This is a genomic window from Gordonia sp. 852002-51296_SCH5728562-b, assembly GCF_001665475.1.
Lineage (GTDB): Bacteria > Actinomycetota > Actinomycetes > Mycobacteriales > Mycobacteriaceae > Gordonia > Gordonia sputi.
The window spans coordinates 1-81,062 of sequence record NZ_LZMI01000087.1; the positions used below are offsets into that span (position 1 = coordinate 1).

At 64.1% G+C, this 81,062-nt stretch carries 80 protein-coding genes and 2 pseudogenes; 45 read left to right on the top strand and 37 right to left on the bottom strand.

Annotation, left to right across the window (positions count from 1 at the left end; genetic code table 11):
• Positions 1–139 precede the first annotated feature (139 nt).
• On the top strand, positions 140–625 hold the full coding sequence (locus A5766_RS15930; protein WP_064905374.1) for a hypothetical protein: 486 nt from the start codon (positions 140–142) through the stop codon (positions 623–625).
• Here the strand turns inward: A5766_RS15930 and coaA are convergent.
• The 16 genes from coaA to A5766_RS16010 all read right to left on the bottom strand — a co-directional run bounded on the left by coaA (position 567) and on the right by A5766_RS16010 (position 15,721).
• Positions 567–1,538 (bottom strand): type I pantothenate kinase, encoded by a 972-nt coding sequence (coaA, locus tag A5766_RS15935; protein ID WP_064905376.1) that lies wholly within the window; start codon positions 1,536–1,538, stop codon positions 567–569. The genes A5766_RS15930 and coaA overlap by 59 nt on opposite strands.
• 43 nt (positions 1,539–1,581) lie before the next feature.
• Positions 1,582–2,445: an urease accessory protein UreD gene (locus A5766_RS15940; RefSeq protein WP_064905378.1), complete on the bottom strand. Its 864-nt coding sequence runs from the start codon at positions 2,443–2,445 to the stop codon at positions 1,582–1,584.
• Complete coding sequence (gene ureG, locus A5766_RS15945; RefSeq protein ID WP_064905379.1) at positions 2,442–3,074, bottom strand: urease accessory protein UreG; 633 nt, start codon at positions 3,072–3,074, stop codon at positions 2,442–2,444. The genes A5766_RS15940 and ureG overlap by 4 nt, the downstream gene beginning before the upstream one ends.
• Entirely contained in the window at positions 3,071–4,777 is a 1,707-nt protein-coding gene (gene ureC, locus A5766_RS15950) for an urease subunit alpha (RefSeq protein ID WP_064905381.1), read from the bottom strand. Before ureC ends, ureG begins: the two co-directional genes overlap by 4 nt.
• The gene (gene ureB / locus A5766_RS15955; protein WP_064905383.1) at positions 4,774–5,415 is read right to left on the bottom strand and encodes an urease subunit beta; all 642 of its coding nucleotides are present in this window, start codon (positions 5,413–5,415) and stop codon (positions 4,774–4,776) included. The genes ureC and ureB overlap by 4 nt, the downstream gene beginning before the upstream one ends.
• A 32-nt stretch (positions 5,416–5,447) precedes the next feature.
• Positions 5,448–6,107 (bottom strand): urease accessory protein UreF, encoded by a 660-nt coding sequence (locus A5766_RS15960; protein WP_064905385.1) that lies wholly within the window; start codon positions 6,105–6,107, stop codon positions 5,448–5,450.
• Positions 6,104–6,595 (bottom strand): hypothetical protein, encoded by a 492-nt coding sequence (locus A5766_RS15965; RefSeq protein WP_064905388.1) that lies wholly within the window; start codon positions 6,593–6,595, stop codon positions 6,104–6,106. Before A5766_RS15965 ends, A5766_RS15960 begins: the two co-directional genes overlap by 4 nt.
• The gene (locus tag A5766_RS15970) at positions 6,592–8,001 is read right to left on the bottom strand and encodes an amidase (RefSeq protein WP_064905390.1); all 1,410 of its coding nucleotides are present in this window, start codon (positions 7,999–8,001) and stop codon (positions 6,592–6,594) included. The genes A5766_RS15965 and A5766_RS15970 overlap by 4 nt, the downstream gene beginning before the upstream one ends.
• Before the next feature lie 41 nt (positions 8,002–8,042).
• On the bottom strand, positions 8,043–8,255 hold the full coding sequence (locus tag A5766_RS15975) for a hypothetical protein (RefSeq protein WP_064905392.1): 213 nt from the start codon (positions 8,253–8,255) through the stop codon (positions 8,043–8,045).
• Positions 8,197–9,582 carry an amidase gene (locus A5766_RS15980; protein WP_064905394.1) on the bottom strand — a complete coding sequence of 462 codons (1,386 nt, stop codon included), beginning with the start codon at positions 9,580–9,582 and terminating at the stop codon, positions 8,197–8,199. The genes A5766_RS15975 and A5766_RS15980 overlap by 59 nt, the downstream gene beginning before the upstream one ends.
• Positions 9,579–10,406 (bottom strand): ATP-binding cassette domain-containing protein, encoded by an 828-nt coding sequence (locus A5766_RS15985; RefSeq protein ID WP_064905396.1) that lies wholly within the window; start codon positions 10,404–10,406, stop codon positions 9,579–9,581. The genes A5766_RS15980 and A5766_RS15985 overlap by 4 nt, the downstream gene beginning before the upstream one ends.
• Entirely contained in the window at positions 10,396–11,277 is an 882-nt protein-coding gene (locus tag A5766_RS15990) for an ABC transporter ATP-binding protein (protein ID WP_064905398.1), read from the bottom strand. The genes A5766_RS15985 and A5766_RS15990 overlap by 11 nt, the downstream gene beginning before the upstream one ends.
• Entirely contained in the window at positions 11,274–12,206 is a 933-nt protein-coding gene (locus tag A5766_RS15995; RefSeq protein ID WP_064905400.1) for an ABC transporter permease, read from the bottom strand. Before A5766_RS15995 ends, A5766_RS15990 begins: the two co-directional genes overlap by 4 nt.
• Positions 12,203–13,180: an ABC transporter permease gene (locus A5766_RS16000; protein ID WP_231894676.1), complete on the bottom strand. Its 978-nt coding sequence runs from the start codon at positions 13,178–13,180 to the stop codon at positions 12,203–12,205. Before A5766_RS16000 ends, A5766_RS15995 begins: the two co-directional genes overlap by 4 nt.
• Positions 13,177–14,835 (bottom strand): ABC transporter substrate-binding protein, encoded by a 1,659-nt coding sequence (locus A5766_RS16005; protein ID WP_082965540.1) that lies wholly within the window; start codon positions 14,833–14,835, stop codon positions 13,177–13,179. Before A5766_RS16005 ends, A5766_RS16000 begins: the two co-directional genes overlap by 4 nt.
• A 187-nt stretch (positions 14,836–15,022) precedes the next feature.
• Entirely contained in the window at positions 15,023–15,721 is a 699-nt protein-coding gene (locus A5766_RS16010; protein ID WP_064905402.1) for a response regulator transcription factor, read from the bottom strand.
• A gap of 152 nt (positions 15,722–15,873) precedes the next feature.
• Here A5766_RS16010 and A5766_RS16015 point away from each other — a divergent pair.
• The 5 genes and pseudogenes from A5766_RS16015 to A5766_RS24725 form a co-directional block, all read left to right on the top strand.
• Positions 15,874–16,275 (top strand): annotated as a pseudogene (locus A5766_RS16015) (DUF885 domain-containing protein); the annotation flags it as partial.
• Positions 16,276–16,631: 356 nt separating this feature from the next.
• Positions 16,632–16,751: pseudogene (locus tag A5766_RS25080) on the top strand (hypothetical protein); the annotation flags it as partial.
• A gap of 15 nt (positions 16,752–16,766) precedes the next feature.
• Positions 16,767–18,122 carry an NAD(P)/FAD-dependent oxidoreductase gene (locus tag A5766_RS16020; RefSeq protein ID WP_231894677.1) on the top strand — a complete coding sequence of 452 codons (1,356 nt, stop codon included), beginning with the start codon at positions 16,767–16,769 and terminating at the stop codon, positions 18,120–18,122.
• Between the two features lie 13 nt (positions 18,123–18,135).
• Positions 18,136–18,576, top strand: coding sequence for a DUF1931 family protein (locus A5766_RS16025; RefSeq protein WP_197501504.1), 441 nt, complete (start codon positions 18,136–18,138; stop codon positions 18,574–18,576).
• Between the two features lie 212 nt (positions 18,577–18,788).
• Positions 18,789–19,235 (top strand): helix-turn-helix domain-containing protein, encoded by a 447-nt coding sequence (locus tag A5766_RS24725; protein WP_197501492.1) that lies wholly within the window; start codon positions 18,789–18,791, stop codon positions 19,233–19,235.
• Positions 19,236–19,483: 248 nt separating this feature from the next.
• Here A5766_RS24725 and A5766_RS24450 read toward each other — a convergent pair whose 3' ends face one another.
• Entirely contained in the window at positions 19,484–19,801 is a 318-nt protein-coding gene (locus A5766_RS24450; protein WP_156527474.1) for a hypothetical protein, read from the bottom strand.
• Between the two features lie 137 nt (positions 19,802–19,938).
• Here A5766_RS24450 and A5766_RS16035 point away from each other — a divergent pair, with 137 nt between their 5' ends.
• The 8 genes from A5766_RS16035 to A5766_RS16070 all read left to right on the top strand — a co-directional run bounded on the left by A5766_RS16035 (position 19,939) and on the right by A5766_RS16070 (position 24,274).
• A complete protein-coding gene (locus tag A5766_RS16035) occupies positions 19,939–20,394 on the top strand; it encodes a hypothetical protein (RefSeq protein WP_064905409.1) in 456 nt (151 codons plus the stop codon).
• Positions 20,391–20,663 (top strand): hypothetical protein, encoded by a 273-nt coding sequence (locus A5766_RS16040; RefSeq protein ID WP_064905411.1) that lies wholly within the window; start codon positions 20,391–20,393, stop codon positions 20,661–20,663. Before A5766_RS16035 ends, A5766_RS16040 begins: the two co-directional genes overlap by 4 nt.
• Positions 20,664–20,736: 73 nt before the next feature.
• A complete protein-coding gene (locus A5766_RS16045; RefSeq protein ID WP_064905413.1) occupies positions 20,737–20,952 on the top strand; it encodes a hypothetical protein in 216 nt (71 codons plus the stop codon).
• A gap of 176 nt (positions 20,953–21,128) precedes the next feature.
• Positions 21,129–21,455, top strand: a complete 327-nt coding sequence (locus tag A5766_RS16050) for a hypothetical protein (protein ID WP_064905414.1) — start codon at positions 21,129–21,131, stop codon at positions 21,453–21,455.
• 411 nt (positions 21,456–21,866) lie between these two features.
• Positions 21,867–22,475, top strand: coding sequence for a hypothetical protein (locus tag A5766_RS16055; RefSeq protein ID WP_156527475.1), 609 nt, complete (start codon positions 21,867–21,869; stop codon positions 22,473–22,475).
• 211 nt (positions 22,476–22,686) lie between these two features.
• Positions 22,687–22,941, top strand: a complete 255-nt coding sequence (locus A5766_RS24455) for a hypothetical protein (RefSeq protein WP_156527476.1) — start codon at positions 22,687–22,689, stop codon at positions 22,939–22,941.
• Between the two features lie 40 nt (positions 22,942–22,981).
• Complete coding sequence (locus tag A5766_RS16065; RefSeq protein ID WP_064905421.1) at positions 22,982–23,191, top strand: hypothetical protein; 210 nt, start codon at positions 22,982–22,984, stop codon at positions 23,189–23,191.
• Between the two features lie 780 nt (positions 23,192–23,971).
• Entirely contained in the window at positions 23,972–24,274 is a 303-nt protein-coding gene (locus tag A5766_RS16070) for a hypothetical protein (protein WP_156527477.1), read from the top strand.
• Between the two features lie 67 nt (positions 24,275–24,341).
• On the opposite strand, the gene A5766_RS25540 is transcribed toward A5766_RS16070, so the two are convergent.
• From A5766_RS25540 to A5766_RS16095, 6 genes are all read right to left on the bottom strand, one after another.
• Positions 24,342–24,491, bottom strand: coding sequence for a thermonuclease family protein (locus A5766_RS25540; RefSeq protein ID WP_082965542.1), 150 nt, complete (start codon positions 24,489–24,491; stop codon positions 24,342–24,344).
• A 54-nt stretch (positions 24,492–24,545) separates the two neighbouring features.
• Entirely contained in the window at positions 24,546–25,094 is a 549-nt protein-coding gene (locus A5766_RS16075) for a hypothetical protein (protein ID WP_156527478.1), read from the bottom strand.
• 77 nt (positions 25,095–25,171) lie between these two features.
• Entirely contained in the window at positions 25,172–25,996 is an 825-nt protein-coding gene (locus tag A5766_RS16080) for a DUF2637 domain-containing protein (protein ID WP_197501498.1), read from the bottom strand.
• A 154-nt stretch (positions 25,997–26,150) separates the two neighbouring features.
• On the bottom strand, positions 26,151–26,630 hold the full coding sequence (locus A5766_RS16085; RefSeq protein WP_064905429.1) for a hypothetical protein: 480 nt from the start codon (positions 26,628–26,630) through the stop codon (positions 26,151–26,153).
• The gene (locus tag A5766_RS16090; protein ID WP_064905431.1) at positions 26,627–27,340 is read right to left on the bottom strand and encodes a ParA family protein; all 714 of its coding nucleotides are present in this window, start codon (positions 27,338–27,340) and stop codon (positions 26,627–26,629) included. The genes A5766_RS16085 and A5766_RS16090 overlap by 4 nt, the downstream gene beginning before the upstream one ends.
• A 392-nt stretch (positions 27,341–27,732) precedes the next feature.
• Complete coding sequence (locus A5766_RS16095; RefSeq protein WP_156527479.1) at positions 27,733–29,565, bottom strand: hypothetical protein; 1,833 nt, start codon at positions 29,563–29,565, stop codon at positions 27,733–27,735.
• 590 nt (positions 29,566–30,155) lie between these two features.
• Between A5766_RS16095 and A5766_RS16110 the strand changes: the two genes are divergently transcribed.
• Together A5766_RS16110 and A5766_RS16115 are read left to right on the top strand one after the other, a co-directional pair.
• Complete coding sequence (locus A5766_RS16110; RefSeq protein WP_064905439.1) at positions 30,156–31,559, top strand: cytochrome P450; 1,404 nt, start codon at positions 30,156–30,158, stop codon at positions 31,557–31,559.
• The gene (locus A5766_RS16115; protein ID WP_064905442.1) at positions 31,556–32,605 is read left to right on the top strand and encodes a GAF domain-containing protein; all 1,050 of its coding nucleotides are present in this window, start codon (positions 31,556–31,558) and stop codon (positions 32,603–32,605) included. Before A5766_RS16110 ends, A5766_RS16115 begins: the two co-directional genes overlap by 4 nt.
• Positions 32,606–32,636: 31 nt before the next feature.
• Here A5766_RS16115 and A5766_RS16120 read toward each other — a convergent pair whose 3' ends face one another.
• The gene (locus tag A5766_RS16120; protein ID WP_331710688.1) at positions 32,637–33,470 is read right to left on the bottom strand and encodes a helix-turn-helix transcriptional regulator; all 834 of its coding nucleotides are present in this window, start codon (positions 33,468–33,470) and stop codon (positions 32,637–32,639) included.
• A gap of 752 nt (positions 33,471–34,222) precedes the next feature.
• Here A5766_RS16120 and A5766_RS16125 point away from each other — a divergent pair.
• The 23 genes from A5766_RS16125 to A5766_RS16235 all read left to right on the top strand — a co-directional run bounded on the left by A5766_RS16125 (position 34,223) and on the right by A5766_RS16235 (position 62,855).
• Positions 34,223–35,791, top strand: coding sequence for a cutinase family protein (locus A5766_RS16125; protein WP_064905444.1), 1,569 nt, complete (start codon positions 34,223–34,225; stop codon positions 35,789–35,791).
• 137 nt (positions 35,792–35,928) lie between these two features.
• Positions 35,929–36,783 carry a hypothetical protein gene (locus A5766_RS16130; protein WP_064905446.1) on the top strand — a complete coding sequence of 285 codons (855 nt, stop codon included), beginning with the start codon at positions 35,929–35,931 and terminating at the stop codon, positions 36,781–36,783.
• 69 nt (positions 36,784–36,852) lie between these two features.
• The gene (locus A5766_RS16135; RefSeq protein ID WP_156527480.1) at positions 36,853–38,091 is read left to right on the top strand and encodes a hypothetical protein; all 1,239 of its coding nucleotides are present in this window, start codon (positions 36,853–36,855) and stop codon (positions 38,089–38,091) included.
• Between the two features lie 38 nt (positions 38,092–38,129).
• A complete protein-coding gene (locus A5766_RS16140; protein ID WP_156527481.1) occupies positions 38,130–38,723 on the top strand; it encodes a hypothetical protein in 594 nt (197 codons plus the stop codon).
• Between the two features lie 12 nt (positions 38,724–38,735).
• Positions 38,736–39,023, top strand: a complete 288-nt coding sequence (locus tag A5766_RS16145) for a hypothetical protein (RefSeq protein ID WP_064905452.1) — start codon at positions 38,736–38,738, stop codon at positions 39,021–39,023.
• A gap of 30 nt (positions 39,024–39,053) precedes the next feature.
• A complete protein-coding gene (locus A5766_RS16150) occupies positions 39,054–39,308 on the top strand; it encodes a hypothetical protein (protein WP_156527482.1) in 255 nt (84 codons plus the stop codon).
• A gap of 35 nt (positions 39,309–39,343) precedes the next feature.
• Positions 39,344–39,931 carry a hypothetical protein gene (locus tag A5766_RS16155; protein ID WP_064905456.1) on the top strand — a complete coding sequence of 196 codons (588 nt, stop codon included), beginning with the start codon at positions 39,344–39,346 and terminating at the stop codon, positions 39,929–39,931.
• Positions 39,931–40,857 (top strand): hypothetical protein, encoded by a 927-nt coding sequence (locus A5766_RS16160; RefSeq protein ID WP_156527483.1) that lies wholly within the window; start codon positions 39,931–39,933, stop codon positions 40,855–40,857. Before A5766_RS16155 ends, A5766_RS16160 begins: the two co-directional genes overlap by 1 nt.
• A gap of 41 nt (positions 40,858–40,898) precedes the next feature.
• Complete coding sequence (locus A5766_RS16165) at positions 40,899–42,371, top strand: hypothetical protein (protein ID WP_064905460.1); 1,473 nt, start codon at positions 40,899–40,901, stop codon at positions 42,369–42,371.
• A gap of 64 nt (positions 42,372–42,435) precedes the next feature.
• Positions 42,436–43,929, top strand: coding sequence for an SCO6880 family protein (locus A5766_RS16170; RefSeq protein WP_156527484.1), 1,494 nt, complete (start codon positions 42,436–42,438; stop codon positions 43,927–43,929).
• Positions 43,930–43,956: 27 nt separating this feature from the next.
• On the top strand, positions 43,957–44,991 hold the full coding sequence (locus A5766_RS16175; protein WP_156527485.1) for a hypothetical protein: 1,035 nt from the start codon (positions 43,957–43,959) through the stop codon (positions 44,989–44,991).
• Positions 44,992–44,997: 6 nt separating this feature from the next.
• Positions 44,998–46,953 (top strand): hypothetical protein, encoded by a 1,956-nt coding sequence (locus A5766_RS16180; protein WP_064905465.1) that lies wholly within the window; start codon positions 44,998–45,000, stop codon positions 46,951–46,953.
• Positions 46,950–47,297, top strand: coding sequence for a hypothetical protein (locus A5766_RS16185; RefSeq protein WP_156527486.1), 348 nt, complete (start codon positions 46,950–46,952; stop codon positions 47,295–47,297). The genes A5766_RS16180 and A5766_RS16185 overlap by 4 nt, the downstream gene beginning before the upstream one ends.
• A 3-nt stretch (positions 47,298–47,300) precedes the next feature.
• Entirely contained in the window at positions 47,301–49,328 is a 2,028-nt protein-coding gene (locus A5766_RS25335; protein ID WP_064905469.1) for a transglycosylase family protein, read from the top strand.
• Positions 49,328–49,882 carry a hypothetical protein gene (locus A5766_RS16195; RefSeq protein WP_156527487.1) on the top strand — a complete coding sequence of 185 codons (555 nt, stop codon included), beginning with the start codon at positions 49,328–49,330 and terminating at the stop codon, positions 49,880–49,882. The genes A5766_RS25335 and A5766_RS16195 overlap by 1 nt, the downstream gene beginning before the upstream one ends.
• 27 nt (positions 49,883–49,909) lie before the next feature.
• On the top strand, positions 49,910–50,695 hold the full coding sequence (locus A5766_RS16200; protein ID WP_064905473.1) for a hypothetical protein: 786 nt from the start codon (positions 49,910–49,912) through the stop codon (positions 50,693–50,695).
• Positions 50,692–52,629: a type IV secretory system conjugative DNA transfer family protein gene (locus tag A5766_RS16205; protein ID WP_064905475.1), complete on the top strand. Its 1,938-nt coding sequence runs from the start codon at positions 50,692–50,694 to the stop codon at positions 52,627–52,629. Before A5766_RS16200 ends, A5766_RS16205 begins: the two co-directional genes overlap by 4 nt.
• A gap of 24 nt (positions 52,630–52,653) precedes the next feature.
• On the top strand, positions 52,654–53,094 hold the full coding sequence (locus tag A5766_RS16210) for a DUF4913 domain-containing protein (protein ID WP_064905478.1): 441 nt from the start codon (positions 52,654–52,656) through the stop codon (positions 53,092–53,094).
• On the top strand, positions 53,091–53,450 hold the full coding sequence (locus A5766_RS16215) for a hypothetical protein (RefSeq protein ID WP_156527488.1): 360 nt from the start codon (positions 53,091–53,093) through the stop codon (positions 53,448–53,450). Before A5766_RS16210 ends, A5766_RS16215 begins: the two co-directional genes overlap by 4 nt.
• 236 nt (positions 53,451–53,686) lie before the next feature.
• Complete coding sequence (locus A5766_RS16220) at positions 53,687–54,346, top strand: hypothetical protein (protein ID WP_156527489.1); 660 nt, start codon at positions 53,687–53,689, stop codon at positions 54,344–54,346.
• A 158-nt stretch (positions 54,347–54,504) separates the two neighbouring features.
• Positions 54,505–60,783: a helicase-related protein gene (locus A5766_RS16225; RefSeq protein ID WP_064905484.1), complete on the top strand. Its 6,279-nt coding sequence runs from the start codon at positions 54,505–54,507 to the stop codon at positions 60,781–60,783.
• A gap of 236 nt (positions 60,784–61,019) precedes the next feature.
• Positions 61,020–61,856: a hypothetical protein gene (locus A5766_RS16230; protein ID WP_064905522.1), complete on the top strand. Its 837-nt coding sequence runs from the start codon at positions 61,020–61,022 to the stop codon at positions 61,854–61,856.
• Between the two features lie 129 nt (positions 61,857–61,985).
• Entirely contained in the window at positions 61,986–62,855 is an 870-nt protein-coding gene (locus A5766_RS16235) for a CPBP family glutamic-type intramembrane protease (RefSeq protein ID WP_156527490.1), read from the top strand.
• On the opposite strand, the gene mobF is transcribed toward A5766_RS16235, so the two are convergent.
• Entirely contained in the window at positions 62,850–69,071 is a 6,222-nt protein-coding gene (gene mobF / locus A5766_RS16240) for a MobF family relaxase (RefSeq protein WP_156527491.1), read from the bottom strand. The two genes, A5766_RS16235 and mobF, sit on opposite strands and share 6 nt — an antisense overlap.
• A 617-nt stretch (positions 69,072–69,688) precedes the next feature.
• On the opposite strand from mobF, the gene A5766_RS16245 reads away from it, so the two are divergent.
• The 4 genes from A5766_RS16245 to A5766_RS16255 are packed head-to-tail and all read left to right on the top strand — an operon-like array spanning position 69,689 to position 71,230.
• The gene (locus tag A5766_RS16245; protein ID WP_064905487.1) at positions 69,689–69,967 is read left to right on the top strand and encodes a hypothetical protein; all 279 of its coding nucleotides are present in this window, start codon (positions 69,689–69,691) and stop codon (positions 69,965–69,967) included.
• Between the two features lie 16 nt (positions 69,968–69,983).
• Positions 69,984–70,154, top strand: coding sequence for a hypothetical protein (locus tag A5766_RS24460; RefSeq protein WP_156527492.1), 171 nt, complete (start codon positions 69,984–69,986; stop codon positions 70,152–70,154).
• A gap of 17 nt (positions 70,155–70,171) precedes the next feature.
• A complete protein-coding gene (locus tag A5766_RS16250) occupies positions 70,172–70,747 on the top strand; it encodes a hypothetical protein (RefSeq protein WP_064905489.1) in 576 nt (191 codons plus the stop codon).
• 48 nt (positions 70,748–70,795) lie between these two features.
• On the top strand, positions 70,796–71,230 hold the full coding sequence (locus A5766_RS16255; protein WP_064905491.1) for a hypothetical protein: 435 nt from the start codon (positions 70,796–70,798) through the stop codon (positions 71,228–71,230).
• 19 nt (positions 71,231–71,249) lie between these two features.
• Here the strand turns inward: A5766_RS16255 and A5766_RS16260 are convergent, their stop codons facing one another.
• From A5766_RS16260 to A5766_RS16295, 8 genes are all read right to left on the bottom strand, one after another.
• Entirely contained in the window at positions 71,250–71,930 is a 681-nt protein-coding gene (locus A5766_RS16260) for a hypothetical protein (RefSeq protein WP_064905493.1), read from the bottom strand.
• A gap of 117 nt (positions 71,931–72,047) precedes the next feature.
• Positions 72,048–72,257 (bottom strand): hypothetical protein, encoded by a 210-nt coding sequence (locus A5766_RS16265; protein WP_064905495.1) that lies wholly within the window; start codon positions 72,255–72,257, stop codon positions 72,048–72,050.
• A 21-nt stretch (positions 72,258–72,278) separates the two neighbouring features.
• Positions 72,279–72,845 (bottom strand): DnaB-like helicase N-terminal domain-containing protein, encoded by a 567-nt coding sequence (locus tag A5766_RS16270; protein ID WP_064905497.1) that lies wholly within the window; start codon positions 72,843–72,845, stop codon positions 72,279–72,281.
• A 3-nt stretch (positions 72,846–72,848) separates the two neighbouring features.
• The gene (locus tag A5766_RS16275) at positions 72,849–73,271 is read right to left on the bottom strand and encodes a hypothetical protein (protein ID WP_064905499.1); all 423 of its coding nucleotides are present in this window, start codon (positions 73,269–73,271) and stop codon (positions 72,849–72,851) included.
• Positions 73,268–73,669 (bottom strand): hypothetical protein, encoded by a 402-nt coding sequence (locus A5766_RS16280; RefSeq protein ID WP_064905501.1) that lies wholly within the window; start codon positions 73,667–73,669, stop codon positions 73,268–73,270. The genes A5766_RS16275 and A5766_RS16280 overlap by 4 nt, the downstream gene beginning before the upstream one ends.
• Positions 73,670–73,748: 79 nt before the next feature.
• Positions 73,749–73,985, bottom strand: a complete 237-nt coding sequence (nrdH, locus tag A5766_RS16285) for a glutaredoxin-like protein NrdH (protein ID WP_064905503.1) — start codon at positions 73,983–73,985, stop codon at positions 73,749–73,751.
• A gap of 303 nt (positions 73,986–74,288) precedes the next feature.
• Entirely contained in the window at positions 74,289–74,537 is a 249-nt protein-coding gene (locus tag A5766_RS16290; protein ID WP_064905526.1) for a helix-turn-helix domain-containing protein, read from the bottom strand.
• A gap of 123 nt (positions 74,538–74,660) precedes the next feature.
• Entirely contained in the window at positions 74,661–75,335 is a 675-nt protein-coding gene (locus A5766_RS16295) for a DUF6349 family protein (RefSeq protein WP_064905505.1), read from the bottom strand.
• A 39-nt stretch (positions 75,336–75,374) separates the two neighbouring features.
• Here A5766_RS16295 and A5766_RS16300 point away from each other — a divergent pair, with 39 nt between their 5' ends.
• Together A5766_RS16300 and A5766_RS16305 are read left to right on the top strand one after the other, a co-directional pair.
• Entirely contained in the window at positions 75,375–75,704 is a 330-nt protein-coding gene (locus A5766_RS16300) for a hypothetical protein (RefSeq protein ID WP_231894678.1), read from the top strand.
• A gap of 31 nt (positions 75,705–75,735) precedes the next feature.
• Positions 75,736–76,233: a hypothetical protein gene (locus A5766_RS16305; RefSeq protein ID WP_064905508.1), complete on the top strand. Its 498-nt coding sequence runs from the start codon at positions 75,736–75,738 to the stop codon at positions 76,231–76,233.
• A gap of 58 nt (positions 76,234–76,291) precedes the next feature.
• Here A5766_RS16305 and A5766_RS16310 read toward each other — a convergent pair whose 3' ends face one another.
• The 4 genes from A5766_RS16310 to A5766_RS24465 all read right to left on the bottom strand — a co-directional run bounded on the left by A5766_RS16310 (position 76,292) and on the right by A5766_RS24465 (position 80,867).
• Positions 76,292–77,323 (bottom strand): nucleotidyl transferase AbiEii/AbiGii toxin family protein, encoded by a 1,032-nt coding sequence (locus tag A5766_RS16310; RefSeq protein ID WP_064905510.1) that lies wholly within the window; start codon positions 77,321–77,323, stop codon positions 76,292–76,294.
• Complete coding sequence (locus A5766_RS16315) at positions 77,323–77,991, bottom strand: type IV toxin-antitoxin system AbiEi family antitoxin domain-containing protein (protein ID WP_064905512.1); 669 nt, start codon at positions 77,989–77,991, stop codon at positions 77,323–77,325. Before A5766_RS16315 ends, A5766_RS16310 begins: the two co-directional genes overlap by 1 nt.
• Positions 77,992–78,150: 159 nt before the next feature.
• Positions 78,151–80,676 (bottom strand): AAA family ATPase, encoded by a 2,526-nt coding sequence (locus A5766_RS16320; protein ID WP_197501501.1) that lies wholly within the window; start codon positions 80,674–80,676, stop codon positions 78,151–78,153.
• A 23-nt stretch (positions 80,677–80,699) separates the two neighbouring features.
• The gene (locus A5766_RS24465; RefSeq protein WP_156527493.1) at positions 80,700–80,867 is read right to left on the bottom strand and encodes a hypothetical protein; all 168 of its coding nucleotides are present in this window, start codon (positions 80,865–80,867) and stop codon (positions 80,700–80,702) included.
• Between the last annotated feature and the right edge of the window lie 195 nt (positions 80,868–81,062).

Genomic DNA, 81,062 nt, shown 5'->3' on the forward strand with positions numbered 1-81,062 from the left:
TGGGCACAGCTGGCATCCTTCCAGGCCGCCCGGCAGGGCAAGCCAGATCAGATGTCACCTACTCGTGCACCAGCCCCCTGTTACCCACGTGGCTGCTACCCATCGCTCTACAGCTACTGGTCTCGGTATTGTGTGACCCATGCCCGCATCCCAGGCCGACTGCATCGAGTGCGGCGAGACCTACTACGCCACCCGCAGCGATGCGCTCTATTGCTCGCGCCGGTGCAACCAGCGCGCCTACCGCAAGCGCCACGCCACCGATAGCGGTCACGTGACCGATCTGAGCGCAGTGCCCGCCGCACCGAGCCCGGTCCCGCCCGGTGATGAGTGGCTGCCCGCTGCGTTCGAGGCATGGCACTACGACACCTACGCCGACCGGCTGGCCAAGGCGGAAGCCATCCCCAAGAGCAAGAAGAAGACCCGCGCTGACGCGATTGCCTGGGAGCAACGCACCGACGGCGGCGATCTCATCGACCGCTACATCAACCACCTGCGCGTAGAGCGCGTTGACCCGTCGCTGGTCGGCGAGAAGTTGCCCGCCTCAATCACCTCCGACATCGCCGAGGTCATGCTCGCCGACATGCAAGACCGGCTCCAGGGTCTCTACGTAACCGCACTCGATTGATGGAGTGATCAATGTCCTTGCGTAGCACCAGACTTGCCCGCGGTCGCGTCGGGAGGATGTTCTCGATGAGGTTCGGTCGGTTGATGGACATCCACAGGTCCCGTGCGGCGGCCGTCGCCTGCTCGTCGGTCAGAGAGGCGTAGGGGTGGAAGTGTGAGTTGGGGTCTGCGAACGACGTGGTCCGCATCTTCAGGAAGCGCGACACATACCACTTCTCGATGTCGTCCATCTTCGCGTCGACGTAGATGGAGAAGTCGAAGAGATCCGACACCATCAACGTAGGTCCGGTCTGTAAGACGTTGAGGCCCTCAAGGATCAGGATGTCGGGCTGACGCACGTAGTGATATACGTCGGGAACGATGTCATAGGCGATATGCGAGTAGACCGGGGCGGTCACCTCGCGCGCCCCGGACTTGACCTCGGTGACGAACCGCAGCAGGGCCCGACGGTCATAGGATTCCGGAAAACCCTTGCGGTGCATGATTCCTCGCCGCTCCAGCGTGGCGGTGGGCAGGAGGAATCCGTCGGTGGTGACCAGATCGACCTTGGGGTGGGATTCCCAGCGCGCCAGTAGCGCGGCCAGCACGCGAGCGGTGGTCGACTTGCCCACCGCGACGCTGCCGGCGATGCCGATCACGAAGGGCACCTGCCGGTTGGTCTGCCGGTCGCCGAGGAACGTCGACGTCGCGGCGAACAGCCGCTGGCGGGCCGCGATCTGCAGGTGGATGAGGCGGGATAGGGGCAGATAGACGTCGGCGACCTCGTCGAGGTCGATCTGTTCACCGAGACCGACCAGGTCGGCGAGCTCGTTCTCATTGAGCACCATCGGCATTGATTGCCGCAGGTCACGCCACTGTTTGCGATCGAGTTCCAGGTACAGACTGGGATCGCGGTCGGTGGTGTGGCGGGCCATCAGGCGCGACTTCCGGCCACCGTGGGGGACTCGGACCTGCTCGTCATGGGCTACAGCATATGGGCATCCTCTCCGGTTCTATCCCCGGGCTCCGCGCGTGCAGTGGTGACGTGGGCGAATCATGGCGGGTCACGCATGTGATCGCGGCCGATGTGATCTGGGACACCTCGGAGAGGAAGGTTCGGAGGACCCCTCCGTCTTCGGCAACGGCGCGGACGATCAGCCCGAGCCTGTGCGGAAGTCGCGCGACCGCACAGTAGACGCGTGTGTCGGACTCCAGGGACTCAAGTAGTAGACGCAGGTCCTCGGTAGGGTCATCGGCTGCCGCAGCACCGAGGGCGTACACGCTGCCGAAGGCGCGGAACTGCCGTGGGGATGAGGCGGTGGCCAGTAGTTGATGATCGACGGCGGCGCAGCGTCGGTCAGTGCACATGCGGACGGTGATCGCCGAGTCGACGATGCCGCCGGAGCCGATGTCGACCGACGGATGGATCGCGGTCGCCTCTACCAGGATCACATTCGCGGACGGGGCCAGTGTGAGGTAGGTGCGTTGACGATGCGAGGCTGATGGTCCGACGACTCGCAAGCCGGTGTCGACGACGGCACAGGCATCCTCACCCGCGCGGATCGTGCACCATTCCTGGCTTGCCGCCCCGCCGGGCACACCCGCGACTGTCACGGCACCCTGGCCGCGCAGCGCGACCCGGGTGCCTGCACCCAGATCGAACCGGCTGCGAACCCGGTCGCCGGGGATCATCGAACCGGCGACATTCTGCAGGATCAGCGTGGAGTAGGGGTCGTCGTCGGGACCGAAGAGCCTTCCGACGTGAAAGGGCCAGCGGTGACGCCGTCGCGTGAGCACGGTCTCGCCACCGGCCAGGCCAAAGGCGAGATCGATGTCGCTCACCGGAACAGAACTTCGCGGTCCAGGTGATCGAGCAGGTGATCGAACCCGACGCCGTCGCGGGCATTGGTGGTCAGTACGGGGCGCCCGTTGCGTACGTGGGCGGCATCGGCGACCATCAGGTCCAGGTCGACGCCCACGTGCGGGGCGAGATCGGTCTTGTTGATCACCAGCAGATCGCAGCGAATGACCCCGGGGCCGCGCTTGCGGGGAATGTCGCCGCCCCCGGCAACGTCGATCACGAAGATCCAGAAGTCGACGAGGTCGCGCGAGAAGGTGGAGGCCAGATTGTCGCCGCCGCTCTCCAACACGATCGCCTCGATGCCGGGGAAGTCGCGTTCGAGTTCGTCCGCGGCCGCGACGTTCATCGACGGATCTTCGCGGATCACGGTGTGTGGGCAGCCGCCTGCCTCGACTGCGCGTACCCGTCTCGGATCGATCAAACCCGAACGGCGGATTCGCTCGGCGTCCTCGATCGTCACCAGGTCGTTGGTGATAACGCCGATGGAGCGGCCTCGGTGGTCGAATTCGGCGATGAGTCGCTCGACGATGGCGGTCTTGCCGGACCCGACCGGGCCGCCGACGCCGATGCGCGCGGCGGCGACCCCGCGTGCCGGTGTGGACGTGGTCATCGCAGCAGGAACCTCCGGGAGAACGGGACATGGGTGGCCGGTTCGCCGTGCAGCAGTTCGCCATCGGCCCGAACCTCGAAGGTGCGGGGATCGACCTCCACGTGCGGCAGGGCGGCGTTTCGCACCATGTCGGATTTGCGCAGCGAACGGACCGAGGCGATCGGCAGGACCTTCTTGCGCAGGCCCAGGCGGTCAGGCACCCCGGCGTCGATGGCCAGCCGGGACATCATGGTGAATCCCAGTTCTGCGACGGCCGAGCCGAGGGCTCCCCAGTTGGGGCGGACGGCGATGGGCTGTGAGCTGACGATGCTGCCGGCCGCGTCGCCCGCGGCGGCCCATGCGATGAACCCGTTCTTGAGTACCATCTGCGGCTTGACGCCGAAGAAGGCCGGCGCCCACATGACGAGATCGGCGATCTTGCCCGTCTCGACCGAGCCGAGGTGCTCGCCGACGCCGACCGAAATCGCCGGATTGATGGTCAGTTTGGCGATATAGCGCTTGACGCGTTCGTTGTCAGAGGCAGCGGTGTGTTCTTCTGGCAGACGCCCGACCCGCTGCTTCATCACCGCTGCAAGACGCCAGCAGGTGGCGGTGTTCTCCGCGAGTCTGCCCATGCCCTGGGTGTCGCTGCCGAAGATCGAGATGGCGCCGAGGTCGTGGAGGAAGTCCTCGGCCAGCATCGTCTGTGGGCGTATACGTGCCTCGGCGAAGGCGACATCCTCGGGGGCCGCCCAGTTCATGTTGTGCGCCGACATGGTCATCGGGATGCCCTCGTCCAGGGCGGCCTTGGTGAACGGGTTGGTCGGATTGGTCGATGCCGGAATCACATTGGGATGACCTACGCAGGTGATGAGATCGGGCGCATGCCCACCGCCCGCGCCTTCGACGTGATACATGTGGATCGTCCGATCGCCGATCGTCGCCATGGTGTCCTCGGCGAATCCGAATTCGTTGATCGAGTCCGTGTGCAGGTGCACCGCGAAGTCCGCGGTGTCGGCGGCGGTGAGGGTGGCGTCGATGACCGCGGGCATGGCCCCGAAGTCCTCATGGATCTTGACCGCTCCCGCACCGGCCGCAACCGATTCGAGGCTGGCCCGCACATCCGAGGACCCACGTCCGAAAGCGAGGTAGTTGACCGGGGAGTACTCGGCGGCCTGCAGGAACAGTCCGAGGTTGCGGGTGCCGCCGGTGCCGACCTCGAACGAGGTACCCAGCGAGCCCCCGATGAGCGTGGTGGTGCCGGTGGCCAATGCGTGTTCGGACTGCTGCGGCGAGATCAGATGCGCATGGGTCTCGATGGTGCCTGCGGTGACGATCATCCCTTCCGCGCTGATCGGCGTGGTCATATGCCCGACGACCATCTCGGGGGGCACTCCGGGCATCGTGTCAGGATTGCCGGCTTTGCCAATCCCGGCGATGCGACCATCACGGATGCCGATGTCGGCCTTGATGATTCCGGATACTGCGTCGATGATGGTCGCGTTGGTGAGCACGTAGTCGAGCGCGCCGTCCGAGGAAGTGGCTGTGGGTTGATACCCCTCGCCGTCGCGAACCGACTTGCCGGCGCCCGCAACGAGTTCATACCCGGGAATGGTCCGATCATCCTCGATCTCGACGGTCAGGTCGGAGTCGGCGAGCCGGATGCGGTCGCCGGTGGTGGGTCCGTAGATGCGTGCGTAGGCGCGTCTGCTGATTGCGGTCATCGATCGACCGGCCCGTTCACGAGGCCGGAGAATCCGTGCGCTATCCGGTTTCCGGCCAGCGGTCTGAGGTCGACGGTGACGGGAACACCCGGTTCAAAGCGAACCCCGGCGCCCGAGGCCACCGCGAGTGCTCGGCCCCACGCCGCGGAGCGGTCGAACTCCAGCGCGCTGTTGGTTTCTGCGAAATGAGCCTGACTGCGCACCTGGACATCACGGTCGCCCCGGTTGATCACGGTCACCGCAACGATGTCGGACTCGAAGAACCGTACATCGCCCTCGCTGGTGATGATCTCACCCGGCGCGGCGATGGTGCACCCGGGTGCGGGGTCCGCGCCCGGGAGGATCGGGTCGATGACCGATACCAGCTTGGTTCCCTCGTCGAAGGGGGCGTCGACCATCAGGATGCCGATCATGTCGGCGACACCGGGCATGACCTGGTCGGTGGTGAGGACGTGCGCAGCGTGATCGACGACGGCGTCGTAGGGCAGATCGCGCCGCGCGGCGAGCATGATCTCGTCGGTGAGCAGTGCGACTGCCTCGGGATGGCTCAACCGCACGCCGTGGGTCAGGTTGCGCCGGGCCATTTCCGCAGCGGTGAAGATCGTGAGTCGTTCGTATTCGGTCGGTGTCAGGTGCATGCAGGTCCTTGGCTTTTGGGTTCTGGGTGAGTTCAGCTGGCGAAAAGGCGTAGTCCGTCGCCGGTGCGTTGGGTGGCGATGTCGGCGAACCAGGAGAATCCGCACGGTGTGGTCGGTGGTGTGGCATCGAGCAGATCGACCAGGGCCACACCCACCTCGTTCAGGATGTACTGGGCTTGAATATGGCCGACGACGCCGAGTCGGACTGCGGCACTGACTATTCCGTTGGCGAACTGCCATGCACAGACATGCTCGGCATCGGTGCGCCCCAACCCGAATCCGTGTAGGCAGATCGCCTGGGCCACTGGCAGATGGCCGCCGACAGTGCCGTTCAACACGCGCTCACGGTAGGCGATTGCGGCCTCGACCCCCAGCGCGGCGAAGGTGCCCAGGGTCGCGATACCCGCACGGGTGGACGCAGTGCGCAAAGTGTCGAGCACACAGGCGGATTCCGCCTGCCGATCGACCCGCGCCGGATCGTCGGCCATCCATGCCGATCGCATCAACACGCGATCATGGGCGTGCCACCGGCCGGCCAACTGCTCGACGACGAAACCGGCCACAGCTGTGTCACTGCACACCAGACCATCCCGAACGGCACTTTCGAGACCGGACGAGAATGCGAATCCGCCGACCGGGAATGCGCTGTCGCCCAGACGCATCATCTGTAGGACCTGTCGGGTATCGGTCATGTGCTCGGGAAGCCCGCACCCAGCTCAATATCGTCGATAACCTCGAGATCGCCTGTGTCCATGATTGATCGGAGTCGTTCACGATAGTCGTGTTCGGCTCCCTCAAGCACGACGACCAGGGTGTCACCTGCCTGCTCGCACTTCCAGTGCAGGTGTCCGGCCAGAAAGCCGATCCGAATCCCAGCCGGTACCGAACGTGCACGCAGACGCAGGTGTCTGGGCCTACCGGCCCGGACGATGACCGCGAGCGTTGGTTCGAGCACCAAGACCGAACCGTCGGACAGAGTGCCCGCTCGCGGTAGTCGCACCGCGTAGTCGGTGCCGTACTCGCTGGTGATCCGCAGCCGCCGCCGGTCGAGGTCGGCCGGATCAAGATGGATGTAATCGACCGCATCGCGGTGGCGCAGGTCATGCAGTTCCGCGCTGATTGCGGTATCCGATTCGTGTCCGACCACCGTATCGATGATTCGGGGTGGCGCGGTGGTCACGAGGCCACCGATGTGGCAACGGGTGCGATACGTCCGACGACGTCGGTTTCGGATTCCAGCGCGTACCCGGCCCGCAGGATCGTCGCCTCCTCGAACGGCCGGCCGATCAGCTGGACGCCTAGCGGTAGTCCCTCGGCCGAGAACGCCGCAGGCACCTGCAATGCGGGCAACCCGGTTACGTTGGCGGGCGCAGACATCCGACTGTAGGCGGCCGTGGCGCCTTCGATCGTGCCGTCCGCCCAACGGAAGAACGCGTCCGCGCGCGGCACGGCGACGCCGGGCACGGTCGGTGCGAGCAGGATGTCGATGGACTCGTACATGTCCCGCCAGCCCTGCTGGATGAGTGTCCGCAACCGGAGGGCATTGATGTAGTCGACCGCGGGCATCACCTCACCGAGTTCGAGGAAGGTGCGGACTTCGTCGGTGAACAGCTCCGGCGAGTTGCGCATCGCATCCATGTGATATGCGCTGGCCTCCGGGCTCAAGATGGCCCATTCGGTGGGAAGGATGTACTCGGCATGGGGGATCGCCACCTCGACCAACGTCGCACCGAGCTGTTCGAGGACAGTGGCTGCCGACCGTGCCGCGGCAAGGGCCTCGTCCTCGACATGCTCGGTGTAGAAGTTGGTTGGGATGCCGATGCGAAGCCCTTGCACGCCGTCGGCGATGTGGCTGGTGAAGTCGGGTACCCCCGCGTCGACCGAACCGGGGTCGCGGCGGTCGTAACCGGACATGGCGCCCATGACCAATGCGGCGTCGTGGACGTTTCGGGTGAGCGGCCCGACGTGATCGAGTGACCAGGACAGCGACGCGACGCCGACGCGAGGTGCGCGCCCGAATGTCGGCTTGAGACCGACGGTTCCGCACACGGCGGCCGGGATACGAATCGAGCCGCCGGTATCGCTGCCGAGTGCCACGTGTACGACCCCGGCACCAACTGCGGCGCCCGATCCGCCGCTCGAACCTCCTGGTGTGCGGCTGGGATCCCAGGGATTTCCACTGCGCGGCGTGGTTGCACCGTAAGCGAATTCGTGGGTCTCCGTCTTGCCGATCAACACCATGCCCGCGTCGTAGAGCTTGCTGACGGCGGCGCTGTCGGCTTCGGGAACATAGCTGGTCCGTTGCTCGGAACTTGAGGTGGTGGCTATGCCTTTGGTGTCGTAGAGGTCCTTGACGCCCAACGGAATCCCATGCAGCGGGCCTCGGATATTGCCTGCCGCGATCTCGGCCTCCGCGGTGGCTGCCTGGGTGCGTGCGACGTCGGCGGTGACGGTGGTGAAGGCGGTGATCGCGGGTTCGACTTCGGCGAGCCGGGCCAACGACGACTCGACGACTTCGACCGGGGAGATCTCACGAGCGCGGATCTTGGCGGAGATCTCGGAGAGTGGGAGTTCGTACAGGTTCACGGTTTCACCTTTCGGGCAGGCGGGGCGGGGCAGGGGGCGTATCAGGTCCAGGACGCGTTGAAGGCGACAGCCGGTGGGGTCTCGCCGAGGCCGATCACACTGGCCTGGCGGATCAACGCCAATGTGGCGGCGTAGGTTTCGGCGTTTGCGGACAGCCGCGCGTCGTCGACAACCAGGCCGGCGATAGTGAACTGGTCAGCGATCTGCCCGCTGGTGAGCGGGGCTGCTGTGCGGGTCGTGATCTGGATATCCATCGTGATGTCCTTCCGGGGTGGGTGGTTGACGTGATTCGATTGCGGCGGCAAGCCCGATGACCAGCGGGTCGGACAACGGTGGGCCCATGATCTGAAAGCCGATGGGCAGACCGTCGGTGCCGCGGCCGCACGGCACACTCATCGCCGGGATTCCGGCGAGGTTGGCCGGGATGGTGAGTGCGTTGAGGCCGTCGAGGATCGGAGTGCGTATTCCGCCGAGTTCGACATGGTCGCTGCCGAACTCCGGCGCTGTCATCGCGACCGTGGGTGACACGAGCAGATCGATGTCATCGAAGATCGCGTTGATGCGCTGGGTCAGGGCTGACCGTCCGCGTTGTGCGCGGGCGTAGTCGACTGCGGACCGGGAAGCTCCGATCGCGAGCGCGGCGCGGACGTCGGGGCCGTACTGCGCGCCGTCGATGCCGGGTTGGGCGGTGTGCCAGTCCAGCGCCTCGACCGAGGCGATCGTGGTCAGCAGCTCCGGGCAGTCATGGAGTCCGGGAACCTCGATCGGGACGATCCGCGCGCCGGCTGCGGTGAGTCCGGCGACGGTGGCGGCGAACGCGTCGGCGACGTCTGCATCGAGTCGATCACAGAAGTAGTTTTCGCACAAGCCAATCCGCAGTCCGTCAGCGCCGCGGTGGAGTTCTGCGAGGACGTCCAATGTGCCGCCGTCGATACTGAACGGATCGGCGGGGTCCGGGCCGATGATCGCCTGCAGTAGGGCTGCGGTGTCGGATACCGATCGGCCGAGCGGGCCGGCGTGATCGAGGGTGAAGCTGATCGCGCTGATCCCGCTGCGGCCGACGAGACCGTACGTCGGTTTGATGCCGGCGACTCCACACAGCGCTGCGGGAATGCGGATCGAGCCGCCGGTATCGGTACCCAGCCCGCTTGTCGCCATACCGGCCGCGATGGCTGCGGCGGTTCCGCCACTCGACCCGCCCGGTATCCTGCTGCGGTCGTGCGGGTTTCGTGTCGGAGGTGTGTTGACGCCATAGGCGTACTCATGGGTCGCTGTCTTGCCGACCACGACGGCTCCGGCTGCACGTGCACGCGCAACTGCCTGCGCGTCACGTCGGGCGGGGATCGGTGGGCTGGCCGGTGAACCGTTGCCGGTGACGCGACCGCCGATGTCGTAGAGGTCTTTGACCACGATGGGGACGCCGGACAGTGGTGGCGCCCAATCCGTGGCCGGTTGGCGCTCGACCTGAGCGGATACGGTGTCGGTGTAGACCTCAACGAAGGCACGGATGTGCTCGTCGCCCGCTTCGATGGCGCGAAGCGCGGCCCGAACCGGATCGAGGGTCTCTGTCGTCGGGGTCACGCGGTCTCCTTTGACTGTTCGGAAGCCGGCGCTGCCTCCGGCTCCAGGACGGCGGCGACAAGTGTGCGGGTCACCTCGGTGCGAGGCGCTGTGAGCAGGTCGTCGACCGGGCCGCACTCGACGAGTCGACCACGATCGAGAACTCCGGCGCGGTCGCACATGTGCTCTACAAGTGCGAGATTGTGGGTGATGAGGAGCATGGCCAGATCTCGTTCTGCCTGGAGATCTTTGAGCAGATTGAGGATCTGGGCTTGCACGGACACGTCGAGCGCTGCGGTTGGCTCGTCGAGCACGAGGAAGTCCGGTTCACGAATGAGTGCACGAGCGATCCCGAGACGTTGTCGTTGGCCTCCGGAGAACTCGTGGATGTAGCGTCCGTAGTGCGAGGACTCCATCCCTACCCGGTCCAGGATCGCCAACACCCGTCGGCGTGCCTCGGTGGCGTCGATGCGATCGAAACGGGTGAGCGGGTAGGCGATCTGACTGCCGACGCTGCGGCGAGGATTGAACGCCGATCCGGAGTCCTGGAAGACGATCTGGAGTTGCCTGCGGAACCGGCGGAGGTCGAGTTCACCGAGGGTGGTCAGCTCATTGCCCTCGAACAGGACCGAACCGGCGGTGGCGCGTTCGAGCTGGAGAATCATCCGCCCGGTTGTCGTCTTCCCCGATCCGGACTCCCCGATGAGGCCGAAGGTCTCGCCGCGCCAGATGTCGAAGCTGAGATCGTCGACGGCCACGAAATCTGCGGCGCGCTTGTTCTCACCCCGGACCCGGAACACCTTGCGCAGATTCCGGACGGTGATCAGCGGTTCCTCATGCGACATCGGCGGTCTCCTGTGAACTGGGGTCGTGGAACTCGAACAGGCGGCGGTCGGCGCGCGGGACTGCGCGGGCCGAGTCGTCGAGGTGCAGCCGGGGCACTGCCTTCATCAGGCCCTGGGTGTAGGGGTGGGTGGGATGCGACAGGATCGACTCGGTGGTGCCGGATTCCACGACGATGCCGCGACGCATGACGGTGACATCGGTGCACACATGTGACACGACCCCGAAATCATGTGTCACCAGCAGGATCGAGGTGCCCAGTTCTCGGTTGATATCGAGCAGCAGATCCAGGATCTGTTTCTGCACGGTGGCATCGAGAGCGGTTGTGGGTTCATCGGCGAGGAGGAGATCTGGTCGGCAGGACAGGGCCAGGGCGATCACCACGCGTTGTCGCTGGCCGCCGCTGAGCTCGTGCGGGTATGCCGACATCCGGCGTTTGGGATCGGGGAGGGCGACTAGTTCGAGGGCTTCGAGCGCCTGTGCCCTGGCCGAACGCTTGTCGACCCCGCGGTGGTGGCGGATGACCTCGATGAGCTGTGCTCCGATCGTGAACGACGGGTCGAGCGCGGTGAGCGCATTCTGCGAGACCAGACCGATCCGCCGGCCACGGATGGCCTGCATCTGACGCTCGGACTTCTGCAGGAGATCTTCACCGCGGAAGGTGATCGTTCCGCTGCGAATCCTGGCCCGGCTCGAGCCGAGCAACCCCAGTACCGTCAAGGACGTGACGCTCTTACCGGAGCCGGATTCTCCAACCAGTCCGACAATGGCGCCGTCGCCGACGGTGATGTCGACGCCGTCGACCGCGTGCACAACGCCACTATCGGTCTGGAAATCGACGCTGAGAGAGCGAATTTCAAGAATGTTGGTCATGCGCTCGTCTGCTTCCGTGGGTCGAGGGCGTCGCGGATGCCGTCGCCGATGAGATTGAACGACAAGGCGACGACGAGGATCACCAAACCGGGAATTGTCGCGATGTGGTAGACGCCCTCAAGCACCACACTCGATCCGTCGGAGGTCATGATTCCCCAGTCCGGCATGGGTGGGATGACACCGACGCCAAGGAAACTGAGTCCAGCGGCCACCACCACCATGAGTCCGCACAGCGTGGTGGCATACACCACGAGCTGGGCGATCACATTGGGTGCGATCTCACGGAACATGACCTGCAACGGATTTGCGCCATATGCCCGTGCCGCTTCCACATACTCCTTGCCGGACTCCTGGACGGTTGCGGTATAGGCGACGCGCGCCATGTACGGGATGAGGGTGATGGCAATCGCGATCATCACATTGTTCAGCCCCGCGCCGAGAACGGCGGCCAGAGCAATTGCCAACAACACCAACGGGAATGCGAAGAGCACATCGAGGATCCGCATGAGAATCTCACCGGAACGACTGCGGCGGTACCCGGCGAACAGGCCGATCAACAGGGAGAGCGGGAAGACGACTGCCACCGGAGCCACCGCGACCAGCAGGGAGTTGCGCCCGCCGTAGAGGAGCCGGGCTGCGATGTCTCGTCCCTGGCCGTCGAGGCCGAGTGGATGTCCAGGGGTGCCGATGCCGGCGAGGCGATCGACCGGGTTGCCGCTGACCGGACTGTACGGCGTGAGCAGTGGTGCGCAGATCGACGCGGCGGTGATCAACAGCAGGATGATCATGGCGCCGAGAGCAACTCGATCGCGGCAGAATGCGCGCACCGCTAGTCGCCACGCAGACGGAGTGGCGGTGGGGGTGGGCGCGGGGGCCTGTGTTTGTGCGACGTTCTTGATGGTGCGGGTGACGCCGGTGATGACACTCATGCTCCGACCTTTCTGCGAGTGCGGGGATCGAGCAGTCCGACCGCGGTGTCGGCAAGGAGATTGACGATGACAAAAGCGAGAGCGATGAACAGGACCCCGGCCTGTACGACCGGGATATCGCGTTGGGTGATCGAGGTGTAGAGCTGCTGGCCGAGGCCAGGCCAACCGAAGACGACCTCGACGAAGACGACACCACCGAGGAGGTAGCCGATCTGGAGTCCGATCACGTTGATGATTGGGGGCAGGGCGTTGCGCAGTGCATGTCGCCACAGCACTGAGCGTGCGGTCAGTCCGGAGGCCCGCAGGGTTCGGATGTAATCCTGTTGCAAGACTTCGACCATCACACTGCGGGTCATCCGGGCGATGACCGCCAGGGGGACGAGCGCGGCGGCGAGGGCCGGTAGCAGCAGATGGGTCAACAGATCACCGAGGCCGCCCGGGTTGCGACTGTTGTACATGCCGGAGGTCGGCAGGATACCGAGCCGAATCGAGAAGAACCCGATCAAGAGCAGGCCGAACCAGTAGACCGGGACGCTGGCTCCGGAGAGGGCGACGAACATCGAGATCCGGTCGAAAATGCTGTACTGCTTGCGGGCGGCGAGCACTCCGAGCGGAACGCCGATCACTATGCAGAGCAATAGTGCTGCGCCGGTCAGGATCAGGGTGTTGGCAAAACGTGGTCCCATGATGTCGGTGACGGGCGCGTTGATCGTGAGCGAGCGTCCGAGATCGCCGTGCAACAGTCCACCGAGATAGTCGATGAATTGGAGGGGAAGAGATTTGTCGAGGCCGAGTTGGGCGCGGATCTCGGCGACGGACTCCGCGGTGGCGCCCGAGCCGAGGATGGTGATCGCAGGGTCGCCGGGCACCAGTTGCAGCAGCAGGAATACCACGAGGCTGACGCCGAGGAGAACGAGGACGGTAGAGAAGAGTCGTCTGCAGATCGTGAAAAGTAGTGTGTCAGAGGAGATCACTGCGTGAGCCTCACATTCGTCAGGTCGTACCATTCCTCGCTTGCCGAGACGAATCCGGTGACATAGGGGGCGAGGACATACGGGGCTTTGTCATTGACAATCGGGGCCAGGGCAGCGTCCTCGGTGACGATGTCGTTGGCACGCCGCCACCAGTCGGTGGCGACTTGGGGATCGGTGGAGCGGATGGCGGTGTCCATCGCGGTGTCGAGTCGGGGATTGGTGTAGTAGCCGACGTTCGGCCCGTTGGGTGCCTGCAGTGCAGACGATGTCGCGATGTAGAGCCAGTAGGGGCTGGTCATACCCCACGACATCTGCGCCATGCCGACACCGGGGGCCGCCCCCTGCGCCCAAGTGCTCAGGTACGAAATCCATTCCTGGGTATCGATCTTCAGGTCGATTCCGATCTCGGCGAGATTCTGCTGCAGGTATTCGGCCATCTGGCTGGGGATGATCTGTCCGGATCCGTCGACCGACGTGGTCAACGTGGTGGTGAAGCCGTGTGGGTAGCCGGCCTGACGTAACAGAGTGCGTGCCTGGTCGAGGTTGCGTGCGTAGGCGTCGGTACGTTGGACATAGGCGTTGTTGGCCGGTGCCTGAACGCCGTAGGCGGGATTCACCGATCCGCGCAGCAGGTCACGAGCCATGCCCTCGCGGTCGATCGCGAGATTGAGCGCTTGCCGAACTTCCTTGTGCGCCATGATCGGATCGTGCATGTTGAATGAGAGGTACCAGACATGTGGGGGGCGTCCCTCGGAGAGCTGGTAGCCCTGTGAGACCAGGTTGGCGATGCTGTCCGGATTGGGCACCGCGATCATGTCGACGTCGCCACTACGAAGCGCAGCAGTTCGTGCCGACGCATCCGGCAACGGTCGGAAAACGACTCCCTTGATCGAGGGCACCTGACCCCAGTAGTCCTGATTGCGCGCGAGTTCGATGCGTTCGCCACGTACTCGCTTGACGAACTTGAACGGTCCGGTTCCCACCGGATGGTCGGCGATGTCCTCGCCGTAGGTCCGCAACGCAGCCGGACTGATGATCGCGGTCGAACCGTTGCCGCCCTGGGCCAACATCCGCAGGAACTCGGAGAAGGGCTGCTTGAGTCGGATGACGAGTGTGTACTTGTCCACCGCCCGCACATCGCTGGTGAACTTCCAGACGAAGTTGGTCTGACCGGCCGCCTTGGCCGAGTACTGCGGTGCGCTCTTGTCCCACATGCGGCGGATGTTGTACTCGACCGCCGCAGCGTCGAGCGGGGTGCCGTCGTGGAAACGGACGCCGTGGCGGATGTGGAAGGTGTACTGCAATCCGTCGGGCGAAACGTCCCAGGATTGTGCGAGTCCGGGGCGAAGCGGCGGTACCGTCGCCTCGGCTGACGGAATGCTGAGGTTCTCGTCCACGAGCGGCTCGAAGATCTGCCGGTTGATGCGCCACGTCACCCAACCGCCGGCAACCTGCGGGTCGAGGACGTCGGCCTCGGATTCGATGGCGATGACAAGAGTGTTGCCGGTGTGCACCTCTTCGCGGCTGCAGCCGGTGAGCACGATCAAAGCGGCGGCAAGCGCGATGCAGAGCGCGGCGAGTGGCTTTCGGACGCGTCGACTGACCCGCTGCGTCGAAACCTCTTGATGCGGTGGGAAACCCGGGACACGGGTCATAGCTGTTGTTTCTCCGCTGGTGCGATGGGAAGGGGTGATGAAGCGTCGGTGTGGGGTGTTGTGCGCTGTTGTCGCACAGGGGAATCACGGTTCCTCAACTCTAGGAAGCGTGAAAGGGTCTGCGGAATACGTAAACTGACGTATTCCGTGTTACGGAATGTTACGAAGGGCTCGCAGCCACGGGCAGCTACTCAGGCGAGGGAGCCGGGCCGGCGATCTCGGTGGCACGCACCGCCGCAGCGACACGATTGTTGACACCCAGCTTGCGCAGTATCCGCTCGACGTGGGTGCTCACAGTGCGGGAGGACAGGAAGAGTGTGTCGCTGATCTCGGAGTTGGACAAGCCTTTTCGCAGGAGGTTGAGGATCTCGTTCTCGCGGGCGGTCAGCCCGAATGCACTGCGCTGATGGTGGCGCGCCGCGAAGTCGGTGAACGTCGGGCGCAATGTCTCCAGGAGTTCCTTGGCTGTCCCGGCAAACCGATCGCCGGCAATATTGCCCTGACACATCCCGACCGTGCGTCCCTGGCGGTCATGCAGGACCATCAGGAAACCGTTGTTGAAGCCGACTGGTCGAAGGATCCGCGCACCACTGTAGGAGGCGGGAAACTCGGGGACGTCTTCCCAGGTCTTGACCGCCTGGTAGTCGCGGAACTGCTGCCGGAACTCGGGCAGTTGTTCGATCTCGCCGGTGAGATGCTCGGCGACCTGCTCGGGGTAGCCACTGTTCTGGACGATCGTGTAGTCGCCCTCGGCTGAGTTCTTGTACGCGACCAGGACCGAATCGCAGTGAGCCTCGAGTCGCAGGTATTCGACTGCTCCACGAATCCGGATACGAGCATCCGGCGAGACCATGTCGGCCGCGATCGTCAAAAGGCCAGTCGTCATCCGTCGTGTCCTCCTGTGCAGCTGTGCCCGCTGCTGAAGGCACAGGAGTCTGCATGTTGTCATCGAGTGAACATCGAAGTCGCGCCGCGTTGGTTGCGTCGAGGTAACACGCTCACGTGAGCATCCACACACCTGATGGGTAATCTTCGGTCATGGCATCCGATCTGCTGGTGACCGACTACCTCCGCCTGGGGCTGGCCTTCGACCGCCTGGAGGAAGGATTCGTGGACGCCTACACCGGTGACCCGACCCTACGGGCGCAGATCGCAGCCGCCCCGGCACCCGAACCCGCACAGTTGGCGCGGCGCGCCCGCGAACTGGCCGCGGAACTACCTGCTGATCTCGATGCCGACCGCGCAGCCTTCGTGGGTGCTCATCTGCGCGCCCTGGAGTGTTCGGCTCGCAAGTTCGCGGGCGAGGAGATCGGATTCGTCGACGAAGTGAGCGCGTACTTCGATGTCGACATCGCGATGGGAGACGAGCAGACCTATCGGCAGGCCCACGCCGATCTGGCGGTGGCGCTCGGCGTCGACGACGCGACCGACGATCGTCTGAGGCTACAGCTTCGGGCGACCGGCGCAACCTGGCAGCATGTCGCCGATCAACTCGGCTACCGATCTCGGCAGGCTGCTCAGCTCGCCGTCCGCCGGTACCTCGACGCCCACCAGCCGGACCCTGACGCTGAGCGTGGCGTCACGTCCGAGACGTTGCGACTGCTGACCTCGACCCTGTTCAACCAGCTCGCTACCGCGAGAGCGGCTGGTGACTCTGACGCGGTGGTCCGTATCTCGAAGGAGATTCGTTCGATCGGTGCCGAGTCGAGCAAGCTGAACGGCCTCTACCGGCCCGGCTGATTCGAGCGGGCACCCGCAGCAGCGACTTCTTCGTCGTCCTTTCCGGCAAGGTCGCGATCATCGACGAGGGCGCCGAGGACGGTGAGCGTCGGATATTGCGCCTGCACGGTCCGGGCCGATTCCTGGGCGAGCTCGGACTGCTGGATGGCCAGGTGGCGTTCTTCACCGCCGAGGCGATCGAGGACGGCGAGGTGCTCGTCGTCCCAGCCGAGCGGGTGCGCGAGCTCGTCGCCCACGACCTCGTGCTCAGCGATCTGATCCTGCGGGCTTACCTGGTGCGCCGGCACCTACTGATCGGGCTCGGTTCGGGGTTCCGAATCATCGGCTCCTGCTATTCCCCGGACACGTTGCGGCTTCGCGAGTTCGCGATGCGCAACCGGCTGCCCCACAAATGGATCGATCTGGAGCAAGACGAACGGGCGGAGCAACTGCTGCAAAGCCTGGGTGTCGCCCCAGAGGACACTCCCGTCGTGATCTGGCACGGCGAGAAGGTGCTGCGCAATCCGACGAACGCCGAACTCGCCCGCATCGTCGGGCTTCCGGTCCCGGACGCAGCGCACGACGTGTGCGACCTCGTCGTCGTAGGTGCCGGACCGGCGGGTCTGGCCGCGTCCGTGTACGGCTCATCCGACGGGTTGAACACGGTGACACTGGAGTCGATCGCTGCAGGTGGGCAGGCTAGCACCTCCTCCCGGATCGAGAACTACCTGGGCTTTCCGGCGGGGATCTCCGGTGCCGAATTGGCGGAGCGGGCCGTGATTCAGGCCGGGAAGTTCGGTACCCGCCTTCTCGTGTCGGCGGAGGTGACCGGTTTGGGATCCGAGGGCGGGAACCATGTGCTCCAACTGGCGGACGGCGGCGAGATCCGCGCCCGGGCGGTCGTGCTCGCCACCGGGGCGCGATATCGCAAGTTGACGGTTCCGGGAATCGAGGCACTGGAGGGGAGAAGCGTGTATTACGCCGCAACCCATCAGGAAGCGCGGCTGTGCGGCACCGACCCTGTAGCCATCGTCGGCGGCGGAAACTCCGCCGGACAGGCCACCGTCTTCCTCGCAGACCAAGTTTCCCACGTTCACCTCCTCATCCGCGGCCACGACCTCGGAAAAAGTATGTCCCGGTATCTCGTCGACCAGATCGAACGCCATCCGCGCGTGACCGTGCACCGAAATGCCGAGATTCGTGAGGTCCACGGCGACAAGCACCTCGAAGAGATTGCAATCGAGGACAATCGCACGGGCGACAAGGCCAGGATCCGGGTGCACGCTCTGTTCGTCTTCATCGGGGCGATGCCGCATACCGGGTGGCTGACCGACGCGATCGCGCTCGACGATCACGGCTTCGTCCTCACGGGCGTGGACGCCGTCCCCGTCCGTGAGGACGGCAACCAGAGAATCGACGCCCCGCCGTCGAGAACACTCGAAACGAGCCGGGCCGGTCTGTTCGCAGCGGGTGACGTCCGCAGCGGCTCGGTAAAACGGGTCGCATCTGCTGTCGGTGAAGGAGCGATGGCGGTACGACAAATCCATGAATACTTCGAGAGGAGCTGACGACATGCCAGTGATGGGCACTGCAAAATTCCAGCGGTTCTTCCGGGTAGCGGCTGGACTGCACGTCGACCGGAACGATCTCAAACGCTATACAGATTTCATCGACGACAAGATCTACGACGTGATCCTCATCGGCAAGGCCTCGGCAAAGGCAAACCTGCGGGACGTGATCGAACCGTGGGACCTGCCGATCACCAAGGGGCTGCAGGAGAGCATCGACCGATTCGAGAAGCTGGACGAGGAGATCGAACTACAACCTCTGCTCGACCAACTGGCGGCCCAACCGCCCTTGGACGTAGCCCTCTCCGAGAGAACCGAGCAGAGATTGCCGCTGATTGCCGGCGGCTTGAGCGTGGCGCTGGCGCGCACTTTCGTCACTGTCCAGCCGGACCGCAAAAACCCCGGGAGCGCCGAGTGGAACGTCACCCTCGACATCTTCCATCAACTCCTCTGAACCCAGCCAGCGACCGGGCACTGATGGCGGACAAACGTGCCATCCTTGGCTTCGCCGAAAGGCACTGTCGTCATGCATTCAGCCTAGCCGCTAGACTGGCCAGAAACTAGCCATATGTTTAGCCGATAATATTGATTACGTAAAGTAGGGGTTTACGTCTACAGGTAACGCATATCTTGACACTTGTCTCCAGTGACAGCAACATGAGACTTGTGACATCACATGTGGGAGCTTCCCTCGCCGGCCTCGTCGACGAGTACAAACAACGACGCGGGCTGACCGACGTGGCTACTGCTGAACGTCTCGGCATGAGCCGGATGAATCTGAATCTATGGCGGCGCGAAGGGTTGCGAGCACTGCCGACACGTGAACGTCTGGAATCCGTCGCTGCCGCGATCGACGTCCCGTACACGCTCGTCCTTGAAACGGCTCTGGCCGAATGCGGCTACCTCGACGATCCCCCACCGGGGGACACAATCTCACTCGACGGCATCGTGGCTGTTTCACGGATCGTCAGTGCACTGCTAGACCGTCCCCTAAGCCCGTCTGAGTCCTCCCGACTCAAAGCGGCGTGGCAAACCCCCCGCCCACGTACCCTCGACTCGATCGCCAACTATCTAGCCTCCCAGCGTGAGGACCCTACTAGTCGCGTGATCTAGCGGCCTCCGCCGCCACACGCTCGGCTTTTCGGCACGAAGGAGTGTCGGGGTACGTTGCCGCCAACCAGACCACTAAGCGCGTGATCCTGCGAATCAGGCACGGTGCCCGATAATCAGCCCGTGAACACCACCATCGCAGCGGCGGACGCTACCCCGACAGGTGTGTTCGGACTGTCGTCCGTCGACGCCACCCTGGTCGCGGCTACAGCCGCCTTCTTGGGTACCACCCGGCCCCACCCGCGTCGCGGTTAAAACAGACTGGCAACCATGCAGAAAACGAAGAACGCGACGATGCCGCTGGTGCCGTAGGCGGTGATCCGGTCGTCGCGGTCCAGGCCGTCGCGGTAGAGCTGGACCGCCGCCGACGTGAATAGCGCCGCGAACATGATGGTGGCGAGCGTAGACATGCCAGGGATTACAGCAGGCTCGTTTTCAGCGCCCCAATAGGTCCGATCGAGCGCCCTGTCCGGTTCGGTTGATCGCTGCCACCGTTGCTGGCAGCCAGCCGTACCGCTTGCCACTTCCTGTTCCCACGACCGCATCCGGTGCTGGTAACCGACCTTCATGAAAGTACCGACGCACAGTGCCGGAATGCACACCCCATGCACGGGCGATGTCGGCCAAGTCGAGGTACTCCTGCACGATCCAAGACTTTACAACAGACCGTTGCGGGACTACAACGGACCGTTGTATAGTTCCGACTATGGATGCGCCGCTGACCCTTCTTGAGCAGATGGCAGAGCGCGACCGTCACAGGACGATGGCGATTCGGGCTGCGATCGGTGATGCCGTTGATCGGGTCGTGGCAAACCTCGATCTAGGGACCGCCACCGCGGCAAAGCGCGGCCGGAACCCTCAGTTCCCATATGTTCCGATCATCAAGTACTCGGCGGGCGGTAAACAACGAACACGCCAGCTACGCGGCCTGGCCTACGAGGATCGTACGGAGGCCGTAGCACGTGCTCAGGCTTCTATCGACGCAACCCGACGAAAGCTCGCGGAAGATCTGTGTCGTCCGCGTGAACGGGCGCTGCGTGAACAGTTCGGTCTACCGCGCGAGCCTCTTGCGCCACTCCTCTATGGACGTGACGAGCCGCAATCAGCGCTGGACACCACACCGCCAACCGCCACAACGGCAGAACGGACAGGTCAACAGTGAGCACATTGGATGAGCCGGTCAACCAGCTCTACGACGTCATACTGTCAGTCCAGAGAAGGACCGTCGACATCGAACGTGAGTACCGCGCCCTCGCAAACCGCGACGACCTCGCGGTCGACACCCTCGGCGCGGAGACGACACCCGCTGAATGCATCGCCCAGGTCACTGAAGCGCTCACCGCCATGCGGCGCTACCTCGACGCCGCCGAAGACGCCCGCACTGTCGCCAAGAACGCAGCCGCCCGCTTGTTCCTCGACAGACAGCAGTAGCCCAAAAACAAGAGGGGTGTGCCGGTGTTGCTGCACCGACACACCCAACGATCAGAGATAGGAGCTCCGATCAATGTCTCATTCTGCCACTCATCGCGCGCGCACCTTGTCCGACGAGACTGCCGGATACCTGTACGCCGATCACACCATCCGATCGGTCAACCCAGCAGGACGGACCGCAACCGCCGCCTGGGTCCTCGCCCGATACGCCCGCAACCCGAGCACCCCCTACGGGCGCGGATTCCGGCTGCGCCTGGTCGAATTCACCACCCCACCACGGAGCCAGTGATGTGGCGTGTGGAAGCCCTCGGCTGCGCTCTAGCAGGCACCCTGACCGGCATTGCGATCGCCGCTGGCCTCCTGATCCGCCAGAATCAGCACGGCGCACTCGGCCAACCCCGACCCCAGGCCACCGACTGGCAGCACGACCCCACCCACTCAACAAGCACCGTGAGGTGACATGCCATGACACACCACACCATCGCCGACGACAACGACGGCGACAACCTCTCCCCCGGCGAGACCGCGTGGAACATCGCCCGAGCGCGCGGTGACATCGCCGCGACCCTCGGCAAAGCAGTCGTTCACCTCGAGGACGCCACCGCCCGCGTCGAACGCATCCGCGGCCTGGGAGACATCGAATACACCACCGGCCTCGACGGGCTCGACGCCCAGCACTGGATCGCTGACGCTCGCCGCGCCGCCCAAGCTGCTCTCACGATCACTCAAACCATCGCTGGTGTCGAAATCGCCGACCACCTGTCACACCACCCTGGGACAATCACGCCATGACCGGTCCCCCATCGTCACAGGGCAAGGCTGGCTACTCGTCGCGGTTCGCGCGATCGAGACCGAAGTCCACTGAACGTAAGGAGAACTCACCGTGAATGAGATCGAGGCAGACGAGCGCTTAATCGAGTCCGTCGAAGGGCTCCACGAGCTCGCCATGAACGACGAACTGCTCGCGTGGGGGCCACGCCAGGTTCAGCCGCGCCATAGTCCATGTCGATTCGACACAACCCCCCTCGATGAGCAGTACCGCGAGGGCATTCCCACAGGTGAGCTCATTCTCCGCGCATCGTGTTCTCGCAACGGGTGGGTACTCAACTTGAACGTAACGCCTGACATCTTCCCCGTCAGAGTTCGGACTCAGTCGAACCTTCGAGCCATCCGATAACCGTACCCACAAGGAGGGATTTAGAAATGACCAGTGGCGAGAATCCTCCACCGAGTTCTCCCGAGGAGGGCGGCTTACCGGAATCGCCTGCTGAGTTCGCTTCGTTAGAGAACTCTGACGCAGGCCGATATGACGCACTGGTGGAGCAGGTGGCGGTGGTGCAAGCGGCCTGGGCCTTCCTAGTTCCCGCCGTAGTGAACGGTGATCTTCAATCAGTTTGGCACCTCGTCGACCTCCCACTGCGCGCCCAGCTCGCATGGCAGTGGGTCGAAGACAACGCAGAACAGCTACGCGAACACGGACACGACCTGCGTGCGAGCGCAATAGGCATCGTCGATCTCCCGGCCGGAAAACGCCCGCTGTGGGAGCACTTCGAGCGAGTTCATGTTCGGGGCTTGAGGGAAGCGTTTCCGGACCCAGAACATTGGGGAATCGGAGCCACGCGCCGACCGTTGGCAGACGAACTCATGTTGATCCACGTCGTCGACAAGGCCAAGTTGGCAGATGGTGAAACCTGGCAGGTCGGCGAGGAGCAGTACGTCTACCCCATTGTCCTTCGCAAACTCGATGCTCAGTGGGTTATCGCAAGCCTCGGCAATTCGCCTCTCACATCGCAGGGACTGACGGTCCAGTAACCGTACGAGAGACGAAACCCTATGAACGACAACACGGAAACCGTCATCACGTTCACCCACGACGATGGACGCACGATCGAGATTGACCACCTCGGGATCGCGTATCCCGAGAACCGCGGTGAGTTCGGATCGCGAAGTCGCCTCGCTCATCGTTACCGGCATCATCCAATACACGAAACGTACGACCGCCGAGCCACAAGGAGAACAGGACATGGCGTCTAACCCAGCCGCAGTCACGCTCGCCGACGCTATCCGCCGCGAGCGCAAACTCCGCGACACCGACCACTGGCGTGACCGGATACAACCCAATCTTCTCGTCGAGCAGCTCCAGCACCTCGAAGCCCGCGCGCTAACGGCACCCAAATCCGAGCTTCCCGCCATCGTCGCGGAGTTCGCCGAGCTGAGCACCAAAACCAAACGCAAATTCGATCCAGAGCTGCGCCCCTGGTGGAGAGTCTGGCGCTGATCAGCACCCCAGACATCCGGAAAAGGTAAGGAGAGCAAAGGTGAAGGCGTTCGATGCGATCGAGGAAGCGCGAGACGCGGCGGCGACCGCAGGTGAGGCAGGACCAGTGCTCTCGTGGGGCGCCGCCGACTATTACCGAGAGCTTTCTGAGTCCGCCCGCGCGGAATGGGAGCGAAAGTACATCGAGGAGCTGGTCCGGCTGTCGCAGCCAGCCAGACTCGTCACGCCCTATGTCCGGCGTCCGCAATAGGTACGAACTATTAGCGCAGGGGGAATACGGACTATGCCTAACAACTCGGAACGGCAGAGGGCGCAAGGTAGGGACTGGCTTTTCGCGGCCGTTGTAGTGGTCGTCTTTACCGTAACCGGCTCGGTCATCCTGCGATCGATCGATCCACAGTGGTTCGCGGCGATCGTCGCGATCGGAGCGCTCCTAGCCGAGGGGCTGATCGCGGCCGCGATCCTCAGGCGCTCGCAACGGGTGGGTCCTGAACTTGCCCGTTACGCCCGAAATCTTCCCGGTCGTGGTTCGCCGCGAATCCTCGAAAACGTAAGCGAGAGTAGTACCCCAGCGTCCGCGAGACGTACGAGAGAAGAGATTCAGTGATTTTTGAAAGCTGCCAATCGACCGGATACAGACAGGCTGTCGCGTTCTTTCATACGAAAGTTCCACGATGGGAAGGCGCACGGGTCGCAGCCTCGCTCACCGAAGACCGCGAAGTCCTCGCTCAGGCACTCGAAGACCTTCAGGAAAATAGTGGGCACACATTCTCAAACTTCACCGTCGATTCCCTGGCTCACCTGGTTCGATCCTCAGTGAGCGAACACCCAACCCGCTCACTTATCGATGCAACAATCTCGGCCCATCCGGGGTCGGTGAGACTCACCATTTTCCCCGTAGACCACGACGAGCACGACGATCCCTGTGTCTACGAGCTGAGCGTTAGACCGTTGGTCCACGAAACCTACGAGCTCTGAAAACGAGACGAAGTGTCAGGCTAGCGCCATAACCCACAAGGAGAAGCACACCATGAATGACGCTTTCACCAATCAGGAGGTGAAAGGTGTTGACGGCGATCACGTCGAGAGCGAGATTGGTCCGCGAGCCTTGGGTGGCCGGTACCGTTCGGCATACAGCGGGCATGAGTATGACGTCCTCGCGGTGGCCCGCGACGACAGTTTGTCGTGTGGTTGGAGTATCACCGTGAAGTTTGATGACCGACCGTGGCCCATCACGCATGCAACGCCATGGCAGGCTGGCGACGAGGTGGTACGAGAAGCGCCTACCCACGGTGCCGTCGTCACCGATGTCGACACGCAGCACGCCCCCTAGTCTGGATCTCGCGGAGAGAGGCTAGTTCGGGAGCCGGAAACCAATCTGGGCCGCGCCTGCGGGGGCCTCAGTTCCTGGAGCATTCTCCCCATAGCCCGTAGTGGTGCTGAGCGGCTTGGTTCTGGGCCATGCGGAACTGCGTGCGGTATGTGTAGGGCTGGTCGCGGTAGTCGTACTCTCGGGCATAGCCGTCACGCACGAGCCGCTGGTTGAGCATCTGCTGCTACGGGGAGGGTCTGACAAGACGCCTGAACTAGATGCTGGGGCGCGGCTATCTCGCGGTGGGAACGCCGCCGAGGACGAGGTTCTCCAGTTCGGTGAGAGCCTGAAGGTGGAGGGCGACTTCGCTCACCCAGCCTGCGCGTGTGTGCGGCTGACGTTGATCTGAGTCGTCGGAGAGACCGACAATTTCGCCAGCGCGTTGCTCCCAGTCGACGTGCTCTTGTGTGATCCATACCAGTAGCCTGTCGCGGCCATCGGCGCAGGTGTCAGCGCCGATGATGAACGAACGCATGCGCTCCCCCATCGCCGCGGCCTGGCCACGGCGATGGGCGGCACTGTTGTCGTCGACGCGGATAACGCTGTCTTGGTAGGCGGTGATTTGCCGTGTTGCGAGGTCTCGGATTGCGTAGGCGAACCAGTCGTCGATCGAACGGCGCCCAGCTTGCGCTTTCAGCTGCTTGTTTTCGTGATCGAGATGTTCACTGATGGCCGTGAGTCGGTTGAGTGAGCTAGTGAGCCGCTGAATGGTGACCAGATACGAATCGGCACCAGGCGGCGAGGGTTCCCGGCCGCTGCGCCACTCGTTCAAGGTGACCACCACATTTTCACTCGGATCGATCGGTTGTGTGCATGTTATGTCGTTGGTGCGACACAGACCCAGCCAATCGTCGGAGTCTACGGCGGCGACATCGCGAGGTCGGCGTCGGAACGTACCAGTCCTTCGCGCTCGCGGATCTCACGTGCACACCTTAGCCAGCGATCGATGGTTTGCCGGACAGCTACCCACGGGTGGAGTTCGGCGATCTCGCGAGAGTTGTATCCCGCGTCCCACAGCGCGATCACGCGCGCGACTTCGTGCTCGGTCTTTGTAACTCGAGCAGCGCTCCGAACAGCGCGTGCCAACGCCATGTGCTCGTCGGACACCTCGACCTCGCTCGTGGGTACGCGCTGGCTCATGGCATGCGCGTCGGGGTCCACATCGGTGGTCACGTCCGTGCCGTCTAGCGGCGTGTGCTCATCCGATGTGCGTCCCCGCTCAACGTCGTTGAGCTCCTCCGCGCGTGATAAGCCATTGCTAGACAACGCTTCTCCCTTATCGTGCGCGTGCGTCGCCGGGGATTGCCGAGACAGGTGCACGATCAGCCCATGGGTGCTTGCCAGCAGCGCTAGCGGGGGGATGATCGCGATGCCTGCTGACACCAACTCCGGTAACTCGCCGACGTTGACGACGAGCGCGTGGTAGGCGTTGAGCACCACGCTCACCGTCGACGAGATTGTCAGGATCGTCCAGTGATAGCGACGGTCCGCACGCGCATGAGCAGCGGCCACGACAAGCGACAAGCTCGACTGGAGAATGAAGACGTCGACGACGACCGGGAGTAGAAGCGGCAGCCAGCCGGGAAAGACCCCGGTCATCCGGCCAAGATCGAAGAGAGCGTGGAAGCTCAGGATGGCTGCTGCGAGCGCAATAAGTGCGTTAAGCCCTGCGGCTCGCAGCACAGCGCCTGAGAATCGAGAGTGCGTAGCATGGGGCATCGGTCACAGGTCCAATCTGTGGTCGAAGGTCCTGGTGGCGGGGCAAACGCCGCCAGGACCGCTCTTATCTTGGAAGTTGCCTGACGTTCTGATGTTCTTACGCTAGAACGCACTTGTTCTAGAGAACGTGGCGGCCTGGTCGTGCATCGGCGGGTGCGGCAGCGCGGATGGCGTCCACAATCTCTTGAGGTGTCATCGAGTTCTCGAGATGCCGCACTGCGAAACGGATGATGGCGGCGGCTGAGGTCACCTTGGGGGTGCCGCGACGTCCTGCGGCCGTCACCGATTGGAGAAAGTCGTCCTCAGCTTCGTTGAGGTACACCGTGTTCCGCAGGAGTGGGCGAGGGTCGCTGGATGATGCAGACTGCGCCACGGCGGGCTGCGCAGGCGCCGAAGGCGGGCTTGCCTCGGCCGCGGGGGGCTTGTGACGCTCTCTCGGCGTCTGGTCGGTCGCTCCCCTATCGGCCGGCGGCGGCGAGGTCACCTCATCGACGTCGACTGGTGCGACGCGGGCTTTGTTGCGCGGCGGAGGCATAGCGGGTGGTGTCCGCTTGGACTTCCCTCGCGCGTTCTTCATGACGTCGAGCCCGTTGCTCATTTCGTGTACTCCTTCACAAACTTGGCGTTGGCGTCGATGGCCTCCGCGAACGGAATGAGTGCCTTGGCAGGTGGATCTTCGGACGAGATGGCGATGCGCTTGGTTCGCTGGCCGACCGCGGTAGCGCTTGGGATCGGGAGACCCACCTGGATCGGTGTGCCTGCGACGATGCGTTCGAGGGTGGCCAACCCGTTAGCTGGCGGCGTCGGCGGCACCTTGTTGGGGATGACCACTACCGGGTAGTCACTCATGTCGTCGGCGAGTTGGCTCAGCCCCTCCAGGTCGAGCAGGTTCAGAGTCGTCGGAGCCACCACGACGTCAGCGACGGACAACGCGCCATGGGTGTGTTCAGCTGCGCCGGGATGGGTATCGACGACAACCCATTCGGTGTCCCACTCATCCGCCCACTTCATCAGTGCATCAGCCATGACCTCACCCGACGGGGCCTCCGTCGCCAACAGAGGATGGCCGGGAACCAGCCGAGGTTTCCTGAACCCTTTGAGCGGTCTTGGCGTCCTGCCGTTCTCCACCGCGTCGAGTATGGGAATCCGCAACTTGTCCTGCGGGCGATAACCCCACTTCGCCGTCACTCCCCCGCGATCATGCTCAAGGTCGACGAGCACCGCATCCAGTCGGTACGCGAGCTCATACGACAAGGTGCTCTTCCCCACTCCGCCCTTACGTGAGTGGCTGACCAAGATCTTCGCCATCAGAATTCCATCCTTTCAAACGCTTGAACGCTATACAGCAATAATGTTCCGATGTTCAGAATTTCTAAAGTAGGACAACACGAACACAATAACGTTGTTACGTGCTGGGGTCAGAACGTTTAAACATTCATGCGCTCGTAGGTCGAAACGTTCGTCTGTTCATAGGTCAGAACTTGAAAACGTTTTGAAGTTCTACAGTTTTGACGCTCTGACATTCGAGCGTTTAAACCGTACAGCCATTCTACTCTTCATCGCTAGAGATGAAGAGTAGCACAACGTACGAACGCACAACAGTAAAAACACACGAGCGCTCTTTCGGAGTAACGTTCTTACGCTAGAACGCTCCCGTGTCAAAACAGAACAATGTTTGAACCGCAGTAGTCCATCGAGCATCACGGAGGCACGTTGTCTTCGCGGGGGATAGTCGCGGAACGCCCTGCTACTCGACTTGCGGTCAAGTTCCGCCGCAATCTCACTGTATGGGCAGGTCGCACGGGTGCCCCTGGTCTCCGTGATCCACGCGCTCCGCGTCGCAGTCGTTGCCTGATAGACATGCTCTGGCGCACAGTCGGCGCATGCCATGCTTCTCGTTCGCCCGTAATGGTCCAAGCAAGCTGGGTGCTGTGCGCGGTAGCGCCGCACAAATCTGACGCCCCAGCAAGGCTCTGAGGACCACGCAACCATCGGGTCCCGCGCCCTTGCCCCATACGCACTGCCAGACCACTCTGCTCAAGCAGCGCCAGCGCGCGGCGCACTCCGTGGCTCAGGGTGCCGGGGGGCAGCCCGGATTTAGCACTGAGCTCGGAGGTCGTCGTGCCGGGGCCATGGGCGGGTAGGTGGGTCCAGATGGACCAGGTGGGGTGGCCGAGGGTGCCCCAGATCCGGTGGAGGATCGGGTGGGCCAGCTTCCGCCCCCTCTGTGTGAGGTCATGGTGCACATCCGTGCGGTAAATCGGATGTGGGGTACTGAGGCTGTAGCAGGTGGCTGCGTGGGGAGCGGTGGCTCGGTCGTGCGGTTTGCTGATTGCAAGGAGTCCGCGGTCGACGAGTGCCTTGATGCGTCTGCCTGCGGTGGCGTGGCTGACGTTGAGCCAGAGCGCCACGTCGCGCCAGGCAATCGGCCGGTGGTCAGTGCCGTAGCCGTCGTCGAAACGGTGCGCGATGACTGCGTAGGCCGCAGCCACAAGTGTGGAGTCATCCCAGGACGAGATTTCGGTGAGGACTGTACGGATCAGGTCGTCACCCGCAGGGTCATGGGGCCGGTAGGCAGTAGCGGCGGCTTTGATCGATTCCCAATGCGCGCGCCCACCGTCGTCGCGGGCGGCGAATTTCACGAACGCGGGGCAGGTGCGATACCAGGCTGATGCGCGACGCCAGCTACGTAGCCCGTACTGCCACAGCACCCACGCAGCGGCGGTGGCCGCGTGAGATCGGTAGCCCTCGCTAGGGGAGTGGTGCAGGATGGCCCACTGCTGGGCGGTGAACGGCCGCCGCGGCCGCCACGCCCGAGGCTGGTCAACAGCTCCCGCCGCATCGTGGACGTCATCGCCGGCAGCGTCATCCGCGATGCGGGGGAGTTCGTCGAGGGTAGCGGTGGAAACTCGTGGCTGTGGAGACTTGACTGCCCCCCGCTTCTTCCGGCTCTCAACTTTGACGACGGCAGGCGCTGTGGTGAGCAGCGTGGGTAGTTCTCGGATCGCGCGGTCGGCACGCATGGTGGCCGCTGTGGCCGTTATACGGGCACCGGCCTCGTCGATGGGATAGCACCAGCCGCCACCTGGCTTCAGTGGTGCCGAGCCAGGTAGGCGGAGGAATTGGTGGGGGGTGCGCAGGTCGAGCTCGGTGGGCGAAAGACCTTCCCACGTACGGATGATGTGGATGCGCTCGATCAAATAGTCACGTGACGCTTTGCTGGGGCAGGCGAAAGCCACGTGTACCGAGTCCGGTGATCCGGATGCTGCAAGGTAGGCGACCTGGGCTGCCGCGTCGTCGCCAGTGCTCAGGATCGGGAAAAGCACGCGATCGGCGCAGTGATCGAGGTCGACGACCACGAGGTCGGGTCGCACAGGAGCGACGATCGCCCACACCGCTTGTCCCGCGCCTGCATGTTCGGCTTGGGTGATGAGGTCGGCCGGATCACCCGAGGCCTCACGAACTGGCGCACCATCAGGTACCGCGCGCAGCGCGTAACCCTCAGTGGCTGGTGCCAGAAGGAGTCGATACAAATCAACCCAGCGGCTACCAACCAGTGAGGTATCTGTGTCAGATTCGTGATCCGACACGCAATCAGAAGTAGCGTCGCCCAACAGGTACGCGCTACCCTGAGACCAGTCCGTCACGACTGTCCCTTCGGGGATCAGGGAGTGAACTTTCCCGAGTTCGCCCCTACAACTTCACGAGCGCCCCCGGTTCCCGCCGGGGGCGTTCGTCGTCTAATCAGCCAATCAGTCGAAGCTGGCTGTTGTCCTCCTCCTCTTGCCGGTCGGGGCCGAGCGCCAAGTCGTCCCGTCCTACCTGCGTATACGCCAAATCAGCGAGCCAGCGCGAGACGCTGCTGTACCCGTGTCTCCTGGCGCTGTCGTCGAGGTTTACCTCGACGCTTGTTCGCACCGTGTACTGACGTCGTGGACCGAGGTAGTGCTGAGGCATAGGTCGTCCCCACTTTCGAATTGAAACCGTGACGCCAATCAGGTCAGCTCGTAGTCTGCCGGGAACGTGAAGCAGATTCCGTTTGACACGCCGCAAGTGTTCGCCGGGATTTGTAAGTGTTCGCCGGGGTTCAGCAGTGCGAGGGCGATCTGCAAAGCTGGATGTCATGTCGAAGCCGCTAAGCCAGCTACCGCACCCACCGGGCAGGCTCCCCTTGGTGGGGGACATACGGTCTGTTGACCGTCGTACGCCGACTCAGCACGAGACGAGGCTCGCGAAAGACCTCGGCCCTATCTACCAGCGGCTACTACTTCGGGATCGCCTCGTCGTTGTGGCGGGTGCAGAATTGGCCCAGCAATGCACAGATGAAAAGTTGTGGGGGCGAGTCCTTATTGGTCCAACAGCAAAACTGCGGGACATTGCTGGGGCGGGACTATTCACCGCGAGGTCTAGCGATCCGCTATGGTCCCAAGCTCGCGCAATACTGAGCCCCGGGTTCAGCCAAGAAGCTATGCGCGTCTATCACTCTGCCATGACGAGCGTGGCGATGGATCTGGTCGACCGATGGTCCCGCGAGCCAGCCGACGTCCATAGAGACATGACTGCGGCCACGTTAGAGGTGATCGGCCGAGCAGGATTCTCGCAGCCTCTTGGTGTGCTTGGAAACGATCGCAGCGCGTCGGAGCCGGTACCGGCCACGGGTGCATTTTTGGCCGCGCTCGAGCGCACCCTGGACTGGGCTAGCGAAACAAGTAATGACCTGCCCATTTTGGGATCAGCTCGGAGCTTGGCGACCAAGCGGCAGCGGGAATCGGACATCGCGCTCGCGCGGGCGTACGTCGACGGGATCGTGCAGCGCCGCCGAAAGGCCGAAGCCCAACGTCCTGGTTCGACGAGCGACCTGCTCGATCTTATGCTCACCACCCGCGATCCCAAGACCGGAGAGTCTCTCCCTGACAACAACATTCGCGATCAGGTGTTGACATTCCTCGTTGCTGGACATGAGACCACAGCTGCGCTCATGGAGGTGGCGCTCTACTATCTGGCTGCGGATCCCGCTCTAGCAGCGCAGCTACGGGAAGCGAGTCTTGGAACGAGCTATGACGAAGTATCGAAGAATCGCGCGCTCAGGGCATTTCTTAACGAATGCCTCCGCCTATGGCCTCCTGTACCCGGCTTCTTCCGTGTCTCGCGAGTAACGCAGGACCTGGGTGAGTATTCAGTTCCAGCCGGCAGGGCGGTGTTCGTGCTAGCACTGGCGGCCCAACGTGATCGCGAAGCCTGGGGAGAGGACGCAGATACGTTCCGAGCCGAGCGATTCCTCGAAGCAAGAGTGACCGCGCGCTCAGGGCGGTTCTTCGCCCCCTGGGGAGCCGGTCCGCGGTCGTGCATCGGCAGGCAATTCGCGCTGCACGAAGCGGCGGTCCTCCTGAGCACGGTCCTACAGCATTACGATCTGGAACTTGCGGATGGCGCGGGCGATCTCCGTATGAGGGAGCGTGGAACTCTGCGACCCGAAAAGTTCGACATTAGCGTCCGGCCGCGCACTCGTCAGATGGAGAAACAATGAGCGCTTGGTATGTGATCGAAAGCCTACGTCCCCCGGCGTTTTCGATCCTCTTCCGCGATGGCGAGGAACGCGACTGGACCTCTATTCGATCGTTGACCCGCAGCGAAGGGGTTGATGTCATTGAGGATCTCTGCGGGACCGTGCGCGACAATCGTGAACCACTCGACGTCCAGGTGCGCGGACGTCAAGGCCCGCGCCGAGTGATCATGAAACCTGTGCTCGGCTGGGAAGATGACGTCTATGCAATCAAGACGTGGATCGGCGATGTGGATGAGGCACCGGCACCCGAACGATCTGTCGCAGCAGTGAATTGGGATATAGAAACGCTGACAGCACGACACACTTTGGAATCCCACCTGATGAGTTCCTGTTCGCCCGAAGGGTTTGGGGGAGTGCGGGACCCAGGACAGTTCCTCAGAAAAGTGGTTCAGTTCGATTCGCTGAATGAGTTAGCCGAATTGTGTCTTAATGACGGAACTCGGGACCACTTCCAAGGGTCACTGACTGTGTTGCATGATGATAGCCATCTGATGGCCTGGCGGGGGGCCGCGCGGTCTGGCTGCGGGCCGGACGCCAGCGAGGTACGAGGAATCTTCCACGACATCACTGACACTCAGCCGCCAGTGATCGGGCCTCTAACCGCCCTTCGGCTAAGCGACCTCGAGCGGCACAGTGACGCGCCCCCGGCGGTGTTGGTTGCCTACCGGACGGACGTTGGACGCGACAAAGGCGGAGAAGTCATTCCCGCGCTGATGTACTGGATTTCTCCTCGCCCAGAGTACGTTGCCGAGTCGGCACCACAGTTTCCAAATGAGTCCGCACTCCCTGGGAACCTCGTTCATCCTGACGACTGGCATGAGTTCGCGCGAGCGCGCAAGGTTCTTGAGGCTGGCCAGGACGACCTTGAGTTACCCTTTGCGGCTCGACTTCTCAACAACCAGGGCGGATGGACGCAGGTACGCTTTTCACTCCGACGCTACCCCGGCGCCGTCGGTCAGGTGCTGCATATTGGACGGTTTAGCCCCGTGGAGCGCACCTCAGACTGAACATACCCAAGAGTACGACGATAAGTTGCGTCTAACGCTGGCGGCGGCGGCGTGCCGCCGAACGGTCAGCGAGATGTTCAACCCTTTCGCTGCGCGTGTTCTCCCAAGCGTTGACTACTTCGCCTGGCTCAACCCGGTAAAGCGCGGCCATCGCGTCGACCAGATGCTCGGGAAGGTCGCGTCGCTGGCCACGCTCAAGCTCGCCGAGGCTGGTTCTACTGACCTGTAGCTCCGCTGCCGCCGACGTCTGGGACTTTCCCGCCCACGCTCGCAAGTCAGATAGCTTCACATCGCCCACCCCAGGCGTAAGTTGAGCTATCTCGATTAGAAGTACCTGCGCAACGGTGGCGAGATTCTCTGGGCTGGGAACAGTCACGCTGTTCAGCCACGCCGACACGCTCTGGCGCGACACCCCGGCTAGTTCCGCTAACTCATCCGCGCGCACGCCCTGCCGCGCCATCACACGCTGTAGCGCCGCAGCTGAAAAGCCTTGGACACCGGCACGGGGCACAGTGTTGCCTCCCACTTCAGGTCCGTTGGTCGCCGAGTCGGCCGATCGTTGCACTTCATTGTCTCGCGCCCTCATAAGACCCTCTTCCAACTTCCGCCGAATACATGCGCCCAATAATTGCATGGCTGGCGCCAGTGCTCTATGGTGAGAGCAGAATGTCGCTCCGCTTGAGACATAGGGATGAGGTGTTACGATCTCCTCACAATCGCGCACCTCGCCAAGGTGGAAGTTCCCGTGGCTCCGGATGTCCGAGCTCGGTCGCGGCAACAAGATCGACCCCAGCTGGGGGTCAACTTTTTGCATCGTGACGGAGGAGGGTTTTGGGCGTGTTCTTAGATGTCGCAAGCAGCTCATGTGTCTTGGACCGTGTGTGCGTCCACTAGTCGCGCTGCACCAGGAGCGTGCAATGAGTCCCTAGCCCGAAAGAAACTCACGGCATCTGATCAGAATTTAGATTGGCGTCTTTCCCTGATCAGACACCGTGAGCCTCGATGTGAATGTCCAACTCGTGCGGTTGTCACCGCCCCTGGTCAGACGTCCCGAAGTCTACGCGTCTCACGTGCAGCTCGCGGGGTCTGCTCGTCGGCGTGTGCCTTCCATACAAAGGCCCGTTAATCTTCCGAGCAAAAGGCCCGAACAATGATCACAGCGTTAGCACCGCGCTCGACGAGCGATCCCCCGTCCAGCGGGGGCCGCTGCGTTCTCGCCGCGACGTGGGTGAGGCTGCGGCTACTTGCCGGCGTATCGCGGCCCGAACTCAACCAACTAGGAAGCCTCAGCGATCGGAAGGCACTTTTCGTAAAGACGAAACCTCGGGGATGGGACGGTCAGATTGCCGTCGAACAGTCCCACCCCCGGGGCCGAACCAACGGGAACCAGCGAGATGCAGATTTGCCGTCAAACGTCTCGCAGCAACCCGATGTGCGCCCAACCACCCACGAAGGGGCTGAGCCATGATCAGTCTAGGTCAGTATCGTTCGACCACGCATTATCGCCGGGTAGGCCTGGCAGCGAGCGGCGCGCTCGCCTCAGTAGTGCTTGTTGCAGCGGGCGCCACGGTTGGGCATGCGGCCCCACCGAGTCAGGGGTCAGGTTGCCCCGGTCTGATGGTCTACGCGATCCAGGGCACCGGGCAGTCGTCACCCGACGCCGATCCGGCGAAGGACGCGGGGTTCCTGTCCCAGGTACTCCACCCTGCAATGCAGGCCGCCCGCGGCGAACTGGATCGAGCATATGTGCCCTATGACGCCGGATTCGGCGGGGCAGTGGCCGGGGCGGCAGTGCCTTATGAGCAGTCTGTCACCGGCGCAGTCTCGAAGGCAGAGGCGTGGATCAAGGACAAAGCGAGTTCGTGCCCTAACACAAAGTTCGGCCTGACTGGGTATTCGCAAGGTGCTCATGCAGTGCGGATCGTCCTCAATGACATTGTCGCGGGCAAGACGGCGATCAACACCGAGAAGCTCGCTCTGGTAGCAAACTTCGGTGATCCCGGCCGCCCGCAGGGCGCGTCGCTGTTCCCCGGTAAGCCGGGACAAGAGACTCCTGATCCCGTGCCTGGTACAAGCGGCGCAAACGTGTCGAAGGTGGTTGCCTCCGCGACCACTTCGGCCCCAGGCGGCGGCATTGCACCCCAGGCTGACGTGGACAACGACGCGTACAAAGCTATTGCTGGGCGTTACATGTCGGCGTGCACACCAGGCGATCTGGCCTGCGATGCGCCCACTGACGCACCTCTAGCTCACGTTGTAGCGAACATCGCCGGACAGTCCGAGCTCAACCCTGACGATCCGGTCGGATCTCTGTCCACTGTTGCGCAGGCACTCGCTATGACCGCGGTCAAGACGGCCGTGCCGGTGATCAACGAAGATGTGCAGGCTCCCGAGAACAATCTCGAGTCATTGAGTTATTCACCGCAGCAAACTCTTTCGCAGCGGCTGGCCACTGCATCGGACCCTCGGACACCGCTTCCGAACGTGAGCGATGCACTGTCGGCGATCGTGAAGGTGGGCACGATTGGGTTCAACGCGGTTAAGACGGTGATCCAAACTGTCGCTACACCAACGACTATCGCTGCGGTAGCCACCGCGGGAGCGGCAAATCCTCTCGCGATCGTCGGCATTCTCGGCGCGAAGCTCGGTGAGGCCGCAGTGACGCTCGTGCCGCCCGCTACACAGGAGCGTTGGGTTTCGAACGCCTTTGACGCTTTCAAGGCCGAGTTTTCGGCCAACTCACAGTTGTTCGAAGTGTCGTCGCTGTTGAAGTACTGGGACGCCGCAAAGCAACACACATCGTATGGCGAAGTGGCCGCGACTCCGACTGGACAGCCACCCACGACACTGGTCGCGAACTGGATTGCTGCCGCCGCCCGAGACATTGCGGGTAAGGGTACCGACTCTGCGCAGCAAGCGGACGCCAATACCCTTCCGTGGCTCCTGGGCGGTTCCACGTCGGCCCCGACCACAACAGTGCTGCCGACTGACCCGAGCATCAGCGACGGTGGGTCGTTCCCCTGGGGGGGTGGAAGTGATTCCACAACCGGATCGTCGTCATCGACAGCGCCGACGAGTACGTCCACGCCTCCCGAAAACGGTTCTGCACCAACAACATCTGTACCTACCAGTGCGCCGCCCGGTGGGGATCTTCCATCGTTCCTTCAAGGCGGTGGGACCTCATGACGAGCCGTCCACCGGCAGGAGTTTCGCGCTGAGCGCGATGTCTCCATGTCGCGCGGTGGTGATCGAACCACCACCCATGATCTGCCCCCCGAACCCGTTTTGTACGCCAGTCACACTTCTAAGAATTGAGACCCGCGATGGCCGCATCCGACTCTGATTGGACAGACAACCCGAACGTGCAGTCGTGGTTGGCCACTCCGTCCTCACAGGAGGACATGCCGACGACGCAACAACCCACGACGACCCTGCGTCCCTATCCGTCGGCCGCTTTCGACGACGCCGACGCACACTCCGAAAACCAGTGGGAGGAGAGCGGGTTTCACGACGCAATGACCGCCGATCCCGGTCCGTCGGAGTTGTTCGACGAGTCAGCGACCTACAGCATGACGGCTGCGCCACAACACAATCCGTATGACCAACGGCCGCCGCATCCGAAACGCACCAAGACAGGCCGCATGACGCGCGTACCTCGGTGGGTTCTCCTGCTCATCGGCGCGGTAGTCGTTGTGGTTCTAGGAGTCGGAGCGGTGCTGGCTTTGACGGGTGATGACGATCAACCAACCCCTACCGACGCGTTCACGATCCCAAGCCAAGCAGCTACTCATGCCGCTGACGCTGACTGCCCGTCGAGCAGTACCGGCGATGTGACAAAGGGTCGCGACTCGGGGGGCACTGACAGCGGCCCCAACGTGATCAAGGCCTTCGAGCACGCCTACTACGTGACACGCAGTGGTGCCGATGCACGGGCGTTTGCCGCACCGACTGCCCAGATCGGCACTGCCGAGCAGATACAGACCGGCATCGATTCGATCGACGAGGGGACGCTTTACTGCACCACCATCACCGACCGCGGAGCCGGTCTTTATGCCCTGGAGCTGACGGAGATTCGTCTGCGGGGCGAAGCGCCAGTCACTTACCACCAGCTCGTTCAGACAACCAGCTCGGACGGCCGCACGTGGATTGTCTCGATCAAGAAGGACACAGGCTCGTGAGCGCTACTCGACGTTCAAGAACACAGTTACACCGCATCGTCTAACCACTCAATTATCAAGGAGCAGTTCATGTCTCATCATCACGCTCGTCAGCACGAGGTGTCTCCGCGCATCGTTCGAGCTGTTGCCGCCGCCACGGTGGCAGCAGCACTCACGGCCGCAGCAGGCACCGCGTGGGCCGAGCCGGATCAGCCCGGCGTTACCGATCCTGGCACATCGTCGCCAACTCAACCGGGGATCACCCCGGCTCCTCCGGCTCCGACAACGCCCGCACCCGCGCCCGCGCCGGTGGAACCGCAAACCCAGTCGGGGCCTAGCTTCATTCCGGCACCGACCTACGATGCGCCACCTGTGGTCGAGGGCTCTCCCCAGTACGTTGCGCCGAGCTATTCGGCGCCTTACAGCGCCGTGCCCCCGGTCGTGCATCTGCCGCAACCCACGCGGCCTGTCAATCCGGTGCTGCCGCGGCCAGGAACGGTGAAGATTGGCAACTTCCGCACAGCACAACCGGCCTGGCTGTCGGATGCTGACGCCCGAAACATCAACGGGCAGTCGGCCACTGTGGAGGCGCGTACCGCAACTTTCTATGAGTCGATTGGTTTTCCGAAGAATCAGGCTGCGCGGGCCGCAGCGTCGACGGCCACCGGTTACGTGGCCGGGGCCGGTCTGACCTTTGCGGCAACGGTCGTACCGATCACTGTGGTGACCGGTGTCGTCGGCACGGTCAGCGGGTGCGCTATCGGTGCGGGTATCGGGTCTCTGGTCCCGCCGCAGGGTCTCAACGTGCTGCCTGGTCTGGCTATCGGGTGTGGTGTTGGTGCTGCTGCCGGTGTCGCCACGGGAGTGGCGGCGTCGGCTGGACTGGCGTTGGGTGTGGGTGGTCCGATCGGGGCTGTGGCCGGCGCGGCCATCGGCGCCGGGGATGCGCAGGCGCGCGAGGGCGCTCCGCTTGGAGCACCGACCGACGAGGACCCGAAGCTGTCGCGGCCGACACCGCCGCACCCGGACGCCAACCAGTACGAGTTGCACCTGGATAACGCTGGCCTGCCCGGTAACGGCACCGTCGACTACGTCGTCAACAAGCGCGGCGACGTGTCCGGTCAGATCAACGCGGGTCCGGTGCACGCACCGATCGCGATCAGCCACGAGCAGGCCGACGCCCCGTACAAGGCCGCTGGGGCATTGGCACAGACCGCGCGCGATTCGGTGGCGAATGCCGTCGTCGACGCCACCGAGGCGGCGAAGAAGAGCATCCCTGGTCTTACCGCGGCGTTCCCGCAGTACGAGAACTCGAAGGCTCACCGCTGATGTCGGCCGCGAAGGTGGACCAACAACACGCAGAACCTATGCCGCGCGCATGGGTTGCAGGTGGCGCATCGGTGCTGCCGCCCAACCCTGCCGACATGCTCGAAACGCGTACCTCCAGGCTTGCCGAGCATCTGGTGTCGGCGGTCGGGTGTCACGGTGGGGCCGGTGTGTCCACCCTCGCGGCCCAGCTTCAGCACGTCGGAGATTCGGGCCAAGCATGGCCCGGCCGTACCGACGAACCGCCCTTCGCGGTACTCGTTGCGAGGGAATCTGCTTGCGGGCTCAGCGCTGCGTCGATCGCCGTCCGCCAGTACGCCACGGGGCACGCACCCGGTCACGTCGTGCTGCTGGGACTGGTGCTCGTCGCCGGGCGGCGCGGAAAGCCGTCCTCGCGGCTGCGACAACAACGCGAACTACTCGTGGGTTCGGGACTGTTCCCCGAGGTCTGGCACATCGGTTGGCAGGACTTCCTTGTCGACACCCCTGTCGACGAATTGCCTTCGGTAGGACCAGATCCCGACCCTCCCACGCGGAGATTCGATCCCTCGATCACGGTGGCGCCTGACATCGCTGCCTTCGGGCATGCCCTCCGCAATCACGCAGTGACCCATCTCGCTACAACCAACCAGTGAAGGAGTCTTTCCATGATTCACAGCACATTTGCCACCACACTTTCGACGGTCACCTACCACGCATTCCCCTCGATTCCCGTGCCGGGCCTCTCGGACAAACTGAACACCCTCGGCGGGTGGGCCACTTTCCTGTCGTACTTCGCCTGCGCTGTGGCAATCGTCGTCGGCGGAGGCTACATCGCCTGGGACAAGGTCACCGATCACGGTGGAGGAAAGGGCGTCAAGATCGCGATCGGCGCAATCATCGGGACGATGGTCATCGCCACGAGCGCAACCATTCTCAGCGCCGCAGGGCAGTGACAGTGAGCGGAGGCAGACATGGTTGGACAAATGATTCTGGCCTACAGCAAGCTCCCCGAGGACGTGACGGAGAACGTCACTCTCATTGGTGGCTGGTTCGTTTTCCTGGCCAATTTCATCGCGGCCGTGCATATCGTTTTTCTGGGCGCGGCGCTATGCATCGACAAGGTGCGACAGCACCCGCTCAGCGACATCACGACGGGGGAGTGGTTCACCAAAATCATGGTCGGAGTGTGGATCGTGGCGATCGCCGGGGATATCGCAGCCGTCGTCATCGCCGCCTAACACTGGCCGCTGTCGCGGTCGGCTGCATCGGTCTGATGTCGACGACCGTCACCGGTTGTTCCGACAACCAGCCGACACAGCGTGCGGCAGCTCCGTCGGTGAACTTGGCGAGCGCACCGACCAATGTTCAGTGGGCCGATTTCCACGGCATGCGCATCCCGCAGGCCAAGGAGGGACCCCACGACTTCACCGACGCGGTCGCACCTGATGGTTTCGATCGGTCGCCGGTCGGCGCAGCACTAGATGCGATCAACGCCACCGTGCGTCTGTCTGTCGCCCACGACGGTGAGTGGCCGACCGTCGTCCGCAAGCTGGTAGCTCCAGGGGCTACGCGCGACGCCTTCATCACGAGCCGCATTCAGCTGTCGACAACATCGGACGTACCCGCTGCCGAAGCTCCGACCATCCAGGGATGGAAGGTCACGTCGTTCGATCCGAGTAAGGCCACCGTCGACATCTATTCACAGATGCCCGACGGCTCCCACACGCTCAACCACACAACAGTGCTATGGACATCTGCCGGTGATTGGCAGCTCCTTCTTCCCGAGAGCACAGCCACAACATCGCCGGTCGTGGCAGTCGCTGCGACGCCCGCCGACATGGTGCGAGTGAGGACTACCTGATGTCTATACCGACCCCCACACCTACCAACCATGATCCCAATCGTGGCCGCTTCTCCGAGCTGCGCCAGTCGGGTGGTTACCGAGGAACCACCCTCATGCTGTCGTTGCTGGTGCTCGTCATGCTGATCGTCGGGGCTGTGTTCACCGCCATCAGCGCCCGTCATGACGATGCTGGTGATGACCCCACAAGCGCAGGGGGGTCGGTGAGCGCTCCGACGGCCAGCGGAGCACCACGAGAACAAGCATCACCTCCGGTGACAACGCTGCCCGACAACGCATTTGGCGTGCCCAGCACAGACAGCCGGGGGCGTCGAGTCGACACCCCAACCAATCCGCTCGGTCAGGTGCTCCCACAGAACGGTACGCGCCCGAAGAACTCCGACGACCCAACCGGCGCGGTGCCACCACCCGACGGCCTGATGTGGCAGCGGGTGTACGGCGCGACGATACCGTTCTCGACGTCGGATGGTCCCACCGCGATCAGCGCTGATGGTGTGCCGTCAGGGTTCTCGCACACACCGCAGGGTGTCGTACTGGCTGCCTGGCAGATCGGGCAGCGAGCAACGTGGGCACCGGACTCGCAAGCCACTGCGCTGTTCAAGCGAGCAGCCGTAGTGTCGCAGGCCGCACGGCCAGTGGTGGAGCAAATGGAGAGCAACCAGGCGCAGCTCAGCGCCGCCGAGCCTGACCTGCCACCTGAGATGCGTGACATTCCTATCGCTGTGCGAGTGACGAGCTATTCCGACGACTTCGCACACGTCGAGTTCGCTCAAGGCCTCACGCGCACTGACGGATTCACTGCCGCATCGTCTGCTTTGGACATGGTGTGGCAGGACGGCGATTGGAAGTGGGTCGTGCCCGATAAGGGCCAGGAACCAGGCCAACTGCTGATCGGCACCAGCGGAGACGGGTGGACGCCATGGTGATCACCAGATCCCGATCACTAGTACGACGGTGCCGACGATGGATGTGCTCTGAGGCCACCCGTCGGCACGCACTGCGCAGGCTGCACCGCCTAGTCGCGGCCGCTCTGATCGTCACGGTTGCGGGATGGTGGCTGGGTGCTGGCACTGCCTCGGCCAATCCGGTGTGCTCGGTCGCTGGCCCGCTGGCGAACTTCGTGTGCGACTCCGCAGGCAAGGCGGCCTCGGCCGCGGCCGATTCGGCCGTCGGCGGCACATTCGAGAAAATCGTGAACTCGCTGCTGTCGGGCTACCAGCAGATGCTCACGTGGGCGCTGGCGTGGTGGATCAAGCTGCCCAGCCCGAAGCTCGACAATTCGTCGTCGCTGATGCAGGACATTCACGACCACACCGTGCAGATTCAACTGATCGGTCTGACATTCTCGCTGATGTTCTTCGGACTGCGCATGATCGTTGAGCGGAAACGATCGGTCGGCGACGACGCGGAGGAAGGTTTCAAACTTCTCATTCGCGCAGCGCTGGCGACGTCGGCGATTCCGCTCATGCTCACAGTCGGTGGGCGAATCTCGGACAGCATTTCGAACTGGCTTGTCAGTGAAGCCGTCGGCGCTTCCGCCGACGGCGGAGTCATCAAGAACTTCCTGAAACTGAACCTTCTCAGCGGATCGGGTCTCGGGACGACGGCTATCGGTGTCGTCGCTCTGGTCGGGTTTCTCGGCGCATTGCTGCAACTCATTCTGCTCGTGGTGCGTGAGGCCATGCTTCTACTCGTTGTCGCCGGGCTACCGATCGCCGCATCTTTCTCTGGAACTGGACCGGGGTCGCAGAGCTATCAGCGCATGGTGACCTGGGCGGTCGCGTTCCTCCTGTTTAAACCGGTCGGCGCGCTCACCTACTACATCGCGTTTCGGGCGGGGTCCGACCAGACCAACGCCCAACAGGTCGTACTCGGAATGGTGCTCATGCTGTTGTGCGCGTTCGTCCTTCCCTCACTGATGCGATTGATCGCGCCTGCGGTCTCGAGCATGGGTAGCGGCGGGTCTGGCGCTGCGGCTGCCGGGGCCGCGCTCGGCGCCGCGGTCGCGGTAGGGCAGGTTGCTGCGGCTGGTGCCACCGGAGGGGCCAGCGCGGCAGGAGGCGCAGGCAGTGCTGGCGGCGGCGCGGGGATGTCGTCAATCGCTTCCCGTGGTGGGGGAGGGCCTAGTGGCACAAGCGCTTCGGCGTCGGGGTCACCACCGCCGCCCACTCCTCCCTCCGGAGGTGGCGGTGGGAGTCCTGGCGCGCAGCCTGCGTTGTCGGGCGGTGACGGCGGAAGCTCGGGCGGCGGCAAGAGCGGTGGCGGAGGTCCGGCCACAAGTCTCAGCGAGGGGATGGAGGCAGGCCAGTCTGCGGGTGCGGCGATGAGTGCGATGACCGGAAGCGCCGAAAGCGAAGCCGATGCAACTGAGGGTGACCGCGAGCTCACCACGCCACCACCGATGCGGTCGGGCTGGAACGAACACGCCATGAGCCACTGACTAAAAGTATGTGATCCGACCGAAATGAACTGCACCACAACCTACTTCACGCAGGGAGCACATGATGGCTGAGAAACCGGTTCGGCGGCTGCTATACCGTCCTGCTGCGGCGTTCCGCTCGAGCGGAGCGTTCGGATTCACCATGTTCTCCACCATGGTCGGCTTGGGCTTAATGCTGGTGTGGGTGGTCGCCCTGGCGTTGCCCTTGCCGCCACTAGTCAAGTACTTCGGACTCCCGTTGCTGTTGCTGATGGTGTTCGCTCCTCTGGTGGTGTCGTGGCACAACCGGTCTGCGTGGGAGCTGGCCATCGGGCAGGTGTCGGTGGCCGGTCAGCGCAAGCGGGGAGAGTCGCTGCTGCGGTCGGGGCCGTTCACAATGATCCCGACCAGCACGACCCCACCGGGACCGTTGGCAACCGCAGAAACCTTCGACTTCTTTCCTGGCGACGGGTCGCAGCCGTTCGGTCTGATCAAGCTCGGATCGCAGAACTTCTACACGCTGGTGCTGAGGGCCTGGCCGCAGGGCGGGGAGTGGAACGAACAGGCCACCCGTGATCGGTGGGTAGCCCGGCTGGGCGACATGATGACCTTTCTCGGTCAGTCGCCGGACTTCGTCGCTCTGGTGATCACGATGGAAACCCTGCCTGAGTCAGGTAAACGCGCCTCCACCGTGGTGCGCTCTCGACTCGATCCGAACTCACCCGCGTTGGCCCGCAAGATCGTCATCGAGGCCGTGGAGGGTGTTCCGTCGGCGGAGGTACGCAACGAGGCCCGTGTCAGCCTGACATGGCGCGCTGACACTCTGCATCGCAAGCGAGACTCCACCGACATGGGCAACGAACTCTCTCGCCGGTTGGGGCGGATCTTGGACTACTGCCACGCCGCAGGTGTTCGGGTCCGGCCGATGCTTGAACGGGAAATCTGTGCGATCGCACGACGCAGCTTCTCGCCTGCCGACGAGCTGGACATCGAAACGGGCCTCATGACGGGCGAACCCACCCGCCTGCGATGGGAGGACTGCGGTCCGTCCTCCGCGTCGGACCAGCACGGACGGCTGCTGCACGACGCCGCCCAGTCCGTGTCTTGGACCATGCGGTCAGAACCCGAGGCGCCGTTTGATTCAAACGTGTTGTCGGAGTTACTTGCTCCGCGCAGCGAGGTCCCCCGCAAGCGGGTCACCTTCGTCTACCAGCCCTACACACCGTCAGCAGCAACCACCATCGTCAACAAGGACCACAACGATGCCCGCCAGGCGGTGCGCACGCACATCGGAAAGCTTCCCGAACGAGCTTTCGTGCGGCTCGACAACGCTGAGGCAGCCCGGCAGGAACAGGCACGCGGTGCGGGCGTGACCCGCGTGTCAATGATCGTCACCGCGACCTGCCCCATCGGGGTCGACACGGAGAAGGTCGAAACCCTTGTCACTGACCTTGGGCTGTCGGCCGCCACCCCACTCGAACCTGCCGATGACGAGCACCTGATCACCTTCATCGCCGGACTGGGATTCGGCGTCATCCTCGCCGAGGAAACAACCGTCTCTGACAACCTCGCCGCCTGACAACGCCTGTCGGAAAGGAACTTTCGAATGGCACTCCCACTGCTCCGTCGTCGACGGGCACATCGGTTCTTCACACCAGTCGTGTCACTTCCCCAGATCAACACCACACTGTCTGCCACCGACCACCTCACCGCGGCCGGCCACACCTACGCACTGATCCGCACCGGCACCGGGCATTACACCGTTGTGCTGACGGGTGACGGTGCGAGCCTTCCCGATTGGCGGCAAGTGCTGACCTATCCACGTATCGACGTCGGAGCCGACGCCTGGGACGTCACTGCGATGACCGTGGTCATCGAGACCGTGCCCGCGCATGCCGACGCGCACACCGAGTGGGCAGCAGCCGAGGGCCATCGGCATCTGCGCGACTCGGATATTGCGGTGCGCGCGCACATGTCCATCACGTTTAACGCCGGTGATACGCGACGAAAGAACGACGCCGACGAGATGGCCGTCGAGGTGGGTACGCGGCTACCTACCTTGCTCGGGTCGCTCACAGCAGCAGGGCTGCCGGTGTCACCGCTGACCAGTGACGAGATCGCCCTGATCGCGGGGGAGGCTTTTCACGGCGTAGCCGAACCGGGAATCGACTTCTCCGACATCGCACCTCGCGCCGACGTGCACCGTGTACGCGATGTTTTCTGCCACGATGACCTACTGTCCTCGTCCTGGGTGTTGGCGCCACATGTCCTCGACTCGAGGGTCATCGACCACCTGGCGGCGCCGCAGCCCGCAGCGCCGCGCACTCGCCTGGCAGTCACGTGGCGCACCGTGCGACTCGCTGACGGCGTGACGACCGACGACCCCATACGGCTGACCTTTTCGCCTGCGCTGCAACGGTTCGGCGGCATTTACACCGTCACCGAACCTCTCGGCCGACACCCAGCGATCGAGCCGGTGCGTGACGAACTGCCGCTGTACGGGCGACTAGGCATGCGCAACGGCTACGACCGTCACGCGGAGCTTCTTGCCGCAGGACTCGGTATCGGTGTCCTCCTACCCGAGCACAGCGACATCGACGACGAACCCCTCCGCCACCGCCATCCGCTGAACGGGAGCTAACTGACCATGACCGTCACCCCTTTGCGGCCACGTGCCGTCAGCCACGCCGCCGACTCAGACCCCGAACTGACGTTGCATTTGCACGCCGGAACCACATCGACACCAGCACCCGAACGCAAAGACGACACCAAAGCCAAGAACGCCGCGCTCTACACCGACGACGCGCGCGAAGACCTGCTCGATCAGGTACGCGGGGGCGGCGTGTCTGGCCTCATCGCCCGACAACGCCTCAACAACGATTCCAAGCGGCGCGAGGCCGCCGAGGACGCGGCACTGCGACAGGTAGAGTTCGACGTTCCGACGTTGGCTCGCACTCGCACCGGCTACGCGGGGCGCGGCGGTGGCCGCGTCACACATGTGCGCCGCCCCAACGAGTTTCGCGGAACCACCGCCCAGGTACCCGGCTTCTATCCGTTCCCCATCGGCGCATCCGCGCCACTTGACGGCGCTCCCGTCGGCACACATCTGGTGACCGGGCAGCCCGTGGGATTTGATCAGTTGGGGTGGTTCGAGGCAGGCCAGATCACCGCACCGGCCGCAATGGTGTTCGGACTCAACGGGTTCGGCAAATCGTCACTCAACCGCCGCATCGTCTGCCACGACCTTGCCACCGGTGTCCGCCCGCTCATCATGGGTGACCATCGCCCTGACTTCGTGAACATGATGCAACAAATGGTGCTCACCGACAGTGCTGGTCGCACCGTCTACGACGACGACGGCAAGCCGATCACACCTCAAGTCACCAGCGTCGGCTTCGATTCGCCCATGAACCCGCTCGCCGTGGGCACCTTCGGTTCGCTGATCTCGCGACTTCCGCGCCAAGCCCGCGACCTGGCCGAACGAGAAATGCGCGCACGCCAGGTGACAGCTGCTACCGGCCTGCTGGAAATCTGCTCCGGACGCCAGATCGCACCCCACGAAGAAACACTGCTGACCACCGCACTGCGGGTGCTCTACGAGGCCGACAACGAGTTCTCGTTGACCCACGCACCGCTACCGGGTGACGTCCTGCGACTGTTGCGTGAGGTACCGCAAACACTCGTCACGGCAACAGCCACCGCCAGTGACCACGACCCCCGACTGCGCCGAGCACAAGACCTCCTCGACGCATCCGGCGCGCTAGGGCGACGCGCACACGATGAAGTGGCAATCGACCGATACCTGCTGCTGACCGAGAACCTGCGTCAATCCCTCGACCAGCTCGTGTCCGGACAGTTCGGCGAGATCTTCAACGCACCCACACGCGAACCCATCAACATCGACGCGCTCGGCGTGTGCGTCGACATGTCGCGACTACCGGCCAACGCCCGCAAGCTGCGCGCCGCGGTCCTTCTGGCCTGCTGGTCGGACGGCTTCTCCGCCGTCGAAGCATCACACCTACTGTCTGACCACGGTCTGCAATCCCCCCGCAACTACGACCTCGTGTGCGACGAGTTCTCGCTGGTCCTCGGCGTCGGGAACGGCATCGTGTGGCGCGTCGACGAAGTGACCCGTGTGCAGCGCGAGCAAGGCACCGGGACCTTGTTCACCACGCACACGGTCAAAGACCTCAAAGCGTTCGACTCCATGGAGGATCGGCAACGAGCGATGGGGTTTCTTGATCGCGCCCGCGTCAAGGTGTGTTTCCCGCTCCCCGAGGACGAAGCGACCCTCATGGAGGGCAAGGTCAACCTCAACGACCAAGAGGCCGCCACGCTGGCCGAGTGGGCCACCACCCCGCGCGGCGTCGACGACCCGGTGGTCGACGAAATCAGCGAAGCCGACTGGGAGAACGGAGTTCGCGCCACCACCAGGAAGATTCACACCATCCCCCCGGGCATGGGCAAGTTCCTCATCAAAGAAGGCGAGCAGCCGGGAATCCCCGTGCAAATGCATCTCACGGCTACCGAGCGATCCACCGAAATCCACAACACGAACAAGAGATTCGCGCGCGGGCGCGCCGCGAAGGGAACGCGGGCGTGAGTACACCGATGGCCCCCGAACCCTCCTCGGCGTCTCTCGTCGCGCGGCCTCGCAACCCGAAACGCGCCGCCCACCCACCAGAGGTGCAACAGGTAGCTGTTGCCGCAGTCATCAAACTGCTCGAGACGACCACCATGTCCTTGACTGCTGCGGTCACCGATGTGGCCAGCGGAATCGGCGCGGGCACAACCACAGTGATGCGGTGGTGTCGTCGAGAGGGCGTCGGCCGCACCACCTCCGACTTAGAACGAGAGTACGAGGCTCGGTACAACACGCTGCGCGAGATCAATCAGCGACTGGCCGAAGAAATGCGAGACCGCATCCAGCTAGACGGACGGCCCTGACACATGGGTGAAGGCGCAGCAACCAAGTTCGGCATCCCCTGCCTCGTGGCGGTGCTGCTGTTCTTTGCGTCCTGCTCGATCGTTGTCTCCGTCGCTGGCGACGATGATGCGTGCGCGCCGCTGTCGTCGACGTCCGACACGGCCGCCGACGCAACCCTGTCACCGGGCGCGAAGGTGAAACCGATGAAGTCCAAGGACTTCCAGATCACCTCACCGTACGGGCCTCGCGACGGGGGATTCCACCGCGGCATCGACCTCGCCGGACCCGTCGGCGCACCCATTTACGCCGCCGCCGACGGCACCGTCGCTGCCGCTGGAACTGCGTCAGGCTTCGGCCACTGGATTGTGTTGAACCACAACATCAACGGCCACATCTGGTCGACGGTGTACGGCCACATGTACGCCGACGGCGTGCTGGTGCACCCTGGCGAGCGTGTGACGGCGGGACAGCATATCGCCAACCGGGGAAGTGACGGGGAATCCACCGGGCCACACCTGCATTTCGAGGTGTGGGACGGCGGTCGGCTATCCGGTGGCCACGACATCGACCCGGCCGGATGGGTCACCTCGAGTCCCGACCCTGGAGCGGCGCCCGCATCACGCGCACCCGCCCAGCCCGGTGGCGCGCAGGCCGCCGCCGCTGTCACACCTGCTCCCGCGCCCGCGCCGCAATCCAGTGCTGCAGATGTAGTCACTGCCGCCGACTGGGACAAGGTGGCCCAGCTCGAGGCCGGTGGTAATTGGAGCATCAATACCGGCAACGGCTATCAGGGCGGATTGCAGTTCTCTCCGTCGACGTGGGCGGGCGCGGGTGGCACTCAGTATGCGCCCAGCGCCGACAAGGCCACGCGCGTTCAGCAGATGGAGGTCGCCAACCGAGTACTCGGCACGCAGGGCTGGGGTGCATGGCCGGTCACATCGAAGGAGGCGGGCGTCACGGGCAAAAAACCCGCGCCCGCAGGATCATTCGTCAACGCTGCCACCGCACCCGCTCCGACGTCGCCCGCTGCCGCGGCACCACAGCAGTCGGGTCCACTGCCGCCACTGCCCGCGTCCAAGGGGTCAGAGGCGCACTGGCAGATCGACTCGGTGCGCATCGCCCGCGCGATCTCCCAGAAGTTCCCGCAGATCAAGACGATCGGCGGATGGCGACCCTACGACACCTATCCCGACCACCCTTCCGGCCGCGCGATCGACGTCATGATCCCCAACCCGCTCTCCCGCGAGGGGATCGAGCTGGGCAACGCGGTCCAAAAGTATGTGATGGACAACAAAGGTCCGTTTCACGTGGTGTACACGATCTGGCGTCAGCGCTACACCGCTGCGACCGGTGAAACCAACATCATGGAGGACCGCGGCGGGATCACCGCCAACCACATCGATCACGTCCACGTGACCGATGAAGGGCACGGATTTCCCACCGGGCGTGAGGTGTACACCGCACCGGGCGTAACCGGGGGCGGCAGCAGCGAACCCAGCCAAGACTGCGCACCAGGGGACACTCCTCATGGTGGTGGTGTCGACAATCTCGCCGCAGGCAAAGTGCCTGCCGCCTACGAACCATGGTTCCGCAAGGCCGGTGTGCTCTGCCCACAGATCAGCTCAGCGTTCCTCGCGGGAATCGGCAAGCAAGAGACCGGGTATGCCGACCTGACCTCACCAGATGGGGCAGAGGGACCTATGCAGTTCATGCCCGCCACCGCACCCAACTACGTGCGCGATGACGACGGCAACGGACGAGCCTCCGCGCGAGACATCGGCGATGCGGTCATGGGAGCGGGCCGCTACTCCTGCGAGAACGCCGCCACCATCGACAAGGCCATCCATGAAGGCAGGGTCAAGCCACCCGCCGACGGTGGCGCGGAAAAGCTCTACGCCGAGGCATACAACGCGGGCGTCGGCGCGGTCTTGTCCGCAGGGGGTGAGCCCAGCGGCGGAGACTACGACACCCAAACGCGGCCGTACGGGGCCAACGTCATCTCCTATGCGCGCCAGTTCGCCACCCAAGGCCTTCCACAGAAAGTTCAATGATGCGCACTCGCACAACACGTTTCGCCGCCGCACTGGCGCTCCTTGCGGGCATCCTGGCTGCCTGCGCCACGGACCCCGACCCACACACCTCGCCCACCCCGTCGCACTCCGAGCACTACAACAGTGGCGAACCAGGACCGGTCGCGGCCACCTCACCCGTCGGGGTGTTCACCTCCGCAGTGACGACGATCTTTAGCTGGCAGCCCGCGACGGATGCGTCGCCGACCGATGCTCTGCGCCGGGCGCGTGCCGAGCTCACTGGTGAAGCGCTGGCCTCAGCAAACAGTGAGGCCACGGTAAGGCCCAGTGCGCAATGGCAGGGCTGGGCCAGCGCGCAAGACGTTGTGCTCGCTCGCGTCGACAAGGTGTCGGCGGTGACGGTCACCGCAGATCGTGCCGTCGGCCGGGGCACGGTCGTGCAGACGGTGCTCGGTGTCGACGGAGCGATCACCCCGTACCGCACGTTTGACGCCACCGCTGACCTGATCCGCGTAGATGGCACATGGAAACTCGCCACCTATCCCCGCACCGACGTCGGCACCGGCACCAACTAGTAACTCAACTCTCGGAAGGGACACCCCATGACCAATCCACACCATCAGCAACAGGACCACAGTCGCGACGCGGACGACATCTTCGACGAGATCAGGGCACTGATGCGGCGGGCGCGCGCCAATGCAGAGAACGCGTTGCGGCTAGCGCGTGTCCGACAGCAACGTCGCCAGTATTCGTCGCGAACGAGACACACCATGCCCCATCCGGCGAAGTACGCGAGCACCGGCGCTCCGATCGCGGGGGGTCTCACCGAGGATCTCATGGCTCGATGGGCCGGTGCACACGCTGCGGCCACCCTGGCACGAGAGGAAGCCGACCTTGCCCGCCGCGAGAACGCGCACGGAGATGCAGCGACCGCCCACGCCGAGGAGGCAGCGCAGCGGGCCGAAGCGTGGGCCGACGCCTGGGACGAGCGTCTGCGGCACGCGGGTCTTGACCCCGACAGCATCGGTCGTGACGACCCTCGTGCGGAGTACACGCAGGATGAGGAGTATTCGTCGGCGCCAGAAGCGTACAGCTTGGCAGATCGGCAGTACCTAGACCCAGATAATTGGGGAAGCGCCTCCCAGGTGGGGGACCTCGACGATCGCCAGTCTCAGTACTGGGCGATTCCCGAGAGCGCGGCCGACTACGCCCTGTACGTCGACGACGCCGCCCACGACTCCTCCTCCCCAGTGCCAGGCGTTGGGGAACTGCTCGCCGATACCCGTCCTTCCCCGCAGACCGACCTTCAACCCGCCACCGACCTGTCCGGCCCTGGCCAGGTCAGTGTCGGCGAATCGGTCGGACTCGACACCGGAGCGTCGCTATGAGCAGCTCACAACGCCGACGCGACCGCGGCCAGCACGAATCAATGGCGCTCTACTATGCGGCTGGCGCAGCCATCGGTGTGGTTGTGGTGGTGTACCTGTGCTGGCGCATCGGCCTGTGGTTGGCGGGGGATCGCTCGGATATGCCCGCCAATCCGGTCAACGCTTTCATCGAACTGGGGACGGGCAAACAACGGTGGCCCGTGCAGGCGACGATCCTGGTGGCCCTCGTCGCCACGCTCGCCGCAATTATCGCGGTGTGGTGGTCGAAACGCTGGCACGACGGCGCGATCCTGCGGGAGTTCGACCGACGCGCTGAGTTTCTGCCCTCAGCCAACGAACTTCACTCCGTCAACGCACGCAGTGCACGACGGTCTGCGCAACGTCTACGTCGTGACCGAATCGGCCACCGATTCGACAACGGATTGGTGCTAGGTCGCCTCGTTCGCGGCAACGCTCAGCTCTATATGCCGTGGGAATGGGTAGGCACGATTGTCGGCGGACCCCGCAGCGGCAAAACCACCGGGTACGCCATCCCGTGGATATGCCAGGCACCCGGGCCGGTGTTCGCCACCTCCAACAAGCCCGACATCTACGACGCGACCCGGTGGGTGCGTGACCGCAACGATCCGCCCCACGCCGCGCGCGCCAAGGAGGTACAAGCGCAGACAGGCGTACGTGCCCTCACCACAGCCTTAGCGCAACGTCGCGAACCTCCGCGTGTGCGTGGACATATCTGGGTGTCGGATCTACAACACATCGCCGGCAACGAGGGCCAGCAATGGTGGTGGGACCCGTTCTGGTACATCACCGAGCTCAACGACGCGCGTGAGCTCGCTGCGATCTTTGCAGGCGCAGAAACCGCAGAGTCCTCACACGTCGACGCCTACTTCGACGGTGGGGCGAAAGAACTTCTCGCACTTCATGTTCTTGCCGCCGCAGTTGGTGGCGGCGACCTCAAACATGTCGACGGCTGGCTGACTGATCCCCATCTCGACGTCGCGCGCGAGGTGCTACGTCGCAACGGTCACCCTGACGCTGCGGCGAAAATCGAGACAGCCGCCAACCTCAACCCCCGCCAGCAGGACGGCCTCTACGACATGGCACGCCGGTTCATCAACATCATGACGGTGCCCGCCTACGCCCGCTCGGTTTTGCCTCCTTCGCGAGTCCGCTTCGACGGCGACAACACCATCGGCAACGTCGATCTCACCCATGCTCTGCCCAAGTTCGATCCGCGAGCATTCGTCACCTCGACCGACACGATGTATGCGCTGTCGATGGAAGGTGCAGGAGCAGCAACAGCCTTGACCACTGCTCTGGCCGACTCAATCTTCAAAGCCGGTGTGCAGCAGGCACGCCGAGACGGCGGGCGGTTGGGTACTCCCGTGCTCGGCATCCTCGACGAAGCAGCCAACGTGTGCAAACTTCCCGACCTGCCCGACTGGTACAGCCATTTCGGATCCCAAGGGGTCGTCATCGTCTCCATGTTCCAATCACTAGCCCAGGCCGCGAAAATCTGGTCTGACAAGAAACTCGAGATGCTTCTCGACTCGTCGAACGCCTACATCTTCGCCGGATCATCCAACAATGAGAGTTACCTCAGTGGGCTAAGCCGCATGGTCGGGCCGCGAGATGTTCTCCGCCGCAGTCGATCCCAGTCAGGCGCTGCCGCATGGGGGTCGACAAGCACCAGCGACTCATGGTCGTCAGAACCCATCCTGGGCACCGACGACCTCAAAGCGATGCCGCTCGAGCGAGCACTGCTGGCGACCTCGGGTAACCGCACCGTGCTGACGAAAAAGAACTTCTGGTGGGACGGACCCTATGCCGACTTGATCAATACCTCGAAGGCCGCGTGTGAGCGGGCGCGCACCGCAGCCGCCCGCACCGCACCCGTCTCCCGCCCTCGCGTGTCCGTCGACGACCGCCCCTAGCTCAACGAAAGAAGGACTGTCACCATGAGCATCAACGACTTTGACCTCCCACCCGACGCCGACGAAGATGATGACCCGCGCGCGGACTGGCTCTACGACTCGAGCTACGACTGGTTCGAGTCGTGGCTACGCCACGTCAAAGGTGGTGATCGTTTCAGCCGCGAGCAACGTTGGTGCGCGCAATGGTGGCGCCACGACGAAGTGGTCATCAGAATCGAAGAACTCTGGAAAGGGTGGGAGGCAGCGCGACTCAGCGAAGACCCAGCCGCTCTATCGGGATGGTGGGTCTACCACCTCGACGCCCACTGGCGGCATATCGTGGCCGAGGCCGGTCCGCTCCATCTGTGCACTCCCCAGCAACACACACAGGCCGTGCAGCGCTCGTTGGGCGCGATTCCGGTTCCGCCCGGCTGGTTCGATCCTCCTAGTAGTGAACCCGATTCGTCAGCCGAGGCTGTGGCATGACCATGGCTACGCGACCGAGAGCCGATACCGCCCGCCTGCAAACGGTGCGAGACGCACGCACAGCACTTATCCGCAGCAACTTCACGGTCGCCGCCAACACCAACGATGCTGCACAAGCCCGCATACACGAGAACGCAGCCGAAACCCTACGGGCACTCGATCCAGAAGCGTTCGGTATCCCAATGGGCACCGCCGAGGAACTAGCGGACTCCTACTGCGCCGCAATCTATCTGCGCCAACAGATAGCCGGAAGTCGGCGATGCGGTCAGTGGCATGCCCTGATGTCGGCGGCGCGACGTCACCTCGCCGAGTTCGGCACATCCACATGGAGGCACGGGAGCGGGCGAATGAACTAGTGCGATGGCCCTGACAGGTGTTGGACCACCTGCCAGGGCTCAACGCGGCCAGAGAGACACCCTCTGACCAGTGAGTGATGCTATCCGGTCCGGTATGGCCACACCCCGTGAGGGGAGCGCCGCCGGATCGGTCCACCCGCTTATCAGACGTGAGGACATGGCTGCGATGGCCCGTAAAAAGCTCGACGAGAACCAGACCGATTTGTTCATGTTGATGGAGGAGGACACTGATGATCATGACGATCGACAACGAGCCGCTGAAAGGGAGCGAACCAATCAGCGCGACCGTGGAACGGGTGTGGCGCCAGATCGGGATGGATCGGCTCAGCCCGGCCGAGCAGGAACGGTTCCTGGCGGCCGAGACCGAGCGGATCGAGGATCTGATCGAGGTGCGAGTGCCCGACCAGATCGAGCTGACACGTCTGTACCGGCAACAGAGCGGTCAACAGCCGGATTACCTGACGACAGTCGGGTTGATCAACAACGCACGCAATCAGGCGACGACGGCAGTGCTCGAGGAGGAGTTGTTCAGCCAGCTTCCGGACGACGAGGAGGACGAGGAGCCGCCGATGCTGACCGTGGAGGAGCAAGCAGCGCGTCGCGAGAAGGAAGACGCAGCACGGCGAGCAGCACATCGGCACGAACCGGATCGGTGGAAGAGGGCGCTGCACCGCTCGGAGCCGACCGAACAGATCGTGGCGGCGGTGAAAGCGCTGTGGGGTCAGCGCGGTCCCCGCTTTCGAGTGACGGCACAGTATCTGCTGCAAGCTCTCCAGGAGGACGGGCAACCGATTCCGCAGCACCGCGACAGCGACCTGTACCAGTCGTGTACGCGCCTGTTGGAAGCGGAAATGATCGCACGGGGCTTCGCAGCCGACGGCACCGTGCGCCGGTAGAGCAGGCCCAACTCGGGCTGTTCGATCTAGCTGAGGACGGCAGCGCACCCATCGATCCGGCCGCTGTCGATCCCGGCGCTACGCCGCTGCCACAGCCACCCCGCGACGTCGTGTCCACCGCGGACACGACGCCCGATGAGGGAAGTCGACGAGCGCACGTGACGCTACGTCTTGATGCCGACGCCGCCGAAATCGCAGCGCCGCAGGCAAATTTCCCGGTGGAAGAGTCGGGAACGGCGCGGCGAGAGGCATTTCACAAGGCTCACTTGAGCGGATTCGAACGCGCTGCGCGCGATCATCTGCTGCACCCACCGGCAACGTTTCGTGTGGAAAAGAGCGGAGACCGGCACTGGATTGTCGTCGACGCCGACGGCACCAATCGCAGCCGATGGGGTCAGTACGACACGCGGCGCGCGGCGCAGGCCGATCTCGATAACGGTGTATATGCCCGGTTGTGGCAAGAACACACCGACTGGTTGACCGGGCAGACCCGTGACGCCAGACTCCGCCCACTAACGGAGCAGGAAGCGGCGATCGTCGACCGTCTTCTCACCGATCCACCCCTGGGCACATCGGCCGACAACGATCCAGGGCCACACGCCGCCGGTACGTCCACCGATACGAGTGTCACAGCGGGCGACGACACGGTGGTCGACCCAGCACTACCGCAGACACCATCTGATGAGGCTGTCGTCGACGTGACCTCCGAGCCAGGCGATGCCCCGGTCGAGGAGGTCGCCGAGGCTGAGGGCGTCTCGACGGCGGCGCTCACCACTGGTCCTGATGTGTCGGCTCAATCGGTTGCGGCGGCGGGCGTTGTCGGCCCGGCGGGCACCCCCACACGGTTCGCACCGAGCGAACCTGTGCTGCCGCCGTCGGGAGCGAAGTCGAGAGCACGGGCCAATATGGCTGCGATCGAGGTGATCACCGATCTGCGTGAACAGGACCGCTACGCCACCCCTGACGAGCAACAAGTGCTTGCCCGATGGTCGGGGTGGGGCGCTGTGCCCGACATCTTCGACACGCGCAAGCCTGAATGGTCCACAGAGCGCACTCAGTTACGCGAGATGCTGAGCACCCAGGCGTGGGGGCAGGCTCGTCGGAACACTCTCAACGCCCACTACACCGACCCGCAGATCGCGCGCGCCATGTGGGATGCCCTGCGGGACTCGGGGTTCCGTTCAGGTCGCGTGCTAGAACCGGGATGCGGCTCGGGCACCTTCCTGGCGTATGCGCCCGAAGGGGCACAGATGGTCGGCGTCGAACTGGATTCGACGACCGCCGAGGTCGCCGCAGCATTGCATCCTTATGCGCAGATCCGTAACGAGGGCTTCGAAGACACACGGGTGCCCGCCGATTCGTTCGCAGCGACGATCGGCAACGTACCTTTCGGCACGCACCGCCCCTACGATCCGGTACACAACCAGTCTCGCCACACCATTCACAACTACTTCATCCTCAAGTCGCTGGCGTTGACCGCACCGGGTGGCTACGTGGCGGTCGTCACGAGCAGGTGGACGATGGATGCCACCGATAATCGGGCGCGCAAAGAGATGGCGGCGCTCGGTGATCTGGTGGGCGCGGTCCGGCTGCCGTCCAAAGCCTTCTCACGGGTGGCCGGCACCGATGTGGTCACCGACATTGTGGTGTTACGACGCCGCGAAGCCGGGCGTGCGATGAGTGAGGACACCCGGTTGTTCTTACAGACCGCCCCGGTCGCGGTGTACGGCCTAAACGACGTCGCCGAATCCGAGCACATCAACCAGTACTTCGCCACCTACGACTCACGCATTCTCGGCACGCTACGTCACGGGCAAGGGGTGCATGGTTCACCGCAGGTCCACGTCGACGGGCCGTCGGAAGCTGCCGAGATCGCTGACGCTGTGCGTGGTCAACTGGCAGACAGTATCGCCCGTGCCCGTCGTGGCGATCTGATGCTCGATGCCGACTGGGATTCGCTACGAGGGGTCGTGGCAACCGATCTGCGGCGCGGACTGGTCCGCGAGGAGCCGGGAGTGGTGTCGGACTTCGCAGTCGGGCAGCTGCGACATGACACTTCCTCCGAGCAGATCGTGTCGTGGTCCGGTACCGACTGGGAACAGGTGCCGAAGCTGCGGCAGTCGAAGATTCGGGAGTGGGCAGCCCTGCTGGAGTTGCGTGACCTGACCGCGCAAGTGATCGAGTCTCAGCGCGAGCAACTGCCCGTCGCGGACCGTGAGGCGGCACGCTCTGCGCTCAACTCGGCCTACGACGACTACGTGTCCACCTACGGACTCATCAACCGGTACAAGTGGAATGAGCCGCGCGCGACCACCCAACGTCAGCACGACAAGCGACTGACAAAGCTCGTCGCAGAGTATCGGCGCACCGAACACCTCACCGCTGAGGACCCCATCCCCGCAGATGTCGCCTACGACTTCGACACTCAGGCGTGGGACACCACCAACAGCGGCTACAAGACGTGGCCGCATCTGGGGAAGGCGTTGCGTCAAGACCCAACGTTCGCCACGGTGCTCGCTCTTGAGGAGTTTGACGACGAGACACAAACGGCGCGCAAGGCGGCCATCTTCCATGGTGATGTGTTGGTGGATCGTCAGCTGAGCCACCAGATCGAGGGCATCGAAGACGCGGTAGCCGCCACCCTCGACGAGGGCGCGGTCTTGGACCTCGATCGGGTGGCGACTCTGCTCGACACCACACGGGAGGACGTCGAAACCCAGTTAAGCGCAACAGGGTTGGCGTTTCGTACCCTCGATGACCCTGACGTGTGGGTTCCGGCCACCCGGTATCTGTCGGGCAATGTGCGCCGGAAGCTCGCAGAGGCCACCGACATGGCGGCGGTCGATCCTCGCTATCGCGTCAACGTCGAACACCTGACCGCGGTGATGCCCGCACCTGTCCCGGCCGCGTCAATCTCGGTACAACCTGGAGTGACGTGGATCGAACGTGACGACTACCGGCGCTTCTTGCGGGAGACGTTCAACATCCCACCCGATGCCGCGGTGCGCATTGACTACGCCAACGGCACGTGGTCGATTGATATCGACCCGTATGCGGGACTGCAAGCCGAAGAACTGAAGTGGGGTGTGGTACCCAAGGCGCACACCACCTCACGGGAAGGCTTCAACTTCGAAGACCCCGAAGCCGAACGGCGCGGCGTCGCCTATGCCGGGATGCGCAAGAACGTCGACGGCACCGGAGGAAACCACTATTCGTATGCGCAGATGTTCACCGATCTGCTCAACGGTCGTCCACCAGAGATCAACAAGTCCAAGGAGTACCGGGAGCGGACCGGTGGGGATGCGATGCACGACGCCGCCAGTCGTGCGGCCGGCGCGAAGATGCGCCGCATGGCCCAAGAGTTTGAGCAGTGGGCGTTATTCACCGATCCCGACCGGTCCGATCGGTTGACCGCCCGCTACAACGAGTTGTTCAACTCGACTGTCGCACCCACCTATGACGGATCGGCCAAGCAATTCCCTGGGCTGGGACCAGATTTCAAGCCCTACCCGTATCAACGCAACGCTGTCGCGCGTATCTGCGCGGAGCCGACGACCCTGCTCGATCATGTGGTGGGCGCGGGCAAGACGGGCACAATGATCATGGCGGCGATGGAGCTACGCCGTCTCGGTTTGGTCAGCAAGCCGTGGATTGTGGTGCCCAACCACATCATCGAGCAATTCACACGCGAAGCCGGACAGTGGTATCCAGGTGCGAAGATCCTCTCTGGTGGTTCAGCCACCGACGCCGACGGCCGTCGACTGCTGATCGCCCAGTCCGCTGCCCAGGACTGGGACCTAGTGATCGTGCCGCTAAGCGCGTTCAAACGAGTCGGGGTCGATCCGGCCACCCGAGCACAACACATCACCACGAAGCTCTCTGACCTCGAAGACCAGCTCAATGGAGACCTCGAGACCGACGACTCCATCAAACGGCTCGAGGCCGCCAAAGCCAAGCTCGAAGAGAAACTCGAAGAAGCTATGGACGAGGCCGCGAACAAGGCCGATCTGGGCCTGACATTCGAGGCCTCAGGATGCGACTACCTGTTCATCGACGAAGCTCACAACTTCAAGAACCTTGCCCGCGAGTGCGGCATTGAGGAACTGGCGCTCAGCGGATCGGATCAGGCCACCGATCTCTCGATGAAGCTCGCCTATCTGCGTGAGATGCGGCGATCGGAGGCCGCCAAACGTGGTGTGGGAGAGGGCGCTTACGTCGAACGCGTCGCCACCTTCGCCACCGGCACCCCCGTCTCGAACTCGATGGCAGAAGAATGGGTGTGGCAAACCTACCTGCGGCCCGATCTACTGGCCGATGCCGGTGTCGAACGTTTGGAGGCGTGGGGCCAGAACTTCACCACCACCGTCACCCGCGTCGAGCTCAACTCGTCGGGCACCCGACTGTATGCCCGCACCAGGGTCGCTGACTATATGAACGCTGGTGACATGATCGCGATTTCGGCGATGTTCACCGATGTCGTCACCCGCGAGCAGGTGCCCGCGACGCTGCCCGAAAAGGACAGCCGCGTCATCAGCTACACCCCCGCCGAAGAGGTCATGGACTTCATTCACGACCTTGGGGACCGCTCAGACCGGATGCGGTCAATGAACCCCAAGATCGACAACTCGCTCAAAGTCGCCAACGACGGCCGCAACGTGAGCTTGTCGGCGCAGATCGCTGGACTCGACCGCGAACCTCACCCTGACCAGCGACGCCCCTGGGTGGTCGCGCAAGAAATGCTCAGAATCCACAACGAGACGAAAAACGCTGTTTACCTGGACAAATTCGGGAATCAATCACCGGTAACCGGCGGTGTGCAGATCGCCTTCTGTGATCGCTCCACCCCGAAGCCGGACGGATCATTCTCCCTCTACGACGAGATCCGCGACGAGCTGATCGCAGGCGGCATGGACCCCGACGCGATCCGCTACATTCACCACTACCCGAAGGCTACCGACAAGGCCGCATTGTTCGAAGCCTGCCGCAACGGCAAGGTGTCCGTGCTACTCGGCTCGACACCAAAGATGGGTACCGGCACCAACATTCAAGCCCGAGCCACCGCCACCCACCACATCGACGCCCCATGGAAACCCGACGACATCGAGCAGCGCATCGGGCGAGCCGAACGACAGGGCAACCAGAATGCGGTGTTCTTCAACCGCGAGTACGTCGCCGAACGCACCTACGACACGGTGATGTGGCAGACCATCCACCGCAAAGCCGCCTTCCTCGAATCTCGCCGGACAGCCGATCGCAGCCTGCGACGGATGCCCAACATCTTCGCCGACGACATGGCCGAATCGGCAGCCACCACCAAAGCGATCGCCACCGGCGACCCCCGTTATCTGCGGCAGGTCGAACTCGACGCGGCGGTAGGTGAGCTACAGGCAGAGGCCGACAGTCACTTCTCCGAGCAACGCTCAATGGAACGTGACCTCAAAAGGCTGCGCTGGGAAGTCCCGACGATGGCTGAACGGCTCGCCACCCTCGACACCGCGCTCACACCACTGCACACCTGGGCAGCCGCCGATAAGGACCACTTCACGATCGACATCGGTGAGGTCACCTACACCGATCGAGTTAAAGCCTCAGCCGCACTCGTCGAGGAACTCCGCAAGTCGGCGGCACTACTCAAAGATCGCGGCATGGGTATGCGTGACTCCATGACGATCGGTTCCATCGCTGGACACCCTATCGAGGTCACCAGGCCACAAACAGTCGACCAGGTATGGGTCACATTCGGCGACCTCCCAGTCCCTGAACGACGTTTCGACCTCGACCGCCTGTTCAACAGCGACAAGGTCACAGGGGGTGACCGCTCCGCAGCAGCACGTTCGGCCTACAACGCCGGCTACATGAAACAACTCATCGGCTTGGTCACCGACGCAGATCGCGCCCTCGACGACGGCCAATGGAAACTCGAACAAGCCCAAGCGCGCCTCGACCAACTCGAGGCCACTCCCACGGTCGAGTTTCCCCGCATCCACGAGCTCAACGACATGATCGAGGAACTGACGACACTGCAACGCGAACTACGCGACGCTGCGAACTCACCCGAAGCCCTCGCCGCCGACGAAGCTCGCAAAGAACGCATGCTCCTCAACGGACGCACCGCGGGCTGGAGCCTGGAACTCAACCCAACGCCCGAACTACTCAAACAGTCTGGCTACGACACCGTTGACGACATGCGCGCCATGATCGCCCAACGCCGCGACGCCGCCCGCACCGCTGCGGCACTGCTCGCTGCACCAACTCCCGAAGCGGGAACACCCGCTCCCGCCGCGCCCGAAGGACGCAGCATCAGCGAACTCCTCAGCGACACACGGCGGCCAAGCAACGCTACGACCTCCGAGCCGATGCCCGCTGACGCCCACGACGATCGCCGCCACAATGTCGCCCCGCTGCGCTCGATCCCCACGCCGGGACTCGAAACGTGAGTGCCTCGATCAACCACGAAAGTGGTGTGACTTTGTTCCGGGAACCTCGACCACTGCACCCTGTCACCAGAACGTTTGGCCGCTCGGCGCACGTACTATTCAGCCGTTTCATCAGCTGTTTCATCAAGGTGTCGCATAGGGTTCGCATCGGTGTTTCATGACGGCACCTGAGAGGGAAATATTCAGCTGACTGGCAGTAGTGGATCGTTGTAGCCTGAGAGCGTATGTTCAGCTTCATGAGCAACGACGACCCCACCAATCCGTTCGCGGGGCTTGAGGATCAACTTAAGCTGACACCGCAAGGCGCTCGGGCAGAACTTCTCGACAAGGCACGCCGCGGGTTTTGCCCTATCCGGAACACGTTCGTGCAGCACCCCCAAGCTGCCAAGATCCGCCCGTCGGTCCTCGCCAGGTTCGTCACTAGTCGCCAAGAACGCGCACTCGACGCGTTCCTGCTCCTGCACGCGCTACAACCCATCCTCGAGAACGAGCCGTACCCGATGGGCACGTGGGCGAACTTATTGAGCGGCCGACGACCATGCTCGACACCTACCGCGTCGAAGGCCTTCAGCACTCTCGAAGACATGGCCCTGATCAGCCGTCGCCGCGATGGTCACCGCGTGATTCTCACGCCACTGAGGGAAGACGCCTCCGGAAACCCGTGGATCAAGGCTGGGAGCGACGCGCAGGAGCGCGATGGCTACTTCGTTGTACCGCATGAGTATTGGACCAACGGGTATGCGGATCGCCTTCGTCTGCCGGGTAAAGCGATGTTGCTGATCGCGTTGAAAGAAACCCAAGGCGACGGTCACCAGTCCTTCGAGATGGCACTCGACAGAGCCTTCGAGTGGTACGGGATTTCTGAGCGGACTGCCGAACGCGGTTTCAACGAACTCAACCGCGAACACCTGTTACTCACTCGTATCCAGCGAGTAGCCAATCCCAAGCTTCCTCCTGGGGTCTACCAGCGGCGCTACCACCGCGCACTACGCGAACCATTCAGCACCATCGACCGAAAAACACTGCAAGATGCCGCGAAGACACGCGTCACCGCGACCACGGAGAGGAAGTGAGCACAGTGTTGGAACCACACCGCAGAAACCCGACCAAGTGGGTGATTGTGGCGGCGTGCGCCCAAGTAGTGCGCGCCGCCGCAGAGATCGTCCGACTCCTCCTGAATTCTCACTTCTAAAAGTCGCCACATGGCTATCAGTGACGGATCACCGTTAGCGCCGCTTCCCCCAGGTGGCTCTGCTCGATTGTGGTGGAATCGGCGGCGGCGACAAGCGATCGCGGTCCTCGCGTTGGGCCTCGCCTACGGCGCGGTGTACGGCAACGGCATCTGGACATCACTCGCTCACGTGGGGGATCGAAACCGCGTGCTGGTGGCCCCGACACGCGGTGCAGTGCCTGACATCATCTATCTACAGACTGCGATGGCGGTGGTGTTCGCCGCATTCGCGGCTGTTGCGGTTGTTCGCGTTCGGCCACAGGTGTGGGTCGGTCAGTGGCCGTGGGCACAGGACCGACGACCGTCTACGCCGACGGTGTTAGGAGCGGTGGGCGCGGTGCTCTCGTGCTACGCGCTTGCCGATCTCGTGTTGATTCCTCTGCTACAGCGGTGGGATGCGATGAACGGATATGCGACCCACTACTCGCCGGTGGCTGCGTGGGCAACCGCCGTTCAGGCTGGTGTTGGCGAAGAGGTCATCGTGCTTGCTGTGGCAGTCACCGTGTTGCGATACCTGCGGGTCCGCCCTTGGGTAGCACTCCCGGTCCTGGTTGCGATGCGCCTGGCGTACCACCTGTACTACGGAGTTCTGGGTGTCTGGTGGTTGGCGCCGTGGGCCGTGGTATCGGCTGTCGTGTACTGGCGGTGGCGCGATCCGCGGCTGCTGGTAGCGCTGATCGTTGCCCACGTCATCTGTGACATACGTGGCCCGTTGTTCGGCGACCGATCTGGATGGGTATTTGGTGCAGCGGCATTCGTGCTGCTGCTTGGTGCGACGGCCGCCGATCGAATGTGGTGGCGAGCTCCCGCCAGCTACAGCACTTCACTGCCTGTGTCATAGTCCCGCACCTTCACCACGATCCCTGGTGGGTGAAGGTGAAGGTGCGGGCTGGACCGCAGCACTAGGAGGACCGATCGGAGTTGCAGTTGCGGGCGTCAACCGTGTGGAGGTCTTGGCAGCCGACCTGAGTGTGTCCTCGGCCGCGCGCCGGTCGGGATCGAGCGCTGCGCGGCGCTGACATTCGGCGCGACTGCTCCGAATGTCAGCGCTTGCGTTATCACGGTTACGGATTGCGGTGGTGTACGCATCGGTCTCGGCGCGATCGGCGCGGTGAGCGGCCTCAAGTTCGGTGGTGAGTAGGTCTGAGTCCGCGGCGCGTGTGAGGACCGACGACCACTGGTGCGCTGGGATTCCTGTTGCCGTGGCGGCGGCGTCGGCCGACGCGACGGCAGCCTCCTTGTCGTGCTGGGCCGCTTGGAGTTCGGTATCGAGCCGTGCGTGTTGTTCTGCGTAAGCGTTCTTGGCTGCCCGGCCTCGTCGTGGCGGGGTAGGCAACGCATCGAGCGCATTCTGCACGTGCTGGAGTCGGGCATCCACGTGCTCGACCTGTGTCCGTAGGGCCAGTGCTGCCTGGATGCGTTGTGCGGTGTCCTGGAGGGCGGCGTGCTCGGCACGTACCGCATCGGCTCGCCCGACGGTGCGGCGACGTGGCGCGAGATCGGTGAGGGCGCCTTGACGTTTACGTTGGAGGGCTGCGAGCCGGCGAGCCAAAGCCTCGTCGGTGAGCATGCGCACAGGATCTTTCTCGAGCCAGGACTGGAGCTGGGTGTCGACGCGGGGCATGTCATGTTCGAGGTCGACCACGGCGGGCGTGCCGTTGTCCACTTCGGTGGGCGGCATGACGTGGCTATTGCGTTGAGCCAGCACAGTTTCGGTGGCGGCGTGGCGGTGTGCCAGTCGGAGGTCGACGCGCCATACGCGGTCGGTGAGGGTCGCGATGGTGCGTCGAAGGTCGTTGAGGTCTTCGAGGTCGAGTGCTTCGGCGCTCCATCGGAAGAAGTCGACTTCGTTGCTGGTGATGCGCACTCCACCGGATTCTGCGACGGCGTGGGCGAGGTTGTCCTGGGCGGTGGTGTATTCGGTGTCCAGGGTGTCGAGGTCTGCCGATAGTCGTTCTCTCTGCCACGTGAGGTCGCGGATGCGTAGTTGAAGCCGTAGCGCGGTGATGTCGGCGGGTTCGGCGTCGCTGAGCGGATCGGCAACCTCACTAGGGGAGGTGTTGTCGGTGTCAAGTTGTGTGATGCTGCGGCGTGCCTCGGCCATGTCGGCGTCGATGTTCTCCAGTTCCCACTCGAGGCGGGTGCGCTCGTGGCGAAGGTTCTCGAGGTCGACTTCTGCGACGCGCTGTTGGTCGGCGACGTGGCGCATCTGCGTGACGGTGGGTATGGCGGCACGCAGGTGTGGGCTGGTGTCGTTGTCGATTTCCTGACGGAGCGTGGCCGCGGCTGATTGTGCTTCAGCGAGCTGAGCGCTGAGTTCGTAGCGCAGTGCGATGCACTCTGCGAGATCGGTGGGCGGTGCCAGTCGGTCGGAGGTCGGCGCTGTGGCGGTGAGGGCGTCCCATTCGTCGAGGTCGGAGTCGGCGTGATCGTCGAACGTGCGGATAACGTCTTCGTCCGGTGGTTCGTTGGCGAGAAGGGCATCGAGGTAGGCATCCTCGTCGACGACATAGGCAGTACCGGCCTCGGCGTCGGTGGGTGAGGTTATGTGCTCGGGTGGCGCACTCCAGGGGTCGAGCGGGTCCAGCCCCGCTTGCGCGGCGTACGCCTCTTCGGTGTCGGGGTCGAGCGTGTCGTCTGGCGGTGGGGGTGCGTCGTAGGCGACGCCGGTGGAGTGGCGCACGAGCAGGTCGACTCGCCAGGCCAGCACCGTGGCGTACTCGTCGAGCCGGACGTGGCCGTCCTCGGCCCCGCTGTGCAGCATTTCGTCGGCCACGCCGAGTAGCTCCACGAGTGTCCACTGCTGTGGGTCGGCGGCGTCGACCGCGGTGACCAGCCCCGGCCATGCCGGGTCGGCAATGATTGCTTCGGCAGCCTGATCGCCGACGATTGTGGCGAGGCTGTTGATCCAGTCAGGCCGGATGCCTGTATCGGTAGCGGCAACTGCGGCGGGTGCGAGTTCGCCAGCCAGGCGCCACCAGAGGGCGGCGGCAGGAACTTCGGTAGGTAACGGTTCGCTGGTAGCGCGCCGCACAAGGGCGTCGACGTCGATTCCGGCGCGCGCGGCGGTACTGAATCGGTCAGCGAGTTCAGGCCAGTACGGGTCTGCGGTGATGTGGCTGTCGATCTGGGCCACCAGTGGTTCCCACCGTCGCAGGGAGTCGGACTCGATCACGACCCGTGCGGCACGTTCGTTGAGGGTGTTCTGGTGGGCGCGAGTGCGCATCGAGGGATGGGCTGGGCCGGTGGGGCGGCGGTCATGGTCGTCGACGGCGGTGGTCGCGCGGAATACCGCGAGGTCAGCGATTAGAGCGGGGTCGGCGGCTGCGAGGACGTAAGGACGCGCCCAGGTGGGTGCGGTGCTGGCATCCCAACTGCGCGCGGTGTCCCCAATAGCGGCGGCCAGGTCGGCGACGAGTTCGGCGCGACCTGCCAGGTAGTCGCCCCAAACGTCGTTGCTGGCCAAGGACGGTGGGACGGTGGGAAGCCAAGGGAGCGGTCCGCCGGTCGCGGCTGGCAGACGCCAGTCCAGTACGGCGGCCAGATCGAGGGCGGTGGTGGTTTCACCGGAGACGATCGCCTCCTCCAGCTCGTGGAGGGCGTTACCGCTGGTGAGTTCGATCATTGCGAGGTGATGACGCAGGACCGGCCAAGCGGGCTGCTCGGAGAGTCGGCGTTGGTCGGTGGGCTGCAGACGGGCGAACAGGCCGTCCGCTCCACGTTCGAGCGTTGCGATCGCATCGTGGCCGAGTCGGTGTTCGGCGGCGGCGCCGACGGCGTAGTCGTATGCGCTCGCGGCGCGGGTGATCCGCTGGAACGGATCGATCGCTTCGCGGGCGGCAGTTGTTGCCGATTGTTGGGCATCGTCGCGGGCGAGAACTGCTTCGAGGACTTCGATACCTGTTTTCGGGTGCCGCGCTTTGGGTGTAGTGAGGTTATGTGGATCGGTTTCTGCCGTTGATAAATAGATGTGATTGCCGTGGCGTCCACGCGTCATCGCGACATAAAGCAGTTGTCGACTTAGCGTGTCGGAGCCGACGACGTGGCAGGTGTCAGCGGTCATGCCTTGGGCGGCGTGAATGGTCGACGCATACCCGAGGGTGACGTGATCGGACACGTAGCGTGCGGGCAACGTGATCTGTCGTCGGGTGTCCAGGTTTCGGGCCGTCAACGATCCGTTGACGTGGAGTTCTACGATCTCCCAGCGGTCGCCGTTGCGCACCCAGTCAGTAGCAGAGGTGCGTAGGGATCGTTCATTGCGGCGCGTGCAGATGATGTCGCCGACGCCACCGCGTAATCCATCCGAGAGGGCGACAGAGCCTCGCGGAGCATTGGGGTTGGCTGCCAAACGATCGGCACGGGCACGCTCGTTGAGGGTGTTGACCACCTCGTGGGTCGAGGCCAACATGAGTGCATCGTGTCCGTCGCTGCGGTCGGCAACCCATGACGTGTAGGCGTGCTCGGCTGCAACCTCATCAGTGGCGATGTGGATGCGGTGGTGGTCGGCGTAGAAGCCGAGAGCGGCGGGGTCTCCCTCCCGGAAGGCTAGGGATGCTGCACCTTCGGCGGGGTCGGAGAAGCGCACCACTTGGGAGAGGGTGATCGCCCCTGATTCGTGGGCCACGTCGCGAAGCACACCACCGGCCGAGATGGAGGCGAGCTGCTGATCGTCGCCGACCATACGGACACTTCCACCACGAGCGCACACGTACGCGACGGCGGCATCAAGCTCACGCGTACCCGCCATTCCTGCCTCGTCGATCACGAGCAATGTGTCCGGACCGATGGCGCGCACCCAGTCCGGAATCTGAGTACGCCGATGCGTAGTGCTGCCGCGCAGAATGCTGCGGATACGGGCGCGATCGTGGCTACTGATGTCGAGGCGGGTCAGGGCGTTCGGATCGGTATGGGCGCGGTCGACGGCGGCGTCGAAACGCATTCCGTTCACGGTATGGACGAGTTTGGCGAGCGTCTCGGTGGGAGTGTTGAGTTCCTCGCGAAGCACCGTGGCGGCGGCAGCAGTGGGAGCGAGACCCAACACCGCGCCACCACCGTCGGTCCATGCCGATGCGAGCGTGCGCATTGCGGTGGTCTTGCCGGTTCCGGCAGGAGCGAGTACCGCTTGCACTCGCCGTCCGGATGTGGCGAGAGCGCGAACCATCGCTGTCTGGGCGGCGTTGAGTTCGCGGTCGTTGGCAGCCTGTTCGAGAAGCGCCAAGTCGACGGTGCGTGCGTCGACTCGTCGGCCGTCGGTGCGCCGGGCGGCGACGACGATTCGCTGCTCGGCGGCGAGGATTTCTTGTGTGGTGAACAGGGCCGTGTCGTGTCGGACGAAGACACTCACGCCGTCGGCGCGACGCAACACCCCCGGTTCTGATCGTTCACCATCGAGGGCATCGGTAGATACCGCGACGGCATGTTCGCGTGAGACCGCCGTATCGACGATCGCGTCGACGGCGGCAGTGATGTCGGCGTGCGTGCCAAACCGAATGGTGGGGTGTGAACGCAGCTGGCGTTCGGCTTCGGCGCGCAGGTGAGGGCGCTGCCAGCGGGCGCGCCCCGTTGACACCACGGCGACCACAGATTCGGCGAGCATCGCACTCTCAGACGCTGTGAGAGGCGTCCCGCGCAGCGGTATCTGATCGTGCTCAGCGTGGCGGTCGGTGACTCCTCGAACCATGTCGGTGAGTTGACGTTCGCCTCCCAACATTGCGGCCGCTTCACCGTGCCATGCCTGCCGTTGCTCTGCGTGTGATCGCGGTTCGTGCTTGCGGTCACGGGTCTCGAGGGTGGCCTTCTGGGCGAGGTCGAACGCTTCTGTCGAGGTGGGTTCACGACCATGATCCTGCTGAAACTGGTGTGCCAGTTCGGCCGTGCGTGCTTCGATCACGGCCCGACGTGAGGACCATCGGCGCATCAGTTCCGGTGATATGCCTTCGATCTCGCGGACGGGGCGTTTGCGGGTGTCAAGGCTGGGGCGTTCGGAGAAGACGACGCCCAATTGCTGCTCGCAGTAGGCCTCCAAGCGCGAGTTGTAGACCTCGCTGGCACTGACGACCGCTTTGTACAACGGGCGACCGTCGAGAGCCATCCATTTGGTGACCCCCGACGGGTCGGTGACGCACACTTTATTGGCGATAGTGACGTGCGTGTGCAGGTCGGGATCGCCTGCGCGGGAATCGCGGTGGGTGAAGGCTGCTGCGATCAGTCCGTGTGTGGAGACCTGGGCCACGCCGTCGGCGCCGAGGCGTGAGAAGCATGCCTGTGATTCGAGAAAGGTGATCGCGTCGGAGACCGCGCGACGGTGGGCGTCCTCGATCTGACGGGCGATAGGTAGGGGCGCGATCGCCCAGAGGGTTGACACACTTTTGACCGGGCTGAACGTCATGTCGTAGCCGGCGACCGCGGACTGCTTTTGACGTGTTTGGCGAGCAATGAAGCCTGCAAGTTCGCGCTCGTCGCGAGGCGGTCGCGCGTACTCGCGTGAGAATCGCTCTCGGCCAAGTTCGGTTCGCAGGTGGGCCTTGTCCTCGGCTTCGAGGGGCGCATCCCACGGTTCGTTGCGAGCCAGATTGTGGTCGACGAACCTGCGCGCCAACTCCCGCACGAAGTCGGGATGGTCGCGGTACACCGCGTACTCGGCGCCGAGTTTGGTCGGTTGGAGCGCTGCGGCGGCCGACATTCCCGACTCGACGCACGTGCGCTCGATCTGATCGGCGTTCGGGTGGCGTCCTTCACCGTAGAGCGCACGCATCTGGGCTGCGCTCACCACCGATCCCGGCGACACCTCCAGGAAGGTGCGGGCTGGATGAGTGGCCGCGCTTGATGCGGCCTCATCGGCCAAGGTCAGAGTGTTCGAAACCGACATGTGAGGAAGCGTGAGGTCACTCAGCCCGGCCAGTCCAGATCCCATCCACACGCCGGGGCTTTCACCCTTCGCCGAGTAGTAGTCCGACAGCGATACCTTGCCCTTGTCGGTCGCATCCATCGCCGCGACCTGCTTGGTGAGGTACTCGTAGCCGGTGCCTGCGGTCAGCTTGTGGATGGTCGCCGTCACAGGTGCGAACCGTCCGAAGGTGGCTGGGTTGGAGCCATCGGGTTGGCGGTCACTGCCTGGCTGATCGCCGCATCGTAGGCACCCAATAAGGCTCGGATCAGGTCATTGTTCGCGGCACCGGAGCGTTCCCCCGACCGCAGTTGGGCGGTCAGCCCGGCTAGGACCTCGGTCGTGGCGGTGGGCGAGTTCAGGACGGCGCTGATCGCCTCCGAAATCTGGGGGAGAGGTTCGGGTGTGGCGTCTTTTCGACGCGCCCATGCCGCTGTCCGGCAAGCCTGTGAGCAGTACCGGCGAGGTCGTCCCCGCCCGGTGTGGGGCACAGGATGGCCGCAGTGTTCGCACAAGCGTGCGTGCTGCGAAGTCCCGGTCATACGCCCATATTTCGTCAGACGCATCCGGAATGCAAGAGGTGTGTGGGAGTTAAAGAGGTTGTGGGTACATGCGGTGAGGAGTGGTGCGGGGGCGGTTCGGGGTGTTGGTGCAGGTGAGGAGGTCGATGGGCGGGACTGGGAAGGCGGAAACGGTGGCGAAGCTGGGGGGAGTGAGGGTGAAAAGTGCACCGAGAGCGGGCGTGTGGCGGTGGCGAGGGGGCGTTGGCCGGCGTTATCGTGGCTGGTATGCCGTCGAACAATTCAAAACTCACTGCCAGTCAGGCGCGCGCTGCTGCGCGCAAACGAACCCTCGGGGCGTTGGAGACGCGTCGAGCCGAGGAACGCGCGAAACTCGAACGCAGACTCCAAGCCGAGTTGCGGGTGATGGAAGCCAACGAGGCCAACATCGCCGAGTTCCTGCAAGCCGACTCCGAACTCGCCGCTGCCGAAGCGGAACTGCGAGTGATCACCGAGCGGTCAGCGAAGGCGAAAGCCACCGCGCTCGCCGCGATCGCCGAGTGTTAGTGGCGCGGCCGATCTCGTGGAGATCAGTGCCGCGAAAGCCAAGACGCTGCTGCGCGAGGCGGGCCTGTCCGTCGGGACCAAGAAGGCCACCCCCAGCCCGGAGCCAACACCGACCCCGGCCACTCCGGCCGCGGCCACCGACGAGACCCGCACCGAGCCATCCGATCCCGCGGTGATGTCGGCCTAGGGCTCTACGGTTCGGCCATGAGCGTCGACCCTGACCACGATCAACTCGGCCTGTTCGCGGCGCCGGCCACCCACCTGGCGGTCGGCACCCCAACACCGTCGCCGGGCGTGGTCACCGACCCGACGCTGATGCCCGATCCTCGCGCCGAGCAACACTTCTGGCAGCACGTCGTACTCACACCCCGTGGTTGCTGGTACTGGATCGGCGCGATCAGCTCCCCCGACGGGTACGGCCGATTCACCTTCCGCCGAAACAACCGCCAACGAGCGATCAGTGCGCACCGTTTCGCGCTGCTGCTGGTGCACCCCGACCTCGGCGCCGACGCCGCCGACATCGGCGAGCACTACTGCAACGAACCACTGTGCGTGCGCGTCGATTCCGCACACGTGCGCATCGGCACCCAGACCAACAACCTCACCTACGCCGTCGGCCTCGGCCGCCACCGCGGATCACGACCAACCACCGCCATCGACCGCGCCGCGCGCTCGATCATGCTGCGCACGTACTTGCGTGACGGCGGCGACCCCGACCACGCGCATCGGCTGTTCCAACCCGTACCGGCCGCGGCCGCCGACCAGCTCGGCCTGTTCTGAACCCGAGACCCTCCTTGTGTTAGTCCGGTTCAGTGCAGAATTCGCCTCATGGTTGATCGCAGAGCCTCCGACGAGCACTACGTCCTCGACCTGTGCGACGAGATCCTCGGGGTTCTTGGAATCCGTCAGGCACGGTTCGACTGGCTGCGCGGCGACCCCTCGCCTCGACTACCCCGTGGGGCGATGCTCCCCGTCGACGGGTTCTGGCGAGAACTGAACCTCGCCGTCGAGTTCCAGGAGGAACAGCACTCGCAGCCGTCTGCGTTCTTCGACCGCCGGCACACCGTATCCGGGGTCGGTCGCGGCCAGCAGCGCCGACTCTACGACGAACGCAAGCGCATGTTGATCCCTGAGCATGGGTTGCGCCTGGTGGTCATCGAGAAGTTTGTGTTCACGGTGAAATCCCGGCGGATCGTGCGCGACCGGGCGCGGGATCTCGAGATCGTCCGTCAGCACCTCGACGACGTCGGTGCAGCTGGCTAGTTCGAGTCACCGCGGATCGCTAGTTGCGGCTCCGCTGAAACTGCCACACCGCGTGATCGAGGTCGGTGGGCGAGATGCCCATCTGGTTGGCTGCGGCCGTCAAGATGTCCGAGGCAAAGGGCGGCGTGACACTACGGCGAGCGACCTTCAACGAGTCGGCGACGAATCGACAAATCATCCGGTCAGGCTTGACGCCTGGGATGCCAGCGAGCATCTGCACGTAGTGCCACGTGATCCCGCTGCGTTGACCCACTATCGCGCACCAGCCCACTCTGATTTGCGCCAGCTGCACCTCGTCCATGGCGACCTTACGAAAGCCGGCGGTGTCAACGATCCCCGCGGTGTCCAGCACTTGGGCCGCGTCTCGGATCGCCTCGGACTTCAACACCGCGCGGCCGCGAGTGGACGTCCTGTTGTTGTTGCCGATCGTCGCCGCCCATCCCTGCGGTCCTTCGAGTTCGTCGAAGGTGGCTAGCAAGTCACGAACACCGTCGCGGTTCGGATCGCCACCTTGGTCGCGGCGGTAGGCACGGTAGCGGGCGATCACGTTCTCCACGCTGCTGTATGTGACGCCCGTGGACTGCACGCTGTCGATCACGCAGAGGGCAAGTCCGTCGGGGTAACCGTCCGGCGCGGTGGCGCCGCGAAACTGTTCGCACGCCACGACGAGGGTTTGCAGCTGCTCGGCGGTGTGGGACATACCTGCAAGCCTGGCATAGGGGACCGACGCCGGACAGGTCTCCGCGGCGATGACGCGGAGGAATCTTCTGGTGTGGGTGCGACGGCCGTCTGTTGGTGAAAGTTGGTGGCCGAAGAGTCAGTCGAACAGCGACATCTGCTGTTCGGCGGCGGCGGCGTCAGTGCGGTCGATGTAGGTCTGCGCCCAGTCCTTGACGACGGCGACGGGTTCATCGAGAGCGGCGGCGACTTGGTCCCAGGTGAGGTTGTCGACGTGACGCAGGGTGTAGGCGTCGGCGTGGAGCTTGGCGAGGTCGGCGGCCGGGTATCGGATGTCGGTGGTGGGCATGGCGGTGTTCCTTTCGATGTCTCAGTTCGGGCGTAGGGCGGACAGGCGGGTTCGGTGCTCGCGCAGTGCGATGCCGTGGGCGCACATGTAGTCCCACAGTTCGACCTCGGGAAGGTGGTCGGCGGCGTGGGTGATGCCGTCTCCGGCGGCGCGGTAGCGGCGGCGGTAGGCATCGGCGACGACCATTGCCGCGTAGTGGCGTGCCTGGATGCCGTCGGCGCCGGCGGCGGTCGCCGCGACGAGCGCACGGGTGAGGTGCTCGGCGCCGAGGGTGGCCGCGCGTCCTTGGCGGCGTAGTTCGTGGGCGACGGTGGTGGCGTCGTGCGCGCGGCGGGCGCCGTCGGCGATGAGGTCGGCGATGATCGTGAACAGTTCGCCGTGGGCGGGCACGTAGAAGTCCTCGGCGCGGACCAGGCCGACGATGTCAGTGAGGTCGTCGTGGTGGGCGGGTGTGGCCCACAGCAGTGCCGAGAGCAACAGGACCTCGGCGTGGCCGGTGTCGCTGGCCCACCCGTGGCCATCAGCGAGCGCCGCGTCGTCGTGAGCGGCGGCGCTCACCGACGGGTCGGGTGGGGTCTCGGCGGGCATGGCTCACACCGCCTGGTGGCGTCGTGTGGTGTCGCCGCGGCCGTCGTAGTCATAGCCGAGGAAGTGGCCGTACTCCCGGCGGGCGCGCTCAGCCAGTTCGAGGGCCTGATCGAGCAGGTGGGGAAGCACATCGATGTCGGCGAGGCGGGTGGACACCTCCACGAGCGGGAGGCGGGTGAGGTCACCGTCTTTGTAGACGACGATGACGATCGGGTGGACGGGCGTCCATCGCGGGTTGCTCGGCGCGAAGACACCGGCGCCGCCGTCGGTGAGTGCCTGCCAGTCGTTGTCGATCATCACCACGGCGTCGCGCGTGCGGGTGTAGGCGAGGTGCCCGCTGCGCTGCGGGCCGAAGGTGGTGCGGGTGAACACCAACCCGGTGGTGGCCGTGATGTCGGCGAGAGCGGCGTCGAGGGTGTAGCTCATCGCAGTCGCCGTTCGGCGCGGGCTTCGAGGGCGGCGAGCATGGCGGTGTCGTCCTGGGCGGCAAACGCGGCCTCCTCGGCGGCGCCGATCTCGCATTCCGGTGCGTGCGGATCGCTGAAGTGTTCCCCGCACCTCTGGCAGCAGTCGGAATGGATGTTGGCCATGGTGATCTGGATGACGCCCTCGTCGAAGTTGGCCACGAAGGTGAGGCCGGCGGGAACGGCAATCCTGACGACAAGGTCGCCCTCGACGTCGGCGAGTGTGGCCTGCACCTGGGGCACGGAGGTGTCGGCGGGATCCGCTGCGGCTTGGGTTGCCCACAGTGAGGCGTTGTCGGTGGCGATCGCGAGGCCACCGACGGTCCACTGGGTGTGGTCGGTGGTGGATGGACGGCTCATCCTGGGTCTCCTTGGTCGGCGTTGTGGGGTTGGGTGTCGTCGACGGCAAGTGCGACACCCGGTTGCGGGGGCTGGCGGGTCAGGCGGCGGTGGCGAGCGCCTTCACTCGGTCGGGGCGGAATCCGCTCCATGACTGCTGGCCGTCGTTGATCACCACGACCGGGGCCTGCTGGTAACCCAGGCTCATCACGTAGTCGCGGGCGTCGTCGTCAGCGCTGATGTCGACCACCTGATAGGTCAAACCCTGCTTGTCCAACGCTTTGTAAGTGGCGTGGCACTGGACGCAAGCGGGCTTTGTGTACACGGTGATGGTCATTTCTGTAAACCTTTCTCTCAGTGGCTGTTTGCTTTCTTCAATTCTATACCTAAAGGACTGTATATGCAAGGGCTGCAACGCATTTCACGGATCGTGTGAATGTAGTTCGACCTGCTGTTAGGGGTGAATACCCACCCGCTCCTCTCGTCGAGGATTCTTTTTATTCATTCGGAAAGCACCACAGAAAGTGCGACGAAATACGCGAGGGAATGAACGGGTGGTTGTGTGACTATGCCGGTAGGCAAGAGGGCTGCGGCCCTCGTAGGGCGGGCATCAGCGCCGCCGGATGTAGTGGAGCCGGCGTCAGTGGATGGTGGCGATGAGCGCGCTGGGGGTGGTGTGTAGGGCGCGGGCTATCCGGGTGAGTGTGACCACGGTCGGTGCGCGCTCGCCCGCCTCGATGCCGCGCAGGAAGGTCCGGCTGGTGCCGACGGTGCGCGCCAGGGCTTGCTGGCTGATCTTGAGTTCGGTGCGGCGGGCGACGATCGCCGCACCGACGGCGGCCATGACGGCGGTCTCGTCAACGCTGACGGCGGACGGGTCGCTCGACATGGATTCGGGCCTCTCGGGGGCGGTCGGTGATCGTGTGGTGTTGAGCTTGCCAGAGCCGGGGAGGGCGAGTGCGTGCCGTGCCCGGGCAGACAGGTCGGGCACACCCACCATCGGTGGTGTCGGTCATCGGCCGAGGGTTTCAGCGGCGACGTCGTAGCCTCCCCACAGTGACCGGCCCGGCACGGCTCGCCACCCGTGCGGTCCGCGGCGGGTGATCATCGGATAGCCCTGGGGACGGTCGGTGCCGTGCAGTTCGGTGACGGTGGTTTCCCAGTTGATGCGGGTGCGGCGCTTGGGGCCGTCGTCGTAGGGCGCCGAGGGCACGATCGGGTCGTCGCGCCATCCGGGGAAGCAGTGGTCCAGGCCCAGCAGCGCCGCGTCGGTGTCGTCGTCGACGACCTCGGAGTGCCCGCCGCATCCTCGGCAGAAGCTGCGCGAGACCAGATCACCCACGCACAGGCAGCCGCGGTGCGAGGTCCGGTTGCATCGGAGGTCGGTTTGCAGGGTGATCGGGATGCACGCGCTGGTCGGCTCCCGGCTGCTCGCGTATTCACCGATCGCGACGTGCCAGCCGTGCGAGTCGCGCAGGCAGGCAAGGTCAGGCCACGCCTGGCTCCACTGCGTCATCGCGTGTTGGTAGTCGGCAATCGTGGTGCATCGCAACGCATACAGGCTGGGCACGCCGGTCGTACGTTCGGCGGTCTCGCGCTCATCGCGGGCCGCTTCGGCGAACAGGTCGAGCTGCTGGCCGGGCGAGGGCACCGCGATCCCCGTCGCGGGGAGGGTGGTTGTGGTCATGACTTGGCTGTACCCTATCGGGTACATACTGTGAACCCTATGAGGTACATACTTTCGGCAGTCGCATCGCCGGAAGTCGCACGGTCGCATCAGCATTCAGCAGAGGGGCATCGCATGTCGTGGAGCTACAGCAACATCGCCGCCAGTCCGAGCGCGCGTGAGATCATCCTCGCCACCAGCGTGCTGCAGACCGGCCACGCCGAGCTGGTGCCCATCGAGCACGTGCACGCCATGGTCGATCTGACCTGGTCGAGGTGGGCACTCGGTCTCGCCGAAATCCTCACCACCGGGATCGGGGTCGTCCTGGCCGATGAGGAGAACCGCGAATGCTTGTTCCTGACCCGCACGCCGATCTACGCCGCCGACTAACCACCCAGACCTCGACGAGGGGAGCTGTGCAATGGCACGCCGCCACACACCATCCGATCACGACGACATCGACCTGCTCGATCTCCTCGACGGCACTGCTGAGCGGATCGAAGAGCAACGCCGCCTCGAGACCGAAGTCGCGGCCCTGCGCCAGCTGTGGGAACAACGCCGCGCTGGGCGACCCGACGGCCTGCCCGTCCCGACTGGTGAGGACTGGTGTGGACGCTGCGGGGAGAACACCTTCGACTACGGGCTGGTCATCAACCACGACCTGGGCTACCTCGGCTGTCCGGTCGAGGTCGACCCCACCTGGTCGAAGTACCAGTGTGTCGGTTTCCGTGGCGCCGTGGGCTACCCGTCAGCAACGCTCACCGTCGAGGACCTCTGCGACCGCTGGGACCGCCAGCACTTCCCCGCCTGCGTATGCGGACACCCCTGGGGAGTACACACCCACGCCGCCCACCCCACCTGGAGCTTCGCCTGCAACACCTCGTGCGGCTGCCCGATCTACCGTGAGCCGCCTACCTGAGGTCTCACCATCAGGTCGCTGCTGCATGCGGGGGACCGCGGCCGCTACCCGTTCAGAGCTACAGCTCGGGTCCGTGATCGCGGGAGCGTTCTGCCGGTGGCTCCGGCGGCCGGGTAGAGGTCTCGGGTTCGGATGTTCGAGGCGCCGTGCGTGGAGCGCGGGTGTCGCCGAGAAGGTCTCCGATCGAGCGCGTTCTCTCCGACGTCCAAACACCGTCGTTGGGGTTCCACCGACCGTGCCCGGCCGTTCCTGTCAGGACGGGTTCGATGAGGCTGTTGGCGGCCGTGAGCGCGGCTTCGGGCTGGTGCAGGTTCGCCGGCAAACCGCTGTGGACGGCGTGCTGGGGGTAGTCACGTTCCCAGGTCGGGTTGGGCAGGACCAACGGCACCGGGATCGTCAGACCGCGGCGGTGTTCTTGGTGGCGGATCGCGGTATGGAGCTGCTCGGCGTTGAATGACTGGGTGCGGGCGAGGATGACGAGGTCGACCAGATCGTGGGCGCGGGTCGAGGGGGTGTCGCCGTGGGTGCCGTGTAGCTCGTAGAGCGCGGCGACCTTGTCGGCGACCGCTTCGGCTGCGGCTTGCATCCGGATCACAGGCATGGGGTCGAGTTCGTCGAGCGCGAGCACGGGGTGAGGGCTCAACATCTCGGGCGGCAGCAGCATCTCCCGGTGGGTGGCGATGTCGAGTTTGGCGTTGGAGAACCGTTGTCCGGCAATGCTGTAGTGGATACGTCCGGCGAACAAGCCTGGGCTACGGGTCGCGGTGATCCTGACGTCGAACTCGCCGAAATCGCCGGGGCCGGGTTGGACGGCCTGGCGCAGCGATCGCTGCATGTGTTCGGCGTCGAGGCGGGTGGCCAGGTCGGCGTCGGCGGTCGGGCGGGCTTGGGTCGGGACGCGGAACTGCAGGGCGGTGCCGCCGGTGAGGATCCACTGGTCGGCGTCGGGGGAGCGGAACAGCCGGGCCAGGAACAACTGGAGGGTGACAGCGCGGGCGAGCTCGTCGCGGCTGAACCTGCTGGTGCGAGCTTCGGCGGACAGGCGGGCTCTCAGTCCGGTGCGGAAGGCCTCTTCGGACGCATAGGGCATCAGCCGACCAGCACCGGCCCGGCCGGCATCTGGGCCTGATCGAGCAGCGAGGCGAACAGCTCGGCGCCCGAGGCGTAGTTCCAGCGCGGCGCGGCCCGGTCACACATTGCGATCAGTTCGTCGGCGTCGACGAGTGACTCGCTCAGGCAGGTGTGCAGCGCGGTCCCGATGTGCCCGCCGTCGCCGTGGGTGAACAGCAGGTCAGCCACGGTACGGGCGGGTGTGGTCACCGGCAGTCCGTCGACGAGATCCCAGTCGCGGCCGCGGGCACCGATCGGCCGGCGCCATGTGCGCACCGAGGGGTCGCGAACGTTGATCCGGTGGGGGCTGCTCAGCTCGAGCCCGGATGCATTGATCGTGCCCAGCCGCAGGACCTGGGCGGCGGCGGCGTGACTCACCACGCTGTCGGGGTGGGCGCGGCGGTCCTCGATGTCGGCGCCGGGGTGCAGCGCCAGCCATTGTGCCGCCCAGTCACCGACGGTCGTCCAGGCCGAGGATTCGGGGAGCTCGTAGACGCCGTGGTGCACCCGGACGATGGCTTCACGCTCGGCGAGCCGGGCGAGTACGTAGGGGGCGACGCCGAGGTGGCGGGCTTGGGCGGTGGTGAACAGGCCGAACTGGCGATCCGCCAGGTCGCGGATCGCGCCCCACCGGTCAGCGTCGATCATGCAGCGATAATAGCAATCGGTGTTGTACGTGGCTGGCACGAGAACTCTTTCCCCTGCTGGGGCGTGGGTCTGACCGGCCCCAGCGACGGCATTCGACACGCACCAACAGTGCGCTGCGAGAGTTGTGAAACCGACGCCCGGCAGTTCCGGAAGGGCGTCTCATTTGATGAGCCCACCGGGCCAATGCTTCTGGTGGATCGTGTTGATACGGCGGAGGTTGCCGAAGACGACCTTGAGTTCGGTGTTGGACGGCACGTCGTCGTCATGACTGCCGGGGTTGAGCACCTTGGGTAAGGTCTTCCACTGCCCCTTCTCTGCATTGCCCTCGACAACAAAGGGATAGAGCAAGGTGAGCAGGTCGCCGAGTTGGGTGGCCTTGGCCTCGACGTCGGTGACCGTTGTGGGGGTTCCGGCGTTGGTCATGCCGGTGGCGATGATCTGCTTGGCTAGTCGTTCGGCGGCCGAACGCATGGTGTTGCACGCCGAGCGGCGGCCCTTCGCCGTGGGGGCGTGCAAACTCTCTTCAGCTTCGAGCATCAACTGTCCGAAGGTGTCTGTGGTCTGAGTGGGCTCGGTACCTGCGCGAATGTCGATGAGGTCGAGTTTGTAGGCCAGGAAGTCAGCCCCGCCGTGGTTCGTGTACGACCATTCGGCGAGCTTGCTGTCAAATGTGGTCAAGATGACTTGTGTGCCGCCCGTGAGAAGGGCGCCCAGTGTGTACTGGACGAAGGTCAGTCGGTGTCCGGCGTCGCTGCCGGGGATCGGGTCATCGAGGACGACGAGGGGAGAACCCAGCAGTTCGGTGCGCGCTAAGAAGATCGACAGTCCTAGCGCGTTCAGTTGCGAATCGCTGTAGACGCCAAGGGCTTCCCGCTCAATAGGGACGCTAGTAGCATCGGCGCGCAGGTCAGCGATCAGGTTGACGAACAAGGTGCCAGCGGCGCGGCGCTTTATGCCGCCGAAGCCAACGAGTTCTTCTGGGCGGATGGTAGCCCACCATTTGGTGATGGTGTCACTCATCTGGGCGAAGCGGTCGTCGAGGACGGCGCCGGCACCGTCACGAAGGGCTTTCTCGGCACGGGTTAGACGCCGAATGGCGCGTTGCCGCATAGCTTCGGTGACGACATCAGCTATCAGTTCCGTCCGCACTGCCACCAGATCGGCTAAGTCGGTTAACCCGCTGATGCTGATGTGTTCGCGGGCGGCGTCTTCGACGGCGGTGCGTAACGCCGCCACTGGCGTGGAGTAGTTCGCGCTGGCTTCGCGAAGTCGACGCGCCGCGCTATCGATGCCTAGATAGCTGGCGGCGATCCCCTCGGGGAGGGGGTGGCGTGTGGCCACCGCGTCGCTGGTCTCTTCAATGGCGCGGCGGCCAGCGGCCACGGCGGTGGCCAGGTCGTTAGCGGCCATGACCATGCGCTCGGCGGCGGTCCGTGTGGCGGTCAGTAGTGCAACGTCGACTTGCAGACTGCGTAACGCGTCGGTGGCGTCGGCGAACTGATCGTCTGCCCATGTCGCTATCGCAGGTGTCGCCGCGGCCACCGCGGCGTTGAACTGGTCGAGTTCGTGACGCTTGGTGGTGAGAGCCTCAGCGGCGGTTTTAGCGACTTCGCCCAGCTTTCGGGTGCGACGCAAATGATCGCGGAGGGCTTCGATCCGGTCAGAGGTCAACGCGCCCTCGGTACCGCACACCGGACAAGTCGCAGAGTGATCGAGCCGCGCGTACTCCTCGATGCCCAGCAGCGCGTCGAGGACCGGTGTGAGCCGAGCAGTATGTTGGTCGAATTCGGCCAACGCGGTGACGTAGGGCTCCAGATCTGGACAGACCGGACTAGCGGATAACTCAGCCACCGCGATCGCCGAGAGTGGGAACGCGCGCTCACGCTGGGTGTCAAGCGCCTCCCTGAGCGCGAGGGCGAGATCATCGACGGTCGTGAAGACGGGTTCGATCCCTTCCGAGTCAGCAAGGATTGCACCCCCTGAGGCGCACAGCGCCTTGCCGACGGCGGTGCGCGCCGCTTCGGTGGTAAGTGGCTTCTTAGTCAACGCACTGATGGCAGCGGCCGCTGATGATGCGGGAGTGGCGGTCAGCGCGTCAACGCGCTGCAACGCCCCACCAGGGTGTTCGGCTTCCACCCTTCCACGCGCTGCTCGGACACGTTCACGGAAGTAGTCCAAGTCGGTCAGCGATAGCAGCGCTTTGAAGTAGCCGACGCGCTGCTTGGGCTCGGTCGATAGGACGTGGCGCAGAATATGCTGCAGCAGAACGGGTGCACGTACCGGCGGGTCGGCCAGCGCTAAGCCGACATCGGCGAGGTCGGCAGCTTCGGCACCGTCGACGAGCAGTCGGCTCTCGCATTCGGTGCCCTGACTAAAGTCACTGACCAATTCTCGGCGCACCCGATGGGCGTTTCCCGCAGCGTCGCGGACGACGGCCTGGACGTAGACGTCGGTGTCAGTATCGGCCAGATGGGCATTGCGCAGGCTGTCGTTGTATTCCGCCTTCGCGCCGCCTAGCAGCTCACGACGGCTACTGCGGCCGCTGACCAGAAACTCGATGGCCTCGGCGAGGCTGGTCTTGCCCTGGCTATTTCCGGCGTGGATCACCACTAGCCCGGCGTCGAGGTCGAGCGTGCGAGGTTCGGTACCGAAGGCTCTGAATCCGCGGATCTCCAGTGAAACCAATCGGGTCGCGCTTGCGATCTGACTCATGGTTGCCGCCAGGTGGCGATGACGTCATCGAGGGCATCATCAACGCCCTTTCCGGTCGTAGCCTGAGCAATCGCGTCGGCCAGGGCGCGGGCGTCCTGCTGACTGGCCGCGTCACCGCCGAGGTGGCCCCGCAGGGCGTCGAGGTTTGGCAGAAGGTCGCTCATCGAGACCGCAGCCTACTCTGCACGGCCGTCAGCCGGGAGGATTCGTCGGCGGCGTGCTGCTGTGGCCACACAGTCCGTGCGGCCCGCATTGTCACCGCCCACCGGAACCTCCTCGGTTGGGCCTGGTGCACGGATAGGTGACAGGGTTAGTCACGCGGCCTGAGGGGCCTCGTGGTTGATGATGGTCTCGAATTC

Coding starts and splice junctions, on each gene's coding strand:
- A5766_RS15930 (WP_064905374.1), top strand. CDS start 140: ATGCCCGCATCCCAGGCCGACTGCATCGAGTGCGGCGAGACCTACTAC.
- coaA (WP_064905376.1), bottom strand. CDS start 1,538: ATGGCCCGCCACACCACCGACCGCGATCCCAGTCTGTACCTGGAACTC.
- ureG (WP_064905379.1), bottom strand. CDS start 3,074: ATGACCACGTCCACACCGGCACGCGGGGTCGCCGCCGCGCGCATCGGC.
- ureC (WP_064905381.1), bottom strand. CDS start 4,777: ATGACCGCAATCAGCAGACGCGCCTACGCACGCATCTACGGACCCACC.
- ureB (WP_064905383.1), bottom strand. CDS start 5,415: ATGCACCTGACACCGACCGAATACGAACGACTCACGATCTTCACCGCT.
- A5766_RS15960 (WP_064905385.1), bottom strand. CDS start 6,107: ATGACCGATACCCGACAGGTCCTACAGATGATGCGTCTGGGCGACAGC.
- A5766_RS15975 (WP_064905392.1), bottom strand. CDS start 8,255: ATGGATATCCAGATCACGACCCGCACAGCAGCCCCGCTCACCAGCGGG.
- A5766_RS15985 (WP_064905396.1), bottom strand. CDS start 10,406: ATGTCGCATGAGGAACCGCTGATCACCGTCCGGAATCTGCGCAAGGTG.
- A5766_RS15990 (WP_064905398.1), bottom strand. CDS start 11,277: ATGACCAACATTCTTGAAATTCGCTCTCTCAGCGTCGATTTCCAGACC.
- A5766_RS15995 (WP_064905400.1), bottom strand. CDS start 12,206: ATGAGTGTCATCACCGGCGTCACCCGCACCATCAAGAACGTCGCACAA.
- A5766_RS16005 (WP_082965540.1), bottom strand. CDS start 14,835: ATGACCCGTGTCCCGGGTTTCCCACCGCATCAAGAGGTTTCGACGCAG.
- A5766_RS16010 (WP_064905402.1), bottom strand. CDS start 15,721: ATGACGACTGGCCTTTTGACGATCGCGGCCGACATGGTCTCGCCGGAT.
- A5766_RS16025 (WP_197501504.1), top strand. CDS start 18,136: ATGGGCACTGCAAAATTCCAGCGGTTCTTCCGGGTAGCGGCTGGACTG.
- A5766_RS24450 (WP_156527474.1), bottom strand. CDS start 19,801: ATGAAGGTCGGTTACCAGCACCGGATGCGGTCGTGGGAACAGGAAGTG.
- A5766_RS16035 (WP_064905409.1), top strand. CDS start 19,939: ATGGATGCGCCGCTGACCCTTCTTGAGCAGATGGCAGAGCGCGACCGT.
- A5766_RS16045 (WP_064905413.1), top strand. CDS start 20,737: ATGTCTCATTCTGCCACTCATCGCGCGCGCACCTTGTCCGACGAGACT.
- A5766_RS16050 (WP_064905414.1), top strand. CDS start 21,129: ATGACACACCACACCATCGCCGACGACAACGACGGCGACAACCTCTCC.
- A5766_RS16055 (WP_156527475.1), top strand. CDS start 21,867: ATGACCAGTGGCGAGAATCCTCCACCGAGTTCTCCCGAGGAGGGCGGC.
- A5766_RS24455 (WP_156527476.1), top strand. CDS start 22,687: ATGGCGTCTAACCCAGCCGCAGTCACGCTCGCCGACGCTATCCGCCGC.
- A5766_RS16070 (WP_156527477.1), top strand. CDS start 23,972: ATGAATGACGCTTTCACCAATCAGGAGGTGAAAGGTGTTGACGGCGAT.
- A5766_RS25540 (WP_082965542.1), bottom strand. CDS start 24,491: ATGCTCAACCAGCGGCTCGTGCGTGACGGCTATGCCCGAGAGTACGAC.
- A5766_RS16085 (WP_064905429.1), bottom strand. CDS start 26,630: ATGAGCAACGGGCTCGACGTCATGAAGAACGCGCGAGGGAAGTCCAAG.
- A5766_RS16090 (WP_064905431.1), bottom strand. CDS start 27,340: ATGGCGAAGATCTTGGTCAGCCACTCACGTAAGGGCGGAGTGGGGAAG.
- A5766_RS16110 (WP_064905439.1), top strand. CDS start 30,156: ATGTCGAAGCCGCTAAGCCAGCTACCGCACCCACCGGGCAGGCTCCCC.
- A5766_RS16115 (WP_064905442.1), top strand. CDS start 31,556: ATGAGCGCTTGGTATGTGATCGAAAGCCTACGTCCCCCGGCGTTTTCG.
- A5766_RS16120 (WP_331710688.1), bottom strand. CDS start 33,470: ATGAGCTGCTTGCGACATCTAAGAACACGCCCAAAACCCTCCTCCGTC.
- A5766_RS16125 (WP_064905444.1), top strand. CDS start 34,223: ATGGTCTACGCGATCCAGGGCACCGGGCAGTCGTCACCCGACGCCGAT.
- A5766_RS16130 (WP_064905446.1), top strand. CDS start 35,929: ATGGCCGCATCCGACTCTGATTGGACAGACAACCCGAACGTGCAGTCG.
- A5766_RS16135 (WP_156527480.1), top strand. CDS start 36,853: ATGTCTCATCATCACGCTCGTCAGCACGAGGTGTCTCCGCGCATCGTT.
- A5766_RS16140 (WP_156527481.1), top strand. CDS start 38,130: ATGCCGCGCGCATGGGTTGCAGGTGGCGCATCGGTGCTGCCGCCCAAC.
- A5766_RS16145 (WP_064905452.1), top strand. CDS start 38,736: ATGATTCACAGCACATTTGCCACCACACTTTCGACGGTCACCTACCAC.
- A5766_RS16150 (WP_156527482.1), top strand. CDS start 39,054: ATGATTCTGGCCTACAGCAAGCTCCCCGAGGACGTGACGGAGAACGTC.
- A5766_RS16155 (WP_064905456.1), top strand. CDS start 39,344: ATGTCGACGACCGTCACCGGTTGTTCCGACAACCAGCCGACACAGCGT.
- A5766_RS16160 (WP_156527483.1), top strand. CDS start 39,931: ATGTCTATACCGACCCCCACACCTACCAACCATGATCCCAATCGTGGC.
- A5766_RS16165 (WP_064905460.1), top strand. CDS start 40,899: ATGTGCTCTGAGGCCACCCGTCGGCACGCACTGCGCAGGCTGCACCGC.
- A5766_RS16170 (WP_156527484.1), top strand. CDS start 42,436: ATGGCTGAGAAACCGGTTCGGCGGCTGCTATACCGTCCTGCTGCGGCG.
- A5766_RS16175 (WP_156527485.1), top strand. CDS start 43,957: ATGGCACTCCCACTGCTCCGTCGTCGACGGGCACATCGGTTCTTCACA.
- A5766_RS16180 (WP_064905465.1), top strand. CDS start 44,998: ATGACCGTCACCCCTTTGCGGCCACGTGCCGTCAGCCACGCCGCCGAC.
- A5766_RS25335 (WP_064905469.1), top strand. CDS start 47,301: ATGGGTGAAGGCGCAGCAACCAAGTTCGGCATCCCCTGCCTCGTGGCG.
- A5766_RS16195 (WP_156527487.1), top strand. CDS start 49,328: ATGCGCACTCGCACAACACGTTTCGCCGCCGCACTGGCGCTCCTTGCG.
- A5766_RS16200 (WP_064905473.1), top strand. CDS start 49,910: ATGACCAATCCACACCATCAGCAACAGGACCACAGTCGCGACGCGGAC.
- A5766_RS16205 (WP_064905475.1), top strand. CDS start 50,692: ATGAGCAGCTCACAACGCCGACGCGACCGCGGCCAGCACGAATCAATG.
- A5766_RS16210 (WP_064905478.1), top strand. CDS start 52,654: ATGAGCATCAACGACTTTGACCTCCCACCCGACGCCGACGAAGATGAT.
- A5766_RS16215 (WP_156527488.1), top strand. CDS start 53,091: ATGACCATGGCTACGCGACCGAGAGCCGATACCGCCCGCCTGCAAACG.
- A5766_RS16220 (WP_156527489.1), top strand. CDS start 53,687: ATGACGATCGACAACGAGCCGCTGAAAGGGAGCGAACCAATCAGCGCG.
- A5766_RS16230 (WP_064905522.1), top strand. CDS start 61,020: ATGAGCAACGACGACCCCACCAATCCGTTCGCGGGGCTTGAGGATCAA.
- A5766_RS16235 (WP_156527490.1), top strand. CDS start 61,986: ATGGCTATCAGTGACGGATCACCGTTAGCGCCGCTTCCCCCAGGTGGC.
- A5766_RS16245 (WP_064905487.1), top strand. CDS start 69,689: ATGCCGTCGAACAATTCAAAACTCACTGCCAGTCAGGCGCGCGCTGCT.
- A5766_RS16250 (WP_064905489.1), top strand. CDS start 70,172: ATGAGCGTCGACCCTGACCACGATCAACTCGGCCTGTTCGCGGCGCCG.
- A5766_RS16255 (WP_064905491.1), top strand. CDS start 70,796: ATGGTTGATCGCAGAGCCTCCGACGAGCACTACGTCCTCGACCTGTGC.
- A5766_RS16260 (WP_064905493.1), bottom strand. CDS start 71,930: ATGTCCCACACCGCCGAGCAGCTGCAAACCCTCGTCGTGGCGTGCGAA.
- A5766_RS16265 (WP_064905495.1), bottom strand. CDS start 72,257: ATGCCCACCACCGACATCCGATACCCGGCCGCCGACCTCGCCAAGCTC.
- A5766_RS16270 (WP_064905497.1), bottom strand. CDS start 72,845: ATGCCCGCCGAGACCCCACCCGACCCGTCGGTGAGCGCCGCCGCTCAC.
- A5766_RS16275 (WP_064905499.1), bottom strand. CDS start 73,271: ATGAGCTACACCCTCGACGCCGCTCTCGCCGACATCACGGCCACCACC.
- A5766_RS16280 (WP_064905501.1), bottom strand. CDS start 73,669: ATGAGCCGTCCATCCACCACCGACCACACCCAGTGGACCGTCGGTGGC.
- nrdH (WP_064905503.1), bottom strand. CDS start 73,985: ATGACCATCACCGTGTACACAAAGCCCGCTTGCGTCCAGTGCCACGCC.
- A5766_RS16290 (WP_064905526.1), bottom strand. CDS start 74,537: ATGTCGAGCGACCCGTCCGCCGTCAGCGTTGACGAGACCGCCGTCATG.
- A5766_RS16295 (WP_064905505.1), bottom strand. CDS start 75,335: ATGACCACAACCACCCTCCCCGCGACGGGGATCGCGGTGCCCTCGCCC.
- A5766_RS16300 (WP_231894678.1), top strand. CDS start 75,375: ATGAGGTACATACTTTCGGCAGTCGCATCGCCGGAAGTCGCACGGTCG.
- A5766_RS16305 (WP_064905508.1), top strand. CDS start 75,736: ATGGCACGCCGCCACACACCATCCGATCACGACGACATCGACCTGCTC.
- A5766_RS16310 (WP_064905510.1), bottom strand. CDS start 77,323: ATGCCCTATGCGTCCGAAGAGGCCTTCCGCACCGGACTGAGAGCCCGC.
- A5766_RS16315 (WP_064905512.1), bottom strand. CDS start 77,991: ATGATCGACGCTGACCGGTGGGGCGCGATCCGCGACCTGGCGGATCGC.
- A5766_RS24465 (WP_156527493.1), bottom strand. CDS start 80,867: ATGAGCGACCTTCTGCCAAACCTCGACGCCCTGCGGGGCCACCTCGGC.